Annotated in this window: 99 protein-coding genes and 2 pseudogenes (2 of these 101 cut by a window edge); 39 read left to right on the forward strand and 62 right to left on the reverse strand. The window is 64.8% G+C overall.

Features of this window, described 5'->3' with window-relative positions; translation table 11 throughout:
• From GA645_RS17235 to GA645_RS17245, 3 genes are all read left to right on the forward strand, one after another.
• On the forward strand, positions 1-9 hold the 3' end of the coding sequence (locus GA645_RS17235; protein ID WP_152224212.1) for a GGDEF domain-containing protein. It extends 1,185 nt beyond the left edge of the window; 9 of the gene's 1,194 nt are visible here — the last part of the coding sequence; its start codon lies beyond the left edge, outside the window; it ends in the stop codon at positions 7-9.
• A 116-nt stretch (positions 10-125) separates the two neighbouring features.
• Complete coding sequence (locus GA645_RS17240) at positions 126-1,649, forward strand: diguanylate cyclase (protein ID WP_152224213.1); 1,524 nt, start codon at positions 126-128, stop codon at positions 1,647-1,649.
• On the forward strand, positions 1,646-2,422 hold the full coding sequence (locus tag GA645_RS17245) for an NAD-dependent deacylase (RefSeq protein ID WP_152224214.1): 777 nt from the start codon (positions 1,646-1,648) through the stop codon (positions 2,420-2,422). The genes GA645_RS17240 and GA645_RS17245 overlap by 4 nt, the downstream gene beginning before the upstream one ends.
• Before the next feature lie 259 nt (positions 2,423-2,681).
• Here the strand turns inward: GA645_RS17245 and GA645_RS17250 are convergent, their stop codons facing one another.
• From GA645_RS17250 to GA645_RS17265, 4 genes are read right to left on the reverse strand one after another with little or no spacing between them, the layout of a single operon-like run.
• Entirely contained in the window at positions 2,682-3,782 is a 1,101-nt protein-coding gene (locus tag GA645_RS17250; protein ID WP_152224215.1) for an agmatine/peptidylarginine deiminase, read from the reverse strand.
• A 9-nt stretch (positions 3,783-3,791) separates the two neighbouring features.
• On the reverse strand, positions 3,792-4,904 hold the full coding sequence (locus tag GA645_RS17255) for an extracellular solute-binding protein (protein ID WP_152224216.1): 1,113 nt from the start codon (positions 4,902-4,904) through the stop codon (positions 3,792-3,794).
• A 2-nt stretch (positions 4,905-4,906) separates the two neighbouring features.
• Positions 4,907-5,815 (reverse strand): N-carbamoylputrescine amidase, encoded by a 909-nt coding sequence (gene aguB / locus GA645_RS17260; RefSeq protein WP_152224217.1) that lies wholly within the window; start codon positions 5,813-5,815, stop codon positions 4,907-4,909.
• The gene (locus GA645_RS17265) at positions 5,815-6,867 is read right to left on the reverse strand and encodes an agmatine/peptidylarginine deiminase (RefSeq protein WP_152224218.1); all 1,053 of its coding nucleotides are present in this window, start codon (positions 6,865-6,867) and stop codon (positions 5,815-5,817) included. The genes aguB and GA645_RS17265 overlap by 1 nt, the downstream gene beginning before the upstream one ends.
• Before the next feature lie 134 nt (positions 6,868-7,001).
• Here GA645_RS17265 and GA645_RS17270 point away from each other — a divergent pair, with 134 nt between their 5' ends.
• The 3 genes from GA645_RS17270 (at position 7,002) to GA645_RS17280 (ending at position 8,906) form a co-directional block, all read left to right on the forward strand.
• Positions 7,002-7,865, forward strand: coding sequence for a LysR family transcriptional regulator (locus GA645_RS17270; protein WP_152224219.1), 864 nt, complete (start codon positions 7,002-7,004; stop codon positions 7,863-7,865).
• A 223-nt stretch (positions 7,866-8,088) separates the two neighbouring features.
• A complete protein-coding gene (locus tag GA645_RS17275; protein WP_152224220.1) occupies positions 8,089-8,679 on the forward strand; it encodes a flavodoxin family protein in 591 nt (196 codons plus the stop codon).
• Positions 8,676-8,906 (forward strand): DUF2798 domain-containing protein, encoded by a 231-nt coding sequence (locus tag GA645_RS17280; protein ID WP_152224221.1) that lies wholly within the window; start codon positions 8,676-8,678, stop codon positions 8,904-8,906. The genes GA645_RS17275 and GA645_RS17280 overlap by 4 nt, the downstream gene beginning before the upstream one ends.
• Before the next feature lie 173 nt (positions 8,907-9,079).
• Here GA645_RS17280 and GA645_RS17285 read toward each other — a convergent pair whose 3' ends face one another.
• Complete coding sequence (locus GA645_RS17285; RefSeq protein WP_152224222.1) at positions 9,080-10,285, reverse strand: glycosyltransferase; 1,206 nt, start codon at positions 10,283-10,285, stop codon at positions 9,080-9,082.
• A gap of 590 nt (positions 10,286-10,875) precedes the next feature.
• Between GA645_RS17285 and GA645_RS17290 the strand changes: the two genes are divergently transcribed.
• The gene (locus tag GA645_RS17290) at positions 10,876-11,187 is read left to right on the forward strand and encodes a cupin domain-containing protein (RefSeq protein ID WP_152224223.1); all 312 of its coding nucleotides are present in this window, start codon (positions 10,876-10,878) and stop codon (positions 11,185-11,187) included.
• Positions 11,188-11,546: 359 nt separating this feature from the next.
• Positions 11,547-12,134 (forward strand): BRO family protein, encoded by a 588-nt coding sequence (locus GA645_RS17295; protein WP_256675952.1) that lies wholly within the window; start codon positions 11,547-11,549, stop codon positions 12,132-12,134.
• Here GA645_RS17295 and GA645_RS17300 read toward each other — a convergent pair.
• From GA645_RS17300 to otsB, 4 genes are all read right to left on the reverse strand, one after another.
• On the reverse strand, positions 12,131-12,340 hold the full coding sequence (locus GA645_RS17300) for a cold-shock protein (RefSeq protein ID WP_015477564.1): 210 nt from the start codon (positions 12,338-12,340) through the stop codon (positions 12,131-12,133). The genes GA645_RS17295 and GA645_RS17300 overlap by 4 nt on opposite strands.
• Positions 12,341-13,174: 834 nt before the next feature.
• Positions 13,175-14,587, reverse strand: coding sequence for an alpha,alpha-trehalose-phosphate synthase (UDP-forming) (gene otsA, locus GA645_RS17305; RefSeq protein ID WP_152224224.1), 1,413 nt, complete (start codon positions 14,585-14,587; stop codon positions 13,175-13,177).
• The gene (locus GA645_RS17310) at positions 14,569-16,368 is read right to left on the reverse strand and encodes a glycoside hydrolase family 15 protein (RefSeq protein ID WP_152224225.1); all 1,800 of its coding nucleotides are present in this window, start codon (positions 16,366-16,368) and stop codon (positions 14,569-14,571) included. The genes otsA and GA645_RS17310 overlap by 19 nt, the downstream gene beginning before the upstream one ends.
• Positions 16,365-17,180 (reverse strand): trehalose-phosphatase, encoded by an 816-nt coding sequence (otsB, locus tag GA645_RS17315; RefSeq protein ID WP_256675953.1) that lies wholly within the window; start codon positions 17,178-17,180, stop codon positions 16,365-16,367. Before otsB ends, GA645_RS17310 begins: the two co-directional genes overlap by 4 nt.
• A 269-nt stretch (positions 17,181-17,449) precedes the next feature.
• Here otsB and GA645_RS17320 point away from each other — a divergent pair, with 269 nt between their 5' ends.
• From GA645_RS17320 to GA645_RS17335, 4 genes are all read left to right on the forward strand, one after another.
• A complete protein-coding gene (locus GA645_RS17320; protein ID WP_152224226.1) occupies positions 17,450-18,460 on the forward strand; it encodes an ABC transporter substrate-binding protein in 1,011 nt (336 codons plus the stop codon).
• Positions 18,457-19,299: a proline/glycine betaine ABC transporter permease gene (locus GA645_RS17325; RefSeq protein ID WP_152224227.1), complete on the forward strand. Its 843-nt coding sequence runs from the start codon at positions 18,457-18,459 to the stop codon at positions 19,297-19,299. Before GA645_RS17320 ends, GA645_RS17325 begins: the two co-directional genes overlap by 4 nt.
• Before the next feature lie 124 nt (positions 19,300-19,423).
• Positions 19,424-20,665, forward strand: a complete 1,242-nt coding sequence (locus GA645_RS17330; protein ID WP_152224228.1) for an EAL domain-containing protein — start codon at positions 19,424-19,426, stop codon at positions 20,663-20,665.
• A 442-nt stretch (positions 20,666-21,107) separates the two neighbouring features.
• On the forward strand, positions 21,108-22,001 hold the full coding sequence (locus GA645_RS17335) for a LysR family transcriptional regulator (protein ID WP_152224229.1): 894 nt from the start codon (positions 21,108-21,110) through the stop codon (positions 21,999-22,001).
• 33 nt (positions 22,002-22,034) lie between these two features.
• Here GA645_RS17335 and GA645_RS17340 read toward each other — a convergent pair whose 3' ends face one another.
• Genes GA645_RS17340 through GA645_RS17350 form a run of 3 tightly spaced genes read right to left on the reverse strand, consistent with a single transcriptional unit; the run spans position 22,035 to position 24,443 of the window.
• Complete coding sequence (locus tag GA645_RS17340) at positions 22,035-23,078, reverse strand: NAD(P)-dependent alcohol dehydrogenase (protein ID WP_152224230.1); 1,044 nt, start codon at positions 23,076-23,078, stop codon at positions 22,035-22,037.
• 20 nt (positions 23,079-23,098) lie between these two features.
• Complete coding sequence (locus GA645_RS17345; RefSeq protein WP_152224231.1) at positions 23,099-24,103, reverse strand: aldo/keto reductase; 1,005 nt, start codon at positions 24,101-24,103, stop codon at positions 23,099-23,101.
• 10 nt (positions 24,104-24,113) lie between these two features.
• Positions 24,114-24,443: a carboxymuconolactone decarboxylase family protein gene (locus GA645_RS17350; protein WP_152224232.1), complete on the reverse strand. Its 330-nt coding sequence runs from the start codon at positions 24,441-24,443 to the stop codon at positions 24,114-24,116.
• Between the two features lie 243 nt (positions 24,444-24,686).
• Here GA645_RS17350 and GA645_RS17355 point away from each other — a divergent pair, with 243 nt between their 5' ends.
• Positions 24,687-25,670 (forward strand): aldo/keto reductase, encoded by a 984-nt coding sequence (locus GA645_RS17355; RefSeq protein ID WP_152224233.1) that lies wholly within the window; start codon positions 24,687-24,689, stop codon positions 25,668-25,670.
• Between the two features lie 268 nt (positions 25,671-25,938).
• On the opposite strand, the gene GA645_RS17360 is transcribed toward GA645_RS17355, so the two are convergent.
• The gene (locus tag GA645_RS17360) at positions 25,939-26,889 is read right to left on the reverse strand and encodes a DMT family transporter (RefSeq protein WP_152224234.1); all 951 of its coding nucleotides are present in this window, start codon (positions 26,887-26,889) and stop codon (positions 25,939-25,941) included.
• A 107-nt stretch (positions 26,890-26,996) separates the two neighbouring features.
• Between GA645_RS17360 and GA645_RS17365 the strand changes: the two genes are divergently transcribed.
• The 3 genes from GA645_RS17365 (at position 26,997) to GA645_RS17375 (ending at position 29,149) form a co-directional block, all read left to right on the forward strand.
• Positions 26,997-27,935: a LysR substrate-binding domain-containing protein gene (locus GA645_RS17365; protein ID WP_178119571.1), complete on the forward strand. Its 939-nt coding sequence runs from the start codon at positions 26,997-26,999 to the stop codon at positions 27,933-27,935.
• A gap of 153 nt (positions 27,936-28,088) precedes the next feature.
• The gene (locus GA645_RS17370; protein ID WP_152224235.1) at positions 28,089-28,592 is read left to right on the forward strand and encodes a GNAT family N-acetyltransferase; all 504 of its coding nucleotides are present in this window, start codon (positions 28,089-28,091) and stop codon (positions 28,590-28,592) included.
• A 119-nt stretch (positions 28,593-28,711) separates the two neighbouring features.
• Positions 28,712-29,149 (forward strand): nuclear transport factor 2 family protein, encoded by a 438-nt coding sequence (locus GA645_RS17375; protein WP_152224236.1) that lies wholly within the window; start codon positions 28,712-28,714, stop codon positions 29,147-29,149.
• Between the two features lie 45 nt (positions 29,150-29,194).
• On the opposite strand, the gene GA645_RS17380 is transcribed toward GA645_RS17375, so the two are convergent.
• A complete protein-coding gene (locus tag GA645_RS17380; protein ID WP_152224237.1) occupies positions 29,195-30,109 on the reverse strand; it encodes a LysR family transcriptional regulator in 915 nt (304 codons plus the stop codon).
• A 132-nt stretch (positions 30,110-30,241) separates the two neighbouring features.
• Here GA645_RS17380 and GA645_RS17385 point away from each other — a divergent pair, with 132 nt between their 5' ends.
• The 3 genes from GA645_RS17385 (at position 30,242) to GA645_RS17395 (ending at position 32,511) form a co-directional block, all read left to right on the forward strand.
• On the forward strand, positions 30,242-30,976 hold the full coding sequence (locus tag GA645_RS17385) for an SDR family NAD(P)-dependent oxidoreductase (protein ID WP_152224238.1): 735 nt from the start codon (positions 30,242-30,244) through the stop codon (positions 30,974-30,976).
• Positions 30,977-30,994: 18 nt separating this feature from the next.
• Complete coding sequence (locus GA645_RS17390; protein ID WP_152224239.1) at positions 30,995-31,210, forward strand: 4-oxalocrotonate tautomerase family protein; 216 nt, start codon at positions 30,995-30,997, stop codon at positions 31,208-31,210.
• A 107-nt stretch (positions 31,211-31,317) separates the two neighbouring features.
• The gene (locus GA645_RS17395) at positions 31,318-32,511 is read left to right on the forward strand and encodes an MFS transporter (protein ID WP_152224240.1); all 1,194 of its coding nucleotides are present in this window, start codon (positions 31,318-31,320) and stop codon (positions 32,509-32,511) included.
• On the opposite strand, the gene GA645_RS17400 is transcribed toward GA645_RS17395, so the two are convergent.
• Positions 32,466-32,942, reverse strand: a complete 477-nt coding sequence (locus tag GA645_RS17400) for a helix-turn-helix domain-containing protein (RefSeq protein ID WP_152224241.1) — start codon at positions 32,940-32,942, stop codon at positions 32,466-32,468. The two genes, GA645_RS17395 and GA645_RS17400, sit on opposite strands and share 46 nt — an antisense overlap.
• A gap of 74 nt (positions 32,943-33,016) precedes the next feature.
• Here GA645_RS17400 and GA645_RS17405 point away from each other — a divergent pair, with 74 nt between their 5' ends.
• Both GA645_RS17405 and GA645_RS17410 read left to right on the forward strand, forming a co-directional pair.
• Positions 33,017-33,526, forward strand: a complete 510-nt coding sequence (locus GA645_RS17405) for a DUF2938 domain-containing protein (RefSeq protein WP_152224242.1) — start codon at positions 33,017-33,019, stop codon at positions 33,524-33,526.
• Between the two features lie 328 nt (positions 33,527-33,854).
• Positions 33,855-34,088 carry a hypothetical protein gene (locus GA645_RS17410; protein WP_152224243.1) on the forward strand — a complete coding sequence of 78 codons (234 nt, stop codon included), beginning with the start codon at positions 33,855-33,857 and terminating at the stop codon, positions 34,086-34,088.
• Between the two features lie 9 nt (positions 34,089-34,097).
• Here GA645_RS17410 and GA645_RS17415 read toward each other — a convergent pair whose 3' ends face one another.
• The 3 genes from GA645_RS17415 to GA645_RS17425 all read right to left on the reverse strand — a co-directional run bounded on the left by GA645_RS17415 (position 34,098) and on the right by GA645_RS17425 (position 37,421).
• Positions 34,098-35,543, reverse strand: a complete 1,446-nt coding sequence (locus tag GA645_RS17415) for a SulP family inorganic anion transporter (protein ID WP_152224244.1) — start codon at positions 35,541-35,543, stop codon at positions 34,098-34,100.
• 93 nt (positions 35,544-35,636) lie between these two features.
• The gene (locus GA645_RS17420; protein WP_256675954.1) at positions 35,637-36,530 is read right to left on the reverse strand and encodes an ATP-grasp domain-containing protein; all 894 of its coding nucleotides are present in this window, start codon (positions 36,528-36,530) and stop codon (positions 35,637-35,639) included.
• A gap of 324 nt (positions 36,531-36,854) precedes the next feature.
• Complete coding sequence (locus tag GA645_RS17425; protein WP_152224246.1) at positions 36,855-37,421, reverse strand: TetR/AcrR family transcriptional regulator; 567 nt, start codon at positions 37,419-37,421, stop codon at positions 36,855-36,857.
• Positions 37,422-37,592: 171 nt separating this feature from the next.
• Between GA645_RS17425 and GA645_RS17430 the strand changes: the two genes are divergently transcribed.
• The 3 genes from GA645_RS17430 to GA645_RS17440 are packed head-to-tail and all read left to right on the forward strand — an operon-like array spanning position 37,593 to position 43,336.
• Entirely contained in the window at positions 37,593-38,741 is a 1,149-nt protein-coding gene (locus tag GA645_RS17430; RefSeq protein ID WP_152224247.1) for a MexC family multidrug efflux RND transporter periplasmic adaptor subunit, read from the forward strand.
• 27 nt (positions 38,742-38,768) lie between these two features.
• Positions 38,769-41,900, forward strand: coding sequence for an efflux RND transporter permease subunit (locus tag GA645_RS17435; protein WP_152224248.1), 3,132 nt, complete (start codon positions 38,769-38,771; stop codon positions 41,898-41,900).
• A 5-nt stretch (positions 41,901-41,905) separates the two neighbouring features.
• Entirely contained in the window at positions 41,906-43,336 is a 1,431-nt protein-coding gene (locus GA645_RS17440) for an efflux transporter outer membrane subunit (RefSeq protein WP_152224249.1), read from the forward strand.
• A gap of 497 nt (positions 43,337-43,833) precedes the next feature.
• On the opposite strand, the gene GA645_RS17445 is transcribed toward GA645_RS17440, so the two are convergent.
• Positions 43,834-44,142, reverse strand: a complete 309-nt coding sequence (locus tag GA645_RS17445; protein WP_152224250.1) for an NIPSNAP family protein — start codon at positions 44,140-44,142, stop codon at positions 43,834-43,836.
• Between the two features lie 323 nt (positions 44,143-44,465).
• On the opposite strand from GA645_RS17445, the gene GA645_RS17450 reads away from it, so the two are divergent.
• Positions 44,466-45,158, forward strand: a complete 693-nt coding sequence (locus tag GA645_RS17450) for an MgtC/SapB family protein (RefSeq protein ID WP_152224251.1) — start codon at positions 44,466-44,468, stop codon at positions 45,156-45,158.
• 53 nt (positions 45,159-45,211) lie between these two features.
• On the opposite strand, the gene GA645_RS17455 is transcribed toward GA645_RS17450, so the two are convergent.
• The 4 genes and pseudogenes from GA645_RS17455 to GA645_RS17465 form a co-directional block, all read right to left on the reverse strand.
• Positions 45,212-45,556, reverse strand: a complete 345-nt coding sequence (locus GA645_RS17455; protein ID WP_152224252.1) for a cupin domain-containing protein — start codon at positions 45,554-45,556, stop codon at positions 45,212-45,214.
• 247 nt (positions 45,557-45,803) lie between these two features.
• A complete protein-coding gene (locus GA645_RS17460; protein WP_256675955.1) occupies positions 45,804-49,790 on the reverse strand; it encodes a YadA-like family protein in 3,987 nt (1,328 codons plus the stop codon).
• Positions 49,791-49,889: 99 nt separating this feature from the next.
• A pseudogene (locus tag GA645_RS29325) lies at positions 49,890-50,318 on the reverse strand (ESPR domain-containing protein); the annotation flags it as partial.
• Between the two features lie 348 nt (positions 50,319-50,666).
• Positions 50,667-51,542 carry a hypothetical protein gene (locus GA645_RS17465; RefSeq protein WP_152224254.1) on the reverse strand — a complete coding sequence of 292 codons (876 nt, stop codon included), beginning with the start codon at positions 51,540-51,542 and terminating at the stop codon, positions 50,667-50,669.
• Between the two features lie 337 nt (positions 51,543-51,879).
• Here GA645_RS17465 and GA645_RS17470 point away from each other — a divergent pair, with 337 nt between their 5' ends.
• Positions 51,880-52,290 carry a VOC family protein gene (locus tag GA645_RS17470; RefSeq protein ID WP_152224255.1) on the forward strand — a complete coding sequence of 137 codons (411 nt, stop codon included), beginning with the start codon at positions 51,880-51,882 and terminating at the stop codon, positions 52,288-52,290.
• A gap of 83 nt (positions 52,291-52,373) precedes the next feature.
• Here GA645_RS17470 and GA645_RS17475 read toward each other — a convergent pair whose 3' ends face one another.
• Positions 52,374-52,838 (reverse strand): BRO family protein, encoded by a 465-nt coding sequence (locus GA645_RS17475; RefSeq protein ID WP_152224256.1) that lies wholly within the window; start codon positions 52,836-52,838, stop codon positions 52,374-52,376.
• Between the two features lie 766 nt (positions 52,839-53,604).
• Complete coding sequence (locus tag GA645_RS17480; protein WP_152224257.1) at positions 53,605-54,642, reverse strand: RNA methyltransferase; 1,038 nt, start codon at positions 54,640-54,642, stop codon at positions 53,605-53,607.
• Between the two features lie 131 nt (positions 54,643-54,773).
• Between GA645_RS17480 and ampC the strand changes: the two genes are divergently transcribed.
• The gene (gene ampC, locus GA645_RS17485) at positions 54,774-55,922 is read left to right on the forward strand and encodes a class C beta-lactamase (protein WP_152224258.1); all 1,149 of its coding nucleotides are present in this window, start codon (positions 54,774-54,776) and stop codon (positions 55,920-55,922) included.
• A gap of 2 nt (positions 55,923-55,924) precedes the next feature.
• Here ampC and GA645_RS17490 read toward each other — a convergent pair whose 3' ends face one another.
• Positions 55,925-56,716 (reverse strand): helix-turn-helix transcriptional regulator, encoded by a 792-nt coding sequence (locus GA645_RS17490; protein WP_152224259.1) that lies wholly within the window; start codon positions 56,714-56,716, stop codon positions 55,925-55,927.
• A gap of 129 nt (positions 56,717-56,845) precedes the next feature.
• On the opposite strand from GA645_RS17490, the gene GA645_RS17495 reads away from it, so the two are divergent.
• The 3 genes from GA645_RS17495 to GA645_RS17505 all read left to right on the forward strand — a co-directional run bounded on the left by GA645_RS17495 (position 56,846) and on the right by GA645_RS17505 (position 60,056).
• Positions 56,846-57,661: a carbon-nitrogen hydrolase family protein gene (locus GA645_RS17495; RefSeq protein WP_152224260.1), complete on the forward strand. Its 816-nt coding sequence runs from the start codon at positions 56,846-56,848 to the stop codon at positions 57,659-57,661.
• A gap of 92 nt (positions 57,662-57,753) precedes the next feature.
• Positions 57,754-58,857, forward strand: coding sequence for a polyamine ABC transporter substrate-binding protein (locus tag GA645_RS17500; protein ID WP_152224261.1), 1,104 nt, complete (start codon positions 57,754-57,756; stop codon positions 58,855-58,857).
• A gap of 122 nt (positions 58,858-58,979) precedes the next feature.
• Positions 58,980-60,056: an MBL fold metallo-hydrolase gene (locus GA645_RS17505; RefSeq protein WP_372239810.1), complete on the forward strand. Its 1,077-nt coding sequence runs from the start codon at positions 58,980-58,982 to the stop codon at positions 60,054-60,056.
• A 338-nt stretch (positions 60,057-60,394) separates the two neighbouring features.
• Here GA645_RS17505 and GA645_RS17510 read toward each other — a convergent pair whose 3' ends face one another.
• A complete protein-coding gene (locus tag GA645_RS17510) occupies positions 60,395-61,345 on the reverse strand; it encodes a GlxA family transcriptional regulator (RefSeq protein ID WP_152224263.1) in 951 nt (316 codons plus the stop codon).
• A gap of 118 nt (positions 61,346-61,463) precedes the next feature.
• On the opposite strand from GA645_RS17510, the gene GA645_RS17515 reads away from it, so the two are divergent.
• Entirely contained in the window at positions 61,464-62,270 is an 807-nt protein-coding gene (locus GA645_RS17515; RefSeq protein WP_152224264.1) for an alpha/beta fold hydrolase, read from the forward strand.
• Between the two features lie 39 nt (positions 62,271-62,309).
• Entirely contained in the window at positions 62,310-62,474 is a 165-nt protein-coding gene (locus tag GA645_RS28855) for a hypothetical protein (RefSeq protein WP_178119573.1), read from the forward strand.
• Between the two features lie 294 nt (positions 62,475-62,768).
• On the opposite strand, the gene GA645_RS17520 is transcribed toward GA645_RS28855, so the two are convergent.
• From GA645_RS17520 to GA645_RS17545, 6 genes are all read right to left on the reverse strand, one after another.
• Positions 62,769-63,485, reverse strand: coding sequence for an SDR family oxidoreductase (locus GA645_RS17520; RefSeq protein WP_152224265.1), 717 nt, complete (start codon positions 63,483-63,485; stop codon positions 62,769-62,771).
• Between the two features lie 36 nt (positions 63,486-63,521).
• Complete coding sequence (locus tag GA645_RS17525) at positions 63,522-64,007, reverse strand: DUF2165 family protein (protein ID WP_152224266.1); 486 nt, start codon at positions 64,005-64,007, stop codon at positions 63,522-63,524.
• A 252-nt stretch (positions 64,008-64,259) separates the two neighbouring features.
• Positions 64,260-64,898, reverse strand: a complete 639-nt coding sequence (gene betI, locus GA645_RS17530) for a transcriptional regulator BetI (protein ID WP_152224267.1) — start codon at positions 64,896-64,898, stop codon at positions 64,260-64,262.
• Positions 64,899-65,013: 115 nt separating this feature from the next.
• Complete coding sequence (locus tag GA645_RS17535) at positions 65,014-66,456, reverse strand: cytosine permease (protein WP_152224268.1); 1,443 nt, start codon at positions 66,454-66,456, stop codon at positions 65,014-65,016.
• Positions 66,457-66,514: 58 nt separating this feature from the next.
• Positions 66,515-67,699, reverse strand: coding sequence for an iron-containing alcohol dehydrogenase (locus GA645_RS17540; protein WP_152224269.1), 1,185 nt, complete (start codon positions 67,697-67,699; stop codon positions 66,515-66,517).
• A 12-nt stretch (positions 67,700-67,711) separates the two neighbouring features.
• On the reverse strand, positions 67,712-69,202 hold the full coding sequence (locus GA645_RS17545) for an aldehyde dehydrogenase (protein ID WP_152224270.1): 1,491 nt from the start codon (positions 69,200-69,202) through the stop codon (positions 67,712-67,714).
• Between the two features lie 513 nt (positions 69,203-69,715).
• Here GA645_RS17545 and GA645_RS17550 point away from each other — a divergent pair.
• A complete protein-coding gene (locus GA645_RS17550) occupies positions 69,716-70,378 on the forward strand; it encodes a dihydrofolate reductase family protein (protein WP_152224271.1) in 663 nt (220 codons plus the stop codon).
• A 16-nt stretch (positions 70,379-70,394) separates the two neighbouring features.
• Here GA645_RS17550 and GA645_RS17555 read toward each other — a convergent pair whose 3' ends face one another.
• Entirely contained in the window at positions 70,395-71,294 is a 900-nt protein-coding gene (locus GA645_RS17555; RefSeq protein ID WP_152224272.1) for a LysR family transcriptional regulator, read from the reverse strand.
• Positions 71,295-71,399: 105 nt separating this feature from the next.
• Between GA645_RS17555 and GA645_RS17560 the strand changes: the two genes are divergently transcribed.
• From GA645_RS17560 to arsJ, 6 genes are all read left to right on the forward strand, one after another.
• Complete coding sequence (locus GA645_RS17560; protein WP_152224273.1) at positions 71,400-72,374, forward strand: DMT family transporter; 975 nt, start codon at positions 71,400-71,402, stop codon at positions 72,372-72,374.
• A 78-nt stretch (positions 72,375-72,452) separates the two neighbouring features.
• The gene (locus tag GA645_RS17565) at positions 72,453-73,010 is read left to right on the forward strand and encodes a helix-turn-helix transcriptional regulator (protein ID WP_152224274.1); all 558 of its coding nucleotides are present in this window, start codon (positions 72,453-72,455) and stop codon (positions 73,008-73,010) included.
• A gap of 123 nt (positions 73,011-73,133) precedes the next feature.
• Positions 73,134-73,700 (forward strand): HD domain-containing protein, encoded by a 567-nt coding sequence (locus GA645_RS17570; RefSeq protein ID WP_152224275.1) that lies wholly within the window; start codon positions 73,134-73,136, stop codon positions 73,698-73,700.
• 446 nt (positions 73,701-74,146) lie between these two features.
• Positions 74,147-74,503 carry a metalloregulator ArsR/SmtB family transcription factor gene (locus GA645_RS17575; RefSeq protein ID WP_152224276.1) on the forward strand — a complete coding sequence of 119 codons (357 nt, stop codon included), beginning with the start codon at positions 74,147-74,149 and terminating at the stop codon, positions 74,501-74,503.
• Between the two features lie 52 nt (positions 74,504-74,555).
• Complete coding sequence (locus GA645_RS17580) at positions 74,556-75,560, forward strand: ArsJ-associated glyceraldehyde-3-phosphate dehydrogenase (RefSeq protein ID WP_152224277.1); 1,005 nt, start codon at positions 74,556-74,558, stop codon at positions 75,558-75,560.
• Positions 75,561-75,577: 17 nt separating this feature from the next.
• The gene (gene arsJ, locus GA645_RS17585) at positions 75,578-76,813 is read left to right on the forward strand and encodes an organoarsenical effux MFS transporter ArsJ (protein WP_152228175.1); all 1,236 of its coding nucleotides are present in this window, start codon (positions 75,578-75,580) and stop codon (positions 76,811-76,813) included.
• 163 nt (positions 76,814-76,976) lie between these two features.
• Here arsJ and GA645_RS17590 read toward each other — a convergent pair whose 3' ends face one another.
• The 28 genes and pseudogenes from GA645_RS17590 to GA645_RS17720 all read right to left on the reverse strand — a co-directional run.
• Positions 76,977-78,755: an acyl-CoA dehydrogenase C-terminal domain-containing protein gene (locus GA645_RS17590; protein ID WP_152224278.1), complete on the reverse strand. Its 1,779-nt coding sequence runs from the start codon at positions 78,753-78,755 to the stop codon at positions 76,977-76,979.
• Between the two features lie 92 nt (positions 78,756-78,847).
• Positions 78,848-80,701, reverse strand: coding sequence for a sigma 54-interacting transcriptional regulator (locus GA645_RS17595; protein WP_152224279.1), 1,854 nt, complete (start codon positions 80,699-80,701; stop codon positions 78,848-78,850).
• A 38-nt stretch (positions 80,702-80,739) separates the two neighbouring features.
• The gene (gene leuD / locus GA645_RS17600) at positions 80,740-81,378 is read right to left on the reverse strand and encodes a 3-isopropylmalate dehydratase small subunit (protein WP_152224280.1); all 639 of its coding nucleotides are present in this window, start codon (positions 81,376-81,378) and stop codon (positions 80,740-80,742) included.
• Between the two features lie 2 nt (positions 81,379-81,380).
• On the reverse strand, positions 81,381-82,793 hold the full coding sequence (gene leuC, locus GA645_RS17605; protein WP_152224281.1) for a 3-isopropylmalate dehydratase large subunit: 1,413 nt from the start codon (positions 82,791-82,793) through the stop codon (positions 81,381-81,383).
• A 44-nt stretch (positions 82,794-82,837) separates the two neighbouring features.
• Positions 82,838-83,206 (reverse strand): hypothetical protein, encoded by a 369-nt coding sequence (locus GA645_RS17610; protein ID WP_152224282.1) that lies wholly within the window; start codon positions 83,204-83,206, stop codon positions 82,838-82,840.
• Positions 83,190-83,780: an isochorismatase family protein gene (locus GA645_RS17615; RefSeq protein ID WP_152224283.1), complete on the reverse strand. Its 591-nt coding sequence runs from the start codon at positions 83,778-83,780 to the stop codon at positions 83,190-83,192. The genes GA645_RS17610 and GA645_RS17615 overlap by 17 nt, the downstream gene beginning before the upstream one ends.
• Positions 83,781-83,783: 3 nt before the next feature.
• Entirely contained in the window at positions 83,784-85,637 is a 1,854-nt protein-coding gene (locus GA645_RS17620; RefSeq protein ID WP_152224284.1) for a hydantoinase B/oxoprolinase family protein, read from the reverse strand.
• Between the two features lie 5 nt (positions 85,638-85,642).
• Positions 85,643-87,706, reverse strand: coding sequence for a hydantoinase/oxoprolinase family protein (locus GA645_RS17625; RefSeq protein ID WP_152224285.1), 2,064 nt, complete (start codon positions 87,704-87,706; stop codon positions 85,643-85,645).
• Between the two features lie 72 nt (positions 87,707-87,778).
• Complete coding sequence (locus GA645_RS17630; RefSeq protein ID WP_218572330.1) at positions 87,779-89,038, reverse strand: DUF1329 domain-containing protein; 1,260 nt, start codon at positions 89,036-89,038, stop codon at positions 87,779-87,781.
• A gap of 17 nt (positions 89,039-89,055) precedes the next feature.
• On the reverse strand, positions 89,056-90,669 hold the full coding sequence (locus GA645_RS17635; RefSeq protein ID WP_178119574.1) for a DUF1302 family protein: 1,614 nt from the start codon (positions 90,667-90,669) through the stop codon (positions 89,056-89,058).
• Between the two features lie 65 nt (positions 90,670-90,734).
• Entirely contained in the window at positions 90,735-93,134 is a 2,400-nt protein-coding gene (locus GA645_RS17640; protein WP_218572331.1) for an RND family transporter, read from the reverse strand.
• Positions 93,131-94,114: a YCF48-related protein gene (locus GA645_RS17645; protein WP_152224286.1), complete on the reverse strand. Its 984-nt coding sequence runs from the start codon at positions 94,112-94,114 to the stop codon at positions 93,131-93,133. The genes GA645_RS17640 and GA645_RS17645 overlap by 4 nt, the downstream gene beginning before the upstream one ends.
• Positions 94,107-95,027, reverse strand: a complete 921-nt coding sequence (locus GA645_RS17650) for a hydroxymethylglutaryl-CoA lyase (RefSeq protein ID WP_152224287.1) — start codon at positions 95,025-95,027, stop codon at positions 94,107-94,109. The genes GA645_RS17645 and GA645_RS17650 overlap by 8 nt, the downstream gene beginning before the upstream one ends.
• A gap of 3 nt (positions 95,028-95,030) precedes the next feature.
• A complete protein-coding gene (locus GA645_RS17655; RefSeq protein WP_152224288.1) occupies positions 95,031-96,230 on the reverse strand; it encodes a CaiB/BaiF CoA-transferase family protein in 1,200 nt (399 codons plus the stop codon).
• Positions 96,231-96,478: 248 nt separating this feature from the next.
• Positions 96,479-98,557 (reverse strand): NAD(P)-binding protein, encoded by a 2,079-nt coding sequence (locus GA645_RS17660; RefSeq protein WP_152224289.1) that lies wholly within the window; start codon positions 98,555-98,557, stop codon positions 96,479-96,481.
• The gene (locus tag GA645_RS17665; protein WP_152224290.1) at positions 98,554-100,683 is read right to left on the reverse strand and encodes an FAD-dependent oxidoreductase; all 2,130 of its coding nucleotides are present in this window, start codon (positions 100,681-100,683) and stop codon (positions 98,554-98,556) included. Before GA645_RS17665 ends, GA645_RS17660 begins: the two co-directional genes overlap by 4 nt.
• 67 nt (positions 100,684-100,750) lie before the next feature.
• Positions 100,751-101,140: a nuclear transport factor 2 family protein gene (locus tag GA645_RS17670; protein ID WP_152224291.1), complete on the reverse strand. Its 390-nt coding sequence runs from the start codon at positions 101,138-101,140 to the stop codon at positions 100,751-100,753.
• Positions 101,141-101,166: 26 nt separating this feature from the next.
• Positions 101,167-101,913, reverse strand: a complete 747-nt coding sequence (locus GA645_RS17675) for an aspartate/glutamate racemase family protein (protein WP_218572332.1) — start codon at positions 101,911-101,913, stop codon at positions 101,167-101,169.
• A gap of 1,144 nt (positions 101,914-103,057) precedes the next feature.
• Positions 103,058-103,606, reverse strand: coding sequence for an NAD(P)/FAD-dependent oxidoreductase (locus GA645_RS17680; protein ID WP_152224292.1), 549 nt, complete (start codon positions 103,604-103,606; stop codon positions 103,058-103,060).
• A gap of 390 nt (positions 103,607-103,996) precedes the next feature.
• Positions 103,997-104,392: pseudogene (locus GA645_RS29330) on the reverse strand (NAD(P)/FAD-dependent oxidoreductase); the annotation flags it as partial.
• Positions 104,367-106,502 (reverse strand): cytochrome c biogenesis protein CcsA, encoded by a 2,136-nt coding sequence (gene ccsA, locus GA645_RS17685; protein WP_152224293.1) that lies wholly within the window; start codon positions 106,500-106,502, stop codon positions 104,367-104,369. The gene ccsA and the pseudogene GA645_RS29330, both read right to left, overlap by 26 nt.
• A complete protein-coding gene (locus GA645_RS17690) occupies positions 106,499-107,167 on the reverse strand; it encodes a S8 family serine peptidase (RefSeq protein ID WP_152224294.1) in 669 nt (222 codons plus the stop codon). The genes ccsA and GA645_RS17690 overlap by 4 nt, the downstream gene beginning before the upstream one ends.
• Positions 107,164-108,888 (reverse strand): ABC transporter ATP-binding protein, encoded by a 1,725-nt coding sequence (locus GA645_RS17695; RefSeq protein ID WP_152224295.1) that lies wholly within the window; start codon positions 108,886-108,888, stop codon positions 107,164-107,166. Before GA645_RS17695 ends, GA645_RS17690 begins: the two co-directional genes overlap by 4 nt.
• A gap of 7 nt (positions 108,889-108,895) precedes the next feature.
• Positions 108,896-110,008: a quinohemoprotein amine dehydrogenase subunit beta gene (peaD, locus tag GA645_RS17700; RefSeq protein WP_152224296.1), complete on the reverse strand. Its 1,113-nt coding sequence runs from the start codon at positions 110,006-110,008 to the stop codon at positions 108,896-108,898.
• 56 nt (positions 110,009-110,064) lie between these two features.
• The gene (gene qhpC / locus GA645_RS17705; RefSeq protein ID WP_152224297.1) at positions 110,065-110,382 is read right to left on the reverse strand and encodes a quinohemoprotein amine dehydrogenase subunit gamma; all 318 of its coding nucleotides are present in this window, start codon (positions 110,380-110,382) and stop codon (positions 110,065-110,067) included.
• Complete coding sequence (gene peaB, locus GA645_RS17710) at positions 110,379-111,812, reverse strand: quinohemoprotein amine dehydrogenase maturation protein (protein ID WP_152224298.1); 1,434 nt, start codon at positions 111,810-111,812, stop codon at positions 110,379-110,381. The genes qhpC and peaB overlap by 4 nt, the downstream gene beginning before the upstream one ends.
• Positions 111,813-111,830: 18 nt before the next feature.
• A complete protein-coding gene (gene peaA / locus GA645_RS17715; protein WP_152224299.1) occupies positions 111,831-113,441 on the reverse strand; it encodes a quinohemoprotein amine dehydrogenase subunit alpha in 1,611 nt (536 codons plus the stop codon).
• Positions 113,442-113,944: 503 nt separating this feature from the next.
• Positions 113,945-115,033, reverse strand: partial view of an aldehyde dehydrogenase family protein gene (locus tag GA645_RS17720; RefSeq protein ID WP_152228182.1) — the 3' portion only. 432 nt of this gene lie beyond the right edge of the window; only the last 1,089 of its 1,521 coding nucleotides appear in the window; its start codon lies beyond the right edge, outside the window; the stop codon is at positions 113,945-113,947.

The raw sequence follows: 115,033 nt of genomic DNA on the forward strand, positions 1-115,033 counted from the left end.
CCGGACTGACGCACGCAACCAACCTGACGCACCCGGCCAGTATCTCAGAGCACGGCCGACGGGCGAGACCCACGCCCGACACGCCGGGTGGCAGACGCCACCGGTACCGACCCAACGAGGCCCATGTGAAACGCGACATTCGCCTTGCCGTACTTCTGCTGTCGATCATCAGCCTGACCGTGGCGGCGGCCACCGCCTGGGAGCTGTGGTCCGCCCGCGAGCGCACCCTCGCCAAGGCCTACACGCACAACCTCAACCTGACCCAGGCGCTGGACACCTACGTCGAAGGCATCATCACCCAGAGCTCCATGCTGCTCCTGGGCCTGAGCGAACGCCTGGAGCACGACGGCACAGGCCCCGCGCAACTGGAACGCCTGCGCCGCCTGGTGCAACGCCAGCAACCCCTGCTCAACCAGCTCGACGGCATCGTCATCTACGATGACCAGGGCAACTGGCTGATGACCTCCAGCGGCGAGGTTCCGCCCGGCACCAGCAGCGCCGACCGCGCCTTCTTCATCCACCATCGCGACACGCCATCGACCGACGCCTACATCGGCGAGCCGATCCGCAGCCGCTACAACGGCAAATGGGTAATCACCGTCAGCCGCCGCTACAACCACCCCGACGGCAGCTTCGCCGGGGTCATTTCCGCGACCCTGGGCGTGGAGACCCTCCTCCATCTGTTCGGCAAGATCGACATCGGCAGGTACGGCGCCATCGGCGTCGCCCTGAGCAACGGCCAGGTGCTGGTGCGCTTCCCGTTCCGCGAGAGCGACATGGGCCGCGTGCTCTCCCGTTCGCCGATCTTCACCGGCTACCTGGACAACGCCAACGTCGGCACCGCCACCTTCAGCTCCTCGCTGGACGGCATCGAGCGCATCTATGCTTTCCGCAAGAACGACCGCTACCCGCTGGTGACCTCGGTTGCCCTGGGCAAGAACGAAGCCCTGGCCGCCTGGCGAGCCGATGCCCTGCGCACAGTGAGCATCGCCTCCGGCCTGCTGATCGTGATCGTCATCGTCGGCAGCCTGATGATCCTCGCGATCAAGCGCCGCATCGGCACCGAAGCCCTGCTGGTGGCGGCCCGCGAAGAGCTGCTCAAGGCCAACCGCCAGCTCGAGGTACTGGCCTCCCGCGACCCACTCACCGGCCTGCAGAACCGCCGCAGCTTCGACGACCACCTCGCCGCCGAACTGCGCCGCGCCCAGCGCGGGCGGAACCCGCTGGGCCTGTTGCTGATCGACATCGACTACTTCAAGCGCTTCAACGATACCTACGGCCACCCCGCCGGTGACGACTGCCTGCGCAACATCGGCCAGCTGCTGGCCGACAGCGTGCGGCGCCCCGGCGACCTGACGGCGCGCTACGGCGGCGAAGAGCTCGCGGTGATCCTGCCCAACACCGACAGCGCCGGTGCGCAGGCCGTGGCCGAGCAGATCCTGCAGCACCTCTGGCAATGCAACCTGACCCACGTCGGCAGCCCGTTCGGCCGAGTGACCGCCAGCATCGGCATCGCCACTCTGGCCGCCGGTTCGGATACCTCCGCCGGGGCCCTGATCGGCGCCGCCGACCAGGCCCTGTACCGGGCCAAGGCCGCCGGACGCAACCGCCTGGACTGCGCGCCCAGCCTCACCGGAACCGAGTCATGACCTTCGCCCCCGCCCTCCTCGATGCCCTGCGCAACGCCCGGCATGTGGTGGTTTTCACTGGCGCCGGGGTTTCCGCCGAAAGCGGCATTCCCACCTTCCGCGACCGCCTCACCGGTCTCTGGGCACGTTTCGAGCCCTCCCGCCTGGCCACCGCCGATGCTTTCCGCGCCGACCCATCACTGGTCTGGGGCTGGTACCAGTGGCGGCGCAGTATCGTCCACCGCGCACGCCCCAATCCCGCGCACCTGGCCATCGCCGCGCTGGCAGCCAAGGTGCCGCAACTGACCCTGGTCACCCAGAACGTCGACGACCTCCACGAGCGCGCCGGCAGCGCCTCCGTCATTCACCTGCACGGCCAGCTCGAACGCCCGCGCTGCTTCACCTGCCAGCGCGAGCCGGATGAGCCGCTGCCGGTCCCCGACGAACCCGAGGCCGGCCGGCACGTCACCCCGCCCGCCTGCGCCCATTGCGGTGGCCCGTTGCGCCCTGGCGTGGTGTGGTTCGGCGAAAGCCTGCCGCTGAACGCGCTGACCCACGCCTTTGAAGCCGCCGAAGACTGCGACCTGCTGATCTCGGTCGGCACCTCCGGCGTGGTCTACCCGGCGGCGGAAATCCCCCAGGTGGCCTGGCGCGCCGGCGCCACGCTGCTGCACATCAACCCCACGCCGGGGCCGCTGCACGGCGAACGGGATTTCGCCCTCGCCAGCGCGGCGGGTGTGGCGCTGCCGGAGTTGGTCGAGACGGCGTTCGCGGCCAGGGCAAGTAGCTCCTGATCAATCCGTAGGATGGCGTGGAGCGAAGCGATACCCATCGATCACGGCACCGCCAGCATGGGTATCGCCTAGGCTCCACCCATCCTACGAAGCTTGCTTTCCCTTGGCGTCATCCCCGCGAACGCGGCGACCCGGTTCGTAGAGCGCATAACCCGGAACGGGTTATCCGCCATGCCTCCTACGAAGAGAGCGTCGGCGTAGACCTGTAGGAGCGGGCCACGCCCGCGATCCGCCGGCAATGTCAGCGCACAACCCCAGCCTAGACCGCCGGCATCTGCAAGGTCACACAGTGGATACCCCCGCCCCCGGCCGCGATGGGGTCGATGTCCAGCTGGACGACTTCCCGGTCCGGATACAGCTCACCCAGCAGCGCATGGCAATGCTCGTCCGCCTCCGCGTCGCCGAAGCGCGGCGCGATCACCCCGCCGTTCACCGGCAGGTAGTTGATGTAGCCAGCGGCGAAGTCCGGGTTGCCTCTGTTGTACGGGCTCGGTTTGGGCTTGAGCGGCGGTGGCAGGCTATGCAGGCGTAGCGGGCGCCCGTCGGCGTCGGTCGCCGTCTTGAGTATCTCCAGATGCCGGCGGGTCACCGCGTAGTCGTAGGACTGCGGGTCGTTGTCCAGGTTGACCACCAGCACGCCCGGCTCGACGAAGCGCGCATAGAAGTCCACGTGGGCATCGGTGATGTCCTTGCCACGAATGCCCGGCAGCCAGATCACCTTGCGCAGCCCCAAGCGCTGCTTCAGCTCCGCCTCGATGCGCGGGCGCGTCCAGCCGGGGTTGCGGTTGTCGTTGACCCAGCAGCTCTCGGTGAAGATGGCGGTGCCCTGGCCGTCCACCTCGATGCCGCCGCCCTCACCGCACAGTTTGCTGACGAACGCCTGGGCTTCCAGGTCCTCGGCCAGGGCCGCCGCCGCTTCGCCATCGCGCCCGGCCTGTTGCTTGCCACCCCAGCCGTTGAAATTGAAATCGGCCTGGGCCAGGCCACCGGCGTCGTTCACCAGGAAGCAGCCACCGTAGTCACGGACCCAGATGTCATCCAGCGGCAGCGCCAGGAAGTCGATGTTGGGGCCGGCGCAGGCGCGTTTGGCCTCGGCCAGTTGCTCCGGCCGGCAGAGCACCGTCACCGGCTGGAACTCGGCGATGGTGCGGGCGAGCCGCACCACCGTCGCGTTCACCGCACCCGCCCAGTCCTTCCAGATCTCGGGCGACGCCGCATAGGCGACGAACACCCGCTCCTGCCGGCGGTGCTCGTCGGGCATGTACCAGCGCTCCGTCGCCAGCGCGACGCGGCCCAGGCCCAGTCCGAACCCCGTCGCCAGCGTCATGCCGGCGCCGAGCAGGTTCCTGCGAGTCATCATGTCGTCTCCTCAGCTTCCGGTGCCGGTGCCGGTGCCGGTGCCGGTCTTGAAACTTGTCCAGGTGCGCATCCGCGCACGCATGTCGCGCTGCGGAATGTCCTTGCCGGGGAATAGCCGCGCATAGGCCTTCTCATCAAGATAGATGTCCGGATTGTTGCGCATGCTCGCGTCCACCATCGGCCGCGCCTTGGCATTGGAGGTCGGGTAGCCGGTGGCGTTGCTGATTGCCGCCATCACCTGCGGGCGCATCAGGTAGTTGATCAGCGCATAGGCGTATTCCGGGTGCGGCGCGTCGGCGGGAATCGCCATGGTGTCCATCCACACCGAGGTGCCTTCGCGTGGTACGCGATACTCGAAGCGCTCCTTCTTGCCCGCCTCGTCGGCGGCGCGCTGCGACTGGATCACGTCACCGCTGTAGCCCAGCGACAGGCACAGGTCGCCGTTGACCAGCTGGGTGACCGGCTGCGACTGGAACTTGCGGATATACGGGCGGATGCCATTGAGCACCGCCAGCGCGTCGGCCAGGTCCTCCGGCTTGCCGCTGCGCGGGTCACGCCCCAGGTAATTGAGCACCACCGCGAGCACTTCGTCCGGCGAGTCGATCAGCGAGATGCCGCAGTCAGCGAAATGCTTGGCCAACTCCGGCTTGAACAGCAGGTCGAGGCTGTTTACCGGCGCGTCACTCATGCGCTGGTCGATCTTCGCGCGGTTGAAGGTCAGGCCGATGCTGCCCCAGGTGTAGGGCACCACGGCGTGGCGCGAATACGGGTACTTGCTCTGCAGGTTCTGAAGGCCCGGCTCGATGTCGCCCAGGTGCTCCAGTTTGCTGTCATCCAGCTTCTGCAGCGCACCGGCGCGCATCAGCCGCTCGGCCACGGTGTCGCCGGGGAAGACCAGGTCATAGCCGCTGTGCCCGGCCATCATCTTGGCCTCCAGCGTCTCGCTGCCGTCCATCACGTCATAGATCACCCGGATGCCGGTCTCACGAGTGAAACCGTCGAGGGTGTCAGGGGCGAAGTAGTCCGCCCAGTTGAACAGGCGCAGGACCTTTTCCTCCGCCGCCGCAGGTTGCAGGGCGCAAGCCAGGGACAGGCCCAGCGCGCCGATCAGCATCGATTTCATGGTCAGACTCCCTGGCCTTGCCAGCGTGAGTGAAGGTGCCGGCCATCGAGGCCGAGCAACGGGCCATACATCTCGGGGCGGCGGTCGCGGAACACACCCCAGGTCAGGCGTTCCTCGCGCGCCAAGTGCAGGTCCAGCTCACGGACCAGCACGGCCGCTTCGTTGCGTCCGGCCTCGGCCAGCAGCGCGCCCTTGTGGTCGGTGATGAAGGACGACCCGTAGAAGCGCATGCGCAGGCTGTCGTCACCGGGCGCGATTTCTTCGCCGATGCGATTGGCTGCCAGCACCGGCAGCAGGTTGGCGGCGGAATGGCCGCGCTGGGCGGTCTGCCAGTGGTCGCGGGAATCCATGTGCGCCGCCCCCGGCTCGGAGCCGATGGCGGTGGGGAACAGGAGGATTTCCGCGCCTTGCAGCGCCAGGCAGCGCGCCGTCTCGGGGAACCACTGGTCCCAGCAGATGCCCACGCCGATGCGGCCGATCGCCGTGTCCCAGACACGGAAGCCGGTATCGCCGGGGCTGAAGTATTCCTTCTCCTGGTAGCCGATGGCGTTGGGAATGTGCGTCTTGCGGTACACCCCGAGCAGGCGGCCGTCGGCGTCTGCGACGGTCAGCGAGTTGAAGTAGGCGTTGCCGGCGCGTTCGAACCAGCTCAGCGGTAGCACCACGTTCAGCTCCGCCGCCAGCCGTGAGAAGCGTTGCAACAGCGGGCTGTCCTCATAGGGCTGGGCCAGCGCCAGATGGGCGTGATCCTGCTCGATACAGAAGTACGGCGTGGCGAACAGCTCGGGCAGCAGGATCAGCCGTGCCCCGGCCGCGGCCGCCGCGCGCACGTGGTGCTCGGCTTCGTCGAGGTTGCGCGGCAGGTCCCAGCTGCAGGAGAACTGCAGCACCGCAACGGTCAGCTTGCTCATCACAGGCCTCCCAGCGGCCAGGCCGGCTGCTGCTGGGTGATGCAGTGCACCCCGCCGCCACCGTGGGCCAGGTGGTTGATGCGCACGGGCACCACCTCGCGTCCGGGGAAGGCACGGGCCAGCACTGCGGCAGCTTCGTCATCGGCGGCGATGCCGTAGGCCGGCATGATCACAGCGCCGTTGGCCAGGTAGAAGTTGGTGTAGGACGCGCAGAAGACTTCCGCCTCCGGGTCCACCGCCGTGCTGGCCTCGAACAGCTCGATCAGCTCGAAGGAGCGGCCCTTGGCATCGGTCGCCAACTCCAGTGCACGGCGGTTCTCGCGGGCAACTTCGGCGTAGGTGCTGGAAGCATCGCGGGTTGCGTCCACCAGCAGCACGCCGGGGCGGGCGAAGGCACATACGCCATCGACGTGGCCGTCGGTCATGTCGCCCGTCACGTACTGCGGGTCGCCCGGCAGCCAGATGGTCTTGGTCACGCCCAGCAGGCGGGCGAAGATTTCCTCCATCTCGCGCTTGCTCACGCCGGGATTGCGGTTGGGGTTGAGCAGCACCGACTCGGTAGTGATCAGCGTGCCTTCGCCGTCCACGTGGATGGCCCCGCCCTCGTTGGCCAGCGGCGTGCCGAAGCAGCCCAGCCCCAGCTGATTGAGCACGCGCCGGCCCAGCCCCTCGTCCAGCGTGTGCACCGACTTGCCGCCCCAGGCGTTGAAGCGCCAGCTCACCCCGGCCACACCATGCTGCGGATGGCAGACGAAGGTCGGCCCGGAATCACGGCACCAGCTGTCGTCGATGGGCAGCACCACCAGTTCCACGTTCGGTCCGCACAGTGCGTCGGCGCGGGCCACGGCGGACGGGTCCACCACCAGCTTCACCAGCTCGAAACGGGCAATGGCGTTGGCCACCCGGATGAAGTCTTCCTGCACCTGCTCCAGGGTCACGCCCCAGCCGTCTTCCCAGAGCGGACGGTTATGCGGGAACGCCATCCAGGTCGCTGCGTGGGGTACCCATTCGGCGGGCATGCGCCAGCCGTTCTGCATATCGTTGAGATGCATACACAAAGCCTTTTGGTTAGGAATTTTTATCGGAATTAAAGGGTTCAGCGGCGCCTGAAACCATCCTAGGCCTGTGAAACCGTGACAACAAACGATAGATTTTGCGTAAATCTGATCAGCAGAACTTATCGATCATGCTCAAACACTGGCCTCCCCTGAACACCCTGCGCGGCTTCGAAGCTGCGGCCCGGCTGGGCAGCTTCCACAAGGCGGCGGAGGAACTGCACCTCACCCAGTCCGCCATCAGCCAGCAGATCCGCAGCCTGGAAAGCTTCGTCGAACAGCCGCTGTTCTATCGCAGCGGCCGCAAGGTCGCCCTCACCGACGCCGGCTTCGACCTGCTCAGCACCACCCAGTCGCTGCTGCAGCAACTGGCCGTGGGCATCCGTCGCCTCGACCAGTACCGCAAACCCAACCAGCTGGTGGTCAACACCACCCCGGCCTTCGCCCGCCACTGGCTGGTACCGCGCCTGGGCGACTTCCACACCCGCCACCCGCAGATCGACCTGTGGCTGCTGACCACCAGCGACACCCCGGACATGGCCACCCAGACCATCGACATCGCCGTGCGCGACGACCTCACCGCCCAGGCCGAATGCCGCTTCCGTATCCTCCTCGAAGACCGCCTCTACCCCGCGTGCCACCCACGCCTGCTCGACCAGCCGGCGGAAACGCGCACCACCCTGCACGGCGAGCGGGAAATGGACTGGGCGCACTGGCAGCTGCAAGGCGGCGCCGATATCGGCCAGCGCAGCGCGGGGTTGAACTTCTCCGATCCGGGCCTGCTGCTGGATGCCGCCAGCCAGAGCCTGGGCATTGCCCTGGTCAGCCGGCTGCTGGCCGGCGACGCGCGGGAGAGCGGCCTGCTGACACCGCTGTGCGAACAGACCGTGCGTGGCCCTTACTGGTCGTTGCTGGTCCATCAGCAAAGCGACCGGACAGCACAGGTGGGGCAGTTCTGCGAGTGGCTGGAGGGGGCGTTGGGGCTATCCCTGTAGGACCGAGGGGGACGCCCAGTCCTTGCTCGCGAATGAACTCCCTGGCAGCTCTGGAGTTGGCCAGGTTCGCGAGCAAGCTCGCTCCTACGAAGAACCTCCCCACCTCGACGCCCATGCAATTCTCTCCTTGACCTCAAGTTCACTTGAACTCGTAGGGTTACGCCATGCCCGCTCCGAACCCACGGACGCGCTCTTCCACCTTGCGTGAACCCACGGAGAAACCATGAAAAGCATCGCCATCGTCTACCACAGCGCCAGCGGCCGCACCGAGCGGATCGCCCAGACCATCGCCAGCGGCGCCGGCCTGGTGCCGGGCTGCGACGTGCATCTGCTCAAGGCCCAGGCGCTCATCGAACGTCCGGACGCCCTGCTCACCTACCACGGCCTGATCCTTGGCTCGCCCACCTACCTGGGCGGCGTCTCGGCGCCACTGAAAGCCCTGATGGACGCCACCGGCCCACTCTGGCGCCAGCAGAAGCTGCGCGGTCGCCTCGCCGCTGGCTTCACCGTCTCGGCGCTGCCCGCGGGCGACAAGCAGTCCACGCTGATCTCGCTGTTCACCTTCTGCATGCAGCACGGGATGCTCTGGGCCGGCAATCCGATCCTCCCCGAGCAGCACCTGGGCGTGCCCTATGACGAGGCTGCCAACCGCCTCGGCTCCTGGACCGGATTGATGGCCCAGGCCGACAAGACGGCGCCGGACTTCGTCCCCGGCGACCTGAAGACCGCACGGATGTTCGGCCAGCACTTCGCCGAGACCCTGTGTCGGCTGCGCCAGCCACACGGCGAAACCGCGCAGGAGACCCACGCATGATCGCCCGCCGCTACAGCCCGCTGCTGTTCGCGCTGATCCTCTCCGGCGTGATGACCCTGCTGGTCTCCGGCCTCTCCACCTTCCGGGCCGTCGGCTTCGTCCCCACCGTCGCCCAGCTCTGGGTAGGCGCCTGGCTCACCAGCTGGTGCATCGCCTTCCCGCTGGTGCTGGTCATCGCCCCGCTGACACGGCGGCTGGTCGAGAGACTGGTCCGGGCAGAGTCGTAGGATGGCTGGGACGCTCCACGGATAGCGAATGACGATATTGCAGAGCAGGCGGCTTGAGCTACCGTCGTCCTGCGACCATTCGCTTACCCGCCCTCGGCCTGCCCCTTGAATGAAAACAGAAACCAACTGGTAATCCCGGACTTTCCAGGCTTATGAACACCAGCAGATTCGCCCTAAACAACCCCGTAACTACTAAACACTTTTACCCTATTGAACAGCACTCGAGTATTGCAACGCGACGACCGCACAACAACCTCTCTAAGGCGACACTTGGTCGGAATAGTAAAATCAAATTTCGTAAAGGTCTCCAGAGCATCCGTCTTCAGATAGCGATACCATCCGATGGCAGGATCGGGCGACATGGAAAGCCCTATTACATCATCGATATTTTCACCCTCAAAAACAAAGGAGATTATCGCACCGCATTCATCCGCCACACTTCCTCCACCCAGCACACTACACTCAATAGAATATGAGCCAGAACCAAGCCCAAGCTTCACCGAGAGACCATCCGAAATGAATCCCACCTTTCCAAATCCCGAATCAAACAGGACCTGACCTATGGCATCGTGACGCTGAAAGTCCGGAACAACCGTTGGAAACTCGTCACCCAGCCGTGCACAATCCTTTGCAACCGGATGTTTGGACAGAGAATTGGAAAGAGTTATCGGCGAATCACTTCCATTGACACCCGCATCCTGGGAAACATGCCGAGTCAAAATATAACTCACGCACCGGGAGTCAAGTACCACCGGAGTCCGAACGTCAACAGTGGTATGGTCACCGCCATCGGGGAACTGAAGACTTTTCAGCTCGGCATTGTAGCGCCCAATGAACGCCATCCCCGCCGACAACAGGGGTTGCCTGAACTTCCTGAAATTACTGAATATCCCATTAGAATAAAGCGCGGTCAGCCCCATACCAAAGGATACCGCCATTCCCTCATACTCCTGGCGCATGTACCCGGCAAGTCGGTCCAGGTAATTTGCGCTTAGCACATCATCATCGTCGACCCTGAACCAGGCCACAGTGGTAGATTCGGCCCCCGCAAGAAAGTCAAGCATCGCTTTTTTGTAATTCAGGTCGGAACCCGTTTTGTTCAAATACAGAACCGGGTATTTCTCCGCCGCGTCCTCGAGCACCTTCAGCCACTTTTCAGGCAGAAACTCCGAATAGAGGAGAATATGTCGATAATTGTACTTTTCAGCCATCTTCTGATAAATCGGCAAACTCCTCCCCAGAAAGATCTCAATCCTTGGAAGCATACGTTCATCCGAGTACAACTCTCGCAGATATACAGATTCCGACTTCTTTGAAATATGCCACGCAACACTTCCCGGATGAAAAAGACTGAACTGGGTAACTCCGAAAAAACGCATCGCTTCGTCCTTATTTTCCAACTAATAACGGACGCTATTTACAGACCCCCAGACCTGAAATCCATCGGGCTTTTCTTAATCTTCAAGAGAGGCATCCGGGCCGTGAGCTGGAGCCCTGGAAGATCCGTTGCTCCCTAATGAAAAACCTGACACCTGCGAAATGTTTACCTCTTAAGTTGGAGAATCCATGCTTTCATCCGGAAAATTCCCGGCGATCGTTTCATGCTCGCCTAGTCTTTGTCCGACATCGCTCCCAACCAGGAAAAGCATTTCGATAGCGACCGCCGCAACTTGATACGCCTGGTGACCGGCGGCCCCGAACAGTCTGCCTGGAAGGACGTACCCAATCTCGGATCCTGGACACTTCAGAATCTGGGCAGCGCCATGGCGTTCTTGCCAGCCCGGGAAGCAACGGCCCCCTGATCCTCGTTTGCTCACGAACGATTCGGGCGCGTCTGACCACGCGAATCCGGACGCGATGGACCCAGGAAGTGCATCTAAGATTGGCGCGATCGCATTCGCAGACGCCGTGCGAATGCAGGAAAACGCGCAACGCTACAATGGCAAGCCCCCTACGGAGCCCAGACACCTTGAAAATCATCCGCAGCAAGCGCTTCACCGCGAACCGTCCCTGGGGCGCGCTCGATATCGCCAACATGAACGGAATCACCACCCGGCTGCACTGGACCGACCAGCCGTACAAATGGCACATCAATGACGGCGAAGAGGTATTCGTGGTGCTCGACGGGCGGGTGGCGATGCATTACCGCGATACGAAGGGCGAGCATCAGGTCATGCTGGAAACCGGGGATATCTTCTACGCCTCCATCGGCACCGAGCATGTGGCCCACCCACAAGGCGAGGCGCGCATTCTGGTGATCGAAAGCGAGGGGAGTGTCTGATCCCCACCTTCGTCCGCTGTCCGCTCCCGCAAATCGAACCTTCCCACCCGACTCTGCGCAGCCAGCCTACATGGCATCCCCCTATCCTCGCCCGGTCACGAACCATTCATGGCCGGGTTTGACAGCCCGAATCCGGGCGCGATGCGCCCCAGCAGGTGCATGTGAGAGCGGCGTGATCGCTTTCGCAGGCCCCGCGCGACTGCAGGAATAACTGCAACGCTACAATGGCGGACCGCGCGGGGAGACCCAAAAGGTCTGCCGGTTCCCGGATCCGGTCTGTCAACCCCGCGCGGTCTGCCACCCTTCGATGACAGCGGCGTGTGGCAGCTTCTTCAATATGGATATTCGGGAGCAAAAGCATGCAAGACGACTGCTACACAGCCACAACCTTCCAACGTCACAACCGCCCATTACGCGGCGTGCTGATCGACGACCAGCCCTGGTTCGTCGCCCATGACCTTGCCTGCCTTCTCGGCGTGCGCTTCCCGCAGACGCTGGCGCAGCGGGTGGAGGAATACGAGGTACAGACCGTCCGCCTGCTCTCCGCCAGCGGAGGGGAATTGCTGGAGGACGTCATCAACGAGGCGGCGCTGTACAAGGTGCTGATCCGCTTCGGTCACCCAGAGAGCCGCACGCTCGGATGCTGGCTGTCGGAGCAGGTGATTCCGCCGATGCGCGGCCAGGTGAAGGACGACGCGCAGCGGCCACGGCGGATAACGATGCGCTGGGAATCCCTGCGGATGACGGTGCTGGACTGGCAGGGGGGGAAATCTGGGTGCCCTTCCAGCAAGTGCCGACCTTCAGCCCGTTCAAGGGCGGCAAGGGCTGGCTGGGGCGGCTCAGGGGCAGCGCGCCGAGCCACGAGGGCGGCGTCTGACGGCAGTTTGCCGCCGGAAATGAAAAAGCCCCGCGAATGCGGGGCTTTTTCGACAAGTGGCGTCGATTAGACGGCGCGAACTTGCTCGGCCTGCGGGCCTTTCTGGCCGGCGGTCACGATGAAGCTGACCTTCTGGCCTTCGTCGAGGGACTTGTAGCCGTTGCCTTCGATCTGACGGAAGTGAACGAATACGTCCGGGCCGCTTTCCGGGGTGATGAAGCCGAAGCCCTTCTCAGCGTTGAACCACTTGACGGTGCCGTTTTGACGATCGGACATGATGTTGTCTCCAGATATTGTTTGCTAAAGGCCAGCCGAATTGCCGACCGGCGATGAGCTGAATGCGTAGTGAAGAGGTGCCGAGGAGATGGAACATCGTGTAGACAGAACATCAAGTCGCGGCGCTTTACCGGGCAGGCAGCGCGAGCAGAATACATGGGACGTAGGGAATTGGTAGCTTTTTTTCACGTCGCTGGTCGTATTTGTCAGGCGGCCGAGGGTTTGAAGTGGGGGTTGACCGGGTGCAGAGGCCCGGTTTCTGGGCTTTCCCGCCTGTCGGGCGGGTGGATTTTCGATTGTTCGATTGGCGGCTTGAAGGCCTGCTCTACGCCCTCGGAAATGGGCTTCGCAGGAGCGGACTCCGTTCGCGATGTTCTTGCTCTTCGTAGGGCGCATAACGCCTGAGGCGTTATGCGCCGTTTTGGCTTTGGCTTTGGGTGTTCATGCGCCGCTTCGGCGTGTGCTGGGACTTTTTGTTTCGCCCCCTCGGGCGAGTTCCTTTTGGCGAACGCCGGATAGCCGCCCTCCCAAAAGGAACCAAAAGGTCTCGTCCCGACATCCGGCCCCGGCTTCGCCGGGGTTCCCTCCCTCCGGTATCGCTCCGAGGGTCGGCTCGCAAGAGCCATCCATGGCCCTTCAAGCCTCTCGCGGTATCCATGCCGCTCGCCCCTCTGCGCAATACCTCCACTCGGCCTCCTGACGGGACTCTGCGCGCGCCTGCGACTTTGGCTGCTTCATGCCGGGTTGCTCTTCGTAGGATGGCGTGGAGCGCAGCGATACCCATCACGGCGGATAACGCTGCGCGCTATTCGCCCTACCAAAAGCAGCCCCGCCTCAGTGGCCCAGGTAATGGTTCGACAACCAGTTCAGCGCCCTTCCCGGCCGGGTCAGCGCGTCGATGAAACTCGGCCCCCAGAACCTTATGTCATTGGCCTGCAGCACCGCGTACATGTCACGATAGCGCGCCCTGCGCTCCCCCAGCGGCATGCGCAGGGCAGTATCGATGGCCTCGGCCAGGGCATCGCGGTCATGGGGATTGACGATCAGCGCGCCGCCCAGCTCGGTGGCGGCGCCGGCGAACTGGGAGAGGATCAGCACACCGGGGTCGTCCGGATCCTGCGCGGCGACGAACTCCTTGGCGACCAGGTTCATGCCATCGCGCAGCGGCGTCACCAGGCCAATGCGCGCCTGGCGCATGACCATGGCGATGTCCTCGCGGCGGTGGTTGCGCGCCACGTAGCGCAGGGGCACCCAGGACACGGCGCCGAAGCGGCCGTTGATGTGCCCTACCCGTGCGCTGACGGCGGCATCGATGTCGGCGTACTCGGGGATGTCCTGGCGGCAGCCGGGGGATATCTGCAGGCAGGTCACATGGTTGCGCCACTCGGGGTAGCACTCCAGGAAGCGCTCGTAGCCGTCCAGGCGGTTGACGATGCCCTTGGAGTAGTCGAGGCGGTCCACGCCGACCATCAGCGCGCGGCCGCCGAGGCTTTCGCGCAGGTCCTGGGCGGCCTGACTCCGCTCCGACGCCTCGGCCAACTGGCGGAAGCCCTCGGCATCCACGCCCACCGGGAACACACCCACGCGGAAGTGCTGGTTTTCCAGGTGATAGCGCCGGCCATCGGGGGTGGCGGCGCCGACCACGCGGGTGAGGTAGCGGGCAAAATTGCTGGCGTCGTTCTCGGTCTGGAAGCCGATCAGGTTGTATTCGGTGAGGGCGCGGATCAGTTCGGCGTGGTGGGGGATCGCGGTGAGCAGGTCCGCCGGCGGCATCGGGATGTGCAGGAAGAAGCCGATGCGGTTGGCGTGCCCACGGGCGCGCAGGGCCAGGGCGAGCGGGATGAGGTGGTAGTCGTGCACCCAGAGCACGTCGTCCGGCTCCAACAGCGGGCTCAGGCGTTCGGCGAAGAATTCGTTGACCCGCCGATAGCCACCGAAATCGGCCTCGCTGAATTCGGCGAGGTCCACCCGGTAGTGCAGGATGGGCCAGAGCACGCGGTTGGCGAAGCCGTTGTAGTACTCGTCGAAGTCCTGCGGGTGCAGGTCGGTGAGGATGTAGGTGAGGTTGCCGCGCTCCAGGGTGGTGAGCGGCCCCGGCTCCTCGGCCACGTGGCCGCTCCAGCCGAACCAGATGCCCTCACGCTCGCGCATGGCGGCCTCGATGGCGACGGCAAGCCCGCCCGGCGCGGCCGGATGGTTTTCATCGGGCACCATCACCCGGTTGGAGATCACCACGAGGCGCGGCATAGACCTTCCTCCCAGCCGATGGAAAGACGCATGGCCGAGTTGATCAGCCCGGCCATGGAGTAGGTCTGCGGGATATTGCCCCAGAGCTCGCCGGTGTGCGGGTGCAGGTCTTCGGAGAGCAGCCCGTAACGATTGCGCGCGGCGATCAGTTCCTCGAACAGCGTGCGGGCTTCGTCACGGCGGCCGATGGCGGCGAGCGCGTCGAGGTACCAGAACTTGACTACCAGGAAGGCGGTTTCCGGCACGCCGAAGTCATCCGCCGCAGCGTAGCGCAGCAGGTGGCCGTTGACGTTGAGTTCGCGGCCGATGCACTCGACGGTGGCGACGAAGCGCGGATCGTCGGCTTCGATGATGCCCAGTTCGTTCATCAGCAGCACGCTGGCATCGAGGTCGTCATGGCCGAACGCACCGGTGAAGCACTGTTTCCTCTCGCTCCAGGCTTCGGCGAGGATGCGCTCGCGCAGCCTCGCGGCCTTCGCCATCCAGGCTTCGCCCTCCTCCACCCGGCCAAGACGCCGGGCGATGCGCCCGACGCGGTCGCAGGCGACCCAGCAGAGCAGTGCGGAATGGGTGTGGATACGCTGCCGGCCACGGTATTCCCAGATGCCGGCATCGGGCTCGAAGGCGGCGTGCACGGCCTTGTCGGCGAGGGACTCGAGCAGTTGCAGCATGCCCTCGCTGCTGGGGCTGGGCAGGCGGTCGTCGACGAAGCTCTGCAGCACGGCCAGCACCACGGAGCCGAACACGTCGTGCTGGTTCTGCTCCACCGCCTGGTTGCCGACGCGCACCGGAGCGTGGCCCAGGAAGCCGGCCAGGTCCGGCTCATCGCGCTCGGTGAGGTCCATGTCGGGGATGATGCCGTACAGCGGCTTGAGTTCGGCGTCACCGCTGGCCACGGTGGTGATGAAGTCGATGTAGCCCTCCATGGTGCGGGTGGCGCCCAGGCGGTTGAGGGCGAGAATCACGAAGTAGGCGTCGCGCAGCCAGCAGTAGCGGTAGTCCCAGTTGCGCCGGGAGCCGGGCGCCTCGGGGATGGAGGTGGTGGCGGCAGCGATGATCGCCCCGGTCTCCTCGAAGTTGCACAACTTGAGGGTGATGGCCGAGCGGATCACCACCTGCTGCCATTCGAAGGAGATCGCCAGACCGCGCACCCAGTCGTGCCAATGGCCCTGGGTGCGCTTGAGGAATTCGCGGACGACGTCGCCGGGAGCGTTGTCCAGCGGCTCGTCCATGCCGATCACCATGCTCACCGGGTGGCGCAGGGCGAAGCGGGTCTCGTTGAGCAGGTAGGACAGCGGCGCGTCGGTGGTCAGGCGGATCGGCTCATCGCCATCCAGGTAGCGGATATGGCTGGAGCCCGCCACGCTACGGCGCGGTTTGCCGTAACCGTGGGTCGGACGCACGCGCAGTGTGACCCTGGGCAGCCCTTCCAGTGGCTCGATCAGCCGGCACAACTGGGCCGGACGGAACACCCGGCCGTATTGCAGAAAGCGCGGGGCGAAGTCGGTGATGCGCACCGCCCCACCGCTGTCGTCGCGCAGCACGGTGGTGATGATCGCGGTGTTGCGCTGGTACTCGGACATATGGCTGACCTGGCCGTCGAGCAGCACGTCGGCGAAACCTTTTTCCTCGTCGCCGGCCAGCAACCGGGAGAACGCCGGGTCGCCATCGAAGTTGGGGTAGCACCACCACACCAGCCGCCCCTGCGGGTTGACCAGGGCGGCCACGCGGCAGTTGCCGATCAGGCCCAGCTCCAGTGCTCCGTCGTGCCGTTCAGTCATCGATCCTTTCCTCCTGCCGCCGTGATGAGTGCGGTACGGACTGCCGCCGCATTGGCGAAGACGGCACTCGCCCCCGGCAGCATTCTCCCGACCGAGAGCCCCAGCCCTTGCAGGCTGGGCATCAGGGCCAGGGCGGGTTGGTCGGTGAGGTCGTCGCCGACGAACAGCGGGCGACGACCGGCGAAAGCCAGCGTGGTCATCAGGCGCTGGATGGCACCCGCCTTGTCGATGCCCTCGGCGACGACTTCGTAGACCTTCTTGCCGCCGAGCAGGCGCAAGCCCGCGCCCTCCGGCGCGATGAGCAGCGCCTGCAGGGCCACCCGCAGCGCCGGCGCGCTGTCGGGGACGGCGCGGTAATGCAGGGCGAAGCTGCTGCCCTTGTCCTCGGCCAGCACACCTTTGTGAGCGCACGCGAGTGCATTGAGCTGCACGCGCACGCAGGCGGGCAAATCACGGGTGGTGCGGCGCAGCGGGCTCTCGCCGGTTTCGCGCCAGTGGGCGCCGTGACCGCCGCTGGCGGGCAGGCGCAGGGGATGGAACAGCCGGTCGAGCTCGTCGACCGGGCGGCCGCTGATCAGGGCCAGGGCACCGTCGAGACGTCGATGCAGCTCGCTGAGCGCATCGACCAACCCGGGCGGGACGTGCACCGCGTCGGGGGTTTCGGCGATGTCCAGAAGGGTTCCGTCGACATCCAGGAACACGGCGGTCTGCTTGCACTGGCCGAGCCACAGCTGCAGCAGCGCTGCGGCTGAGACCTCGCTGAGCGGGGCCATGGCGGTGTCGACAGGTCCTCGTTGTGGGGGACGTGACATAAGCCATTTCTCCGATTGCAGCTCGTACCGTTGTGCCAGCGAAGCCACAACGGACGATTGAAGGAGTCCTTGGACCGTAACACGCATGAGACAGGGGGTCGACCGGCAATGGCCCGGACGGTGCCTGGCAAAAGGCCGCCATCAGTGCGAACGACGGAGCCCATCCCATCCTCCGCGCCGCGTGCGGAAGCCTCCCGCCGCCACCTCGGGAGGGACCATCTACGCTACAAGGCGGACATCCGACTTCCGAGCACGACAAGGACCCGCACATGCATACCATCACACGCTGGCTGGGCACCGCCCTGCTCGCCCTGGGCCTGCTGGGCCAGGGCGTCACCGCCGAGGAACGCAAACCGATCCACTTTGGCGAACTGACCTGGGAGAGCGGCAGCCTGATCACCGAGATGCTCCGCCTGCTGGTGGAACAGGGTTACGGCTACCCCACCGACACCCTGCCCGGCAGCACCGTCAGCCTGGAGGCGGCGCTGGCGCGCAATGACATCCAGGTGATCGCCGAGGAATGGGCCGGACGCAGTCCCGCCTGGGTCAAGGCCGAAGCCGAGCACAAGGTCTACGGCCTGGGCGATATCGTGAAAAACGCCGACGAAGGCTGGTGGGTGCCGGATTATGTGGTCCATGGCGACCCGGCGCGGGGCATCGCCGCGCTGGCTCCGGAGCTGCGTTCGGTGAGCGACCTGCCGCGCTACCGAGCGGTGTTCCGCGACGCCGAGTCGCCGGACAAGGGCCGCTTCCTCAACAGCCCCACCGGCTGGACCTCGGAGATCGTCAACTCGCAGAAGCTCAAGGCCTACGGCCTGGAGAGCAGCTACGTGAACTTCCGCAGCGGCTCGGGCGCGGCCATGGATGCCGAGATCGCCTCGTCGATCCGCCGTGGCAAGCCGGTGCTGTTCTACTACTGGTCACCGACCCCGCTGATGGGCCGCTACAAGCTGCTGCGCCTGGAAGAACCGCCGTTCGACGCCGAAGCCTGGAAGACCCTGTCCGATCCCAACAACCCCAACCCCCGCGGCAGCCGCTCGCTGCCGGCGAAGCTGTCGGTGGGCGTCTCCGCGCCCTTCCACCAGCAGTACCCGGAACTGGTGGCGCTGTTCGAGAAGGTCGATATTCCCATCGGCCTGCTCAACGCCGCCCTGGCGAAAATGAGCGAGACACGCCAGCCCCCGCGTGACGCCGCCCGCGAGTTCCTCAAGGCGAACCCGCAGGTATGGCAGAACTGGCTGCCGGCCGAGCAGCGCGCCAGGGCCGAGGCGGCTCTATGAGTTCGGAGTTCCCCGAAGGCCTGCACTACTCCATCGCGGGGCCGGTGAACCAGCTGGTGGACCGCCTGGTGCTGAACTACGGCGACGCCCTGCGCCAGGTCTCCGACAGCCTGCTGCAACTGGTGGTGGCGCTGGAGAACCTGCTGCGCCTGCTGCCCTGGTGGTTGCTGCTGGCGCTGGTCGGGCTGCTTGCCTGGCACGCCGGGCGCAGTTGGGTACGCGCCCTGACCCTGGTAGGGCTGCTGTTCCTGATCGGTGTGGTCGGCCTGTGGGACAAGCTGCTGCAGACCTGCGCGCTGGTGCTGGTCGCCACCGGCCTGTGCGTGCTGATCGGGGTGCCAATGGGCGTGGCGCTGGCCTATCGCCCGATGGCCCGGCGCCTGCTGTTGCCCCTGCTGGACGTCATGCAGACCCTGCCCAGCTTCGTCTACCTGATCCCGGTGCTGATGCTGTTCGGCCTGGGCAAGGTGCCGGCGATCTTCGCCACCCTGATCTACGCCTTGCCGCCGCTGGTACGGCTCACCGAGCTGGGCCTGCGCCAGGTCGACCCTGCGCTGAGCGAGGCGGCGCGCTGCCTGGGCGCCACGCGCTGGCAGAGGCTGCGCCATGTCGAGCTGCCGGAGGCGCTGCCGAGCATCATGGCCGGCCTCAACCAGACGGTGATGATGGCGCTGTCGATGGTGGTGGTCGCCTCGATGATCGGCGCGCGCGGGCTGGGCGAAGACGTGCTGGTGGGCATCCAGACCCTGAACGTGGGCCGTGGCGTCGAAGCCGGCCTGGCCATTGTCGCGCTGGCGGTGGTGATCGATCGGGTGACGCAGGACTACGGAAAACGCTGAGCGGTGGGACTCAGAAAAATCTGCGAATGAGATTTCTCTGACAGCAACTGGGGAATCCGACGCCTCATCAAGCGGCCGCCAATCCACAGAATGCTGCGAACCCCAATGCCCATCGGAGCAATCGATGTCGCCCCTTTCCGCGCTGATCCTGCAGGCGTCCGGCCTTCACCGCTCGACGGCGGTGAACGCCCTCCACCACCTTGGCTACAGCTACCTCGCGGAAGTCGCCAGCAACGCCCTGGCCCTGGACAGGCTGCGCAGCGTTGGCGGCGTGCACCTGCTGCTCTGCGACGTGCGCATCGACCCGGTGCCACGCCTGGACTTCCTCCAGACCGTGGCACGCGAACGCCTCGCCCACGGCGTGGTGGTCAGCGGCGAGATGGCACCGGGCACCTGGTCGGCGCTGGCGCACCTGCTGCAGCTGCAGGGCATGAAGGTGTTCTGGCTGGGTAATGAACCGGCCACCCTGGAGCGCTTGCGCACCCTGCTTGCCGACTTCGAACCCCAGGCCCCGCAGCAGGCCATCCCATGGCGCGACCAGGGCAGCATCGATGTCGGCGACATCGGCCAGGCGCTGGAGCGCGGCGAGCTGCGCGCTGCCCTGCAGTCCAAGGTCACGGTCGCCACCGGGCAGGTCTACGGCTTCGAAGTGCTCGCCCGCTGGCACCGCGAGGACGGACAGGTGCTTCTGCCGGACCGCTTCCTGCCGGCCCTGCGCCGGGATGGCCTGCTCGATGCGTTGCTGTTCGAGCTGATGGGCCAGGCTCATGACGCATTGCGGGCCCACGGTCGGACCGACCTGGAACTCTCCCTCAACCTGGAAGCCGAGCAGATCGCCCAGGCCGATTTCGCCGCCTGCATCGGGCGCGAATTGCAGCGCCGGCAGATCAACCCACGGAACGTCACCTTCGAGCTGACCGAAACCTCGCCGCTGCACGCGCCGTCGCTGAGCCTGGAGAACGTGCTGCGTCTGCGCCTGCTGGGCTGCGGGTTGGCCATCGACGATTTCGGCTGCGGTCATTCCAGCCTGCAACGCCTGGTGGAACTGCCGTTCACTGAGCTGAAGCTCGACCGCAGCTTCCTCGCCAACCTCGACATGGGTGATCCGCGCCGCCTGGCCGTGCTGACCAATGCCCTGGCGCTGGGCCGCGAACTGGGCCTGCGCGTGGTGGCCGAGGGCGTGGAAAGCGCCAGCCAGCATCGCCAACTGCAGAGCCTGGGATGCGAAGCCGCCCAGGGCTATCTGTTCGGCAAGCCGGTTGCCGTCAGTGAACTGTCCGGGCTGCTGCGTGGTGCGCCGATGCGCCTGCCGAGAGCAGAGGTGATTACCCTCAAGGCCGACTCGGTGGTACGCCTGGCCGACTGATCCCGCGCACAAAAGAAAACGGCCGTTGCCGACCTCCTGTCTGCAACAGCCGCTTGAATTGTCCTCAGCAAAGGACCTATGGACTGTAGGCCAATTGCCATCAGCTTGACTTCCCCCTCCTCCCGCACCGGCCTTTCGTACCCATTTTCAATCAGTTTCGCCAGGCGGCGGGCGCCATCGCCTGATGGCCCCGAACGCTGCACAACCGGGCTCCCCACAGAGGCCTGGCAGGCAGCAAACTCATATGGCCACGGGTTGACGTGGACTTGCCCGACGGCACCGTTCGGCCAATCATCCGGAATCCGCTTTCCTGTCGTCCTGAAGCTCTGGAATCCAATGCCAGGGCACCTTGCGGACCTGCGGAAAAGCGCCGATGCAGAAGATTCCAGCGGGCAGCGGAACCGCCCGTCCAGCCCCGTCGAGCCAGGAGCCCCGTCACACCATGCCCCGGGAAAACTTCAACGACCTGATCGCCTTCGTCACAGTGGCGCGCGAAGGCAGCTTCACCAAGGCCGCGGCGCAGCTGGGCGTATCCCAGTCGGCGCTGAGCCACACCATCCGCGCCCTGGAAACCCGTCTCGGGCTGCGCCTGCTCAGCCGCACCACCCGCAGCGTGTCCCCCACCGAGGCCGGTGAACGGCTGCTGCAGACCCTGGCGCCGCGCTTCGAGGAGATCGAGGCGGAACTGGCGGCGCTCAGCGACTTCCGCGACAAGCCCGTCGGCACCCTGCGTATCACCGCCGCCGAGCATGCCGCCAGCAGCGTACTCTGGCCGAAACTGGCGAAGGTGCTGCCGGATTATCCGGACATCAAGGTCGAGGTGAGCATCGACTACGGCCTGACCGACATCGCCGCCGAACGCTTCGACGCCGGCGTGCGCCTGGGCGACCAGGTGGCCAAGGACATGATCGCCGTGCGCATCGCCCCGGACCTGCGCATGGCGGTGGTCGCCAGCCCTGGCTACCTCGCCCGCAAGGAACGCCCGGAAGACGTGCCGGCGCTGTCCCGGCACGACTGCCTGAACCTGCGCCTGCCGACCTATGGCGGACTGATGGCCTGGGAGTTCGCCAAGGACGGTCATGAAGTGAAGGCACGGGTGGAAGGACAACTGACGTTCAACAGCAGCCCGCACATCCTCCGCGCGGCGCTGGACGGCTTCGGCCTCGCCTACCTGCCGCAGGACATGGTCACCGAGCATGTCGCCGAAGGTCGCCTGGAGCTGGTACTGGAAGACTGGTGCCCGACCTTCCCCGGCTACCACCTCTACTACCCGAGCCGGCGGCAGAAATCCCGCGCCTTCACGGTGCTGGTGGACGCCCTGCGCCACCACGACTGAACGCCGGGCGCAGGGTGCGCCCGGCGTGCTGCATCAGCCCAGCGAAGCCATGTCGATGACGAAGCGGTAGCGCACGTCAGAGCGCTCCATGCGCTCGAAGGCGTGGTTGATCTCGTCCATGCGGATCATCTCGCACTCCGGGAGGATGTTCTTCTTGCCGCAGAAATCGAGCATCTCCTGGGTCTCGGCGATGCCGCCGATGGGTGAACCGGCGATACGGCGGCGGCCCAGCAGCAACGGGATGCTGCTGATCTCGTCGATGGGACCGACCTGCCCGACCATCACCAGCGTGCCGTCCACGTCCAGCAGCGGCATGTAGGGCTTGAGATCGTGCTTCACCGGCACGGTGTCGATGATCAGGTCGAAGCTGTTGGCGGCCGCCTTCATGGCCTGGGCATCGGAGGACACCAGCAACGCGTCGGCGCCCAGCTCCAGGGCGTCGGTGCGCTTGTCGGCGGTGCGGCTGAGCACGGTGACGGTGGCGCCCAGGCCGATGGCCAGCTTCACCGCCATGTGCCCGAGCCCGCCGAGGCCGACCACGCCAACCCGGCTGCCCGGCCCGACGTTCCAGGTGCGCAGTGGCGAGTAGGTGGTGATGCCGGCGCACAGCAGCGGCGCCGCGCGACTCAGGTCCAGGCCTTGCGGCACGCGCAGGACAAACTCCTCGCGCACCACCAGCTGCTTCGAATAGCCGCCCTGGGTCGCTTCGCGGGTGATGCGGTCGACGCCGTTGTAGGTCTGGGTGTTGCCCTGTCGGCACAGCTGCTCCTCGCCCTTGCGGCACTGGTCGCACTGCTGGCAGGAATCCACCATGCAGCCCACCGCCACGGCGTCACCGACCTTGTAGCGGGTGACTTGCGACCCGACTGCGGTGACCCGACCGACGATCTCGTGGCCCGGCACCATCGGGTAGCGGCTGAAGCCCCAGTCGTTGCGCGCCTGGTGCAGGTCGGAATGGCAGACGCCGCAATAGAGGACGTCCATGGCCACGTCATTGTCGCGCAGCGAGCGGCGCTCGAAGGTGAAGGGAGCCAGCGGGTCCTGCGGGTTCTGCGCGGCGTATCCAAGGGTCTTCATCGGCAATGCTCCTGAGCGGTTCAACGGGCCTGGCGGCCTTCGATGGGGTAAGCGGGGTCACTGTAGCCGGGGGTGGAGGCATGGCCAGGCGGCACCAGGCTGTCCACCAGCGCTTCGTCCTCGGCGGTAAGGTTCACCTCCAGCGCCTGCATGTAACCGTCCCAGTGCGCCTCGGTGCGCGGGCCGGCGATGGCCGAGCTGACCAGCCGGTTGTTCAGCACCCAGGCCAGGGCGAAGGCCACCGGGGTGATGCCTCGGGAGGCGGCATGTTCGGCGATGCGCTGGGCGATCTGCAGGGATTCGGGGCGCCATTCGGTCTGCTGGATGCGTTTGTCGCCGCGGCCGGCGCGGGAATCCGCCGGCGGCTCGGCGCCGGGCCGGTACTTGCCGGTGAGCACGCCACGGGCCAGCGGGCTGTAGGGCACCACGCCAATGCCGAAGTGGCCGGCGGCGGGCATCTGCTCGACTTCGGCGGTGCGGTCCACCAGGTTGTACAGCGGCTCGCTGCACACCGGGCGGTCGATGCCCAGCTGGTCGGCCAGGCGCACCACTTCGGCGATACGCCAGCCACGGAAGTTGGACAGCCCGTAGTAACGCACCTTGCCCTGGCGGATCAGCTCGCCAACCGCGCGCAGGCCCTCTTCCAGCGGCGAGTCGGTGACGGTGCGGTGGAAGTAGAGGATGTCCAGGTAATCGGTGTCCAGGCGCTTCAGGCTGTTCTCCACCGACTGGTAGATCCACTTGCGCGACTGGCCCTGGGCGTTCGGGCCGTCGCCGAAGGCATAGCCGACCTTGCTGGCGATCACCCAGTCGTCACGATGGGCGGCGAGCGCACGGCCAACCACCTCTTCGGAGCGGCCCTTGTGGTAGACGTCGGCGGTATCGATGAAGTTGACGCCCTGCTCGAAGGCCTTGTCGACGATGCGGCGGGCGGTGGCTTCGTCGGTCTCGCCGCCGAACATCATGGCGCCCAGGCAAAGGGGCGAGACTTTCAGGGCGCTGCGGCCCAGGTAACGGTATTCCATGGTGAAGTCCTCAGGCGGCATCGCGTTCGGCGAACACGCGACGGGCCACGCCCAGCGCGGTAGAGGCCGTGGGCCAGCCGGAATAGAAAGCCAGGTGGGTGATGGCCTCGATCAGCTCTTCGCGGGTGAGGCCGTTGTCCAGGGCCTTGCCCAGGTGAAAGTACAGCTCGTTGGCCTGGTAGCGCGCCACCAGGCTGGCCACGGTGACCAGGCTGCGGTCGCGGGGCGACAGGCCGGGGCGTTCCCAGACGTCACCGAACAGCACACGGTCGGTGTAGTCGGCCAGCGCCGGGGCGATGTCGCCGAAGGCCTTGTGGGCGGTGGAGGATCGCTCGCTCATGATGTTCTCCCTTTCACTGGTGAAGTTGCCGACCATGCTAGGCCTCGGCAGGGCCTCGATTAAGGGGCGCAACACGCTTGGACCTATGAAGCGTGCTCATGAATAGTCGCCCACGATCCATGAACCACACTCATAGGCGAATGCGGTTTTGCCCGTCTAATCACCACGCAAGCCTCTGAGTAAAGTTCATTCCAGACGACTCGCCGGGCAGCCTCGCCCACTTCCGATTCAGGAGAGACTCCGATGGACAAGCGCACACTGGGCCGCAGCGGCCTGCAGGTTTCGACACTGGGCCTTGGTTGCATGGGCCTGAGCTATGGCTACGGTCCGGCAGTGGATCGTTACGATGGCATCCGCCTCGTCCGCACCGCCTTCGAGCGTGGCGTGACCTTCTTCGACACCGCCGAAGCCTATGGTCCCTTCGCCAACGAGGAACTGCTGGGCGAAGCCCTGGCACCGGTACGCGACGAGGTGGTGATCGCCACCAAGTTCGGCTTCAGGGACGGTGACGTCACCCTGGGCCTGGATGGCCGCCCGGAGAACATCCGCGCCGTGGCCGAGGCTTCGCTCAAGCGCCTGAAGACCGACCGCATCGACCTCTTCTACCAGCATCGCGTCGACCCGAACGTACCCATCGAGGACGTGGCCGGCACCGTCGGCGAGCTGATCCGCGAGGGCAAGGTGAAGCACTTCGGTCTGTCCGAAGCCGGCCCGCAATCCATCCGCCGCGCCCACGCGGTACAACCGGTGGCGGCGCTGCAGAGCGAGTACTCGCTGTGGTGGCGCGAGCCGGAGAAGGAAATCCTCCCGCTGCTGGAGGAACTGGGCATCGGCTTCGTGCCCTTCAGTCCGCTGGGCAAGGGCTTCCTCACCGGCGCCATCGACGACCACACGCAGTTCTCGGACAACGACTTCCGCAACATCGTGCCGCGCTTCTCGGAGGAAAACCGCAAGGCCAACGCGGGGCTGGTCGAGGTGCTCGGCCACATCGCCGAGGGCAAGGGCGCGACCCGCGCGCAGATCGCCATCGCCTGGCTGCTGGCGCAGCAGCCCTGGATAGTGCCGATCCCCGGCACCACCAAGCTGCACCGCCTGGAGGAAAACCTCAGCGCGGCGACGCTGGTGCTGGACGCCACCGACCTCGCCGCCATCGAGGCGGCGCTGCGGCAGATCGAGATCGTCGGCGAGCGTTATCCGGCGCACCTGCAGCAGCGGGTGGATCGCTGACCGAGCGGGAGGAAAGCATCGCGGACGGAGTCCGCTCCTACGTCGCAGGGAATTCCCGTAGGAGCGGACTCCGTCCGCGAAAGGGTGGGCTCAATCCTGGGGCCCAGGCAGAAGGCTTAGCCCTTCGCGGGCATGGCCCGCTCCTACGAAGAGCGAGACACGCCGGAGCTCACCGTAGGAGCGGGCCATGCCCGCGATGTTCTTGGTGCAGCGAAACGATGAGTATCGCCTCGCTCAACGCCATCCTACGACCTCGCGCAGGCCTGAATCAGGACTCCACGGCCCGCGCCGGAACCGCCGCCGGCGCGCGGTGCAGACCGATGGCCCAGAGCACGCCAACGGTCAGCAGGACGATCGCCAGCGCCTCCACCGGGCTTGGCAGACGCTGCTGGTGCACATACGCGTAAGCGCAGGCGAACAGCGTCTCGAAGACGATCAGCTGGCCGCCGAGACTCATCGGCAGTCGACGGGTCGCGGCGTTCCACAAGCAGTTGGCCACCCAGGAGCCGAACACGGCGAGGAACAGCGACACCCAGAGGAAGGCCATCCAGCGCTCCGCCGGAATGCCGGTGGGCACCGCCTGCGGCGCGACCAGTACGCCCACACCCGCCAGCACGACGGCCATGACACCGGTAGCCACACCGATCAGCGTCGACCATTCGTGGCTGTTGAAGTGGCTGGCCTTCAGGTAGCGTGCGTTCGCCGTGGCGTACCAGGACCAGCAGGCGACTCCGCAGAAGCCGCAGACGATGCCCAGGATGCGCTCGCCCGGCGTGCTCCCGGAGGCCATCAGCGCAGTGGGATCGAGGTTGATGCAGAGGATGCCCAGGGCCACCAGCGCCAGCGGAAACTTCATCCGCGACAGCGGCAGCGAGTCGTGCTCGGAGCGGCTGCAGTAGCTGATCGCCAGCGGCATGATGCCGTTGATCAGCGAGGCCGCCGCCACCCCGGCGAACTGCACCGCCGCCGAGAGCAGCGCGAAGTACAGCAGGTTGCCGGCCAGGGACAGGCGCACCAGCATCGACAGGTCCTCGCGACTGACCCGGCGGAACAGGCCGACGGCCACCGGCAGTGCGATCAGCAGGGAGATGGCGCCGTACAAGGCGAAGCGCACCGAGCTGATCAGCAGCGGGTTGAACTCCGGCACCAGCGACGGCGCGAGGATCACCCCGCCCCAGATAGCACCCGCCATGCCTGCATAGACCACCCCGCGCTTCATCTACAACAACCTCAACTTTCAGTGAATGCCTGGAAACTGCTGCCACGGTAGCGACTGTGCTAGCGTCTGACCAAGGATAAATCCGCACCGAGACATTCCTTGTGGGAATGTCGCTAGACCTTCACCGGAGAGCCGCCATCAGCCGTTATCTGCGTACCCTGCCGCCCCTGGAAACCCTGATCACCTTCGAGGCCGTTGGCCGCTGCGGCAGTTTCACCCTGGCCGCCACCGAGCTGTTCCTCACCCAGAGCGCGGTGAGCAAGCAGATGCGCGCGCTGGAGGACAGCCTCAAGGTGCCGCTGTTCGAGCGCAAGCCGCGTGGCGTCACCCTGACCGCCGCCGGCGCCGAGTTGCTGGGCACCGTGGACATGCTGCTCGACCGCCTGCAACACAGCGTGCGGCGCATCCGCAACGTGCACCAGAGCAACGCCGTGTCGGTGCTGGCGACCCACGCGCTGGCGCAATTCTGGCTGTTCCCCAAGCTGATCGAGTTCAACAAGGCGCACCCCGGCATCGCCGTGCACGTGCACGCGATCAACGAGATCGACGAAGCCAGCCTGGTGGATTTCGACCTCGGCATCCTCTACGGCGCCGGCGACTGGACCACACTGAACAGCCGCTTCGTGCTGCCGGAGATCGTCTACCCGGTGGCCCGTCCGGACCTCGACGTCTCAGCCATCCGCACGCTGGAACAACTGGCCGCCGCGCCGCTGGTGCAACTGGACACCTCGGCCTGGAGCTGCCTGGACTGGCACGACTGGTTCGGCCACTTCGGCAAGGACTACCAGCCGGCGGAGAGCGACCCGGTGTTCAACCAGCTCACCCTCGCCTACCGCGCCGTGCAGCAGGGCATGGGCATCGGCCTCGCATGGAGCTTCATGGCCGACGAGGCGGTGGCCAAGGGCGAGATGCAGCGGGTGACCGACCATGCGCTGGTGACCGAACGCGGGGAATACCTGGTGTCGCTGCGGCACCGCCAGCTGTCGCCCTCGGCGCAGTTGTTCCATGACTGGCTGCTGGCGTCGGTGGGCGAATCCTCGGGCTGAACCGAATCGCCCCCGCCGGACCAGGGCCCCCCTGCACGATCCCCCAAGGCCCGGCTCGATCCGCTCTGCCACTGGCAATGCCCGCGCATTGCGCGAAAATAAACAGATCCTCCTTTTCTGCCGTGCGCCCTGCGCACCGTCGCGAGCATCGACATGACCGACCACCCCATCGAGCTGGTGCCGACCGGCCCGGAACACATCGAGCTGATCCGCAACCTCTACCAGTTCTACGCCTACGAGTCCTCGGACTGGGAGCAGGAGGACGTCGAGGTGGACGGCCGCTTCTACATCCACGAGGAGCATTTGGCGCGCTATTGGAGCGAGCCGGAATGGAGCGCCAACCTGATCCTCGTCGACGGTTTCATCGCCGGCTTCGTGCTGATCGAAGGCAGCGAACTGCCGGGCATCGACGCCCTGGAGCTGGCGGACCTGTTCGTGCTGAAGAAGTACCGCCGCCAGGGTGTCGGCCGCACAGTCGCGACCCAGGTGCTGCTGGACAATCCCGGTCCCTGGCTGGTGCGCTACTACACCGGCGATGCCCTGGCGGCGGCGTTCTGGAAGGCAGTGCTGGGCGCCCTGCCACGCCCGGTCCGGCACGTCGATCCGGGCGACGATCCGCAGCTGGCGAGCTTTTTCATCAACCCGTGGACCCACTGAGGGATTGCCGGCCGGTTGTTCGGCCGGATCAGTCTTCTGTCATTTCCGATCATTGAGCAGGCTCCATGCACGGTCGTATCGTCCTGTTCAAACGACAAGAGCGATCAGGAGGTAATCCCATGTCTGCCCTCAACCTGAACACCCACGCCGCCGCGTCCCTGGAGCGCTGGCACCAGATGATTGCCCGCAAGGACTTCACCCACCTGCCGGAGCTGCTGGCGCCGAACATCGTGTTCCGCTCACCCATGGCCCATACGCCCTACCCCGGCGCGCCGGTGGCCGCGACCATCCTCGGCACCGTGCTGCAGGTGTTCGGCGACTTCGTCTACCACCGCGAACTGGCCACCGCCGACGGCCTGAGCGTGGTCCTGGAGTTCAGTGCCCAGGTCAACGGCCGCGACCTCAAGGGCATCGACATGATCCGCTTCGACGAGACCGGCAAGATCGTCGAGTTCGAAGTGATGATCCGCCCCATGAGCGGCCTGCAGGCCCTCGGCGAAGAGATGGGCCGCCGCCTGGGTGCCTACCTGTCCGCGCAGAAGGCACCGGCGAACTGATCCCCGCTTTCGCCCGCCGGACATCCGACCGGCGGGTATCCCCGGCTAGCGCTCCTGCCGCCGTTCCAGCATGAACTCGATGAACGCCCGCACCCGCGACGGCACATGCCGGGCGTGGGGGTAGATCAGCAGGAAGGGGCGCGTGGTACCGCCGTAGTCATGCAGCACCTCCACCAGCGCACCGGCCGCCAGCTCCGCCTGCACGGTGAAGCGGTAGGCCTGCATCAGCCCGCCGCCGTGCTTCACCAGGGTCGCGGTGGCCAGGTGGTCTTCCAACACCGTGAAATTGCCTGAGGTCTCCACCTCCACGCTGCGACCATTGACCCGGAATGACCAAGGCACCCGGCGCCCGGTGCTGGGCAGGTCGTACTGGATGCAGTCATGGCCGGCGAGATCGTCCGGGGTCAGCGGCGTGCCGGCGCGGCGCAGGTACTCCGGGGTGCCCACCACCACCAGCTCGGCATCCTCCAGGCGCCGCGCGACAAGGCTCGAATCCGCCGGTTCGCGCCCCCGCACCGCCAGGTCATAGCCTTCGTCGGCGAAGTCGATGTTGCGGTTGCTGACGTGGATGTCCACCGTCACCTGCGGGTAACGCAGGCGGAACTCCGGCAGCAGCGGCAACAGCCGGTAATGCGCATAGGGCGTCGGCACGCTGATGCGCAGCCGGCCAGACGGTACGCTCTGGCCGCCGGTGACCTCGCGTTCGGCGTCCACCAGTTGCCCCAGGGCCTGGCGACACTGCTCGAAGAAATTGCGCCCGCCCTCGGTCAGGCGCATCTGCCGCGTGGTGCGCACGAACAGGCGAACACCCAGGCGCTCCTCCAGGCGCGCCACCGAGCGGCTCACCGCCGCCGGGGTGATGCCGGCCTCGTTGGCGGCGGCGGTGAAGCTGCCGGTTTCCGCGGCAAGGCAGAACAGCTCGATGCTGCCCAGTTGCAGGTCGTCGAAATGGCGAGTCATGGTGTTGCTCGATTCATTACATGAGGTATCAATTCAAATGCCATGAGCCTCATTTTTCAAGCGACGCTTACAGCCTAGATTGAGCTCCAAGACGCGGGCAAACCGCCCCGACTCACCCGAGGAGATTCGATCATGAGCAAGACCGTCATCGTCACCGGCGCTTCCAGCGGCCTGGGCTTCGCCATCGCCGAGGCCTACCTGGCGCGCGGCTACAACGTGGTGGGCAACGCCCGCAGCCTGGCCCGCCTGCAGGAGGCCGCGCAGAAGCTGGGCAACCCGGCCAACTTCCTGCTGGTGGAAGGCGACATCGCCAGGCCGGAAACCGCCAAGCGAATGTTCGCCCAGGCCACCGAAGCCTTCGGCAAGGTGGACATCCTGATCAACAACGCCGGCATCTTCATCGCCAAGCCGGTGACCGAGTACAGCGAGGCGGAGGTCGAGAGCATCGTCGACACCAACCTCAAGGGTTTCTTCTACCCGTCCCAGGCCGCCGCGCAGCACATGGCCGCCAACGGTTCGGGGCACATCGTGACGATCACCGCCGCCATCGCCATGCAACCCAACGCCAAGGTGCCGGCGCTGCTGCCGGTGTTGATCAAGGGCGGCCTGAACAGCGCGGTGCGCGGCCTGGCCCTGGAACTGGCCGGCTCCCAGGTGCAGGTCAACGCCGTGGCGCCGGGGATCATCCAGACCCCGATGCACGCCGACAACGCCGAAACCCGCGCCTTCCTCGGCGGCCTGGCGCCCACCGGCAAGGTCGGCACCCCGCAGGACATCGTCGACGCCGTGCTCTACCTGACCGACTCGACTTTCGTCACCGGTGCCATCCTGAACGTCGACGGTGGCTCCACCACCGGCACCTGGTAAACCACAGGAGAACCCGAGATGCCTTACGTGAACATCCAGGTCACCGACGAAGGGGTGACCGCCGAGGAGCGCCGCCTGCTGATCGAAGGCGTGACCGAACTGCTGGAGCGTGTGCTGAGAAAACCACCGGCGAGCACCTTCGTGGTGATCCAGGAAATCCCCACCGACAGCTGGGGCGTGGGTGGCGAGACGGTCAAGGCGCTGCGCGCGCGGGAAAAGAAACCCGCCGGCTGAGGCTGCGGGCACGCCGGGGGCCCGCCAGGGCCTCCGGCAATTGCGCTGCACTGTTGTGGTGCTGCTAGGATCGCGGGATACCGTTTTCGCCATCGCCGAGGCAAGGAATGCTCGCCGCGCTCAAGCGTTATCCGCTACAGGTCAACCTGCTGCTCTGCGCCACCTTCCTGCTGACCCTGGCGCGCGGCATCACCCTGCCCTACCTGGTCATCTACCTGTCGACCAACTTTGACCTGCCGGTCGAGCGCATCGGCCTGGTCATGGGCGGCGCGCTGTTCGGCGGTGCGCTGCTGAGCCTCTACGGCGGCTACCTGATCGACCGCCAGCCGGGCTTCCGACTGATCCTCGGCTTCGGCCTGTGCTTCGTCGCCGCCTTCCTCGGCATGCTGCTGACCCGGCAGTTGTGGCTGTTCTTCCTGTTCCTGCTCGGTTTCAACTTCGCCTATTCGGTCACCGACGTGGTGGTGAAGACCGTGTTCGGCCGCCTGCTCGCGGCGGGCGAACAGGGCCGCGCCTTCTCCATCCGCTACACCCTGATCAACCTCGCCTACGCCATCGGCCCTTTCATCGGCGCGGCGCTGGCCCATGTCAGCCAGAAGCTGCCGTTCATGGTCTCCGCCGCCCTCGGGGTCGTCTTCCTGCTGGCCTTCCTGCGCTATGGCGACCGCGACATGCGCCCGGCCGGCGGCAGCGCGCCGCCATCCTTCCTCGCGGTGATGGGCGTGCTGTCCAAGGACCATCGGCTGATGTACTTCACCGTCGGCGGCGTGCTAACCGCCGTGGTGTTCGGCCAGTTCTCCGCCTACCTGTCGCAGTACCTGGTGACTACCAGCAGCGCGGAATACGCCTACCAGGTGATCCAGACGCTGCTCGGCGTCAACGCGGTCTCAGTGCTCGCCCTGCAGTACCTGCTGGGCAAGCGTATCGACAACGACCACCTGCAGCGCTGGCTGATCATCGGGCTGGGGCTGTTCGTGCTCGGCATCGTCGGCTTCGGCCTGTCGCAGAACGTGATGCACTGGGGGCTGGCGATGGTGGTGTTCACCCTCGGCGAGATCATCGTGATCCCCGCCGAGTACATGTTCATCGACCGCATCGCCCCGCCGCACCTGCGCGGCGTGTACTACGGCACGCAGAACCTGTCGAACCTCGGCGGCGCCGCCGGGCCGGTGCTGGTCGGCTTCGCCCTGAGCCTGTGGGCGCCGCACTGGGTGTTCGTGATGCTCGCTGGCTGCATCGTCATCGGCGCCTTCTTCTACGTCGCCGGCGCCTCGCTGTCCCCGCCCCGGCCACGGGACTGACGGAGTACCTTGCGAGGCTTTTCCGACCGCCCGCGCGACGTGGCGCGGATGGCGACGCTCATCAGCCGCTGGAACTTCGGGCAGGCCAGGTGATCCGGCGCCTGGCACTCGGCGGCGTGGCGCAAGCTGTCGCGGATCGCGCTGAGCCGGCGGATGCTGCGGTCCAGTTCCTCCGCCTTTTCCCGCAACAGATCGCGGTCGATCACCGGCCGCGCACCGCCGACGAAGATGGCACCGATCTCCTCCAGGGAGAACCCCGCCTCGCGGCCCAGCGCGATCAGTGACAGGCGCGGCAGCACTTCGTCGCTGAACACCCGGCGCATGCCGTTGCGGCCGATCGAGCGGATCAGCCCCTTCTCCTCGTAGTAACGCAGGGTCGAGACCGGCAGGCCGGACCAGCGCGCTACCTGGCCGATATCCATCTCTTTCATGCTTGACCTCAAGTCGACTTGAGCTGGAATGCTGTGTTGATCGGAGCTTCACCATACCCATTCAGGAGACTTTCATGAACCCGATCGACACCTTCCTGCTTCACAGCCTGCTCATTGGCATCGTCGCGACCCTGGTGATGGACGGCTGGACACTGCTGCTCAAGCGCGTCTTCGGCGTCCCTTCGCTGGACTACGCCATGGTCGGCCGCTGGATTGGCCACATGCGTTACGGCCGCTTCCACCACACCGCCATCGGCAAGGCGCAGTCCATCGCTGGCGAACGGGCGCTGGGCTGGATCGCGCATTACCTGATCGGCATCGCTTTCGCTGCCGCGCTGCTGCTCCTGAGCGGCCCTGACTGGCTGTCCCGGCCCGGCCCGCTGCCGGCGCTGCTGTTCGGTCTGGTCACGGTCGCCCTACCCTACCTGGTGATGCAGCCCGCGCTGGGGATGGGCATCGCCGCCAGCAAGTCGCCCGCTCCACGCAAAGCACGGATCAAGAGCCTGGGTACGCACCTGGTGTTTGGCGTCGGCCTGTACCTGGGCGGGCTGGTCAACGCCGCAATGGCGGCCATCGCCGGTTGATGGCACGGCGGCAGAAGGAGCCTCGAAAACCCTCGACGGCCGGAAGCGCTGGCGTGTCGGGCCGACATCATTCGGCACGCCGCCAGTCCCTGCGCGGCTGCGTCGTTGCGGCGGGCGCGCAAGAGCCCGCTGCTCTGGCCGGTATTGTCACAAGGCCGATTGTCCGCGCCTTGCGAGAACTCGCCTTTTCATTGACGTATGAGGCCTTCCTTGTGGAGCCGGGCCACGACAATGGTCATTCCGCAGGTTGCTGCGGCAATCTTCTCAAGTCCTTCCCAGCCCCCACCCGGGCGGCCTGCCGTCGAAGCACCGCCCCCAGGAGTCCATCATGCCTGGTACCCAAGCCCGCGCCCTGCGCGCCGTGCGCTCCGCCTCGTTCAACAATGACGTGGTCGTCGAGCTGCTACGGGAAATCACTCCGATGATCGATAGCCACGAGCTGGGCCGCCGCCTGCGCTGCGCGACCCGGCAACTCGAACACGACGCCCATACGCTTGAAGACGTCTGGGCGGACATGGTCGCCAACGGCGCCTGCGTCACGCAACGCTCGCGGCAGCGCTGACGCACCCGCTCAGGCGTGCTGGATACCCGCGCGCTTGAGCAGCTGCCGGCAACGCTCCGACAGGTGCACCACCCGCAGCTGCTTGCCCGCCTTGGAATAGCGCTCGCGCAGCGTCTTCAGCGCGGCAATGGCCGAGTAGTCGACGAAGCTCAGGTGCGCGCAATCCAGGGTCACCTGCCGCGGATCGTTCGCCGGGTCGAACTGGTTGAGGAACGTCGTGGTCGAGGCGAAGAACAGCGTGCCGTGCAGGCAGTAGAGCCGGCTGCCGTCGGCCTCGTCGTGCACGTCGGCATACAGCTCGCGGGCATGCTTCCAGGCAAAATCCAGGGCGGCGATGACGATGCCGCAGAACACGGCGATCGCAAGGTCGGTGGCCACGGTGATCGCGGTCACCGCGATGATCACCAGCACATCGCTGGTCGGCACCTTGTTCAGCACCCGCAGCGAGGCCCAGGCGAAGGTCTGCTGCGACACCACGAACATCACCCCCACCAGCGCCGCCAGCGGAATGCGTTCGATCAGCGGCGAGAGAAACAGCACGAAGAGCAGGATCATCACCCCGGCCACCACACCCGACAGCCGGCCCCGGCCGCCGGAACTGAGGTTGATCACCGTCTGCCCGATCATGGCGCAGCCACCCATGCCGCCGAACAGGCCGGAGACGATGTTGGCGCCGCCCAGCGCCACGCATTCGCGGTCGGGGAAGCCACGGCTCTCGGTGACCTCGTCGGTGAGGTTCAGGGTCAGCAGGGTTTCCAGGATGCCGACCATCGCCATGAGGAAGGCATAGGGCGCGATGATCCGCAGGGTGTCCAGGTTCCACGGGATGTCCGGCAGGGCGAACTGCGGCAGGCCGCCAGCGATGTGCGCCATGTCGCCCAGGGTGCGGGTCGGCAGGCCCAGCAGGTAGACCAGCAGGCCCACGCCGAGGATCGCCACCAGCGCCGGCGGCACCGCGCGAGTCAGCCTGGGCAGCAGGTAGACCACCGTCATGGTCAGCGCGACCAGGCCGAGCATCAGGTACAGCGGATTGCCGCTGAGCCAGTGTTCGCCGTCCTTGAAATGCTCCAGCTGGGCCAGCGCGATGACGATCGCCAGTCCGTTGACGAAGCCCAGCATCACCGGATGCGGCACCATCCGCACCAGCTTGCCCAGGCGCAACAGGCCGAAGGCGATCATCACCAGGCCGCCCAGCAGCACCGTGGCCAGCAGGTACTGCACGCCGTGCTGCACCACCAGCGCGACGATCACCACCGCCATCGAGCCGGCCGCGCCGGAGACCATGCCGGGCCGGCCGCCGAACAGCGCGGTGAGGGTGCAGAGGATGAAGGCGCCATACAGCCCCATCAGCGGATTGAGGTGGGCGACCAGGGCAAAGGCGATGCACTCGGGCACCAGGGCGAAGGACGTGGTCAGTCCTGCCAGGACATCGGCACGCAGGCGGGCGGGTTTCATGGTTCGACTCAGGAAGGGTGCTGCGAAAAAGGCCGCCAATGGTACGGAAATGCGCCGTGCCCGACCACTCGCCACACCCGCGCGACGTGCCGGTCAGCTCTCCGGAATCGACGGCCCGATCTCGACGATACGCCGCACATAGATGAGCGGCTCGGGCATGACCGGGTCATCCAGCGCCTCTCCCGAGAAGCACCGCCAGTGGTTGGCCACCATGTCGTAGCCCGACAGCTGGCTGAAGGCCACACCCGCCGAAAACCGGGGGTTGATGTCCATCAGCAATGGCACGCCGGCATGCACCAGAAACTCGATATTGATGCAGCCATTCAGATCGAGGGCGCGGGCGACTTCGAGCGCCCTGTCGATCAGCACTGGATCATTGAGCATCTTGACGGTCATACCGGCGCCGTTGGAGGTGCGCACCAGCTCCTGCCTGGCCATGGCCGCCGAGCGCCCGGTGCTGCGCTGGCGCACGACATCCACCACGCACACCTCGCCATCGAGCAGCGGCTGCACGACATAGCCGAGACCATCCAGCTTCCTGAGGAAGTGCCGCAGGTCATGGGCATCGTAGATCCGCTCCAGCCCTTCGCTGCTGCGCCCCCCGCGTGGCTTGGCGATCATAGGGAAGACCAGCCCCGCCAGGGGAAGCTCCTCCAGGCGCCAGGTGGGAATGGTGCGAATGACCGGGTCGTTGCAGAACACGTCGAAGACGCGCCACTTGTCGCGGCTGACGCGTATGCCTTCGACCGGAGACATGCACAGCGTAATGCCACGACGGGAGAAGGCCTCATGGTGCAGGGCGAAGGCATCGATCTCCACATCCGTCAGCGGCAGCACATGGGTGACCCCTTCGGATTCGCAGAGGGACAGCACGCGGCGGACATAGGCTTGGGAGTCCCGCGGAGCGGGCACCCGATACACGGTATCGAGCAAGGCAGAGGTGGCCGTCCATTCCTGCGGAACCGAGCTACTGCCCAGGATTCGCATGTGAGAACAACCGCGCAACGAAGTGATTACCGCTTCTGCGGAGAAGGAACCGATGGCGGTGACCAGAAGCGTTGGGGAGGAACCGCGGGCTGGTCGCGTATTCATTTCGCTTTCCCACCGCCGACGCGTCGGGAAAGCAGTGGAGCAGGGTCACCAGCGCCCATTTCCAATGGCCTCGCATTGATTCTACTGCCTTACCGCCGAATCACCCTCCTGGCCCTCTTTTCCTATACACCCAGCGTAGACCCTAAACATGCAGGCAGCGGAGCTGCTCATCGCGAACCCGACGAAGCCACGCTCCCACTCTGCGCAGGCAGCTACGCCCTACCCGGCCTGGCCCTGCACCAGCGCGCCGTGCAGGAATAGCTGCTCGAGCACGCTGGCCGAGCTGGAGCTGGCCGCCCGGCCGTAGCGCACGGCATCGACCATGCCGTAGATCATCGAGAGGAAGAGTTCGGTGAAGACCGCGGCAGTGATGTCGATGCGGAACACGCCGCTCTGCTGGCCGCGCAGGAAGAAGGCATCCACGGCGTCGGTGTAGTAGCTCCAGCGCTCGGTGGCGTCCTCGATGTCGAGGCTCTCGGCGCGGTACTGGAAGAGCAGGAAGGCCAGCATATCGCGGTGCTTGAGGTGCTCGCCGATCAGTTTGCGCAGGGCATCCAGCGGTTGCGCCTGTTGCAGCTCGGCGGCCTCGAGGATCTGCCGGATCACCGAATGTCCGTGGGTCTCCAGCGTCTGCACCAGGTTGTCGCGGGTGCCGCAGAAACGATGCAGCGTGGCCTTGCTCACCCCTGCCGATTCCGCCAGCTCCTTCAGCGTCGCCCGAGGGCGATCGACGATGGCCACGGCCAGCGCGTTGAGAAGACGTTCATCGTGGGCAGTGGGTGCCATTCGTAGCCTCGGAACTGGATGTTGGATTGTCTCATTGTGCAGAAAAAGACCCTCCTTTTGAAAGGAGATGACACATTTTATACAAAACAGAAGCATATGAGACAATATTGACTCATTTTGAATTTATAAGGATCATACGCACCTTTCCAGTTAGACAGACCCGGGTGAATCATGGGCAGCGTGCGTGCAGTAGGGATGATCAGTGCTTTGGTAGCGGCAATGGCACTGGCCGGTTGCGGGCCTTCGGGCGAGCCGGAAGCGGCCGCCGAGATCGCCCGTCCGGTGGATGTGGTGGCGGTGGTTACCGAGCCACTGGTGTTGACCTCGGAGCTGCCGGGGCGCATCGAGCCCATGCGGGTGGCCGAAGTCCGCGCGCGGGTGGTCGGCATCGTGCTGCAGAAGCGCTTCGAGGAAGGCGCCGACGTGAAGGCCGGCGACCTGCTGTTCCAGATCGACCCGGCGCCGCTGAAGGCCGCCGTGTCCCGTGCCGAAGGCGAACTGGCGCGCGCCCAGGCCTCGCTCTATGAGGCGCAGGCGCGGGTCAAGCGCTACGAGCCGCTGGTGAAGATCGAAGCGGTCAGCCAGCAGGACTTCGACAGCGCCACCGCCGACATGCGCAGCTCGCAGGCGGCGGTGCGCTCGGCACAGGCGGACCTGGAAAGCGCGCGGCTGAACCTGGGCTATGCCTCGGTCAAGGCACCGATTTCCGGGCGCATCGGCCGTGCGCTGGTCACCGAGGGCGCGCTGGTCGGCCAGGGCGAGGCCACGCTGATGGCGCGCATCCAGCAGCTCGACCCGATCTACGCCGACTTCACCCAGCCGGTGGCCGACGCGCTGCGTCTGCGCGAGGCGCTCAAGGGCGGCAACCTCTCCGCCGGGCAGAGCCAGGCGCTGAGCATCCGTGTCGACGGCACCAATTATGAGCGCCAGGGCGAGCTGTTGTTCACCGATGTCTCGGTGGACCGTGGCACCGGCCAGGTGTCCCTGCGCGGCAGCTTCGCCAACCCCGACGGCGTGCTGCTGCCGGGCATGTACGTGCGGGTCACCGCGCCGCAGGGCAGCGACGCCAAGGCCATCCTGGTGCCGCAGCGCGCCGTGCAGCGCGCCACCGACGGCAGCGCCCACGTGCTGGTGATCGGCGCCGACAGCCGCGTCGAGGCCCGCCAGGTGCAGACCGGCGCCATGCAGGGCTCGCGCTGGCAGATCAGCCAGGGCCTGGCCAGCGGTGATCGGGTGATCGTCGGCGGTCTCACCGGCCTGCAGCCGGGCAGCAAGGTCGAAGCGCGCCAGACACAGGAGCAACAGGCGGCACGCCAGTAAGGCCGGGCTCGTCGCGAGGAATCTTTCATGTCCAAGTTCTTCATCATGCGCCCCAACTTCGCGTGGGTGGTGGCGCTGTTCATTTCCCTGGCCGGCCTGCTGGTCATTCCGCTGCTGCCGGTGGCGCAGTACCCCAACGTGGCGCCGCCGCAGATCGCCGTGACCGCCACCTACCCCGGCGCCTCCGCGCAGGTGCTGGTGGACTCGGTCACCAGCGTGATCGAGGAGGAGCTCAACGGCGCCAAGGGCCTGCTGTACTTCGAATCCACCAGCAACTCCAACGGCATGGCCGAAGTGGTAGTCACCTTCCAGCCCGGCACCAACCCGGAGCTGGCTCAGGTGGACGTGCAGAACCGCCTGAAGAAAGCCGAGGCGCGCATGCCCCAGGCCGTGCTCACGCAAGGCCTGGAGGTCGAGCAGACCAGCGCCGGCTTCCTGCTGATCTATGCACTCAACTACAAGGAAGGCGCCCAGCGCAGCGACACCACCGTCCTGGGCGACTACGCCGCGCGCAACATCAACAACGAGCTGCGCCGCGTGCCCGGCGTCGGCAAGCTGCAGTTCTTCTCCTCCGAAGCGGCCATGCGCGTCTGGATCGACCCGCAGAAGCTGGTCGGCTACGGCCTCTCCATCGATGACGTGAGCAACGCCATCCGTGGGCAGAACGTGCAGGTACCGGCCGGCGCCTTCGGCAGCTCGCCGGGCAGCACGGCCCAGGAAGTGACCGCCACGCTGTCGGTGAAAGGCACCCTGGACGATCCGGCGGAGTTCGGCCGCATCGTGCTGCGCGCCAATCCCGACGGCTCCACCGTGAAGCTGGCCGACGTGGCGCGCCTGGAAGTGGGCAGCGAAAGCTATAACTTCGCCTCGCGCCTGAACGGCAAGCCGGCGGTGGCCGGCGCCATCCAGCTGTCCCCAGGCGCCAACGCCCTGCAGACCGCCGCATTGGTGAAGGAACGCCTGGCCGAGCTGTCGGTGAACTTCCCCGACGACGTCGAGTACTCGGTGCCCTACGACACCTCGCGCTTCGTCGACGTGGCCATCGAGAAGGTGATCCACACCCTGATCGAAGCCATGGTGCTGGTGTTCCTGGTGATGTTCCTGTTCCTGCAGAACGTCCGCTACACCCTGATCCCGGCCATCGTGGTGCCGGTGTGCCTGCTGGGCACGCTGACGATGATGTACCTGCTGGGCTTCTCGGTGAACATGATGACCATGTTCGGCATGGTGCTGGCCATCGGCATCCTGGTAGACGACGCCATAGTGGTCGTAGAGAACGTCGAGCGGATCATGGCCGAGGAAGGCCTCTCCCCCGCCGCCGCCACGGTCAAGGCGATGGGCCAGGTGTCCGGCGCCATCGTCGGCATCACCCTGGTGCTCTCGGCGGTGTTCCTGCCGCTGGCGTTCATGGCCGGCTCCGTGGGCGTGATCTACCAGCAGTTCTCGCTGTCGCTGGCGGTGTCGATCCTGTTCTCCGGCTTCCTCGCGCTGACCTTCACCCCCGCACTCTGCGCCACCCTGCTCAAGCCGGTACCGGCGGGCCACCACGAGAAGCGCGGCTTCTTCGGCGCCTTCAACCGCGCCTTCGCCCGCCTGACCGAGCGCTACACCGTGCTCAACAGCGCGCTGGTCAAGCGCGCAGGGCGCTACATGCTGGTCTACGCCGGCATCATCGCCGTGCTCGGCTACACCTACGTGCGCCTGCCGGAATCCTTCGTGCCGGTGGAAGACCAGGGCTACATGATCGTCGACGTGCAACTGCCGCCGGGCGCCACCCGCGCGCGCACCGACCTCACCGGCCAGGAGCTGGAGCGCTACCTGATGTCCCGCGAGGCGGTCGACTCGGTGTTCCTGGTGATGGGCTTCAGCTTCTCCGGCATGGGCGAGAACGCCGCGCTGTCCTTCCCGACCCTGAAGGACTGGTCCGTGCGTAGCGCCGATGAGTCGGCCGACGCGGAAGCCGCGCATACCAACGAGCGCTTCGCAGGGCTCAGCGACGGCGCGATCATGGCGGTCACCCCGCCGCCGATCGACGGCCTGGGCAACTCCGGTGGCTTCTCGCTGCGCCTGCAGGACCGCGCCGGCCTCGGCCGCGAGGCCCTGCTGGCAGCCCGCGACCAGTTGCTGGGCGAGGCCAATGGCAACCCGAAGATCCTCTACGCGATGATGGAAGGCCTTGCCGAGGCGCCGCAGCTACGCCTGGAAATCGACCGCGACAAGGCGCGCACCCTCGGGGTGAGCTTCGAGTCGATCAGCAGTGCGCTGTCCACCGCCTTCGGTTCGTCGGTGATCAACGACTTCGCCAACGCCGGCCGCCAGCAACGCGTGGTGGTGCAGGCCGAACAGGGCGAACGGATGACGCCCGAAGCCGTGCTCAAGCTCTACGTGCCCAACGCCAGCGGCGAGCTGGTGCCGCTGTCCGCCTTCGTCAGCACGCGCTGGGAAGAAGGCCCGGTGCAGCTGGTGCGCTACAACGGCTACCCGTCGATCCGTATCTCCGGCGATGCGGCGCCCGGCGTCAGCACCGGCGAAGCCATGGCCGAGATGCAGCACCTGGTCTCCGGGCTGCCGGCCGGTATCAGCTACGAATGGACCGGCCTGTCCTACCAGGAGAAGGTCGCCAGCGGCCAGGCAAGCCAGCTGTTCGCCCTTGCCATCCTGGTGGTGTTCCTGCTGCTGGTGGCGCTCTACGAGAGCTGGGCGATCCCGCTCTCGGTGATGCTGATCGTGCCCATCGGCGCCCTCGGCGCGGTGCTCGCGGTAATGGTCGTCGGCCTGCCCAACGACGTGTACTTCAAGGTCGGCCTGATCACCATCATCGGCCTTGCGGCGAAGAACGCGATCCTCATCGTCGAGTTCGCCAAGGAGCTCTGCGAGAAGGGCTACAGCCTGCGCGAGGCCGCCATCGAGGCCGCCCGCCTGCGTTTCCGCCCGATCATCATGACCTCCATGGCGTTCATCCTCGGCGTGGTGCCGCTGACCATCGCCAGCGGCGCCGGCGCCGCCAGCCAGCGCGCCATCGGCACCGGGGTGATCGGCGGGATGCTCAGCGCCACGCTGCTGGGGGTGATCTTCGTGCCCATCTGCTTCGTCTGGCTGCTGTCGCTGCTGCGCCGCCAGCCCAAGCCCGCCCACACAACCCTTGAGGCCACGGAGTGACCGCCATGCGCAAACCAGCCTTTACCGCGTCGGCCCTGCTGCTGGCGCTGGCCCCGGCCCTGTTCCTGGGCGGATGCTCCATGGCCCCCACTTACGAGCGCCCCCAAGCCCCGGTCGCGTCCAGCTGGAGCGGCCCCGCCGCACAAGCCGGCCAGGCCGCGAGCAACCTGGACTGGCAGACCTTCATCGTCGACGGCGAGCTGCGCGGCCTGGTGAACATCGCCCTGGACAACAACCGCTCGCTGCGCCAGACCCTGCTGGACATCGAGCAGGCCCGCGCTCAGTACCAGATACAGCGCTCCGAGCAGGTGCCGGGGCTCAGCGGTACGGCCAACGGCAACCGCCAGCGCTTGCCGGGAGACCTGTCCGGTGACGGCCGCTCCGGCGTGAGCAGCACCTATCAGGTCGGCCTGGCGCTGCCCGAGTACGAGGTGGACCTGTTCGGCCGGGTGAAGAGCCTGACCGACGCAGCCCTGGAGCAGTACCTGGCCACCGAGGAGGCCGGGCGCAGTGCGCGCATCGCGCTGGTCGCCGAAGTCAGCCAGGCCTACCTGAGCTACGACGGCGCCCAGCGCCGCCTGCTGCTGACCGAGCAGACCCTGGCCAGCCGCGTGGATTCGCTGGACCTGATCGGAAAGCGCCGCACGGCCGGCGCCGCCACCGCGCTGGACTACCAGGAAGCGCTGGGGCTGGTGGAGCAGTCCCGCGCCGAACTGGAAAGCAACGCCCGGCAGAAGCAGCAGGCGCTCAACGCCCTGGTGCTGCTGCTCGGCTCACCGGATGCGGCGAAGCGCATTCCGCAGGTGCCACAGCCCAAGGCCATGCTGATCCAGGACATCGCACTCGGTACGCCATCGGAGCTGATTGAACGGCGCCCGGACATCCTCGCCGCCGAGCACCAGCTCAAGGCGCGCAACGCCGACATCGGCGCGGCGCGGGCGGCGTTCTTCCCGCGCATCAGCCTGACCGGCAGCTTCGGTACGTCCAGCGCGGAAATGTCCGGCCTGTTCGACGGCGGCTCGCGCTCCTGGAGCTTCGTACCGAGCCTGACGCTGCCGATCTTCGATGCCGGGCGCAACAGCGCCAACCTGGACCTGGCCAAGGTCCGCAAGGATTCCGCCGTGGCCGCCTACGAAGGCACCATCCAGACCGCCTTCCGCGAAGTGGCCGATGCGCTGGCCGCCACCGACACCCTGCGTCGCGAGGAAGTCGCCCGCCGTGCCCTGGTGAACACCACCCAGGAGACGCTGAAGCTGGCCAAGGCGCGCTACGAAGGCGGCGTCGACAACCACCTGCGCTACCTGGACGCGCAGCGCAACAACTTCATCAACGAAGCGGCCTACATCGAGACCAGCACCCAGCGGCAGCTCGCCCTGGTCGACCTGTTCCGCGCCCTTGGCGGTGGCTGGAGTGGGGATGCGGTGGCGCGGCGCTGAGCCGGCGCCGCACCACTACCTGTAGGAGCGCGCCATGCGCGCGATCGCGGGCATGGCGCGCTCCTACATAGTTTTCTGGGTGATCCCCCTTCGGGCCAGCGCAAGCGCTGTTCGCGATGGAGCCGCGTCCCGCGTTCGCGGGGATGACGTGTGCGGAGGATGATGCATAACGCCGTCACTCCCGCGAACGCGGGAGCCTAGAAGACAGTTGCTCCTACAGGGAGCTGGATGCTGCTCTCGTAGGAGCGGATCTTATCCGCGAGCCGCCGGCAAGGCCGGTGCCCGACGGTTCGCACCCAGCATCGGCATTCACCTGCCACCATCGATTCCGCCACGCTGGATTTCGCCGACAAGGTCCGCTCCGGCATTGTTTTCTGGGTGATCCCCCTTCGGGACAGCGCTTGCGCTGAACGCACTTCAGTGCGGCCCGAAGGGTGAGCGCAGCGAATAGCCCAAAAGACAGCTGCTCCTACGGGCTGGTTCGCCGCAGCGACTGATCAGGCGCCGAACACCGGTCGGAAGAAGCTCCGCTCGTAGCTGATGATGCAGCGGGTTTCTTCCGCGTAGCGGAACGCGGCCTGGCAGTCGGGATCGTCCATGGACTGCTGCCGGTAACGTTCGTAGTCAGCCAGGCTGGGAAACGTGAACATCGCCAGGGCAATGTTGCTGGCGCCTTCGGAGGGCAGGAAATAGCCATGGTGCTGGCCGCCGAAGCGCTCCACCAGGGGAATCCACAACCGGCCGTAATGTTCGAATTCCTTGAGCTTGTATGGGTCCAGCACGTAGCGCAGGTAACAGGTGACCATCTCGCCAACTCTCTTCCGGTGAAAGGAACAGCCACTGTACAGAGCAAAACCGAGCATCGGTAGGACGACTCAACGTTGTAGGAGCGCGCCATGCGCGCGAATCGCGGGCATGGCCCGCTCCTACAGGGTGCTCCGAACGGAGCTTCTCCACGTAATCCCGGCGCAGCGCGTAGGGCGCATAACCCGGATCAGGTGATCCACCCTACCGGGGCCGTCCGAGGCGACCTGCCCTATATCACCCCGCTTGGGTAGACTAGCCGGCCGCGGGGTTAGTCGCCCCATCCCACTGGCGTCGGCGCGAGGCCGGCGCGGAGCGTAACGGAATGCATTTCGAGATCATCCTGGACCTGTTCGCCGCCCTCTGCTTCGGCGCCCTGATCGGCATGGAGCGGCAATGGCGACAGCGCTTCACCGGCGTCGCCACCCACGGGCTGGTAGCGCTGGGCGCGGCCACCTTCGCTACCCTGCCCTTCCTCATGGACGCGCAGGACCAAGTGGTGCGCATGTCCGCCCAAGTGGTCACCGGCATCGGCTTCCTCGGCGCTGGCGTGATCATGCGCGACGGTCTGAGCGTGCGCGGCCTGAGCACCGCGGCCACGATCTGGTGCACCGGCGCGGTGGGCGTGCTGGCCGGCAGTGGTTTCTTCCTCGCCGCGCTGTCCGCCACCCTGCTGATCGTCCTCTGCAACCTGACGCTGCCGTCGGTGACCCGCTGGATCCAGCGCCACGCCCCCATCGAGCCGAGCAGCGAGCGTTACTACCTGGTCGAGGCGGTGACCGAACCACACCAGGAAGCCCTGGTGCGCTCCACCCTGCTCAATCGCCTGAGCGCCAACGGCCTGGCCCTGCAACGCCTGGAAAGCCATGCGCGCAAGACCGGCGGCGAGGTGGAAGTTACCGCCCTGGTGCTCGCCGCCAGCGGCAAGGACAGCCTCCTGGAGGCCCTGGTCGGCGAACTGGCGCTGGCGCCCTATGTCTCGGCGGCGTGCTGGTCGATCAGCGAAGAGCCGCAGTGAAATCCCGCCCATGAAAAAGGGAGCCAGATGGCTCCCTTTTTCATGGCTGGAAATCAGGCGAAGACGAAGTACTTGCGCACCGTTTCCACCACTTCCCAGGTGCCCTTCATGCCCGGCTCGATGACGAACACATCGCCGGCACGCAGGTGGATCGGCTGCTCACCCTCCGGGGTGATGATGCAGTAGCCGTCGAGGAAGTGACAGTACTCCCACTTCTCGTAGCTCACCTCGAACTTGCCGGGGGTGCAGATCCAGGTGCCCATGATCTTGCTGCCGTCTTTCGAGAGGTAGGCGTTGAGGTTGACGGTGTGCGGGTCGCCGCCGATGCGCTTCCACTTGGTGGCGTCCAGCACCGGGGTCGGACAGGTTTCGCGCAGCACGGTAATGAAGTCGGACATCTCAGCTCCGGGTCGATCCAGTGAAGGGCCCGTCACCATAGGTCGGCGCGCCAGGGAAGAGTTGCCTGGGGCCGACCTGCGGTTGTCCGTTGACGGCCTGTCTCAGCCCAGCCCTCATCGAACCGACTGATCGAGCGGGAATGCGCCCGTCACTGAATGCAAAAGCCCCGGCACTCAATCGAGCACCAGGGCTTCTGACCTTACTTCCCTTACCCGTCACACAGGCCCGTGCAAGGGGGATGACGCATTACCAGTTGTAACCGACAGAGCCACCCGCGGAGAAGCGACCCTGGGTGTCAGTGCTGCCACCGAGCTTGGTGGTCCACTTGCCGTCGTTGGACATGTGCGACACACCCACCGATACCGCGGACTGACCGTTGTAGTGGCCGACCCCGACTGCCGTGGTGCTGCCGCCATTGACGATCGGCTGCGACAGGCTGGCGATGGCGATGGCACCGGCGATACCCGCGCTGAGCTCGTCATCCTGCTTGCTCAGGTCACGCTTGAGGTCGTTGTAGCGCTCCGCGGACTGGCTGCTCAGGGCCTGCAGTGCGTCATTCACCTGGCCCACGTTGGCAGCATCGGTACGCTCAGTGCCGGCGGCCACATGAGTGATCTGACGCTCGTTGCCAGCACTGCCTACGGCCACGCTATTGTCGCGCTCAGCAACCGAGTTGGCGCCGATGGCCACCGAGTTCTTGCCCTTGGCCTTGGCGTTGGAGCCCATCGCGGTGCTGTTCGCACCCGAGGCATGCGCGCCTGCGCCCATGGCCACCGAATCGGTCCCCGAGGCGGTCGGCTTCGGCAGCTTCGAGGCGTTGTTCACCTGGGAGATATCGCTGACGCTGTCTGCGACCTTGACGATGCGGCTGTCGACATCGTTCACGCGCTTGCCCAGATCGGTAACGGCGCCATCCAGTTTCCCGGTCATGCCTTCGACCTTACTGTCGGTGTACGACTTGGACTCGGCCACGGCACCGTCGAGCTGGCGCAGGTTGACCGCATCGGTCGCTTCCTTGGCATCGGCCACGTTGCTGAGGGTACGGGTTTCACCGGTTGCGGCGTTGCCAACCGATACGGTGCCGGTGGTGGCGTTTGCCTGACCGGAGTACTTGCCGGTGTAGTTCTCGGCACCGCGACCGTTGTCGCTGGAGCCGCTGCCCAGGGCAATGCTGCCATCGGCGGAGGCTTGAGCATCGGCGCCCATGGCGATGGCACCTGCACCGCTCGCCTTGGCATTGCCGCCCGCGGCGATGGAGTCGGCACCGCTGGCAACCGAGTCATCCTTGGCCGAGGCCGTGTGGAAGTACTTGATGCCGCCGCCGTTGGCGATGTTCATCACGCTGCCTTCCAGGTTGCTGACGCGCCCATCGATGACGGCAACCTTGTTGTTGGTCTCGAACAGCTGGCCACCGTTGACGGCGTCCTTGCTATCGGCCGCCACGGCACCGTCGGCGACGTTGATCAGCTTGCGTGCGCCAGCGGTGCCGGCGAAGTCCACGGCTGCACCATCGGTGCCCTTGCCCACGGTCAGGTTTTCACCGGCGGCGGTCTGTTGCACCAGGCCGATGGTGCCGCTGTTGAGGTTATTGGTGATGGTGGCGATGTCACCTTCGACATTGGTCACGCGGCCATCCAGATGGGTGATCGACGCAGTGTTGCCGGCAATGTCAGCGGTGTTCTGAATGGTACGGGCATCGAGGTTGCCGATGCTGCCTTCATTGTTGGTCACGCGGACATCGAGGCTACTGATATCGCCCTCGTTGGTCGTCACGCGCTGGTCCAGCGACGAGATGTTCAGGGTGTTCTGAACCACTTGCTCGTTGGTGGTGAACAGCTGGCCACCGTTGACGGCATCCTTGCTGTCCTTGGCCACGGCGCCATCAGCGACGTTGATCAGCTTGCGAGCACCCGCGGTGCCAGCGAAGTCCACGGCTGCGCCGTCGGTGTCCTTGCCCACAGTCAGGTTTTCGCCAGCAGCGGACTGCTGAACCAGGCCGATGGTGCCGCTGTTCAGGTTGCTGGTGATGGTGGAGATATCACCTTCGACGGTGGTCATGCGGCCGTCCAGGCCGGTAATCGACGTGGTGTTGTCGTAAACGCGGCTGTCGATGTTGCTGATCGCGTCGCCCATGTTGTTGATGGTGCTGGTGGAGCCATCCGCGTTGGTCACGGTGTAGCTCGGTGCCGAGATGGAACCGTCGGCATTGACTACCGAGCCGCCACCCATGGCGTTGGCGACCGACTGGCTCACGCCGAACAGCTGGCCACCGTTGACGGCATCCTTGCTGTCCTTGGCCACGGCGCCATCAGCGACGTTGATCAGCTTGCGAGCACCCGCGGTGCCGGCGAAGTCCACGGCTGCGCCGTCGGTGTCCTTGCCCACAGTCAGGTTTTCGCCAGCAGCGGACTGCTGAACCAGGCCGATGGTGCCGCTGTTCAGGTTGCTGGTGATGGTGGAGATATCACCTTCGACGGTGGTCACGCGGCCATCCAGGTTGGTGATCGAGGTGGCGTTGCTGGCGATGTCAGCGGTGTTCTGAGCGGTACGGGCATCGAGGTTGCTGATATCGCCCTCGTTGGTCGTCACACGCTGGTCCAGCGACGAGATGTTGGTGGTGTTCTGCGCTACCTGCTCATTGGTCGCGAACAGTTGCGAACCGTTAACGGCATCGGAGCTGGCCGCACTCAGGTCGCCTGCGGCAACCTTGGAGATTTTCTGGGATTGCCCGGAACCATGGCTGGCGTCATACGCGCCAGTCGCAGCGTTCCACTGCAGAGCGTTCTGCTGAAGAGCGCCGATCTGGCCAGTATGGGTCGCTACAGTGCCTTCAGCCGCGGTCATGCGACCATCCAGGGTGTTGATGCTGTTGGTGTTTTCAGTGGTCTGCTGATTGGTAGCGAACAGTTGCGAGCCGTTGGTGGCATCGGTGCTGGTCGCCGACAACTGGCCGGCCGCCACGTTCTGCACGCGGCGCTCGGCACCGACGGAACCCATGCTCACCACGCCGACCGGAGCAGCACCGGCGAAGGTGTAAGTGCGCCCACCCACAGTGGCGCTGTCGTAGCGGCCAATACCGGCAGTGGTGGCGCCTGCGGCGGAAATCATGGATGAGTTACTGCCCAGCGCCACCGAGTTGCTGACGGTGTTGACGATGTTATTGCCCAGGGCGAACACATCGGTCTGGCCGGCGGCAACCGAGCCATTGCTGCCGATCACGGCACTGTTGTTGGCTTGAATGACGTTGGTATTGCCGAAGGCGAAGCTGCCACTACCGGAAATGTTGTTGTCGTTACCCACGCTGTAGCTGTTGTTGCCGGTGATGATGGTCGGGTCGCCGAAGGCACCCGAACCGCTGCCGGAAACCTGGTTACCGGTACCCACGCTCAGGGAATTCACACCCGACGCCACCGAGCCGTTACCGATGGCAATACCGTTGTTGGCCGAAACCTTCGAGCCATTACCGATGGCGACACCGTTGGTCCCCGTGCCGGTAGTGGCAGCCCGAACACCCAGCGCCAGGCTGTTGTTCGCCGCACTGGAAGCGCCAGTGCCAATACTCACGGCATCGGCACCCGCCGCATTGGTGGCCTGGTTAAGGTAAGTCGCATCGCCAACCGTGTTGCCCGCGCTGGACAGCTGGCTGGAAGTACCGATGGCGATGGAGCGCAGGCCGCTGGCGGTTGCCGACTGGCCCAGACCGATAGCACCAGTACCGGTCGCCGTCGCGACAAAGCCCTGGGCGATGCTGTAGTTACCGTTGGCCAGCGCTTCACGACCCGTTGCAATGGCACCCAGGCCATTGGCCAGGGCGTTGCCACCCAGGGCGAGCGAGAAATTGCGCAGCGCCTGGGAATGGGCACCGATGGCGACGCCGGTCTCCCCCACTACCGTTGCGCTGTCGCCGACAGCCACGCCGCCGCCACGACCGCCAGCGGTATAGCCGTCCAGCTTGAAGATTTTGTCGTCCGCGTCATTGGTCTTGGTCGAGGCATACGCACCAAGCGACACGTAAGAGCCCAGGGCATACTGGTTATCCCACGCCTTGGTCGGGGCATAGGAGCTGGTGCGGTACGCATACTGGTAGTAGTCGGTGTAGACGCTGTCATAGGTACCGCCACCCGCCTTGTATGCAGGACCTGCGTTGGCCGCTTCCATGCCAGCCATGCTCAGCAGTACGGCCGACAGCGAACCAACCATACCAGCCAGCAGGGCCCGGATGCTGCCGAGCAAAGCGAAACCAGCATCTTTCAGACTGCCCCACTGATTACTGGCGTTGGCTACCTGACCCGAACAGCTACGATCGCTCCCACAGCCTTTGCCACGCGTTGTAGCGAGCTCGGAAGCCACCACCCAGCTCTGATGGACCGCGCTCCAAACTACTCGATAGACCTTGTTCATGATTCTCTCTTCCCGAAATTGGGTTGCTTTGGAAATTGCCGATGGGTATTCGCGTTGTCCGGTGATCGGTGCCACGCGAAACATGTGGGGCCATCGTAAAAATCCAGGCAGAACGAGAGACCCAGCAGATCCTGATGCGCCTGTAGTACAAATCCTTATCCTGAGAAATCTCTTACAGCGCACTATCCAATGCGACGCAGCAGAGCCACGCAGACGGGCTGCCGAACCGGCAGAATCCGCTGCTGAGACGCGCGAGCAGGCACAGGACCTGTCGAATCGACTGACAGCACCGAAGCCGCAGTAGTAATCAACCGGGAAGAAGAAGGCTCTTGCGTATGAGGGGGCTGGGCAGTAGCGCATTGGCAAAGCGCCGGGGCCGATAGAACCCAGCCAATGGCGTCGGCAAACTCCGCCGCCAGGGAGCCGATGTCCTGGATTGCTTGACTGCAGGATCTGCGTATTCAACGGCAGGGACGACGTATGTCGTCACCACCGACGCAGGACGCCGCATTGCGCGGCTGAAGGCCATCAAGCACTGACGCTATCGTCCAGGCTGTACCAGAGTCCCCGGTCACAGACCCGATAGCCGAAGGGGCTTTGGTTGTAGGCGCGAGCGTACCCAGATCTGCATCCATTCATACGGGATGACGGGGCTGGTGACTAATCGAAACCAGCCCTCTCCATCGAGCAGTCGGCGTTGTGCGGCGCCTATTGAGCAGCTGCAGGCTTTCCGACCTGCACAAGGTTGGCGACCTGGAGACGGTAGTCCATCCCCAGCAACATTCCCCGGCCGTACCAGGGCTGACCGTAGTGCAGGAGCGTCAGCCCATCGCTGGTCGATGCGTCGTAGCGCGTGCCGGAGTTGGTGGTGAAGGTGAGCCGGTTGTGCTCAAGGCGCTCCAGGCGGTACTGGGTATCCTGCGCCTGCATCTGCTGCTTCAGCCTCGCCAGGTAGCCGGGTGCCAGTTCACGGAAGATCGCCTGGGCCTGCTGCCGGTATTCAGGCTCGGTCAAGCCCGGCGTAGCCGACAGCCGTGTGGCGATGATCGCGAAAGTATCGGCATCAGCCCGCGCCTGGCCCAGCTTGAGCGAGAGCAGGCGGCCCAGGACGGCCTGGTCGATCACCCGCGCGGGCTCGCCCCCCGCCTTCTTGTCGCCGCTTGCATTGCCGGGAGGCTGGCTACGCATCACATCGTCAGGGTTCAGCGGAGTCAACGCCGCACTGGCCTGGGCGGCAGCACAGGCTTCGGCCTGCGCCGCTCGGTCGCCGTTGACCAGCAAGGCCGTCGCATCGGCGCTCTTGAGCGGCAGCCGGGCGGCATCGATACCGTACTGGGCCAACTGCGCCGCGCTCTGCTGCGGGGTCATCTGCCCCTGGGCCAGCAGGCAAAGGTGATTGACCAGCACGGGAATGCGCTTGCCATTGAAGGTGGGATACAGCGCGCGCACCGCCTCCTGAATCACCGGCAGCGCTGGCACGCTGACCCGCTCGGCCGATGTGGCCGCCCCGCCGGAGGGCCCTTGCGGGCCACAGGCCGCCAGTGAAAGAAGCAGCGCCGGGAGTGCGAGGAGCTTGTAGTTCATAGGACCACCAGAAGGGAAAGGAATCGGTGCCGACGCACAGTCCGCCGGCGGATACGGCGGCGATTCTAGAAATCCATCCGGTAGGGAGCGGCCCTCGAAATCTCATGAGCACGTAGGAAATTTCTTGTTGCTTCCACGCGAATGTACACACGAGAGTCAGGGACGTAGGGCGAATGATGTTCGACGTTATCCGCCGATTAGCCTGGCGCTCAGGGCGCGTCAGGCTTGACCGCCGAAGCTGCCGACAGATGCGGGTGACACGGCGTACAACCGTGAACGGATGTACGCCCTACGACCTGCTAACCTCAGCCGACCACGCCTCCTTGGACATCACGTCATGCTGTTGGGTCTGAACCACCTCACACTGGCTGTAACCGACCTTTCCCGCAGCATCGCCTTCTACCAGTCCCTGCCCGGCTCGAAGCTGAAAGCGAGATGGGCAACCGGCGCCTACCTGGCGCTGGGCGAACTCTGGCTGTGCCTTTCGCTGGACGAGAAGCGGCAGAAGGAAAGGCAACCGGACAACACGCACTACGCCATCTCTGTCGCCCAGGACGATTTCGCGGTCACCTGCGCGCAACTGCGTTCGCTGGGCATCGTCGAGTGGAAAGCGAATGTCAGCGAAGGCGACTCGTTCTACTTCCTCGACCCTGACGGACACAGGCTGGAGCTGCATGTGGGCAGCTTGGCGTCACGGCTGGAGAAGTGCAGGCTTGAGCCCTATCGGGATATGGAATTCTTCGACTGATGCGAGCGCCTCGCGGACAAGGTCCGCTCCTACGCGAGCAGCATGCAACTCACCTGTAGGAGCGGGCCATGCCCGCGATGCGTTTACGCCTCGGGCCGCTCCAGGCGCGCTACCTTGGGCAGTTCCTCGAATGGCACCCACAACCGGCCGTGCCACTCGAGCACGCCCAGATGCTGGTTGCTCCAGCTCAACTGGGATTCGCGCGGGCGCAATGCCGGGTGCTCCGCGCTGCGCTGGGCCGGCGCCACCTGGCGGTTGAGCCAGAAGCGTACGCTGCGGTTTTCCGGGTGGTGGTAGTTGATGAGGGTGACGTAGACGCCGGAATCGCTGACCAGCAGGGCCTTTTCGTAATTACCGTTGTTGTCGGTGATCCAGCAGGTGCGCAGCTGGTCGTCGTCGAGGCTGTTGTGCAGGCGCTCGTCGAGCTGCCGGCCGATCAGGCGGCCCAGGTCGGTGGCGCAGAACCAGGGTTCGTCATCGAGCAGGAAGGCGCGCAGCTGGCGGCGGTGGCGGATGAAGGTGGAGGAGATGAGGATTTCGTTATCCATGGCGGACCTCCGCGAGCGTGCGCAGAAAAGAAATCCTGAGAGGGCAATTGCCGGAGCAATAGAGCTGATGTCGCATTCGGATTACCTACTGGTTCGTTCATTTCTCGCCCCCTGTTCAGAGGGGCGACCGGGTGCTTGAACACGGCAGTAGGACCGCCTGCAGTTTTCCCCTTTCGGGTGTTATATGGCTGCACGCCACCCGGCCATAGCAGTAGCTACAGCAATAAAAACAACCGCTTTTCCGGGATGGCGGCAACCGCCTACTGGGTGTGTTCAGCACCGCACGCAAAGGTACTTACTCGCCCAGCGCTCTGTTAGCCCTCCCGAAGCGCGCGGGGATGATACGGAAACTTCGCACGCGAGATAGTGGAATCAGTTCATAGGAACGTTCACTTCTCGCAGGCATTTGCTCAGGGCTGGGATGGCGAATACCTGTAAGGCCGAGGGGGGACACTCAGTCATTGCTCACGAACCGCACTCTGCCGTTATTTCTGTAGGGGGCGGACATTGATCGCGGGCATGGCCCGCTCCTACAGGTTGAACTCAGTGCGTCCGTTCCTTGTAGGAGCGGACCTTGTCCGCGAAATCCATCGCGGATGGCTCCGTTCCAACAGGGAAACACCTGCGCATCGCACCCACGCAGGAGCGGACTCCGTCCGCGATCAGCCGTGGTTCACGAGCAAGGAATGGGCGTCCCCCTCGGTCCTACGGGTGTTCATCCTGCAACGTGGGTGCAGTGGCAAGCCTTCGCGGACAAGGTCCGCTCCTACGAGGGCATCCGCCGGCGCGACGTGGCGATCAACCCGGTGGCGCGGGCGCGCAGTTGCCCGCAGCCGCCGTCGACATCCTGCCCGGCGCTGTTGCGCACCTTGGTCAGCACACCCCGGCTGTGCAGGTAGCGAACGATCTCGTTGATGCGCTCGCCGTCCGGGCGCTGGTACTGGTCGCCTTCGAGGCTGTTGAAGGGGATCAGGTTGAGGACGCCGAACTTGCCCTTGAGCAGGCGCAGGATGCCGTCGAGCTCGTCCTGGCTGTCGTTGATGCCCTTGAGCAGCGTCCACTGGTACTGGATGGGGTAGCCGACCTGCCGGGCATAGGTTTCGCCCAGCTCCACCAGTTCGTCCGGGCTGAGCTTCGGCGCGCGCGGCAGCAGTTGCTCGCGCAATTCGGCATTGCTGGTGTGCAGCGAGAGCGCCAGCGCCGGTTTGATCCGCTGCTGCGGCAGGCGCTCGAACACGCGCGGGTCGCCCACGGTGGAGAACACCAGGTTCTTGTGGCCGATGCCGCCGTCGGTGCCGAGGCGATCGATGGCCTCGAGCACGTTGTCGAGGTTGTGCGCCGGCTCGCCCATGCCCATGAACACCACGCGATTCACCGCTCGGATGCGACGAGCCAGCACCACCTGGGCAAGGATTTCCATGGCGCTCACCTGGCGCAGCAGGCCGCTCTTGCCGGTCATGCAGAACAGGCAGCCCACCGCGCAACCGACCTGGCTGGACACGCACACGCCGCCGCGCGGCAGCAGCACGCTCTCCACCATCTGGCCGTCGCGCAGCTGCACCAGCAGGCGCTCGGAGCCGTCCGCGCCGGGGTGGCGGGAATGCAGGCGGGCCAGCTGCGCAAGTTCGGCGGCGATGTCCGCCACGCCGTTGCGTACGGTGAGCGGCAGGAAGTCTTCACTGGCCTGGCGCTTCGTGCCGCTGTCCAGCGCCCTGCCCTGCAGCCAGGCGCGCAGCATCCGGGCGCGGTGCAGGGGCAGCGCTCCGAGATCGGCGAGGCGTTGGTCGAGGTCGGTGTAGTGCATGGGGCGCGCATGCTACCACCGGCAGGGTTCGCGGCGTAGCGCAGGCTGTCGCCGGGCTCGCCACTGGAGGGATGGGCGCGGCGATGCTAGGGTCAGGTTCTGCAATTGCCCATCGCAACAGGATGTTCGCCATGCGCCTGACCGGCCTCCTCACTCTCAGCTGCTCGCTCACCCTTTCCAGCATTCCTCCGGCCAGCGCCGCCATGGCGCCGGACTTCGACGCCAAGGTGCAGAAGGCCGCCGAGGCGGTGATGCGCGAGAACGGCATCACCGGACTGGCGATCGGCGTCACCGATAACGGCGAGCAGCGCTTCTATAACTTCGGCCTGGCCTCCCGCGAGAATCACCAGCCGGTCACCAGCGACACGCTGTTCGAGGTCGGCTCGATCAGCAAGACCTTCACCGTGACCCTCGCCGCCTTCGCCCAGGCCGCCGGCAAGCTGTCGCTCAAGGACAGCCCCACCCACTACATGCCGGAGCTGCGAGGCAGCGCGCTGGACAAGGTCAGCCTGATCAACCTCGCCACCCACACCGCCGGCGGCTTCCCACTGCAGATTCCCGACGCGGTGCAAACGCCGGAGCAGCTCACCCAGTACTACAACGACTGGCAGCCGCAGTACCTCGCCGGCAGCCAGCGCACCTACGCCAATCCCAGCATCGCCCTGGTCGGCTTCGCCACCGAGCGGGCGCTCGACATGCCGTTCAAGACGGCGATGCAACGCAACGTGTTCGCCCCGCTGGGCCTCTCCAACACCCACATCGAGGTGCCGGTGACCCGCCAGGGTTACTACGCACAGGGCTACGACAAGGACGACGCGCCGGTGCGGATCAATCCCGACGTGCTGGCCGACGTGGCCTATGGCGTGCGCACCAGCAGCCGCGACCTGCTGCACTTCGTGGAGATCCAGTTGGGCCGGGTCAAGCTGGGGGAAAAGCTGCAGGCTGCGCTCGACGCCACCCGCACCGGCTACTACAAGGTCGGCCCGATGACCCAGGACCTGATATGGGAACAGTACGCCTACCCACCACGCCTGGAAGAGCTGCAGCAGTACAACGGCAGCCAGATGGTCCAGGGCAGCCAGCCAGTCACCGCGATCGACCCGCCGCTGCCACCGCAACAGAAGGTCTGGGTGAACAAGACCGGCGCCACCGCCGGCTTCGGCGCCTACGTGGCCTTCGTACCGGCGAAGCAGCGCGGCATCGTGCTGCTCGCCAACCGCAACTACCCCAACGACGCGCGAGTGAAGCTGGCCTGGGACATTCTCTCGCGGCTGCAGTGAGCTCAGGCGTCGGCCTGGGCCTTGAGGAACAGCGCGAACAATTCCGGCTGTGACTTGATATTCAGCTTGGCGTAGATGTGCCGGCGGTGGACCTTCACCGTCTCGGCCGAGATGTCCAGCTTGTTCGCCACTTCCTTGTTCGAGCAGCCGCCGAGCATCAGGCGGATCACGTCCAGCTCGCGGGCGGTCAGCGGCGTACCCAGGCGCGCCATCGCCGCCTCCAGATCGCCCTGCCAGCGCGGTGCCTGGCGCGGTGCCTGCTCAACCATGGCGCCCTCGAAGAACAGGCGCTGGCGCATCAGCCCGGCAACCCACGGCCGGATCAGCTCCAGAAGCGCGATCTGCTCCACCGTGAAGCGCCGCCGGCTGCCCAGCGACAGGCACAGTGTGCGCGTGTCGTCGAGCTGCACGTTGTACTGCACCTCGTCCTCCTTGACGTTGCGATCGAAGTACAGCCGGTAGTACTCGGTCTGGCGGAAGCGCTCGGGGGCCACCTCGGACAGGCGGAACAACCCGCTTCCAGGCCTCTCGCGGTTGGCGACATAGAACGGGTCGAGCAGGTACAGGCCTTTGATGTAGTCGTGGAACAGCGGATCGGGCGACTCCCCTTCGTAGGGGCTCTCGGCAAACAGGTAGGGCCGGCCATCGCTGAACAGTAGCGCCACCCAGTTATCCAGCGGCACGTACTCATCCAGTATCCGCGCCAGCGCAGGCCAGAAGCCGGGCCGGTCGAGCGACTCGACCAGCTGCCCCACCGACCGGTGCCAGGCCACATCCGCAAGGCTCAGGTTCATCCGCATACCCCCCGGGGTTAACTACTCGACGTGATAGGAAATCCTTAAGCGAAACGCATACTTGCATTGCCTCCGGGGCCTTGTCACTGGCCTTGGCGGAGTCCTCTCGAACAACAACAAGGCCCGACAATGAAACTCGAATTGGTACAGATGACAGGCCGCGACGGCGACACTGCGCACAACCTGCAGCGCATCCTCAAGGCCATCGCCACCTGCGCGCCGGACACCGATCTGGTGGTTTTCCACGAGTCGCAGATCACCGGCTTCCTCGATGCCGGCAACATCGCCGCCAACGCCGAGCCCCTCGACGGCCCGAGCGTGTGCGCCATCGCCCAGGCCGCCCGCGACCATGAGGTCGCCGTGGTGGTCGGACTGATCGAGAACGACGGCGGACGCTTCTACAACACCACGTTGTTCATCGCGCCGGAGGGCATCCTGGCGCGCTACCGCAAGACCCACCTGTGGATCTCCGAACCCGGCCTGGTGGAGCCCGGCGATCGCTACGTGACCTTCCCATGGCGCGGCGTGCGCATCGGCCTGCTGATCTGCTTCGACGCCGAGTTCCCCGAGACCGCCCGCGCCATGGCCGAGCTGGGCGCCCAACTGATCCTGGTCACCGACGGCAACATGGAGCCCTACGGCCACGTGCATCGCACCTCCATCGCCGCCCGCGCGCAGGAGAACCAGGTGTTCGCCGTGGTGGTGAACCGCGTGGGCAGCGGCGACGACGACCTGACCTTCGCCGGCGGCAGCGCCGCGTTCGATCCTTTCGGCCACCTGCTGTTCGAAGCCGGGCGCGAGGAATGCCGGCACAGCGTCGAGCTGGACTTCACCCGGCTCGCCGCCGCCCGCGAGTTGTACGACTATCAGCGGGAGAAACGCTTCCGCCTGCCGGGTGAGCGCATCGAGCACGCCGACGGCCGCCGCGAACTGCTGATTCCCTGAAACGAGCCGCCCTTTGCCGGTTGCAACCTGCCCATAACAATTCCAATGAAAACCGTCGGCGCTCCCCACGGAGCGCCGGCCAGGAGCATCCCATGAAAGTCCCGCGATTACTGGCACTGGCGTTGGCCAGTCTGATCGGTGCGCCGCTGTCCGGCGCCTGGGCCGCCGACGGCCCCACCGTGCACCTGTACAACTGGTACGACTTCATCGCCCCCGAAACGCCCAAGGAATTCCAGCAGGAAAGCGGCATCACCCCGGTGCTGGACGTGTTCGACAACGCCGAGGTGATGCAGAGCAAGCTGATGGCCGGGCGCACCGGCTACGACGTGGTGGTGATCAGTGGCGACGTCATGCCCAACCTGATCAAGGCCGGCGTACTGCAGGAACTGGACCGCGCCAAGTTGCCGAACTGGCCGCACCTGGACCCGGAAGTGCTCGCCACCCTGCAGAAGAACGACCCCGGCAACCGTTATGGCGCGCCCTACCTCTGGGGCACCACCGGCATCGGCTACGACGTCGACAAGATTCACGAGCTGTTCGGCGACCAGGCGCCGGTGAACACCTGGGACCTGATCTTCAAGGAAGAGAACATCGCCAAGCTCAGCCAGTGTGGCGTCGCCATGCTCGACTCGCCGACGGAGATCGTCTCCATCGCCCTGCACTACCTGGGCCTGCCGCCCAACAGCCAGAACCCCGACGACTACCGCAAGGCCGAGGAGCTGCTGCTGAAGATCCGCCCCTACGTGCGCTACTTCGACTCCTCGAAGTTCATCACTGACCTGGCCAACGGCAACACCTGCGCGGTGGTCGGCTGGGAAGGCGGGGTGTTCGATGCGCGGCTCACCGCCGAGCGCGCCGGCAATGGCCGCAAGATCGCCTACAGCATCCCCCGCGAAGGCGCGCCGGTGTGGGTGGAAAGCTTCGTGCTGCTCAAGGACGCCCCGCACCCCGAGCAGGGCCTGAGCTTCATCGACTACATGCTGCGCCCGCAGGTGATCGCCAAGAGTTCCGACTACGTCGGCTACCCCAACGCCAACCGCGACGCCACCACGCTGGTGAATGCGAAGCTGCGCGACGACCCCGGCGCCTACCCGTCGAAAGAGGTGATGGCCACGCTGTTCCCCCTCGAACCCCTGCCGCTGAAGGCGGAGCGAGTGCGCACCCGGGTGTGGAGCAAGGTCAAGACCGGCACCTGAGCCGTTCCATCATTGCCGCTGATAATTTCCATCGAGACGCGGGTACTGATCCCTGGCGGGCGATCCTGTTAGCGTTGTGCCCTGACAGTATCCGCCACCACAGGACCAGTGCCTTGCCCCGCATCCCCTTGCAGCGTGCCCCCATCGGCGACTACAGCCACTCCCCGCAAGCGCGCGGTGGCCGCTTCCACAACCTCACGCCACGCCCGGCGCAGATGCCCGAGCCGAATGCGAAGGTGCTGTGGGACGTGCTGTTCAACAAACCGAAGAACACCGTGCCGCACGCGCCGGTGCCGGTGCGCGCCCTCAGCCGTACCGAGCTGGACTACGCCCCGGACCGCAGCCTGTACCGCCTCGGCCACTCGACCCTGCTGCTGAAACTGCGCGGCGGCTGGTGGCTGACCGACCCGGTGTTTTCCGAGCGCGCCTCGCCCTTATCCTTCGCCGGCCCCAGGCGCTTCCACGCACCGCCCATTGCCCTGGAAGACCTGCCGCCGATCCGTGGCGTGATCCTCTCCCACGACCATTACGACCACCTCGACCGCGCCACCATCCAGGTGTTGACCGAGCGCGCCGAGGTCTTCATCACTCCGCTTGGCGTCGGCGACAGGCTGATCGACTGGGGCGTACCGGCGGACAAGGTGAAACAGCTCGACTGGTGGCAGAACATCCAGGTGGATGGCCTGTGCCTGACCGCCACACCCGCGCAGCACTTCTCCGGCCGCGGCCTGCGCGACGGCAACCGTACGCTCTGGTGCTCCTGGGTGATCGAGGACGAACGCCTGCGCATCTTCTTCAGCGGCGACACCGGCTACTTCGACGGCTTCGCCGAGATCGGCCGGCGCTTCGGTTCATTCGACCTGACGCTGATGGAAACCGGCGCCTACAACGAACACTGGCCCTACGTGCACATGCACCCTCAGGAGACCGTCCAGGCGCACCAGGACCTCAATGGCCGCTGGCTGCTGCCGATCCACAACGGCACCTTCGATCTGGCCATGCATGCCTGGTACGAACCCTTCGAACGCGTGCTGCAACTGGCCGGCGAGCGCGGCATTGCGGTCACCACGCCGATGATGGGCGAGCGCATCGACATCGATTCCCCGCACTGGGGTGAGCACTGGTGGCGCGCCGTGGTCGCCGAAGAAGTCAGGGCAGCGACGCCGCGTGGCGCTTGCCGCTCCGTTCGGGAAAGCTGATCCGGATCGCTGGCCGGCTTGCAGCGTGAACCGCGCAGCGAGCCGACATCCATAGAAACGCCGATACGCCCGGTCTGCACACCGGGCAATACCGGTGCGCCAGCGGGTGTGGGCTGAACGAGCGCGAAAGATCAGGGGGATGCGTAGCGCCACTGTCCGCACGCTTTGGGACAGCGACGGGGCCCTGCCGGCTCGGCGCTGGCGCAATTGACCAGGGCGAGCGTCCCGGGCAGGACTCCCATGGGAAAGGAAAAAAAGCGACCGGACCCTGAGTGAGCACATATGGGGACAGCTCCGGCCGCGAGTCGTCATCATCGCGCAGCTCGATTAAGGTTTCCTTAGGAGCCGGCCCGCCAGCGCGCCGGGGTGGTTCCGGTGCGCGCCTTGAACAGACGGACGAAGAAGCTGACGTTCTCGTAGCCGACCTCGGCGGCGATCTCGCGCACCGCCAGCTGGGTCGCCAGCAGCAGCTTCTTCGCCTTGTCGATGCGTACCTGCTGCAGGTACAGATTGGGCGGCAGTCGCGTCGCCTCGCTGAAGCGGCGCTTGAAGGTGCGCGCGCTGACCCCGGCCTGGCGGGCCATGCGCTCGATGGTCAGGGGCTGCGCGTGATGGCTTTCGATCCAGTCCTGCACCTGCAGCACGGTCTCGTCGCAATGGTTGCGGTGGCCCGGCAGGATAGGTCCGAGAAGGTGCGGATCGGCCACCAGCAAATGGGTGGCACAGAGTTGCGCGAAGCGGTCGCCACGCTCCTGGGCAAGGATATCCAGCAGCGCGTCGAAGCAGCCATTGAGCGACCCGGTGCTGTACAGACCACCCTCCTGCAGGAAGGACTCACGCGCCACGAAGCGGCTTGCCGGGTACTGCAGGCCCAGCTGCCGCACGAAGGACCAGTGGGTGGCCAGCAGGCCGCCGTCCATCCGCCCGCTGGCGGCCAGCCAGGCGGCGCCGGTGGTCAGCGCCAGCACGCGGGCGCCTGCGTCGATCCGCTCGCCCAGCCAGCCAAGCGCCCGGATATCCGGCTCGAAATGCGCAAGACGCGGCCCCTCGATGGCCGGCAGGACGATCAGGGTTGCCTGCGCGACATCCGCCAACGTGCCATCCGGGGTGATGACATGGCCTCCCGCGGCGCACACCGGAGCGCCATCGACGGATACCAACCGCACCTCGAACGACTGCTCCATGCCGACGTGCAGCTCCAGCAGCGCAGCGATGCGGAAGAAGTCCGCCGCCGAAAACAGGCCCATCGCCCAGCAGCCTTCGTAGGCCAGAATCGCCACCTGTTTCACGCATCCCCCTGGCCCGATCGGACTATGCATGCGCCCGTCTGAACATCGCCGCGAGCGCCTGGCCGCAATACTATGGCCGAACGCAAAGCGAGTCAGCCCCGCCGCACAGGAGAGCGTCATGTCGTTGCCAATCAGCACCCGCGAACACTGGATCAGCACCGGCAAGGGCCAGCTGTTTGCCCAGTCCTGGACGCCCGCCGAAACCCACGGCGAACCGATCCTGCTGCTGCATGACTCCCTGGGCTGCGTGGCACTGTGGCGGGACTTCCCGGAGAACCTCGCGCGCGCCACCGGCCACCTGGTGATCGCCTATGACCGCCTCGGCTTCGGCCGCTCCGAGGGCTACCCCGGCGCCCTGCCCCTGGGCTTCATCGACGACGAGGCGCGGGAGAATTTCCCCGTGCTGCAACAGCACTTCGGCTTCGAGCGCTGCGTGGTGTTCGGCCACAGCGTCGGCGGCGCCATGGCGGTGGCCTGCGTGGCGCAGCACCCGCTGGCTTGCGCGGCGCTGATCACCGAATCGGCCCAGGCTTTCGTCGAACACCAGACCCGCGACGGCATCCGCGCCGCCGAGCAGGAGTTCGCCCGCGAGGGCCAACTGGAGCGTCTGCAGAAATACCACGGCGACAAGGCCTTCTGTGTACTTCGCGCCTGGGTCGACACCTGGCTGTCGGACGACTTCAGCGACTGGAACCTGGACGCAGAACTGGCCCTGGTGAAGTGCCCGATCCTCAGCCTGCACGGCGAGCAGGACGAATACGGCACGGCGGCGCACCCGGAGCGCTTCACCTCGGTGCCGGGCGTACCCACGGTGCTGAAGCTGCTTCCCGATTGCGGCCACGTTCCGCATCGCCAGCAGCAGGCGGCGGTACTCGCGGCGGTGAGCGATTTTCTCCGGCAGTTCGGCGGCGCAACGACGGGCTAGAACCGCCCCATCGAGCGATCAGCCAGCACGAGCCTGCCCATGAACCCGACCGGATTCGCCGCGCGGGTCGCTGCCATCGCGCGGCACGCTGTCGCCCTTCTCCGCACGCCACCTGTTACCCCAAAGAAAAAGCCCGACACGGTGGTCGGGCTTGTGGGTTTTAGTAGGTGGCCGGCGCTGGTCTCCGGCTTACAAGGTTTCTGAGGAATCTGGCGGAAGAGATTCAACCTCCCCGCTTCACGCGGCCTATGGGACAACTCTCGCGCTTGCAGCCGTGTACCCCGGGAACGTGCCCCACGTCTCCTTGCTATCCACTTGCGCATCAGTCTGCGTTCTCACCTACTGGATTGAGGTTAGCAAAAGTCCCGGCGTGTCGACCGGGACTTTTTAGATTGATTTTTTTCTTTAGCGTGATGGTCCGAGTGGAAAGGAACTATCCGACGGCGCCTGCCCAGACTTGCCGCTACCACCGATTGCAGGCGCTCGCCGCAGCCGATGTCAGAAGCGCTCATCCCTGATGGCCGGGAGCGTCAGTTCGCGCACGAACGAAGCGCCGGACAGTCGCAGCAACGCGTCGACCAGCGTGACCACATCATGCACGGGTATCTGGTGCCCTTCCCCCCGCGCCGCGGCATCGGCCAGCGGAGTGGACAGGGGATCGTCGGTGTTCAGGTAGCCCAGCTGCAGCACGGTCACCGCCAGGCCTTCGTCCCTGAAGCCTTCGCGCAGCGCATCGGCCATGCCGTTGAGGGCGAACTTGGAAGCGCCGAATGCCACTTCCGGGCGCCCGCTCTGGCGCAGGGCCGAGGTCGAACCCGTCAGGATCAGCTGCGGCCTGGCGGAGCCGAGCAACCTGGGAACCAGGCGCTTGAGCAGCAACAGCGTGGAAACGATGTTCACCTCGACCAGCCTGCCGATGGACTCGTCGCTATCGCTCAGGAACGCGTACTGCTCGCTGAACGCGTGCTCCTCCCAGATGCCGACGTTGCAGATCAGGACATCGAGTTCGGCAGGCGCTTCAGCCTCGATCAGCGCCACCGCTTCCGCTGGCCGGGCAAGGTCCGCTTCGATCCACTCAAGGCTTACCTCCGACGCAACCGCCAGACCTTCCGGCAGCCGGCGCGATACACCGATCACGCTGTCACCCGGCTTCCCGAGCCCCTCGACCAGGGCGCGGCCCAGTCCCCTGCTCGCTCCCACGACCATCATCTTCATGCTGTTCCTCCTTGCGCGTTGGGTTGCCCAGTTCAATTAACTCCAGTGAATGTTGAGGACAACGAAGTCCAGCAGCGTCCAGACGACCAGCGCCAGGTGAGTCAGTTGCAGCCCCTCCTGGCGTATCCAGTAGCCGAACCAGAGCCCGCCCAGCAGCATGGCGAACAGGAAGCCGAGGGCAGCGCTCAAGGCGAGATTCAGCCAGGGCCTGGCCGCTTCCAGGCCGTCGCCCAGCAGCAGACCGTAGCAACCCATCCAGGCCGCAAGCACCGCCACCGCCTGGATCAAGACGATGATGGTCAACGCCAGGCGATGCAGGGCGGGCGACGACACGGCGCGAATCCGCAACGGGCTATCGATCGCCGGCGGCAGGGCCAGCGGCGCCATGGACAGGGTCGCGCCCACCGCCTTGGTCGAGCTGGCGAAGGCATGCAGATTGTTGATCAGCGCGATGCTCAGCCACAGGCTGAATCCAAGGAAGCACGTGCTCTGGAAAATCATCAGTGAAGTCTGGGTATCCATTCCTGGTCCTTGTGGAGGCCTGTTGCCAATGCACTTACCCAAGCCGCCGAAGCGGACGGCGATGGGTAAGGCCGGACGGACTCTAAGACCTCAACCTAACTTGAGGTCAACAGACGGCAGGAGAAATGAACTGCCCTCCCCGCTACTCGCGCTTCGCAGGGGCGGCGGCGTACCGGCGGGAATCCCGTCCCGCCGGTCGAAGAACAGCACCGGTTGCTCGATGTGCGCCAGGCGGGCGGCAATAGAGTCTGGCTAGACCGGCTGGGCGCCGATCAACAGCTGCGCCGTCTGCAGGCAGCACTTCTCCGCCTTGCGGGCGCTGAAGGCCTTGTGGTCCAGCGCCCACTCCAGCCAGAAGCCATCGATCAGCGCGGTGATGATCAGCGCGCTGCCCTTGGCATCCAGGGCCAGTTCGCGCTCGGCGGCGATGGCCTTGAACACCGCCTCGAGCTCCTTGCGGTAGTCGGCGTAGAGCTTGCGATTGAGCTCGCGCAGTTGCTCGGAGGACACCGCCGCCCCCCAGAAGCCGAGCCAGGTGGTGAGGATGAATTCGTTGAAGATGCTGCCACGGAACGACGAGCGGATGATCGCGGTGAGGCGTTCCACGGGCGTCCCGCCCTTGGTCTCCAGGTGGCGGCGGGTCTCCTCGCGCAACTGGTTGGTCAGCTCCTGGTAGGTGGCGAGCATCAGCTCGTCCTTGCTGGAGAAGTGGTGGCCGATCAGCCCGACCGAAACCTCTGCTTCGTCGCAGATGCGCTCGATGGTGGTGCCGGCGTGGCCGAAGCGCGTGATGCAGCGCATGGTGGCTTCGACGATGGCCTTGCGCCGGGTCTCCGGGTCCACCCGGGTCCTGCGCTTGCGGGGCTTGTCGCCCGGACTGTCCACGCTCATAGCTGAATCCGCTTCCCTCACTGGAATGGCAAGCCCGCCCGGCGCGGGGCACCGGGCGGGCGGGGACGCCAATCTAGCAAGATTTGCCGGCGTGCGCAGGTGCCGTGGCGCGGCCTCAGGCCATGGCGCCGCTTTCCAGTCCCTGGTCGAGGCGACCGACCTGGCTGAGTTCCTGCTGGATATTCTGCGAGCGGCACAGCCACCAGTAAGCTAGCGCCGACACCGCCAGGCCGATCGGCATGCTGACATCGGCGCCGTCCAGTTGCCGCGCCACGTAGCCGGTGTACAGGCCGGTAGCGGAGAACGGCAGCATGACCACGAAGCCCACCAGGTAGGCGCCGATGCCGCGCCAGTTCCAGCGCCCGTAGAGTCCATCGGGCTTGAATATCTCGCGAATCGAGAAGCGGCCGTGGCGCACCACGTAGAAGTCCACCAGGTTGATCGCCGTCCAGGGCGTGAACAGGTACAGCAGGATCGCCAGGAAGTCGCCGAAATCCTTCACGAAGTTGTCCGAGGCGGTCATCGCGATGAAGATCGCCGCGCCGCCCACCGCCAGCATCGAGAGCACACGCTTGAGCAGGGTCGAGGTTTGGGTCTTCACGGTGTCGACGATGCTCAGCAGGGTGATCGATGCGCCGTAGAAGTTCTGCGCGGCGCTGGTCACCAGGCTGAGCACCGCGAGGATCAGGATGAACTCGCCGAAACCGTGGAACACCCTGTCACCCAGCAGCACCAGCCCCTTGGCAAGGTTCTGGCCGGGGCTCAGGGCGGCGGCCAGGGCACCGAGCAGCATCATCCACACGCCACCGATCATCGCGCCCAGGTAGGTCCACCAGAATGACGAACGCACGCTGACGTTCGGCGGCAGGTAGCGCGAGTAGTCCGATACATAGATCGCCCAGCTCAGCTGGTACGCGGCGGCAACGAAGAACTGCGCGAGGAAGGGCGTGGCCTTGAAGCCGCTGAGGGTCAGCTGCTCCTGCGGCAGCCTCACGTAGACGCACAGGCCGACGGTGAACACCGCCATCACCCCGATCAGCAGGAACGCCAGCCAGCGCTGCACCTTGTGGAAGGTGTTGTAGCCGGCGATGGCCATGACGATGGCCAGCAGCGAGAAGAGGATCGCCGACGGCTCCTGCGGGGCGTTGAACAGCTCGTGCAGGGTCTGCCCCACCAGCAACTGGTTGAAGGCGTTGTAGCCGACGTAGGTGACGATGGCCACCACGTACACCAGCAGCGCCCCCAGGTAGCCGAATTGCGGACGCGACTGGATCAGTTGCGGCAGGCCCATCTGCGGCCCCTGGGTGGAGTGCCCGGCCATGAACAGCGTGCCGAAGGCGCAACCGAGGAGGATGGCGATGGCCGACCACATCAGGTTGGCGCCCAGGCCGATGCCGATGATGCCCACTGCCAGGGTGGTCAGGTGCGCCTCGCCGCAGAACCAGATGGGCCACAGGTGCCACGCCTTGCCGTGACGCTCGGCAAGGGGCACGTAGTCGATGGAACGGGTTTCCAGATTCAGCCGTCCGTTGGCGGAGGCAGTCTTGGGAGCTGACATGGGGTTCGTACCTTTATTGATATTGTTGTGAGCACAGCAAGGTCGTCGCTTCCCGCGACTAGGCCCGTTCCTCGTCCAGGGCCTGTTGCAGCAGATACTCCAGGTCTTCGAGACTGCTTGGGCGCGGATTGGTCTGGCGCGCCGGGTCGCCCAGGGCCTTGCGCGCAATGGCCGGAATGTCGTCGCAGCGCAGGCCGAGGGCGGCCAGGGACACCGGAATGCCAAGGCTGTCCAGCCGCGCACAGATCGCCCGCTGGAAGCTCTCGAAGTCCTCGTCCGCCAGGCCCATGGCGCGACATACCGGCCCCAGGCGCGACTCGATGGCCTCACGATTGAAGCGCAGTACCCTGGGCAGGATCACGGCGTTGGTCAGGCCGTGATGGCTGTCGTAGGTGGCACCGACCATGTGGCTGAGGGCGTGGACCAGGCCCAGGCCCTTGAGGAAGGCGACCCCGGCCAGGCACGAGCCGACCAGCATGCGCCCGCGCGCATCCAGGTCGTCGCCCTGCTCCACCGCCCGTTCCAATGAACCCCAGAGCAGCTCCAGCGCCTGCAGCGCGGCGCCATCGCAGAGCGGGTTGAAGGTCGGTACGAAGTAGGCTTCCAGGGCATGGATGACCGCATCCAGGCCGGTCCATGCCGTCAGTCGCGCCGGCAGGCTGAGGGTCAGCTCGGGGTCGAGGATCACCGCCTGGGGCCGCGCCAGCGGGTGCCAGACGCAGCCCTTGATGGCGCGCTCGCTGTCGGTGAGCATCGCCGTGCTCTCGGTCTCGGCGCCGGTGCCGGCGGTGGTCGGGATGCAGATCACCGGCGGGAAGTCGCTGGCGACGCAGCCCTCGGGCACCGGCTTGTCGAAATCGAACGCCCACAGTGGCAGGCGCGTCTGCCGGGCCACCAGGGCCACGGCCTTGCCGCCGTCCAGGCCACTGCCACCGCCCAGGGCGATGATGCCGTCGGCACGCCACTCACGGAATGCCGCGGCGCCTTCGAGCACGGCGCTGTCGCTGGGGTTGGGCTCAATGTCGCCGAACAGCCCGCAGGCCAGGCCGGCGTCGTTCAGCAGGTCCTGCAGCTCGGCCACGAAAGGCAGGCGCAGCGAGCCCTGGTCGGTCACGATCAGCGGCCGGGAGATGCGATACCGACGGCACAGCTCGACCAGTGCAGTGCGCGCGCCGGGGCCGTACTCGATGGGCAGTGGCAGGCTCCAGCTCTGCCGCGACAAGGGGGAAAGGTTGGCAATCACGGTAATGCACCTTCAGCAACGGATGATGGTCGACTTGAGTTCGCTGTACTTGTCCAGGGCGTGCACGGAGTTGTCGCGGCCGTTGCCGGACTCCTTGAAGCCGCCGAACGGGAAGTTCATGTCGAGCAGCTCGTCGTAGCAGTTCACCCACACGGTGCCGGCCCGTAGTCGTCGCGAGGCGCGGCGGATGGCGCCGAGGTCGGCCGACCAGAAGGCCGCCGCCAGACCGAACTCGCTGGTATTGGCGAGGGCAATGGCTTGGTCCAGATCGTCGAATTCGATGACGCTCAGCACCGGCCCGAAGATCTCCTCGCGGGCGATGCGCGAGCTGGCGTCGGCGGCGAAGACGGTCGGTTGCAGATAGTGGCCACCGGGGACCGTCGCGCTGTCCTCGCCGCCCAGCAGCAGGCGCGCTTCACCCTTGCCCAGCTCGATGTACTGCCGCACCCGCTGGTACTGGGCCGCATCGATCAGGCTGCCGGTGACGCTGGCCGGGTCCAGCGGGTCGCCGGGCAGGTAGGCTCGGGCGGCCTCCAGCAACTCGACGGTAAAGGCCTCGGCGATGCTGCGTTGCACCAGCAACCGCGAGCCTGCGCTGCACACCTGGCCCATGTTGCTGAACACCGCGGCCGCCGCCGCTTGAGCGGCGCGACGCAGGTCCGGGCAGTCGGCCATGACGATGTTCGCGGACTTGCCGCCCAGCTCCAGCCAGACGCGCTTGAGGTTGCTGTCCGCCGCATTGCGGCTGATCTGCCGGCCGACCGCGCCGGAGCCGGTGAAGGCCAGGCAGTCGATCTGCGGGTGCAGGCTGAGCAGGCGACCGGTTTCGCCGTCGCCCGGCACTACGTTGAACACGCCGTCGGGAATTCCCGCTGCGCGCGCCAGGCCGGCGATGCGCAAGGCGCTCAGCGGGCTCTTCTCCGAGGGCTTGAGGATCAGGCTGTTGCCGGCGGCCAGGGCCGGGGCGAGCTTCCAGGTCGCCATCAGCAGCGGGTAGTTCCAGGGCACTATCGCCGCCACCACGCCGACCGGCTCGCGCGTCACCGTGCCGAGGAACTGTGGGTCGCAAGCGGGGACTTCCCCGCCAACCTTGTCGACCAGTTCGGCGAACCACTCCAGGCAGTAGATGGAACTGGGAATGTCGACAGCCGTGGTATCGGCGATGGGCTTGCCGGTGTCCAGGGTCTCCAGCAGGGCCAACTCCTCGGCGTGCTGGCTCATCAGCGCGGCCCAACGCAACAGAACGGCCTTGCGCTGGCGCGGCGCCAGGTCGGCCCAGTCACCGTTCTCGAATGCCCCGCAGGCGGCACCCACAGCGCGTTCTACGTCGGCCCCACGGCATAATGCGACCTGCGCCAGTTCGCGGCCATCGATCGGGCTGCGTACGAGAAAAGTCTCGCCATCGCTGGCATCCACATAGGCGCCGGCGATGAAGGCTCGCGCCTCCACTGTCAGGTCCCGGCTCTTTCCACGCCAATAGGCGGCATCTCTGAGTTGCGACATGCGCATCCCCTCATGTTGTTCTTGTTAAGGCTGGGCGATCCTAGGCAATACTGAAAATTCATTCAATAGCGAAACAGCAACATACTGAATATATTTTCAATAAAGCAGACATGAAGAAGACATGAAGGCCAGGGAAGATGCGCCATAGGGCGCCTTGCCCGGCCGAACGGCAGGCGACGAGTGGCAGGTAAGGGAATCGACCAGGGGCCTCATCAGGAACGAGCATCAATTGACGCCAGCGTCCGGGCCGGACGGGCATGGGGAACGCAGGCGGGAAGCCTCGGCTACCCGCGGCCGTTGATCGTCTCTCCTGGCCTTTTTCCAGACCGGACGTTGATGCAGACTTACGGTCTTCGCGGGTGTCCGGTAGATTGACCCTGGTACCGAGACTGCGCTGACAGGACTCGCCCTGAGTGCTTGAGCCTGCGCGCGGCACACTCTGTCCCCACTCATGGCATGTCCGAACGCCGGCGTCCGTCGATCACCTGCCGGGCGTCCTAACGGAGGCAAACGATGACACGGGTTCGCGTTGACGGCTTCACCCTCTCCCTCGACGGCTACGCAGCGGGTCCGGATCAGGACATCGACAATCCACTTGGCGTTGGCGGGACGGAACTGCACCAGTGGCTGGTGCCGACACGCACGTTCCAGCGGTCCTTGTTCGGCAAGGACGAGGGTACGACCGGAATCGATGACGATTTCGCCGCCCGCGGCTTTCAGAATGTCGGAGCCTGGATCCTGGGGCGGAACATGTTCGGCCCCATTCGCGGGGACTGGCCGGACACGAGCTGGAAAGGCTGGTGGGGCGACAATCCGCCGTATCACGCTCCAGTCTTCGTCCTGACCCATCACCCTCGCCCGTCCATCGAGATGGACGGCGGCACCACGTTCCACTTCGTCACCGGGGGCATTCGCGAGGCGCTCGACCGCGCCCGCGAGGCGGCAGCCGGAAAGGACGTGCGGATCGGCGGCGGGCCGGCCACCCTCCGGCAGTACCTGCGGGAGGGCCTCATCGATGAACTGCACATCGCCATCTCGCCGGTCCTGCTCGGCCGGGGCGAATCGCTGTTCGCAGGACTTGATCTGCGGGCCCTGGGATATGAGTGCGTGGAATCCATCGCCTCGGAAAAAGCCACGCATGTCATCCTGCGCCGCCGGGGACACTCGGGCGCCTGAGCGACCGACGCCCCGTCTAGCGGGGTACGCTCCCCTCCTCCATCAGGTAGTTCACCAGCTGCCGCGCGTGGGAAGAGAGGGCGTCCCAGCTGGGCACGCAGATGCGCAGCTCACGAGTTGCCCAGGCATCTTCCAGCGGTACCACCGACACCGGCAGCTCCTGCGCCAGCCGTGTCGCAGCCGCCTCCGGCAGCATGGCCACCCCCGCCTTCTGCGCGACCAGTTGGGCAATGGCATCGAAACCGGGCGCACGCACACGCACCTTCAGGGGCATCGCGTTGCGCACGGCCATCGCCTCGACAAAGCGCTGCATGGCGCGCTCGGCGGGCAGGCAGACGAAGGGAAAGCCGAGCGCATCGCGCAGGCTGGGGAGGCGCTGGCTGGCCAGCGGATGATCCTGCGGCACCAGCAGTACCAGCTTGTCCTGGCGGAACGGCAGCGACAGCAGGCCCGCCGTAGGCAGATTGCCGTCGTAGACACCGATGTCGATTGCGCCGTCCTGGACGGCGCGCAGTACATCCTTGCTGTTCTGCTCGATCAGTTGCAGGTCCACCTCCGGATAGTCCGCCAGAAAGGGCCCCAGCGCGGTGGGCAGGAAGGTGCTGTTGGCGACGGTCGAGGCGGCCAGGCGCAAGGTGATGCGCCGCTCCCCGCCCAGCTCCTGCAAGGTGTCCTTGAGCTGCCGCGCCTCTTTCAATACCCGTTGGCTGGCCTCCAGCACCAGACGGCCGGCTGGGGTCAGCGTCATGCCATCGCTGTGCCGGGCGAACAGGGAAAGCCCGCAGCGCTCTTCGAACAGCCGCAGGCGATTGCTTGCCGCCGACACCGCCACGGGAACCGACGCCGCCGCCTTGCTCAGACTGCCGGTGCTGGCAATGGCGACGATCAGGCGCAGGTCGGCAAGATCAAAATGCATTCAGCGTTCTCCAGAAGTGAAAGCCACGTTCACTAAAGTGAGATTCTAGCGGCACGGCCTTCTCTCTAGAATAAAACCCATCTCCTGCCTCTGCCCCGTGCCGCCATGAACACTCCGACCTCCCTCTACCAACGCAGCCTGAGCAACGGCGTGTTGTTCGCCGTGCTGTCCGCCACTGGCTTCAGCCTCAAGGCGGTCTTCGTGAAACTGTCCTATGCCGCCGCGCCGGTGGATGCGGTGACGGTGCTGGCCATCCGCATGGGCCTGGCGCTGCCGCTGTTCCTCTGGTTGATCTGGTTCAGCAAGGGACCGCAGCAGTCTCGGCTTTCGCTGGCCGACGGTGCACGCATCCTGTTGCTCGGCCTGGTCGGCTACTACCTGTCCAGCCTGTTCGACTTCTACGGCTTGCAATACATCAGTGCGGGCCTTGAGCGGTTGATCCTCTTCACCTACCCGACGCTGGTCCTGCTGCTGCAGATGGCCGTGACCCGCGAGCGACCGGGCTCTCGTACCCTGGCGGCGATGGGCCTGTGCTACTTCGGCCTGGGCATCGCCCTAGTGCACGACATCCGGGTGGAGGGCAGCAACGGCCAGATCATGCTGGGCGCCGCCTGGGTGTTCGCCAGTGCCGTGACCTACGCGCTGTATTACATGGGCACGGCGGCGGTGGTGCGGCGCGTCGGCTCGATGCGCCTGGCCGGGTTGGCCGGCGGCGCCTCGTCGGTGATGGTGCTGATCCACTACGCGGTGACCGGCGACCTGCAGCACCTGGCGGCGCTGCCGAATGCGGTGTGGATCTACGGAGCGCTGATGGCGCTGGTCTCCACCGTGCTGCCGATCTACTGGATGGCGCTGGCCATCCAGCGCATGGGCGCGACCCACGCGGCGGCGTTCGGCAACCTGGGGCCGGTGCTGACCGTCTTCGCCTCGTGGGCGCTGCTGAACGAAGCGATTTCGGTGTACCAGATGGCGGGTTTGGCGCTGGTACTCTTCGGTGTCTCCAGACTGTCCGCCGGCAAGGCGGCGCAACCCCAGGCCGCGCCGGAACAACCCTCGCAGGGACGCCAGGCCGCGAACTGATTGCATCGGGCAGGCCGCCATGCACCCCGCCCGCTATCCGGTCTATGCTGGCGGGGTCTCGAACCAGACTCCCCTGCCATGACCTCGCCGCCGCTGCACCACACACCACTGGGTCCCATGCTCAAACGCTGGCGTCTGCTGCACCGCGTGAAGCAGAGCCATGCGGCCGACATGTTCCGGGTCAGCCAGTCCACCATCTCGCGCTGGGAAGCCCGCGCGCAGGAGGCCGAGCCGGAGCAGCGCGCCCGGATCGAGGCGCTGCTCAAGGCCCGCCTCGACAGCGCAGCGGACCACGCCCTGGCTCGCCTCGTGGCCTGCAGTTCGCAGCCCGTCCACCTGGTCTGCGACCTGACACACCGCCTGCTCGCCTGCTCAGCGTCACGGGCTGCGGAGTTCAGCGTTCCCGTCGCCGGGCTGATGGGGCGCTCGCTCTGGCCACTCGCGACCGAGGAAATTGCCGCTCAGGAATCGACGCTGGACTCGCTGGGCTGGCGCGAAGGCATTGCGGCGCCGGCGCTGGAATTCGCCACCGGTACCAATGGCTCGCTGCTGGTGCCGATCCACCAGAGCCAGTGCCGCTGGACGCGCCTCACGCTGTCGGACGGCTCGACGGCTCGCCTGGTCGAGACACTCTGAGCGCAAGCCGCGGCGCCTGGAAGTCGTCACGCAAATTTGTCGTCACGCATATTTGATGCGTGGACAGCCACCAAAGCCCGGGTAGAGGATGGCCGCCCCGACGATTCACAAGAGGCCATCGCCATGCGCGACCAGGGTATCCACGACAAGCTCGCCTTTCTTCGCCAAGCCGAAAAGCTCAAGAGCGTGCTGCGCAGCGCCCACACCTCCACCGGCCGGCGCGAAAGCACCGCCGAACACAGCTGGCGCCTGGCCCTGCTGGCCATGGTGTTCGCCGAAGACCTGGGTGACCTCGACCTGTGCAAGGTGCTGCAGCTGTGCCTCATCCACGACCTAGGGGAAGCGCTGAGCGGCGACGTGCCGGCCGTCGACGTCCAGGCCCATGGCAACAAGGGAGACAGCGAGCGGCAGGACCTGCTCTGCATGACCTCGCCACTCGCAGCGCCCCTGCGCGAGCGGATCCTTTCCCTCTACGACGAGTACGAGGCCGCCGCAACTGCCGAAGCGCAGGCGGTGAAGGCGCTGGACAAACTCGAAACCATCCTGCAGCACACCCAGGGACAGAACCCGCCCGACTTTAACTACGAATTCAACCTCGGCTACGGCCGCCGCTACACCGACGCCACGCCATTTCTCGCCTCGCTGCGCGAGGTTCTCGATGACGAGACGCGCAAGCGCGCAGCCGGGTAGCACGATTCCGCATCAGATGCCGCCAGGCAGGTACGGCAAAAATTCGCCACGCCTCGACAGCAAGCCCACGACCTGGGATGCGAACACTCAGGACGGGGGGCACACAGCCCGCCCGACGAACCTCGCCGGTACCTGAAGATCACCGGCTGTCGGCTTTGGGTCAGAGGCTGCCGTTAGCCCGCGGCAACTATCGGCCAGAAGCGGACGTTGGCGCAATTGGAAATCATCGCCAGGCATCAGGGTCAACACCAGGGCCTCTATCAGGCCCGCCCCCCTGCCCCTTTCTCGTGATCTCACCTTCAGAACTTGCCTCATATCTGAAGATTCGTATATTCGTTATTTCATATGTGATCACGAGACATGGCTTCAACCATGCGCCCTGTCGCCCACGACTACTTACCAGGGTGATGCGGCGCAGTTGGGTGAATGCCAACGCAGAGGCTGCCATGGCTGACCAGCTAACCCCAACCACCGTATTCAAATGCCTGGCCGACGACACCCGCGTACGCCTGATGCTGCTGATCACCCGCGAAGAAGAGTTATGCGTGTGCGAACTGACCTGCGCCCTGGATGAAAGCCAGCCGAAGATTTCCCGCCACCTTGCGCAATTGCGTACCTGTGGATTGCTGGTGGATCGACGCCAGGGCCAATGGGTGTATTACCGCTTGCGCCCTGAACTCCCGGACTGGGTGCGTCAAGTGCTGAGTACCGCGCTGGATGCCAACCAGCATTGGCTGGCCCCCGAAACCAAACGCCTGAATGCCATGGGCGATTGCCCGGAGCGGGCAGCCGCCTGCTGCTGAGCAACTGCCAGCGGCACCTCCTTTCTCTCAACGAACATCCGAGAGCACCAACATGAGCATCAAAATCGGAATCAACGGTTTCGGTCGTATCGGTCGCCTGGCGCTGCGTGCTGCCTGGGACTGGCCGGAATTCGAGTTTGTCAGGATCAATGACCCGGCCGGCGATGCCGAAACCCACGCGCACCTGATCAACTTCGATTCGGTGCACGGCCGCTGGCACTACGAAGCCAGCGCGGACGGCAATTCGGTGATCATCGGTGGCAAGCGCATCGAGGTCACCGCCAACAAAAGCATCGGCGACACCGACTGGTCGGACTGCGATCTGGTCATCGAGGCCAGCGGCAAGATGAAGACGGTTGCCGTGCTCCAGGCCTACCTCGACCAAGGGGTGAAGCGGGTCGTGGTCAGTGCGCCGGTCAAGGAAACAGGAGCGCTGAACGTCGTGATGGGTGTCAATCAGCACCTGTTCGACCCTGCGCAGCATCGCATCATCACGGCGGCCTCCTGCACAACCAACTGCCTGGCTCCGGTGGTGAAGGTGATCCACGAGAATCTTGGCATCCGCCACGGCTCGATCACCACCATCCACGACCTGACCAATACGCAGAGCATCCTCGATCAGCCGCACAAGGACCTGCGCCGTGCCCGCGCCTCCGGCATGAGCCTCATCCCGACCACCACCGGTTCGGCAACCGCCATTGCGGAAATCTTCCCTGAGCTGCGGGGGCGTCTGAATGGCCATGCTGTCCGCGTTCCGCTGGCCAACGCCTCGCTGACCGATTGCGTGTTCGAGGTCGAGCGGGAAACCAACGTGGATGAGGTCAACCAGTTGCTCAAGCGCGCGGCCGAAAACGAACTGAAGGACATCCTCGGCTACGAGGAGCGCCCCCTGGTCTCCATCGACTACCGCACCGATCCGCGCTCGTCGATCATCGACGCGCTGTCGACCATGGTGGTCAATGGCACCCAGGTGAAGCTCTATGCCTGGTACGACAACGAATGGGGCTACGCCAACCGCACCGTGGAACTGGCGAAGCTGGTCGGCCTGGCCGGTTGAGAGAGCAGCACAGGATGATGAAGGCGCTATCGTCGCTCGCACCGGAAGTCCGGCAGTACCTGCTGGTGACGGGAAACTACTGGGCATTCACGCTGACCGATGGCGCCCTGCGCATGCTGGTGGTGCTCCACTTCCACGCGCTGGGGTATTCGCCCCTGCAGATCGCCACCCTGTTCGTGTTCTACGAGTTCTTCGGCGTCGTCACCAATCTGGTGGGCGGCTATCTCGGCGCCCACTTCGGCCTGAACCGCACCATGAACATCGGCCTCGCCATGCAGGTGGTGGCCTTGCTGATGCTCACGGTTCCGTCGGCCCTGCTGAGCATCCCCTGGGTGATGGGCGCGCAGGCCTTGTCGGGCATCGCCAAGGATCTCAACAAGATGAGCGCCAAGAGTTCGATCAAGCTCCTGGTGCCGGATACGCAGCAAGGCAAGCTCTATCGGTGGGTGGCGATCCTCACGGGCTCGAAGAATGCACTCAAGGGGCTGGGCTTCTTCCTGGGCGGGGCGCTGCTGGCCCTGCTCGGCTTCAAGGGCGCCGTACTGGCGATGGCCCTGGTACTGGGCCTTATCTGGATCGGCAGCCTGCTGTCGCTGAAGAAAGACCTGGGCAAGGCCAAGGCCAAGCCCAAGTTCCGCGACATGCTCTCCAAGAGCCGGGCGATCAACATCCTTTCCGCGGCCCGCCTGTTCCTGTTCGGCGCCCGCGACGTCTGGTTCGTGGTCGCCCTGCCGGTCTACCTGAGCGCAACCTTCGGCTGGGACTTCTGGCTGGTCGGCGGATTCCTCGCCGCCTGGGTAATCGGCTACGGCATCGTCCAGTCCTTCGCACCGGCCTTGACGGGCAAGCGGCGCGGGCATGTTCCCGACGGCCGCGCGGCGGTTGCCTGGGCGGTGCCGCTGGCCATCTTGCCGGCGGCGATTGCCATTGGCCTGAATGCCAGCCTGTCCGCTGAAGGGGTGCTGCTGGGTGGCCTAATGGTCTTTGGCGCGCTCTTCGCCGTGAACTCCTCGTTGCACAGCTACCTGATCGTCTCGTATGCCAAAGAGGACGGCGTATCCCTGGATGTCGGCTTCTACTACATGTCCAACGCCATGGGGCGCCTGATTGGCACAGTGCTTTCCGGCTGGGTATTCCAGGCGTATGGCTTGGTGGCGTGCCTCTGGATATCGGTGGGCTTCGTCCTGTTGGCGGCGGTCATTTCCATCGCATTGCCCAGGCATGCTGGAGCAGCCGTAACCTCGCAGCAGTGAGGCGAGCCCCACCCCTATTTAGAGAACGGTGGTCTGAACTGAAGCATGCCTCGGCATGCCGTCGTCAGGTGATCGGGCTTGATCGACGACCGCTTTGGGTCGGAAACTGCCGCTCATGCAAGCGCCAACCTGCCCCGATGCCGGGGCAGGTCGTATGAAGCGCTTAGAACTGCACGGCGTCCAGCAGGTACAGCGATTCGCTGCCGGCCTTCACCGAGGCGCTCAGGGAGTGGATGCGCGGCAGCAGGCGGGCGAAATAGAAGCGCGCGGTGCCCAGCTTGCTGGCGTAGAACGCGTCCTGGCCTTCCTTGCCCAGCGAGGCGCGCGCCATCAGCGCCCACATGTAGGCATAGGCGGTGTAGCCGAAGGCCTGCAGGTACTCGACCGACGCGGCGCCGATCTCGTTCGGATTGCCCTTGGCGCGGTCCAGGACCCAGGCGGTCAGTTCTTCCAGGTTCTGCACGGCGGCGTTCAGCGGGCCGGTGAATTCGGCCAGCTCGGCGGACGCCGAAGCGGTGAAGGTGCGGATCTCGTCGGTGAACAGCTTGGCGTAGGCGCCGCCGCTGCCGACGATCTTGCGGCCCATCAGGTCCAGCGCCTGGATGCCATTGGTGCCTTCGTAGATCTGGGTGATGCGGCAATCGCGCACCAGCTGCTCCTGGCCCCACTCGCGGATGAAGCCGTGGCCGCCGAAGACCTGCTGGCCGTGAATGGTGGTTTCCAGGCCCATGTCGGTGAGGAAGGCCTTGGCCACCGGGGTCAGCAGGGCGACCAGTTCCTCGGCGCGCTTGCGGGTGGTCGGCTCTTCGCTGTACTTGGCGGTGTCCAACTGCATGGCGACGTAGCTGGAGAAGGCACGGCCGCCCTCGTTGAGCGCCTTCATGGTCAGCAGCATGCGACGCACGTCCGGGTGCACGATGATCGGGTCGGCGGCCTTGTCTTTCGCCACCGGGCCGGTCGGCGCGCGGCTCTGGATACGCTCGCGGGCGTATTCCACGGCGCTCTGGTATGAGCGCTCGCCGGTGGCCAGGCCCTGGATGCCAACGCCCAGGCGCTCGTAGTTCATCATGGTGAACATGGCGGCCAGGCCCTTGTTCGGCGCGTCGACGATCCAACCGGTGGCGCCGTCGAAGTTCATCACGCAGGTGGCGGAGCCCTTGATGCCCATCTTGTGCTCGATGGAGCCACAGGACACGGCATTGCGCTCGGCCAGGGAGCCGTCTGCGTTGACCATCACCTTCGGCACCAGGAACAGCGAGATGCCCTTGGAGCCGGCCGGCGCGTCGGGGAGCTTGGCCAGGACCAGGTGGATGATGTTCTCGGTCAGGTCGTGCTCGCCGCCGGTGATGAAGATCTTGGTGCCGGAAATCTTGTAGCTGCCGTCGGCCTGCGGTTCGGCCTTGGTGCGGATGATGCCCAGGTCGGTGCCGGCGTGCGGCTCGGTCAGGCACATGGAACCGGCCCAGGTACCGGCGTACATGTTGGGCAGGAACTTGGCCTTGAGCTCTTCGCTGGCGTGGTTGAGCAGCGACAGACAGGCGCCGGCGGTGAGCATCGGGTAGAGGCCGAAGGACAGGTTGGCCGCGTTGACCATTTCCTCGACCTGGGCGCCGATCACCTTGGGCATGCCCATGCCGCCGAATTCCGGCGCGCCGCCCACGCCCACCCAACCGCCTTCGGCGTAGATGCGGTAGGCCTCGGGGAAGCCGGCCGGCGTCTTCACACCCTCGGCGCTCCAGCTGCAGCCTTCCTCGTCGCCGCTGCGGTTCAGCGGGGCGATCACGCCGCCAGTGACCTTGCCGGCCTCTTCGAGGATCGCGCTGGCGGTCTCGGCATCGACGGTCTCGGCCAGCGCCGGCAGTTCTGCCCAGAGCTTGGCAACCTCGAAGACCTCATTGAGGACGAATTGCATGTCACGCAGGGGCGCTCGGTACTCAGACATCAGACGACTCACTCAAGCATTGGGGAGACATCCATCGTCCCCCGGACTATTGATCGAAAATAACGACTGCCCTCTAGCAGCGGTTTCCAGCATCAGCCGGCGGGCAGGCGTTTGAGCCGCCGCCACAAGGTCGTCTGGCTGATGCCTAGGTATTCGGCTGCCTGTCCCTTGTTACCGCCGAACAGTTGCAGCGCCTTGACGATCTCCTCCTGCTCGACGTGGTGCAGGTGTCCTCCGGCCTCAGACTCCGTCTGAACCGCTGCATACAATTCCGGAACGACACGCGGCAGCGACTCGACCAGGGTTTCCCAACTGCCGTAGAGCTTCTGCGAAACGATCAGACGCTCGATCACGTTCTCCAGCTGACGCACGTTGCCCGGCCAGTGGTACCGACGCAGCACCGGCGTGACGCCTTTGATCAGCTCTTCCAGCGCCAGCTCGATCCCGTAGCGCTGCGACTCCCGGCGCATCAGGTAAGTCGCCAGCACCGGGATGTCCTCGGGGCGCTCGCGCAGTGGCGGGATGTAGATGGCGAAAGTGCTGATGCGGTAGTAGAGGTCTTCGCGGAAGCGTCCGGCGCGCACCTCGTCCATCAGGTCGACGTTGCAGGCGGCAACGAACTTGATGTTCAGAGCAATCGAGCGCCGCGAGCCGACCGGACAGACCTCGCGCTCCTGCAGCACGCGCAGCAGCTTGGCCTGCTGCGGCAGCGGCAGCGAGTTGATCTCGTCCATGAAGAAGGTGCCGTTGTTGGCGCTTTCCAACAGACCCGAGCGACCGCCGCTCTTGGCACTGGTAAAGGCGCCCTCGGCGTAGCCAAACAACTCCGACTCGAACAGATCGGCTGGAATTGCCGCGCAGTTGATGGCGACGAAAGCGCCCTTCGCGTTCGCGCTGGCGGCATGCACCTGACGTGCTGCCAGCTCCTTGCCTGTGCCGGTCTCGCCGCGCAGCAGTACAGTGCCAGGGGTCGCACCGTAGACACTGAGCTGATTATGCACCTCAGCCATGCGGCTGGACTGGAACACCAGCCGGCGGCCGTCGTCCTGGGCGATAGGCAGCGGGCTGGGGACAAAGGTGTAGAGTGAGCCAACGCACTCTCCTTCGACCTCAAAGGGCTGCTTGTGCAGGCTGCACAGGCGCTCGCCAACCAGGAGGCCCTCGGCGCGCAGGCTGCTCGCTTCGATCAGCTTGGCGTCGATCACCAGGTCCAAGCGCCGGCGCCGCGGCAGGTTGGGAATCAGTGCCGCGGCCAGGGCGTTCCAGGCCACTGCCATGCCGCTGCGATTGGTCAGCACCTGGGGTTGCGGGCTCTGTTCGAGCAGGAATTGGCCGAGCTGCAATTGTTGGGTCTGTCGTTTGTGCAGACCGGCGTGGCGCACCGCTTTGCGCAGCAGGTTGCGGCATGACTCGCGGGAGTAGATGAGCACAGAATCGAGGCCCCACTGCTCGGCCAGGTCACAGGCATAGCTGGAGCCGATCACCACCCCGAAACCTTCGTTACGCACGCTATGGAACACCTCCTTGGCGTGCTCGGCCGTGCTGTAGGTGTGGCGGGTGATGTCCAGCCCTTCGAAAAGACTGAGCAGTTCGACGTTGGCTTCCTGACGCTGGTAGGTCAGCAGCAGGATGCGCGAGGAAATACGCCGAGCAGTGATTACCGCCTGGATCAGGTCCGCCTGCTCGACTTTCAACGCCAGCACTGGGATTGGCAGAGTGTCCTGCAGGTAGAAGGCGTTGGCGCCGGCGCTGACGAAGATGTCGACCTGCTGGCGTTCGACCAGGTCACGGGCGGCACGCACCGCATCGTTGAACAGATTGTCGATGATGGTGATGCTGGCAACCGCTTCGAACTCGGGGATCAGGCTGTGCACGATCTGGCTGAGTTTCGAGTTGCCGATCAGGCAGATTCGCACCCGATCCTGTTCTGCGTTGGAGAACTCCACGATTTACCCCTTTTCTTGTTATTGGGCAGGTATCCGAGCTATCGGCGATAGACCCAAGGCTCGCTACGCCGTCGCTGTGCTTCGTAGGCCCGAATCGTGTCGGCGTGACGCAGCGTCTCGCCAATCTCGTCCAGGCCGGCCAACAGGCTCTGGCGGCGGCCCTCGTCCAACTCGAAGGTCCAGTGCCGCCCCTCGACTTCAAGCAAGCGTCGCGGCACATCGATCCGCGCGACCATACCGCTGCCGGGCTCCGCCATCTGGAACAGTACATCGATATCCGCCTGTGGCAATGGCAGCGGTAACAGTCCATTGTTGAAGCAGTTGTTGCGGAAGATGTCGCCGAAACTCGGGGCTATCACCACCCGCACGCCGAAATCGCGCAGCGCCCAGACCGCGTGCTCGCGGCTGGAGCCGCAGCCGAAATTGGCCTGGGCAAGCACGATGCTGCCACGGTCATAGGGTGGCTGGTTGAGGATACAGGCGGGGTTGGGGCGGCGGCTCTGCGGCGGCGTATCGACCTCGCCGGGGTCGAGGTAGCGCTCGTCGTCCATCAGGAAGGCACCGAAACCGGAGGCTTCCAGGCTCTTCAGGTACTGCTTGGGCAGCAACACATCGGTATCGATGTTGGCGCGTTGCAGGGGAATCACCACGCCTTCGTGGGTAGTCAGTGGTTGCATGCTCAGAGGCTCCTGATATCGACCAGCTCGCCGGCGATCGCTGCCGCTGCCGCCATGGCGGGCGACAGCAGGTGGGTTCGTCCTCCCCTGCCCTGGCGACCTTCGAAGTTACGGTTGGAAGTAGCCGCACAGCGCTCGCCGGGCAGCAGCCGGTCGGCGTTCATGCCCAGGCACATGGAGCAGCCCGGCGCGCGCCATTCGAAGCCGGCGGCGATGAATATCCGGTCGAGTCCTTCGCGTTCGGCCTGCAGGCGCACTAGGCCGGAGCCCGGCACCACAAGGGCCTGGCGGATGCGGCTGTGGAGGCGGCGGCCGTGCAGTACCTCGGCGGCGGCGCGCAGATCCTCGATGCGGGCGTTGGTGCAGGAGCCAATGAAGATCCGGTCGATGGGTACACCAGCCAGCGATTGGCCTGCCTGCAGGCCCATGTAGGCCAGCGCGCGCTCCCAGTCCAGGCGCTGGATGGCGTCGCGCGCCTGATCAAGGTCCGGGATGCGCTCATCGATCGGCACCACCATCTCCGGCGAAGTGCCCCAGGTCACCTGTGGGCCTATGTCGGCACCCTGGATCAGCAGCTCGCGCTCGAACTGGGCGTCGGTGTCGCTGCGCAGGCTGCGCCAGTAGTGCGTGGCTTCCTCCCACTGCGCGCCCTGCGGTGCCATCGGCCGGCCGCGCAGGTAGGCTTCGGTAATCTGGTCGTAGCCAATCAGCCCGACCCGCGCGCCGGCTTCGATGCTCATGTTGCACAGCGTCATCCGCGCTTCCATCGACAGGTTATCGATCACCGCGCCGCTGTACTCGATCGCATGTCCGTTGCCGCCGGCCGCGCCGATGCGGCCGATGATGTAGAGCGCGAGGTCTTTGGCGGTGACACCCAGCGGCAGCGCGCCATCGACCCGCACGCGGAAGTTCAGCAGCTTGCGTGAGCGCAGCGTCTGGGTCGCCAGGACGTGTTCGACCTCGCTGCTGCCGATACCATGGGCCAGGGCTGCCAGGGCGCCGTGGGTGGCCGTGTGGGAGTCGCCGCACACCAGGGTCATGCCCGGCAAGGTCAGCCCCTGTTCGGGGCCGACCACATGGACGATGCCCTGGCGCAGGTCGTCGAGGGCGAACAGCGGGATGCCGAACTCCCGGCTGTTGCGCTGCAGGGTGTCAATCTGGAGCTGGGCGATCCTGTCACCGACCCCGCCGATGCCCAGCTCGCGGCCCAGGGTCGGCACATTGTGGTCGGGGGTCGCCAGGCTGGTGTCCAGCCGCCAGGGCCGGCGGCCGGCCAGGCGCAGATTGGAGAAGGCTTGTGGCGAGGTCACCTCGTGCAGCAGATGGCGATCGATGTACAGCAGGCTGGAACCATCGGGCAGGTCCTCGACCCGGTGACGGTCCCACAGTTTGTCGTAGAGCGTCTGTGCTCCCACGGTGGCTTCCTCGGCAATGAAATTGGGATGAATCGTTGTTGTCTTCAGCGCGCCGTGGCGTCCCACGGCACCCAGCGGTAGAGCTCCGCGCCAGTGGGGTCGGGCACCCGATAGCCGCAGTAGCTGTCGAGCCGGCCGCCGGCCTGGGGCTGGATCACGCAGAACGGTTTCTCACAGGCGTCCTCGCTGATACCGGCGGTGTGCAGGCCCTGGCGGGCGTCCGCCAGGGCCTGGTCGCTGAGGCTGCGCGCCTGGCCATCCAGGCGCGCAACGTTGCTGCGGAAATGCTCCACCCAGGCGCTGACGAAGGCCCGGCAAGACGCCGGTGCGCTGGCAACCGTCGCCGGCGGTGGCGGCGTGGCCGCACAGCCGGCGAGCAACACCAGCGCCGGCAGGCTAGGCCAGCAGCGCAAGGCACTGCTCCAGGCTGGCGACGTCGGCGTACTTGATCTGCAGATCGCGCAGGTTGGCGCGGTGCGCTTCGGCATCGCGGTCGCCCACCGCCTCCTCCGGCACCAGCACGCGCAGCTCATGTTGCAGGGCGTCGAGTGCGGTAGCGCGCACACAGCCGCTGGTGGTGAGGCCGGTGACCATCACCCCATCGGCGCCGCTGGCGTGGATGCGCCGGGCCAGATCGGTGCCGAAGAAACCGCTGGCCCAGTGCTTGACCAGCACCGGCTCGTGCTCCAGCGGCGCCAGGCGCGGATCGATCCGCACCAGGGGCGACCCGGACTCCAGCACGTTGAGTACCGGCAGCTTGCTGCGGAACACGCGCGCCTGGGACGGATCTTCATACGCCACAGTGGTGAAGAACACCGGCCAGCCCCGGCGGCGAAACGCCTCCAGGAGCCGGCGGTTGGCCTCCACCACCGCCGCACATTCCGCCGCGAGCGGGCTGCACGACGGATCGGTGAAGCCCACCGAGAGGTCCACCAGCACCAGCGCATAGCGCTGGGCCGGGGACAGGGTGCGAGAGTCAAGGGCCATGGCTCAGCTCCACACCGGGGTGGCAGGTGCCGGCAGGCCGGTTTCCGCCAGGCAGCGGGCCTTGAGCTCTTCCAGCGAGCCACCGCGATCGAACAGCGGCAGCTCGCCGCGCTCGCTGCCGAGTACCTCGCGCAGCGCCGCGGTAGCGCTTGCGTCCACCGCATCAGCGACTATCACTACGCCGTAGCGGGTCGCACCCTTGACGCTGACCAGGCCCTTGCGCACGTCCTCGAGGACCTTCTCTGGCGCACGCTGCAGTGGGTCGCCCCAGCCGCCACCGCCCCAGGTGTCGAACTGCACCAGGTCGCCGGCCTTGACCTGGATGCTGTCGCACTTGGCCGGCAGCATCTGCCGGGTGCCGTCGGCACGCAGCAGCTCCTTGCGGCTGCGCTCGCCCGGCGCACCACCGTTGACGCCCCAGGGGTAGGTCAGCCAGCGGTCGTCGTGGATCGAGATTTCGCCATCGGCCAGCAGCCGGTAGCTCACGCGCAGGCCGTTGCCGCCCCGGTGCAGGCCGGCGCCGCCGGAGTCGCTGAGGGTCTCGTAGGCCTCGATGCGCAGCGGGAAATAGGCCTCGACGAATTCGTTCGGCACGTTGGTGAAGCCCGGCCACAGCGAGTGGCCATCCGGGCCGTCGCCGGCCGGGCGACCGGGAATGCCGCCAAAGCCGATTTGGAATAGCTGGAACCATTCACCCTTGTCGTCGTAGCCCGAGTACATGAAGTGCGGCGAGTCGGAGAACCCGGCGGCGTTCATCGCCTGGGGTGCGCCCTGGCCGAGTAGGCCGCCCATGATGTCGAAGATGCGCCCGAGCAGGTGGGTACGACAGGACAGCGCCGCTGGGAAGTTCGGCTTGAGGATCGAGCCCTGCGGCACACGAACCTCCACCAGGTCGTAGAAGCCGTCGTTGAGCAGGATCGCCGGGTCGAACAGGCTGATGGTCAGCGCGCCGAAGAAGATCTTGAACATCTCCTCGTTGAGGTAGAAGTTCACCGACGACGGCGCCTGCGGATCGGTGCCGGCGAAGTCGAAGATCGCCTTGTCGCCCTCGCGCCACAACGCGCAGCGCAGGGTGTAGGGGCCGAGGCCGGCGCCGTCGTCGCAGATGTAGTCCTCGAAGACCTGGCGGGTTTCCGGGACCACGCGGGAGATCACTTCCTTCATCGCCCGGTAGGTGCGCTCGAGCATTTCCTGCTGGGCGCTGTAGAAGACGTCGTCACCGAAGCGTTGCGCCAGCTCCACGCAGCGTTTGCCGGCGGTACGGCAGGCAGCGACGATGGCATTGAGGTCCGAGCGGTTCCAGCGCGGCATGCGCACGTTGTGCAGGATCACGTCGAGCATGTCGGCGTTCAGCTCGCCGCGGCGGTAGAGCTTCACCGGCGGGATGCGGATGCCCTCCTCCCAGATCGAGCGGGCATCGGTGGGCAGGCTCCCCGGCACCTTGCCGCCGACGTCGGACATGTGCCCGAACATAGCCGCGTAGTTGATCACCCGGCCGTCTTTGAAGATTGGCATCAGCACCAGCCAATCCGGCAGATGACTGACCGCGCCGTTGCACAGGTACGGGTCGTTGGTGAGGAAGACATCGCCCTCCTCGATCTCGCCGTCGTAGGCGTTGAGGAAGCCGGTGATGAAGGAGCCGAACTGGCCGACGATCATCTTGCCGTCTTCGGTGGCGATCATCGGGAAGGCATCACCCTGTTCGCGGATGCCGGGGCTCATGGCGGTGCGGAAGAGCACCGCGTCCATTTCGTTGCGGGCGTTGCCCAGGGCGTTCTCGACGATATCGATGGTGATGCCGTCGACGTTGACGCGCTGGAACGGTTGATTGTTGGTCTGTTTGATTCGCGCAACCATGACGCTTACTCCTGGCCCAGCGGACGGATCAACAGGTTGCCGACGCGATCGACCGCCGCTTCGTAACCCGGAAGGATGAGGGTGGTGGAGTCCATCTCCATGACGATGGACGGACCCGGTACGACTAGGCCGGGGCAGAGCTTGCCGCGGGCATAGAGCGTGGCCTGAAGGTCCTCGCCGGCGTAATGGATCGGCGTTTCGCCGACCACCGCCTGTTGCAGCGAGTTGCCGACGCCCTCGAAGGCGCGCTCAGTGATCTGCGGGCGTGGCGCGCGGGCAATCGTCCGCAGGTTGACCAATTCATGGGCTTCGCTGAGGGCGAAGGTGAAGAGCTGTTCGTGCTCGGCGTCGAACGCCGTGGTAATCGCACGCAGACCTTCGTTGGCGAAGCGCTGCAGGTCGATGTCGAGTGTCAGCAACAGGGCCTGGCCCTGGTAGCGGACGTCTGCCTGGTAGGTCAGCTGCTGCTGGTCGGCGCTGACGCCCTGGATCGCCAGCGAGGTGCGCACGCCGTCGCCAAGCTGATCGAGAATCTGCCGGACCTCGCCGTCGTCGAGTTCGGCGATGCGCCGCACCAGCGAGCGTGAGGCTTCGTCCTTGACTCGCGTGGTGGCGTCGCCATAGGCGCAGAGCACACCGGGCCCGGGTGGAATGATCACCGGCCAGGCATTCATCAGGATGCCCAGCGCGTTGGCATGCAGCGGCCCCGCCCCGCCGAAGCCGCAGAGGGCGAAGTCGCGTGGGTCGTAGCCCTGCTCGACGCTGATCAGCCGCAAGGCGCCGAACATGTGTTCGTTGGCGATGCGCACGATGCCTTCGGCGGCTTCGTGCAGCGAGACGCCCATGGCGTCGGCGACTTTCTGCACGGCAGCGGTCGCCAGGTCCTTGCGCACCTGGAAGTCTCCGCCGAGCTTCTGCTCGGCAGGGAGGTAGCCCAGCACCACGTTGGCGTCGGTGACCGTGGCCTGGTTACCGCCTCGGTTGTAGGAGGCCGGCCCGGGTACGGCGCCGGCGCTTTCCGGGCCAACCCGCAGCGCGCGGGTCAGCTCGGGGACGAAGGCGATGGAGCCGCCGCCCGCGCCAATGGTGCGCACATCCACCGATGGCGCACGCACGGCGACGTCGCCGACGCGGGTCTCGCGACGGATGCGTGCCTGGTTGTTGTCGATCAGCGCAACGTCGGTCGAGGTGCCGCCAACGTCGAACGTCAGCACCTTGCCGAAGCCGCCGCGCGAGCAGAACCAGATCGCTCCGGCGACGCCGCCGGCCGGGCCGGACAGCAGCAGGTTCACCGGGGTGTTGGCGGCGGACTGGCTGGTGGACAGGCCTCCATCGGAGCGCAGGATGGAGAGTTGCACGTCCGGGCGCAGGCGGCTGCACAGCTCGCCCTGCAGGTGTTCCAGGTAGTTGGCCACTTCCGGACGCACGTAGCTGTTCACCACGGTGGTCTCGGTACGCTCGTACTCCTGCATCTCCGGCACAACTTCCGAGGACAGCGACACCGGCACGTCCGGCATCACCGCGCGGGCCAGTTCCAGCACGGCCTGCTCGTTGGCATCGTTGACGTAGGCGTTGACCAGGCTGATGGTCAGCGCCTCGATGCCGGCATCGCGGAGCTTCTGCAGCTCGTCGCGCATGGCCTCGCGATCCAGCTCGCGGACGATGTCGCCCTGGGCGCCCATGCGCTCATCGGCTTCGACCGTCAGTTCCAGCGGGGCCAGCAGCTCGCCCTTGTTGAAGGTGACCCAGCCGCCCAGCCCGCCGGGCACGAAGGAGCGAGCGATGTGCAGGACCTGCTTGTAGCCCTTGGTCGTCACCAGACCGACTTTGGCGCCGCGACGCGTGAGGATGGCGTTGGTCGCCACGGTGGTGCCATGCATGACCGAGCGGATGCTGCCCGGTGCGACGCCTGAGGTCAGGCAGATCTTCTCGATGCCGTTGAGCACGGCAATCGACGGATTGTGGGGCGTGGACGGGACCTTGGCGGTGTAGCTGTCGCCGGTCGCATCGTTGATCAGGAGCAGGTCGGTGAAGGTACCGCCTACATCGACACCCAAACGGAAACTCATGTTGCCTCCAAGCACTTTCTTGGTGATGTTGTGTGCAAAAAAGCGGCCGGGGTGGCGCCCCGGCCAGGCCCGCTATCGTGCGGCTTTCTCCAGTTCACGCAGGCTGACGTCGTCGCCCTTGACGCCGGCAGTGTTCAGGCGGCCCTCCTCGCCAAGGATGAATACCGTGCCGTGACGACGCTGGTAGTCGATGGTGAAGCCGGCGGCGGAGATGATTCCCAGGTCGCCGTCAGCGGTCTTGATGGTCTTCAGGTGGTAGTCCATCCATTTCCAGAACTGCCCTTTGCGATCGTATGCCTCGGCCTGGTAGAAGCGCGGGAACTGGGTGTCCATGTACAGCACCTTCTTGCTGTAGGGATGCTCGGGTGGGGTGATCGCCTCGATCACCCACACTTCGCGCGGCTCCCAACCATCCTTCGGATTCCAGTGCGGTGCATTGGCCAGATCGACGATGGGGAATTCGGCGTCACCGGAAGCCTTGGGGTTCCAGGTCTGCGCGGTGGAGTTGGCCACGGCGAGAATCCAGCGTTTGCCGAGCAGCTTGTAGCCGGCGTACCAGCTCGGGTGGGCGTTGAAGATCTCGATGTCATCGTTGAGCTGGTCGGTGCCGCCAATCGGGTCCATCCAGGTGCCACCGGAGAGCCGGCGGGTACGCCGTACCGACTTGATGTAGGCCCAGGAGTCCTCCAGCTTCGGCGAGTCATAACGCGTGGTGAACAGGCCCAGACCGCGGATATCGGTGGGATAGGTCGCGTACAGCAGAGTCTTGGTGAGGATGCTGCCGTCACCCTCAACCACGTTGTCGGTGCCCAGCCGGCCCTTCATGAAGTAACGCTTGAACGCCCACTCCTGGCGACGCTCCAGGCCAGTCTTGTCGCTGACGAACAGATAGGCGAACTTCGGGTAGTCCTGCAGGTTCTTGGTCGGCTGCGCATAGTGGTGGTTCCAGATCAGCTTGGCCGCGGCGTCCGGGTCGTCGCTCTTGACGTCCGGGAAGGGTATGCCTGCGACCCAGCCATCGACCTGGCGGGTGTCGCGGTTGTACACCGCCTTGCCGGCGTTGGCCTTGGTCGCGGCCAGATAGTCCCTGCCCAGGGTGATCGGCTGCGAGGCCTTGAGCATGATGGTCAGCCCTTCGTCATGCATCAGCTGCTGCATGCGCTCGGTCAGCAGGTCGCCGATCTTGTGGCCCTCGAAGGTGTCACTCAGGTGCTGGCCGAGGTTGGCGCCGGTGAGCTGGGTACCGGCCTGGAGCTCGGCAGCCTGGGCGGTCCAAGCGACCGACAGGGCCAAAGCCAGGGAGGCGGCCAAGCGGTTCATCAGGATTGTCATTCTTGTTGTCTCCTTGATCAGAACTGGTAGGTCAGGCGAACAGCCAACTGGTCGTTGCCGTGGAAGTAGCCGAACAGGTTGGTGTTGTTGAAGTCGCGCAGGGTGCGCTGCTGGCTTTCGGCGTCGAAGAACAGATCGGCCTCGACGCGCACCCGCCAGTTGTCGCCGTAGGCAAATTCCACACTGGGGATCACGAAGCCACCGCCGTAGGTGAGGTCGCCGCCGACCGCCAGGGTCGGGTTGATGCGATCACTGTCGTAGTTGGCGGAGAGGATCGCCGTGGCCAGGGTCGAGTACTCCTTGGTCCGGCCACTGAATCCGGCCGTATTGACTACCTCGTCATCGCGGTCGTAATCGGTGATCCAGGTGTTGAACACCTGCAGCGAAAAGAACGACGGCCGACTAGTGCCCAGGTAGGGCTGCAACGCGAGCTGCTTGTCCAGGCGCAGCATGCTCTTGACCACGTCCTTCTCGATGATCCCGCAGAAGCCGGGGAAGAACGCGCAGCCACCGGCCTCGCCAGCATCGACACCGACGTTGTAGGGCGAGTTGGGGATGTACGAAAGCTCGGTGGAGAACACCGCGTCGATCAATTCTACGTAGCGGTTGGCGGTGATCCCGAACACGTCGATGTAGGGGAAGATCAGCTCGCCGACCGTGGAGTTCGGGTCGGAGTTGTACTCGCCCTTGTAGGCGCCCAGGAAAGTCCGGCCGCTGGTGGCGTTGCCGACGCCCAGCGGGTTGTTCGGGTTGGGGTTGATCACCGGGTTCTGCGACGGGCCGTGGAACCAGCCGAGCGAGTACTCCCACTCGCCGAGCATGCTCTTCCAGCGCAGGCCGTAGGAGCCGTCGTCCATGTTGGCGTCCTTGTGGTCGTAGTTGTACGGCACGTCGGCACCCAATGGCGCGGATGCGAACGTCAGACCCTTGTTCGGGTTGTTGGCCCAGCGGCCGCCTTCGACGTCGTAGCTGTTGCCGCGCTGGTCGGCGGCGTTCATGCGGCCGGGGATGTAGAGCAGCTGCAGGCTGCCGTTGAGACTGTCGAAACGCTGGGTCAGGTTGGCCATCCACAGCGGCTTGCGCAGCTCCTCGTTTTCCGGCTCGAGGAACGAGCGCCAGCGGAAGTCGTAACCCTGTACCACGTCCATGGACTGGAAAAAGTCAGTCTCGCCCCAGACCACCTGCTGCTTGCCGAGCTTGAGCGTGGTGCTGTCGGTGACGCTGGTCTGCCACCACAGCTCGCGCAGCTCCTCCTGGTCATAGACATCGTCCATCAGGTTGACGCTGGACTTGGTACGGTTGCTGAACAGGTCGGTCGCGGCGTTCTGGTCCATGACCTCCTGCAGGTCGTGTAGGTAGCTGGTCTCGTACTCGCGAGACACCCGTCCGGAGATGTTGAACTGCGAGGTGCCGATGTCCTTGAACAGGTTGAGCTTGCCGACGCTGCGCGCCATCGACATCTTGTAGCGGTAGTCGCCCTTGGGCTCGTAGTTGTTTTTCGGATCGCCCACGTAGGGGTTTTCCAGGTTCCAGGAAAGGTACTGACGCAAATAGCCACTGGCTTCCCAGCCATCGAACAGACCGCCCTCATCGGCCTGTACGACGCTCGTCAGCCCCAATCCTGCGATCATGATCGCGCTGGAGAGCGGTGCAAGGCGGACTCCTGACCTCACATTATTGTTCTTCTCGCTCATCTTCATTCCCCGATGTGTTCAGGTTGGTGGAGGTGCCCGTCGAAGCGGGCTTCTTTCGACTGGTCGTGTTCGAAGATGAATTTCGGCCTGAACACGAGCGCAAGCGAAGGCATGACGAAGAGGGAGGTGAACGCCGAGACCATCAGCCAGAGGCCGATCAGCATTCCCATCTCCGCCTGGAAACGCAGCGAGGAGAAGGACCAGAACAGTACGCCAGCGGCCAGCGTGAAGGCCGTCAGCAGCACGCCGCGGCCGGCCGACCCGAGCGATTGCAGGACGGCCTGCAGTGGCTCGGCGTCGGGGTACTTCTCGAGGTATTCCTTGATCGAGTCGACGATGTAGAAGGCGTAATCCACGCCCAGGCCGATGCCCAGGGCCACCACCGGCAAGGTGCTGATGCTCATGCCGATGCCCTGCCAGGCCATGAAGGCGAAGGTCACCACGTTGGAAATCAGCACCGGGATGATGAAGAAGATCCCGCTGACCGAAGAGCGGTAGACCGCCAGGCAGCAGATCACCACCACCAGGAACGCCAGGGCGATGGCCTCGATCTGGTCGCCGAGCAGGATCTCGTTGACCGCCGCGATGATCCCCAGCACGCCGCCGACCAGCTTCACTTGCGCGCCCTGCAGGGGGTTGTCCTGGATGAACTGGTTGGCGTAGTGGGTCGCCTTGCGCAGCGTGTCGCCCTTGTGGTCGCGGAAGAACAGGGTGATCGCGCCGTTCTGGAACTTCACGTCGGCAAACTGGGCCATGTCGTCCGGGTCGGCGCCCTGCATGTAGAAGCTGATCAGCTCGCCGTTCTCCAGCTGGCTGGCGCCCAGCTCGCGGTAGCGCGGGTTGCCTTCGTAGAGGTTGCGCCGGATGTCGACGACGATGTCGGCCATGGACACGCTGCCGCCGATTTCCGGCTGGCGCTCCATGTAGCGCGAGAAACGCTGCATCCAGTCCAGTACCTGAGGCATCTTCAGGGCGTCAGGGGCATCGCCCTCGAGCACCACGAACATCTGTTCGGAGCCTGGGTAGAGTCGGTTGATCAGCGCACTGTCCTGGTTGAACGAGGACTTCTGCCAGAGGATCGGCGAGCCGTCGCTGGCGTCGCCGACGCTCAGACGGGTGGCCTCGAACAGGAAGCCGGCCAGAAGCACCAAGGTGATCGGCGCCACCAGATAACGCGCGCGGCTCCTCACCACCCAGCTGGCGGCGCGGATGAACACCCGCAGCACGGCATCAAGGTTGAACGGATGGACAAAGCCGTGCGGGCGCTGGATGAACGACAGCAGCACGGGCGTCAGCAGCACCGCCGAGACGGCGATGGTCATCACCCACACCGCGCCGATGATGGCGACCTTGTGCATCAGCGGGATTGGCGTAAGGATCACGCAGAGGATCGCGCCGGCGTCGGCATACAGGCCGAGCATGCCCGGGCGGAACAGCTCACGCATGGTCTGTTCGGCGGCCTTGCGCGGATCGATCGACTCCCCCACCGCGAGGTCGTCGAAGCGGGTGATCAGCTGCACCGAGTGGGAGAAGGCCCGCGCGGTGATGATGAAGGCCACCACGATCACCAGCGGATCGAAGTTGTAGCCGAGCAGGCTGCCGACCCCGAGCGCCCAGATTGCCGAAACTGTGCCCGCCAGAAGTGGCAGCAGGGTGCCGCGCCAAGTGCGGCTGAAGACGAACAGCAGCACCAGCATGGCCGCCAGCGAGAGCAGCGCGATGCTGACGGTCTCGTGCAGGTAATGGGCGACCCAGCCGTAGAGTATCGGTTCGCCGACCACGTGCAGGCTGACCTCGTCCTTGACCGGCGAGGCATCGAGGATCGCTTCGATCTGCGGGAAGATCTTCGCGTAGTCCACCAGGTGGTCGTAGAAGTCCACCTGGATCAGCGCCGAGCTCAGATCGCGGTCGACATACAGGCCATACACCAGCGGGTTGTTCAGCACCGCCTGGCGCAGCTCGCGCATCTGCTGGGCATCGGCCGGCAGCTCAGGCCACATCATCGGCTGAGTCTCGATACCTTCGCTGGAGGCGTTGACGCGCTTGAGCTTCTTCGACGCCAGCGAGGTGATCTGCAGCGGGTTCACGCCATCGACCTTCTGCAGGTCGTAGGTGATGCGTTGCACTTCGCGCAGGATCGGCTGGCGGAAGATGTCACCCTCGCGGGCCTTCACCAGGATAGTCACGCGGTTGCTGGCGGCGAAGCTGTCCTGGTACTTCTGGTGGACCTTCACGTAGGGATGGTCGTGGGGGACCATGTCGCTGAACTGGGTGCGGATATCGAGCTTCACCAGGCTGGCGGCAAAACCCAGGGTGATCAGCGCGATCGCCACGCAGACCGCCACGCGATTGCGTATCGCCCAGGCCGAAAGGCGTGCGGCGATGTTCATCAGGGGATTCATCGTGCTTGCTCCTGAGGCCAGAGTTGCAGGTCGTCTTGACGCAGCAGGCCGAGCTGCTGGCCGATCAGCACCACGCCGTGGTCACTGTCGAGCAGACGGCTGTGGTAGCTCTTGTCGAACCCGGCCGGGCTCCAGGACTGCCAGCCGCCGGCCGGGTCGCTGCTGCGGAACAGCACGCCACGGTCGCCGGTGACCAGCCATTCGCCGCCGTGCATGGCGACATCGAAGAGGTGCTCGGTGGTGAAGTGCGGGACTGCCTGCCAGCTGTCGCCGCCATCACGGCTGAGGTAGACCTCGCCCCGATTGCCCACCGCGACGCCGGTGCTGCCACTGAAACTCAGCGCGCGCAGACTCTCGCTGCCCAGTTGCACGGTGCTCCAGCTGGCGCCGTGGTCGCGGCTGCGCAGCAGACGGCCGAATTCGGCGGTGATCCACAGGTCGCCGTCGGCGCCGGCGCGGATGCTGTTGAAGGTCACGTCCTCGCTGCCGCCCAGCGCCTCCCAGTGCTGGCCCTCGGCGTCGGAGCGGAACAGCGCGCCCATCTCGCCGACTGCCCAAAAGTGGCCGTCGATGTACTGCACGCTGAGCAGCTTGCCGGCCAGCTCCGAGACCGGCAGCTGTCGCGCCTGCCAGCTGTCGTGGCCGTTGCGGGTCCAGAGCCGGCCCTGGTTGCCGACCACCACCTGGCGGCCGCTCGGTGACACGGCGATGGCCTGCAGGTTGGCGCGGCCCGGCAGCTCTTCGCGCTGCCAGTTATTGCCGGCGTCGGTGCTGCTGAGCAGCGCACCGTTCTGGCCGATGACCCAGACGCGTTGGCCCTGTACGGCACCGTCGAAGAACAGGTCGCGGCGCTCCACCAGCGGTTGGTCGAGGGGCACGGAGTTGACCCGTGGTTCGATGAACACCGCGGCGTAGGCCAGGCCGGCGATCACCATCCAGGGCGCAAGGCGCGCCAGCCAGCCGAGCAGGAAGCTAAGCATGCTGCACCTCCCGGCGCTTAGCGCTCTCGCGCTGCAGCCAGCGATGGCTGTGGCCGCCCAGCGGCGTACCGGTCAGCACCTGGGCGACCTGCACTGCGTCGCACAGGGCGAACACATCCAGGCCAGTGTCCAGGCCCATGGCACCGAGCATCAGCGCCAGGTCCTCGGTGGCGAGGTTACCGGTGGCGCCGGGGGAGAACGGACAGCCGCCGAGGCCGCCGATGGAGCTGTCGAACTCGCGCACGCCGTGCTCCAGCGAGGCCAGAACGTTGGCCAGGGCCATGCCGCGGGTGTCGTGGAAATGGCAAGACAGCTGGACGGCATCGAGATCGCTCAAGCGCTCCAGCACGCGGCGGACGCTGGCCGGGTTGGCGGCGCCGATGGTGTCGGCGACTATCACCTTGCGCGCACCGGCTTCGAACAGGCGGCGGCTCAGCGACTCGACCACCGCCGGCGGCGTAGCGCCCTCGAACGGGCACTCGAAGGCCACGGCGACGTAGGCGCGGCCTTCGAGGCCATCGGCGCGCGCCCGCTGCATCAGCTCGGCGCAGACCTCGGTGGTGCGCTCCAGGCTCATGTTGACATTGCGCTGGTTCATGGTCTCGGTAGCCGAGAGCACCACTGCTACCGAGCGCACGCCAGCCTCGCGCGCCAGCTCGTAGCCGCGCAGGTTGGGCACCAGCGCCGAGTAGGCGATCTCGCCGCGCTGCGGCAGCTGGCCGAATAGCTCGCCAGTGCCGGCCATCTGCGGCACCGCCCTGGGCGAGACGAAGCTGCCGGCCTCGATGCTGCGGATGCCGCAGTCGAGCAGGGCCTGGATCAGCTGCAGGCGCTGGTTGACATCCAGGGTCTTGCCCTGGCTCTGCAGGCCGTCGCGCGGCCCGACCTCATTGATCGTGACGAAGTCGCGCATGGCTCACCCCACGATCCGCTGTTGCTTGAGGCTGGCGATCTGCGCCGCGTCGTAGCCGAGCAGGCGTTGCAGCACCTCGTCGGTGTGCTGGCCGAGCAGTGGCGGCGCGCTGTATTGGTCGTCGCCATCCACCGACAGTTTGATCGGATTGCCTGGCGCTTCGATGCTGCCGCCTTCGGGGTGCGGGATGTCCACGACCATGCGGCGGTGGCGCACCTGGGGGTCGGCCAACGCTTCGCTGAAGCGGTTGACTGGTGCGCAGGGAACACGCACGGCGCTAAGACGTTCTACCCAGTATTCGGTGCTCTGGGTGGCCAGGATGTCGTTGAGGATCGAGTCGATCAGCGACTTGTCGGCGAGGCGCGCCGGCTGAGTCTTGTACTTCTCATCCAACAGTGCCGGCACGTCGAGCAGGCCGACCAGGTTGTCCCAGAAGCTGTCGAAGATCACCGCGATGATGATGAAGCCGTCGGCCGTGCGGTAGGTGTTGTACGGCACATGGACGAAGTGGCCGTTGCCCAGCGGCTCGGGGTTCTCGCCACTGAGGAAGTACATTGTGGCCATGTAGTTGAGCATGCTGATCTGGCAGTCGAGCATGCTGATATCGACGTGCTGGCCGTAGCCCTTGCGGTCACGGGACTGCAGTGCGGCCAGAATACCCATCACCGCGAACATGCCGCCGCTGAGGTCGCCGATGGGGATGCCGGCACGGGTCGGGTGCTCGGCGTTGTCTCCGGTGATCGACATGCCGCCACCGATGCCCTGCACCACCTGGTCGAAGGCCGGACGCTGGTAGTTGGGGCCGTCCTGGCCAAAGCCGGAGACCGAGCAGGTGATGATCTTCGGGTTGACCTGGCACAGATGCGCGTAATCGATCTTCAGCTTCTGCGGCACGCCCGCGCTGAAGTTGTCGAGCACCACGTCGGCCTGGCGCACCAGGTCGTAGAAGATCGCCAGCCCCGATTCACTCTTGAGGTCGATGCAGACGCTCTGTTTGTTGCGGTTCAGGGTGAGGAAGTAGGCGCCCATGCCCTTGAATGAATGACGCGGGTCCTTGGCCAGCAGTGCCCGGGTGCCCTCGCCGGCCAGCGGCTCCACCTTGATCGTCTCGGCCCCGAGGTCGGCAAGGATCATTCCGGCGTACGGGCCGGACAACATATGAGTCAGATCGAGGACTCGAATCCCCTCTAGCGGCTTGCTCATCGTCACTCTCTTTTACTTGTTTGAAATACCCGTAAAAGGGACAGAGCAAGCATCTTGCCAACTTTTGATTTATTTTTAAGATATTGTTTTAAAAGGATTTATTTTTAAAATTTGAAGATAACCGAAGAGCTTTCAGATAAAAGAAATTCAATGTGAAATTACGATTTCAGCTTGAAAAAGAGTTTGTTGCAGGCATAAAAAAACCGGTCCCTGTCAGGGGACCGGCAAGGAGCAAAACCGATGAAGAATCAGCCCAGGCGATCGAACTCGATGGGGCCGTCGAACTGCTCCAGCGCACCCGGTTCGATGTAGCGTTGCCAGTTGTCGAAGATCTCCCGACCGGCGAGGAAGCCCTCGAAAATCGCATGGTCGGTCTTGCGCGGCGACACGCAGTCGCCCACCCGCTGGACGTTGGGCAGCCGCTGTTTGAGCTGGTGGTACAACCCCTCTTCCGGCAGATGGCGGACGGTCAGCACCAGGCTGTCGAAGCCGTCCAGGGTCGACTCTTCGCCGCTGTAGAGGTTGAAGATGTCCACCGCATCGCCGCGTACCCGGCTGACCCAGGCGTTCAGCGTACTGGTCAGCCCGCGGCCGAATAGGTTGCTGTACACCACAGGCTGGTCGAGGGTCTGCGCCAGCTTGTGGAACAGCGCGTTCCAGCGGGTCAGCACATGCACCTGATGGCCGCGCTCGACAAGGAACTCGGCGATGCCGGCGGAGTAGCGGTTGCCCTCCTCGTCCAGCAGCAACACGCGCTGGCCCAGTCGCTCAGGCTTGGCCAGCACATCGAGCGCGGTGAACACGTTCGGCGCGTCGATGCCGGGCACCTCGGCGACCAGCGGGTTGATGTCCGAGTAACCGCTGCGGTCCGGGCGCGAGCCGGTGGCGACTATCACGCCGTCCGGCTGCAGCGCGGCGATGGTCTCGACGCTGGCCTCGCAGTTCAGCCGCACCTGCACGCCGGCCTTGGCCATCTGCACCTTGAGGTCCTCGGTTATCCAGGCGAAGGAGTCGCGGCGTGGCAGCTGGACGATCTGGTTGACCTGGCCACCCAGCTCCGCAGCTTTCTCCAGCAGGGTCACGCGATGGCCACGCTTGGCCAGCCCCTCTGCGGCTTTCATCCCGGCCGGGCCGCCGCCGACCACCACCCAGTGCTTGCTCTGTGGCGCCAGCTGCAGAGTCTGCGGGCCGAACACCGCCTCGCGGCCGGTCGCCGGGTTGATCTGGCAGGTCATCGAGGTGCCGTGGAACAACCGCGCGACGCAACCCTGGTTACAACGCAGGCAGTGGTAGATCTCGTCCTCGCGACCTTCGGCGGTCTTGCGGGCGAACTCCGGGTCGGCGATTTGCGCGCGGGTCAGCGCCACCATGTCGGCACCGCCGGCGGCGAGGATCGCCTCAGCCTCGCCGGCGCTGCCGATCCCGGAGACGCAGAACACCGGCAGCTTGATCGCGCGCTTTAGCCGCGCCACCGGGTCGGCCAGCCAGCCGTTGGGCACATCGTAGGGCGGCATGATGTAGGTGGCCGACTGGTAGACGCCGGCGGTGGCCATCACGTAGTCGATCATGCCGGCCGCCTCGACGGTGCGCGCCACCTCGATCCAGTCCTCGATGCCCATGCCGCCGGGGACCATCTCGTCCATGCTCAGGCGGATGCCGACCACGAAATCCGGGCCGACCCGCTCGCGCACCGCGCGGATGACTTCCAACGGGAAGCGCATGCGGTTCTCGAAGCTGCCGCCGTATTCGTCACTGCGCTTGTTGAACAGCGGCGAGATGAACTGGTGCAGCAGGTAGCTGTGCGCTAGGTGCACCTCGACACCGTCGAAGCCAGCGAGCCGCGAATACTCCGCCGAGCGCGCCCAGCCCTCGACCACCTCGTCCATGTCTGAACGTTCCATGGCCTTGGCCATTTCGCCGAACACCGGTGACTTGATGTTCGAGGACGACCAGAGCACGCGGTAATCGTCCATCGCGTGGGTCTCGCCCATCACCCCGAAGTGGTTGAGCTGGGCGAAGATGTGCGCGCCGAAGCCGTGCACGGCCTGGGTCAGCGCGCTGTCGCGCTCGACCATCTCCGCGCGGTAGCCGTAGGGATAGCCGCGGCAGAAGGTGTTGGAAGTCGGATGCACCAGGCGGTTGCCGGTGATCATCAGGCCGATGCCGCCGCGCGCGCGCGCCGCGTGGTAGTGGATGTCGCGGTCGGTGGTGAGGCCGTCGCGGCTGTTGAAGGCCATCGCGTGCGCCGACTGCATGATGCGGTTGCGCAGGCGCAGGTTGCGCAACTGCAAGGGTTCGAACAGGTGTGGGTAGCGTTCGACGGTCATGCCTCACCTCCTTCGAGTTGGCGGCTCATTGCACTCCACCAGTCCGAGCCAAAGCCTTCGAGTTCACCCTGTTCGATGAAGCGCGCTGGATCGTCCAGCTGTTCGCGGCCGGCCAGGAAGCCTTCGTAGATGATGTCCTGCAACGGCCGGGGCAGACGCGCGTCGCCGATGCAGTGGAGACTCTCCACGCGGCCCTGAAGTGCACGATACAACTCGTCGAACGGGGTGTGGCCGGCGGCGACGATGAAGGTGTCGGCTTCGAGCTGCGCGCTGTCCTGGTCGGTGAACAGGTTGAACAGTTGCGTGCGGTTGCCCTCGATACGGCGCACCCAACTGTTCAGCGTGTACTCCAGGCCCTTGGCGAATACGTGGCGGTAGTTCACCGGCAGGTCAAGGGTCAGCGCCAGGTTCGGCGACAGCGCGGTGAAGCGGCTGACCAGATGCACCTGGTGGCCGCGATCGAGGAGGAACTCGGCAGTGCCCAGGGCATACTTGCCGCCATCTTCGTCGAACAGCACCACACGCTTGCCGACCCGCCCCGGTGCCTGCAACACCTCGATCACGCTGAGCACGTTGTCCTGTTCGGTGCCGGGCACGCGGTCCACGGCCGGACGGGTGGAAGTGAAGGCGGTCTTCAGCGGGCGGGAACCCGTGGCGAGGATCACCCCATCAGCGCCCCAGGCCAGCACACTGTCGGCGTCCAGCGCGCGGTTCAGGTGGATTTCCACGCCGGACTTGCGCAGCTGCGTCTCCAGGTCGCGAGGGATGAAGCTGAACTTGTGCCGGCGCGGCAGTTGCGCGGCGAAGTTCAGCTGCCCGCCGAGGCGTTCACCGCGCTCCACCAGGCTGACCCGGTGGCCGCGCTGGCGCAGGGTCAGTGCAGCCTTCATGCCGGCCGGGCCGCCGCCGACCACCAGCCAGTGGCGCGGCTGTACAGCAGCCTGCAGGGTGTGCACGCCGAGGCGCTGCTCGCGCCCGGCGGCGGGGTTGACCACGCAGGAGATGGCGTTGCCGACCATCAGCCGGGCAATGCACGCCTGGTTGCAGCGAATGCAGTGATTGATTTCGTCGGCGCGTCCCTCGCGCAGCTTGTTGGCAAACTGCGGGTCGGCGATCTGGCTGCGGGTCATCGCCACCATGTCGGCGGCGCCGCTGGCGATCAGCGACTCGGCTTTCTCCGGATCGACGATATGGCCGACGATGAATACCGGGATGTCGCTGATTTCGCGCAGCGCCGTGCGCAGGCGGGCGCCGTCATCCACCAGCCAGTTCTCCGGGTAGTCGCCGGGTGGAATCTGGTCGGCGTGCGCGGCATAAGTGCCAGCAGTGGCACTGACGTAGTCCAGCTTGCCAGTGGCCACCAGCAGCTTGGTCATCTCGATTGCGGTGTCGGGGTGCATGCCGTCGACGGTGCATTCGTCCAGCGAGATGCGCACGCCGACCACGAAGTCCGGACCGACCGCCTCGCGCACCCGCTCCAGGGTCTCGATGGGGAAGCGCACGATGTTTTCCAGGCTGCCGCCGTACTCGTCGGTGCGCTTGTTGTAGACGAAGGAGAGGAACTGCTGGTGCAGATAGCCGTGCGAATAGTGCAATTCGACGCCGTCGAAACCCGCGGCCTTGGAGTACAGCGCGGTCTGCGCGAAGTGCTCGGAGACCTCGTCCATTTCCGCCTTGGTCATCTCCCGCGCCCACTCGTTGTAGGCCGGCGACTTCATGGTCGAGGGGCCCATCAGCACGCGGTAGTCGTCCAGCGCGCCGCTGCGCCCCTGGGGGCCGAAGTGGATCAGCTGGGCGATGATCCGTCCGCCGAAGGCATGCACCGCGCGGACCATTTCGGCATCGCGCTCGATAATTTCCTCGCGGTTGCCGCGCGCCAGGGTGCGGCCGGGGCCGGTCGACTGCGGGTGGGTGTGGCGCGCGCCGGTGACGATCAGGCCGATGCCACCCTTGGCCCGCTCGGCCTGGTAGTAGACGTCGCGGTCGTTGGTCAGGCCGTTGCCGGCGTGGAAGCCCTTGGCATGGGCGGTCTGCATGAGGCGGTTGCGCACAGTGATGTTGCCGATGCGCAGGGGACTGAAAAGATGTGGGAAGAGGTCATCCTCCGGCCGTGCGGGCTGGATCATCAGGTCATCTCCATCGAGGATTTTTATGACTGCCCGGCCCTCCTGGGGCCGGGTCAGGGACGGCGGTTCAGCGCAGTACGTTGTCGCCGCTCATGAATACGAAGACACGGCGGAATCTGCCGTTCTCGACGTACCAGAAGTTGCAGTTGCGCAGGTGGGTTTCCGCGCCCTGGTGATCCTTCAGGTAGACGTTGAAGCGCGAGCACACGGTCTGGCTCTCGACGTCGGCGACAACCTCGAAATCGCCGTGCCAGATTTCCGCGTAGCCGGAGAACAGGTTCTCGAACATCCTGCGCACGCCGGTATGGCCGTTGTGGGTGAGGTTGTCAGTCTGGATGGTGAACTGCACATCCTCGTGACAGCAATCGAGCACCGGTTCCATGGCTTTTCGATCGACGTTGCCGAAGTACTTCTGGGTGGCCAGTTCGATCAGCTGTTCACGGTTGAGTCGGCTCATGGTGTAGTCCTTCAGTGGGTTCGAAGTCAGCGGGCGAAATCGTGGAAGGCGCCGTCGTTCGGCCTGTCGCCGGTGGGATAGGCCTTGCGGCTCTGCTTGAGACCGAGGCTGAGCATCATTTCACAGAGCTTGTAGGCCACCTGGCCCGGGTTGATCACCGGAATCGGCAGGCGCTCGGTCAGATAGGCGTGCGACTGGTGCATGGTGGTCGAACCGAGCACGATGACGTCGGCGCCATCCTCCTCCATCGCCTTGCGAGCCTCGGCTTCGAGCTTGGCGAACACCACGTCTTCCTTGCCCGCCAGCAGCTCGGTGAGATCGGGACGGGTCTTGATCGAACGCAGCGAGGCAACCCGCGGCCACAGCTGGTACTCGGTCAGGGTCTTTTCATAGAGCGGGAACCACTGGTCCCACATCGTGATCACGCTGAACTTCTTGCCCAGCATGCAGGCCATGTGGAAAGCCGACATGCCCGGCGCCACCACCGGGATGTCCAGGCGCGAACGCAGCGCGGCGAGCCCGGAGTCGCTGACCGTATCGATGCACACCGCGCTGTAGCCTTCCGCCTGGGCGCGCAGACCGGCCTGCACCACCGAGAAGTCCATCAGCAGCACGTCGAGGGCACTGTCGGCGAGCGACGCACCCTTGGCGACCGGGACGAACTCTGGATGGAAACCGGGGAGAATCAGATGGGCCGGCAGTTGCGAGGCGCGGTTGGCAGCGCCGGCCTGGTCCATGGGAATTGGAATGATGACTTTTATTCGATGTGACACGGTGCCTCCTTGTCTAGCGCCATGCCTGAAGCACATACGGCATGGCTGTTGTTGTTCCTCCTGTGATAGCAAGACTATTGCCAACTCCTGCGGGGAAGGCTAAGCACTTGTCATGCAATGAGTTTTTTTTGAATGGCAGACGGCTTGCTCGCCCGCTCAATTCAATCTGTAACGTTCGCTATTCAATAAGAAAGGCTGCCAAACCGCAGCGACATCGCAACGGTCGCACACACACACGACCTTGATTCCCTTCTCGTGGCGTGGAGCGAAGACTTTTCCGGACCCTGCACTCGTCGGCCAGCAGCTGCTGCACGGCAATGATCAGTGCCCCCATGTTAGGGAGGCCACGGTGGATCAATCCCTGGGGCAGCGCCGCCTCATCCACGAAGACCTTGATGCGCAATGCCCGCTACGCCTCGCCCATGAGTAGCACGCTGTGCGGCAGGTTCTGCGGGCAGTGGTCGAGCGGCTACTGCATCAGCCGGTGCGAGCGCGAATCGCTGACCAGGTGGTAGTCGTCGAGCACCAGATACAGCTGCTTGCGGATGCTGGCGGCGCCCTCCAGGGGAATGTCGTTGTCGATGGCGATGCCCAGTTGCTGCAGGGGCGCCCGCAGGTAGACGAAGAGCGAGGCCGGGCGGCCGGCGCGCTACTACGGCGGACGCGCGAAACAACCCGCGACCTGCCGCGCAATCACGAAGCCCTGGAGCCGATCGGCTACGCCCTCGACCGGGCCCTCGACGCAGCAGAAAGCGCAGTGGCGTTCATCACGGTCTGGCACGCGCACTCCAGGAGGGCGGCGACGCCACCCTGGCCATGGCCGACGAGTCGTTCTGCCCCCTCGGATACTCCGGCGGTCACTCCACCGCCGGTGTGGTCCGTTTTTGCCGCCTTCGGGCGGTTCTTTTTGGCGACCACCAACCTAAAGGATGAGTTGGGTTCGCCTAACCAAGACGAACCATGCTCTCGCGCCCTTACCGGTGTGCAACGGCGACTGCTTCCGGCCATTAGCGGACACTGGACGCGAAGAGACTGCTCCACCGATCCATCTTGCTGGTATCTATTCGCAAAAAAAAGCCCAACCAAGTTGGGCTGAGGGCCAAAGGAGCCTATGCAGGGGAATGCGTCCTGGCCAATTGGGATCTCAATTGAGTATCGATTGCTTCAAAACCCCCATCAGCGCGCAAGCCTGTTCGTCCGGTACCAGGGCTCGTAATAGGTCATCCCTGAGTTCCTCGATACGCTCGGCCGCGTTGGGACTGCGAAGCAGGTCGACCAGATTGGTTCCAGCGACAAACCGAATCCCTTCCGGATGCTCTGCGGTAACGAGCACCTCCTTTTCCTGTATCACCTCATCAGCGATCACCGCGCGCTTTGCGAGCCCTAGCGCACCTCTCGAAATTGATTGCGATGGCAAAACAATATCCATGGCCTGCGCCCAGAACGGGGACAGTTCCCATCGGTCTCCCGATGAATAGAAATGCCCTCCAGCACTGATCCGATGGAAGTAGATGCGTGTGGCGCGACTCTGATAGAAGCGAATAGCAAGCTCCGCGGAGGTTGGGACGCGTAGCAACGTATTGATCGTGGGAGCAGCAGCGAAAGCACCAGAAATGGCCTCATACATCCCGTGGCCTGAAAGTGGATCAACGCAATATGCGGCATCTCCTACTCGGAGGCTGTTCACTCCCACGATGCCTCCTCGCAGCACTGGCTGGATGCCTCGAGAGTTTGCGGGGCCCGCTGGTATTAGGTCGCCGAGAGCGTGGGGCAGGTATTCGAGCTTCCTGAGCATCCGTCCGTGGAAACTCTCCAATGACTCACCGCTGCGCTCCGAGAGAGAATCGGTTCCCAAGACCAATTGAATACTGCAGTGCCCTCCTCTCGCGCAGGTTGCCCAAGCCCATCCATTCTCAAAGGGCTCCGAAAACGTCAGCGTCTCTTTGCACCTTGCGCTCGTGAATTGGCGTATCAGCGCAATTGAGCGCATAGATGAGTGCTCATCGGGCTGAGATTTCGGTGCGCCACGCCCACGGGCTTCCACCAAAAAATCCCCGTGGAGTTGAAGGTTTCGCCCTGCAGCCTCCAATGCGAAAACGTTCCAGGTCTGGTCGACTTGGCGAGCCCACAAGACATGCGCATCCACCACATCAACGCCAGCGTCACGGGCATCCTGAAGCAGAGCGGAATCCAACGTATCGCGCTCTACTACGAACTCGCCATTAGCCAAGCGGGGCTCCTCGCCCCAAGCACTCCATCGTGGGTGGAGTTCAGTCATGAGCTTCAGCGCCTGAGTACACCCGGCCCTCTGCAGGCCCTCAACCACTCTTGGTGACGCCCCCTCAAGGAAGGAGCGCTTCCGTACCTGCCCTACAAGTTTCACTTCATGCCCCATGCGTCGGAGCAGGATTGAGGTAACAACTGCGGCGGGGCCAGCTCCTAGCACCAAGACCTTATGCATGCCGCGGCACCTTTGCATGACCGGGCATGAGCAGCGCTCCCACCAGCATCGCAACCAGCCCTATCCAGACAAGTGATACGAGCGGATAGATGCGCAGTACGACGAGCGTTGATAACTGCATCTCTTCGCTGAGCTTTTCTCTCAGCAGCGCTGGAGTTGCAGGCACCCAAATCTGCTTATCTTCCAGCCATCCGTGCACCACAAACGGATCGAGCAGGTAACGCGGCCCACCGGTGTACCTTGCGTAGCGATAATCAAGAATCTCGCAGAGTTGTCTGACTGGGCCCTGGTACCCGGCAGGTTGATGCCTACCATCGAGAAACAGTGCGTTACCCATGGCCGATTCGCCGTCCCTTTGTATCTGGACTTGAGCAACGGCACGGTATCCAGAGTGGTCTACTACGGTACTTATGGGTGAGACCTGTATCGACAGGTCGGAAGTTAGCGAGTGGAACTGTCCCAGTTTTTCTGGCACGACCTGGATTGCTTGATAGGTATTGAGTGCCGTGGCCGCGAAGCCTCCGACCAAAGCAACGACTGCCCCTCCATGAACAAGCGCAAGCGAACCAGTCAGTCGCGCAGCCCCCAATCGGCGGCTGCGCCAGATGCTCTTCAAACACCAGAGCACGCATCCCAGCAACAGGTAACCAGCAGCCGCGAGCGCGGCATCCAACCAAGGCAACACGGACACTATTCGGCTGGAAAGAACGCCCCGCCCCTCGTACCACTCGCTCAGAAGTCCGCCATGCCACCAAAGGGTCAAGCAGATCAGCGCCGTGACTGCGGTGACAACAACAGCAGCTGTGCGGGCGGTTGCACGTCGCAAGAACGTGTATCCACCCACCATGCAAACCACCAAAAGAAGCGGCAGCAGCCAATGAGCTATCCAATAGCCGTCCACCGTCCACTGGGCAAATGCAAGACGTAGTTGCTCCATCTCTTCTGCACTTGCCCACATGGTCAGCGTTTCGAAGAACGGCTTTTCGTTCAGGGACTTTGCGACCTGGAACCATTGCCTGAGGTACGCGAGCGCTAGAGCACCACCCGCTATGCTCGCGATTGCGACGAACAGCCAAACTGAGAGCAGTGTAGTAACCGCAGTTTTCTTCCCCGATTGACCGCGAGCGACTGAGGGAAGGCAGATATAAATCAGCGCCCCCACGATGAGTAATGCCGCCAGGACAAGGTGACTCAACCAGGAGGTAGTGCCGATGTATCGATGCGAGCTCGTCAGGGTTTCACTGCGAGTAACCGCCATAGCCAGAGAGGTGCAGGCCGCCAATAGCAGGCTTAATACCGGCAAGGTACGACCAAAGGCCCCGCCCGGACGCCAATGCCTGGCACCATGCAGAACTGCTGCGAGCATCACCCAGACGATAAATGCGCTTGTCTGAACCGGATCCCAGTGCCACAGCTGGCCGAAGGTGAAATCCACGAGAGCCCAGACCATTCCGAAGCCGATTCCTGCCGTCAACACGAACCAGGCACGACGGTTGTAGTGCAGAGTGACCACGGCGTAGTCACTTAAGCCTCCCCGCAAGGCCTGGACTGCTGCACCGACGGGTGCGATTGCCCAGACGTAAGCGACGAGAATCGCCGGGGCGTGCAATACCATCCAGATTTTTTGCAGGTGCGCATTCATCCCTTGGCTTTCCTGGTTGGCCAGCCAGCTTTCGGGGGTTGCCGTAAAAGGCCCGAGCAGCAGTGCAGCTATGGCGTACCAGGCAGCGATCAATCCAAGGGTGGCGCCCTCCCAGCCTGGACGAGTTGCATGACGTATTGCCAAGGGGGCAAACATGGCGGAAAGGAGGATCAACGTTCCTTCATCACCGCCCCAAAGGTTTGCGACTTTGAGATACACCGGCAAGGTCGAACTGCTGTAGAGCCAGACGTAGCGGAAATCAAATCTATCCAGCAACAGCGCTAGCAGAAGCGAGGTCGTGCAGGCGTACAGCAATATCGCCGAAAGCTTCCACAAAGCAGTGCGGACATGAGCAAGCGGAGCGCCCCCCAGCAGAAGGAGAACGGCAGCGCCAAGCAGCAGATTCCCCAGACCAGGTTGAAGGGCCGCCGCAGTGCTGACAAGGAACAGGCATAGTCTCAGCCAGCATTGGGTCGCACTCGTCATGCTCGACGCCCTTCTGGCCCGAAGTAACACGCCCCATCGCGCAGCTTCGACAACAAGCCTCCAATGTCGCCTTCATGCTGGTTCCAAAGGGAGGCAGCAATTCCCGTAAGGCGTGCACAGGCGAAGCTCGCGCCCCCGCCCATACGCGGATCACCTGCAATCAGCGTTGAGCATGCACCGAAGGACGCCCGTCGAAGCCCCAGCCAGGCGATTTCGCCTTCAATGCACCGCGGATCTCCAGTAACGGAAACGCAATGGGGAAACGCTGCTGGATAGACGTCTGCGGTACCGCAGGACGGAGAGGAAGCGAGGATAAGCACTCCCTGCTCGGCAGCATGCTGACAGGCTTGCGCTAGCTGAACTGAATAGTTTGCGAGCCCAAAACTCATGTTGATGAGCTGTGCACCCGCCTCCACCAGCCAGCCAATCGCTTCCGCTACCCGTTCTGTCGATGTATGCGAGGATTTGCCGAAAACCTGGGCAATCATCAGGTCAGCTTGGGGGCAATGCTTGATGATCAGGCGAGCGATACGATCCCCGTGTCCGAGTTCGTCGGGGAGGGCAGGATCATCCCCTGGGAGAGCATTGAAACGCCGGGAAACGGCGACGTAAGGAAGCATCGACATGCTCACTCCACTGTCGATGATGCCGACTCTGGGTTTCATGAAGCATTCTCCAAGGCGGGTGTATCGAGGTCGATGACTTGGTCAAATGGCGTATCCGCGACGTGGCGATGGCTGATGTAGATCCGGGTTCTTGAATCAAACAAGGTGTCGATTTCTCGCAGAATCCGCTCCTCCATCAAGCGATCAACGCCGCTGGTGCTCTCGTCCAGAATGAGGATGATGGGGTCGAGCAAGATGGCTCGTGCGAGCGCTACGCGCTGTCGCTGACCGCCAGATAGCCGGCTTCCGCGCTGGCCGACGGAGGTATGCAGGCCGCGCTCCAACTGATCTGAGAACGCTTCGACGCCAGCGATTCGAGCGGCGACAATCACCTCCTCGTCAGTAGCTGAAGGGCGGCCGAAACGTATGTTCTCAAGCAGGCTGCAGGAGAACAGCTCGGCGTTCTGAGAGACCACGGCAACCCTGCTGCGAAGGTGCTTCAAGTCCTGATCGCGAAGATCGATTGCGTCCAGCAGTATCCGCCCGGAATCAGGATCAAAGTGCCTCTGGAGAAGATCAACGAGTGTGGATTTTCCAACGCCGGATGCGCCCTTGATGCTGACGCGACTACCGGCGGGAATAACGGCAGTTACCCCTCGAAGAACGGCGCGGCCGCTGTCCGGATACGCAAAGTGGACGTCCTCCAGCCGAATGCTTCCTTTGCCGACCACCACGACAGCTGCTGGCGGCGTTTGCACAAGAGGACGCTGGGCGGAGAGCTCGCGAACTCTCACCGCACTGACTTTGGCCCGCTGATAGCCGGTGTAAAGCCCCGCCAAAGCTTGAATAGGGCTGCTCGCGCGCTGCATGTACGTGACAAAGGCGATCAGAACGCCAAGCGTAATGCTCCCTTCTGCAATTCGATGCGCGCCCACCAAGAAAACCATCGAGATGCTGACTGACATCACCAATCCTGGTAGCGAGCCGACAAAGTAGCCGAGCAATTGCAGCCGCAACGACGAGGTACGCTGGCGATCGTGAAGCTCCTGCAGACGCTTTGTACTGAGCTCCTGGCCGTTAAAGACCTGAATACATTTCACCAGCCCGAGCGTCTCAACGAAAAAGGCCGCCAAGTCGGTGCCACGCTCACGAACCTCCTGGCTCATCAGCTCCACTCGTGAACGCATTACCCGCAGGAAACCTGCGTTCACGAGCAGAACGATCAGGAGTACGGCAAGCAACTCCGAGCTCATGTATCCCAGCATCAAGACGGCGCCCATGAGCATGAGGCCGTTGTTCATAACGCTGAAGACAGAGTCGACCACAAAGCGCTGTAGCTCGCCGATATCCGCATTCAGCCTCGCGTGAAGATCACCTTGGCGGGTCTGCGAGAAATACGCCGGTGACAACGCCAGCAAATGAGCGAACATCTCTTCTCGCATGCGGTGTAGCATTCGCGATGAAGCATTGTTGTGAAGGCAGCGAGTCACACCCCCCAACAGCGCGCAGACAACGGCTAGCGCAACCATGGCGCCTACGCATAGCGTCACCACGCCGAAATTTCCCTTCAGCATGCCGTCATCGATGAGGCGTTGGCTCAGGTAAGGCTGGGCGAGTCCTGCAGTGGCGGTGATGAGTGAGAGCACTGCCACAAGAGCGAACTTGGGCCACTGTGGCAGCGCATAGGGAAGTATCCACTGCCACAAGTTCAGCTCAGGTGAGTCGTTCGCCATGCCGGAAGGCATGACGAACGGGCTACCCGATTGCGCCGGGTTTTCCATGAGTGACTCAGCGCTGCACAACACGAAGAGAAGTGAGCACCTGGTCACCACCACCAGGAATCATGATGTTGCCTTTCTTCTCCAGAGTCTCAGAGTCGTAGACCGCGATATCGTCCACAGTCCCGCCGATGTAGAGCTCCTTGCCATCGCTGGATACGTTGACGTTGTAGTAGGTGTGGTCGAGATCAATCCGCTTGATCAACTTACCGGTGTCGACGTCAGTCTTGGTCAGTTGCGTGTACACGGTGTACGCCTCGTTCCGACGTACAGGGTTGATGACGGTGGAGAACAGCACCACCGAAGCATCTTCGAACTCGTGGAAACGAACCTTGTCCTTGACCAGATCCAGCGACCAGATGCCCGCCTTCTGAACTGTCTTTCCATCAGCCCCGGTATGGTTGATGTAATAGGGTGTCGCGAACTCAGATGCCTGTTCGAATTGCGGCCAAATAGCCAGGGTATCCGGCTCGCCGAACCCTGGCCGTTTCCAGCTGCGCCACGGGTGCTTGCCAATCTCCTTCCCTGTCTTCGGGTCGAGAGTCAGCATGTCCCAGCTGAATGCATAGAGGCGCGATGCATCAGGAGAGAAGATCAGCGACGAAGCGCGGCGCGGAATTTTCAACTTACGTATGGGCTGCGCCTTCACGCCGCTGGACGTGTCGTAAATGGCCACATACGGATCCATGACATGGTACTCACCCGGTAGCAGTTGAGTCGGATTGACGAATACCGCCAACTCCTTACCGTCAGGGCTTACGTCGATGGCGTAAGGAGCCTTCGCGCGAATACCAGGTGACGACAGATCCGCACGGAAGACCTCTTGTCCGGACTCCAGGTCAATTCCGGAAACACTCTCCCAACGGTTGTGAATCACGTAGGCAACTTTTCCGTCTTTCGAAACGGCGAGTGCACCCGGGCTGTTCCCCATTGAGGTGTTGGGGATGTGGAAGGTTCTGATGACCTTGCGTTCTGCTGGGTCAGCGACGACAACCAGGTTCGGGCGAGCCGCAGTCACCAGGTAGTCTTTGGCTGCTGCGAACTGGCTAGTCAGCGCTAGGCCCATCGCCAACAGACTCAGACCAGCAGCTTGGCGTAGAGCAACTTGTTTCTTGTTCTTCATGAGGTTCCCTCTTGCTCCGGACGAGACTCCGGAAGCGCAAAAGCCGTTTTCAGGAGTTACTTCGGGAATACAGCCTTCAAGGCCGCCCAATCGTTCGGTGCAGAGTCATTGCCTTCGCTCCACTCCGGATAGGTATGCAGCGAATCCGGCACCTGAGCGGGCCACCAGCACGGATCGGAACATCCGTAGAGATCCGCCTCCATCGGTTGGCAGAGTCCAGCGACGCCGAGGAACGGATCGACCTCCCATCCAGGATCGAAAGTCGTGGCGCAACCGACTACCGCGGACATCGCCACAACCTCCCCGGTCTCGCCCTTCTCCATCGCGACCTCGACCTGATGGGCTTTCATGTTCATCGGTTTCATATGGTTCATAGCTGGGCACTCCGGGTGCTGAGGTGCTTCTGGAAGAAGCGGGGGTTCTTCTGCAGGATCTCCATATAGATCTCGATGCCGAAGTCCACCCACTCCCGCATCAGGTCGCAGTAGTGGTAGGTCGGAGAAAGCGGATCGCCAAAGTGGGCGTAGGACTCGTGGTAACAACCACCGGCACAGAGATTCCGGATCCTGCATGTGGAGCAGCCTTTCCCGGCTCGCTTGGTAGCGCTCTCCAGGAAGGTGCCAAGCTCTTCCTTGGCAATGCCCTCGTCTACGTTGCCAAACAACGGCATGTCGGATCCGGTGAAGCGGTGGCAGAGGTTGAGGTCGCCCTTGTGATCTACCGCGAGCAAACCAACACCAGCACCACACGGGAGGGCCTTTTTGCGCCCCTCGTAGAGGTCACTCATGAGCTGGTGCATGTTGGAAAAGCCGTTGTTGCGCCCTTCCAAAGCAGCATCACGATAGGCCTGCCCCAAGGTCTTCATGCTGTCGAAGACCTGTCGCAGCTCTTCTGACTTCAGGTTGAACACTGTAATCGGGCCAGAGGTAGCAGGAGCTACCCCAACCTCAGCAAAGCCGAGGTCGTATTTCAGGTGCTCGTGTATCGCCACCACGTCGGTGAAACCAGACGTGAGGGTTACCCGTACACCTACGGGCTTGGATCGATAGCGCTCGATGAGCATCCGCGCCTTCGACGCAACCACGGCGTAGGTGCCCTGACCGCTGACAGTGATCCGCCGGCGATCGTGGACAGCTTGAGGGCCGTCCATGCTGATTGAGATGCCAAATTTATGCTGATCGAGGTAGTCGACGATCTCCTCGGTCAGCATGGTGGCATTCGTGGTCATCGAGAAGTCGACCTTCTTGCCGAGCTCGCTACAATGTGCCTCGGTGTACTCCACCACTTGCTTGATCAGCGGTAGGTTGGTCAGTGGTTCGCCGCCAAAGAAGATGACGTTTATGCGCTCATGAACCGCCCCCTCTACAAGCAGCAAATCGATGCTCTTGCGTGCAGTGTCAAAGCTCATTCGGCGCCCTTTGGTCGGGACGTCCAGGTCTTCCTTGTAGCAATACGTGCAACTCAAATTGCAGCCAGTATTTACGTTCAGCACGACGGTGCTGATCGGAAACTCGCGGATGCTCACCTGCATCCCCGCATCTGGCTGACCCGGCTCCTCTCCCAGAATCGACAGCTCACGGAAGCTCTCAAGCGTCTGGGCCAGATCAGCCGTTTTCACTGAGGCGCCGAAGTTTTCCTTCAGTTCTTCGAAGGAAATCTGCTCGCGCGATTTCAGGTAGTCGATTAACTCCCCACCCAATTCGTCCAACTCGAAAAGACCGCTGGAGGGGATGTGGAACAACACGTGCCGGTCATTCAGCTTCACATCGTGAAAACTGAAGCGGTTAACGAACAATTCGCTCATGGCGTTGCCCTCAGTGAATCAGCGAACAGGCGGGTCGTTCCAACGCTGAACGGTGACCACAAGGGGCCGGGTCGCCTCAACTTTGCGACCGTCGTCGTCCACTACCGCGGTGACCTTCAGATCACCTGCGTTGTTGGTGTGGAATTTCCGCTGAGGATTGGGGCCGGCATCACCGGGAACGAATAGGCCGCTGGAGTCGAGCTTGCCGGCGAACTCAACGTCGTTCATGGAGGTTGCGTATGCAGTGCCATTGTCGACCGACCAGGCAGCCTGCACATAGCCAAGACGGATATCGTCAGCGGTTCCTGGCTTGCCATCGGGCCCATTGATATAGGCGACCGACTCGAACTGAACCGGCACTTTCGGTCGAGAGCCGCCGTTGTCGCCAACGCGCGCCATGGCCTGGCCCGGCTCGATAGCGATGTAGTCAATCGTCTTGTACAGCGCGAGGCCGGCGTTCAGCTTCGCATTGCCGACGCTAATGCTTCTTGCCCCAACCTGTGCATCCGACGCAGCACTTGCCTCGACGACAACTTTGGTCGGGGTGCTTTCCAGAACCTTGGCCTGGACGCCGGCTCCCAAAGCTACCTCGCCACTCAGATTGCTTCCGTAAAGCGTGACGGTCTGAGTTGTGCCGGACTTGATGTAGGTCGGCTGGACAGCGACGAGACGCGGGCCTGCTCCCTCACCGGATCGCACCGCCTGCAAAGTCCCGCCGATGGAGTCGATGTTTGGCAGGAACCAACGGCCAGCCAGAGTCTGGCCATCGGCAGAAAGAGCAAGAACCTGCTGCACTTCCTCACCGCCCTGTTTGACCGTAGCGCGCCATTCATATCCGGTGAACAGTACGGCCTTGCCTTCGGCGGTCTCCTGTTTGCCGTTGGCGTAATTCACCTGCATCGTCACCTTGTAGTGATCGCTGCCATCGGCATTTACAGTGGCTACGCCTTCGTAGAAGCCCCAGCCTGGTCGATGGCCGGTAACGCGCCAACTGCCCGTGGGCTCGACTTTCTGGTGCTTCAGCCAGTCATTCCAGACCTGCGCGTCGTACGCATAGCGTTTGCCCAGCGCCTTGGGCATTTCCTGGGATGCGATTTCCCACCAGTTGCGATCACGACCACCTTGCTGGATCTCGATGGTAGGGAACTGACCGACGTGGAAGTTGGCCAGCTTGCGCCAGTCGTCTTCGGTGCGACGTTGCAGGGCGATACGACCGTACGAGTGGCAACGTGCGCAAGTTTCCGCAATGTGCTTATCGTCCGGCTTTTCGACCTGGGTGAAATCACGCTCCAGCAGATACCGACGGGGGGCTGTTTCTTCAGGTGCCAGGCCATGTGTATCAGCCAGGTACTTCACCAAAGTCAGACGCTCATCCGAGGTCAAACGAACGCCATGGGCGGCAACCATTCGCCCGATGGTCATGTCCCAACCTTCAGGAGTACGGCGAGATTGATCGATTCGATTCAGCCCTTTGCCTTCAACGGGAAGGTGGCAAACGCCACATTTCGCATTCAGCAGTGCTTTCGCTTCTGCAGTCTGCTCTGCATGCGCGAATAGCGGAATCGCGGATACTGCAAGGGACAGCGCCAACGGGCGCACGGGGGTAGAAAATGCACGATGTAGGCGCATTCTTTGGGCTCCCTGGTTTCTTGTGTTTATGGTTCAGGCTTGGCCACTTCTCACCTGGATTCGGTGCGCTGTGGCTGGTAGGTAAAGGCTACGGCTGAGTCGCGAAGAGGCTGTATCGAGATTCGGCAAGAGCACATCTCTCGCCTATCGAGAAACGGCAACCTCTCGCTGAGCGAGGTTCACCTCTGCTTGGAAGCAGCCCCTCGTGCGGCGGAATTCGGAAAGTCCTGACGGATGTCTTGATCCAGTACGTCCAAAAGCCTTTCAAAATCCCGCACCCGAGTTAGAAGGCGAGACATGGCTCGATCTGAAATCGCAGGCAGCGTCTGGCCCCACTTCTTCCCATCAGCCATCTTCAAACTCCAAACTGCAACGACAGAGCGACGTAAGTTGCCAATGCCAGAAGGCCCGTTATCAACAGGCCATCAATGCAAAGGCAAATGACAGAACCCTTTGGCATCGACGATCTCCTTGGCACCTGTTGGTCAGGTGCCTGTGCATCTTCAGAAGAAGCCAAGCGGGTTGATGTCGTAGCTCACCAGCAGGTTCTTGGTCTGCTGGTAGTGGTCGAGCATCATCTTGTGGGTTTCACGACCGACGCCGGACTTCTTGTAGCCACCGAACGCGGCGTGGGCCGGGTACAGGTGGTAGCAGTTGGTCCACACGCGGCCGGACTGGATGCCACGGCCCATGCGCCAGGCGCGGTTGATGTCGCGGGTCCAGACGCCGGCACCGAGGCCGAACTCGGTGTCGTTGGCGATGGCCAGGGCTTCGGCTTCGTCCTTGAAGGTGGTCACGCCCACCACCGGACCGAAGATTTCCTCCTGGAAAACGCGCATGCCGTTGTGGCCCTTGAGCAGGGTCGGCTGGATGTAGTAACCGCTGGCCAGGTCACCGTCCAGGCGCTCGCTGGAGCCACCGGCGAGCAGTTCGGCGCCTTCGTTCTGGGCGATGTCGAGGTAGGACAGGATCTTCTCGTACTGCTGCTGCGACGCCTGGGCGCCGACCATGGTCTCGGTGTCCAGCGGGTTGCCACGCTTGATCGCCTTGATCTTCTTCATCACCTCAGCCATGAACGGCTCGAAGATGGACTCCTGCACCAGCGCCCGCGATGGGCAGGTGCAGACTTCGCCCTGGTTGAAGAAGGCCAGCACCAGGCCCTCGGCGGCTTTTTCGATGAAGGCCGGCTCGGCCTGCATGATGTCCTCGAAGAAGATGTTCGGGCTCTTGCCGCCCAGCTCCACGGTGGACGGGATGATGTTCTCCGCTGCGCAGTGGAGGATGTGCGAACCCACCGGGGTCGAGCCGGTGAAGGCAATCTTGGCGATGCGTTTGCTGGTAGCCAGCGCCTGCCCTGCTTCCTTGCCGAAGCCCTGGACGATGTTCAGCACGCCCGGCGGCAGCAGGTCACCGATGATCTCGGCCAGCAGCATGATCGACAGCGGCGTCTGCTCGGCCGGCTTGAGCACCACGCAGTTACCGGCGGCCAGGGCCGGGGCGAGTTTCCACGCGGCCATCAGCAACGGGAAGTTCCACGGGATGATCTGCCCGACCACGCCCAGCGGCTCATGGATGTGGTAGGCGACGGTGTT

The sequence above is a fragment of the Pseudomonas sp. SCB32 genome, from assembly GCF_009189165.1.
Taxonomy (GTDB): Bacteria; Pseudomonadota; Gammaproteobacteria; order Pseudomonadales; family Pseudomonadaceae; genus Pseudomonas.

Bases quoted from the DNA above. Each gene is read 5' to 3' on its own strand.
- GA645_RS17340 (WP_152224230.1), bottom strand. From the start codon at position 23,078: ATGAAGACCCTTGGATACGCCGCGCAGAACCCGCAGGACCCGCTGGCT.
- GA645_RS17535 (WP_152224268.1), bottom strand. From the start codon at position 66,456: ATGTCAGCTCCCAAGACTGCCTCCGCCAACGGACGGCTGAATCTGGAA.
- GA645_RS17635 (WP_178119574.1), bottom strand. From the start codon at position 90,669: ATGATCGCAGGATTGGGGCTGACGAGCGTCGTACAGGCCGATGAGGGC.
- GA645_RS17320 (WP_152224226.1), top strand. From the start codon at position 17,450: ATGCATACCATCACACGCTGGCTGGGCACCGCCCTGCTCGCCCTGGGC.
- GA645_RS17250 (WP_152224215.1), bottom strand. From the start codon at position 3,782: ATGATGACTCGCAGGAACCTGCTCGGCGCCGGCATGACGCTGGCGACG.
- GA645_RS17575 (WP_152224276.1), top strand. From the start codon at position 74,147: ATGGCTGACCAGCTAACCCCAACCACCGTATTCAAATGCCTGGCCGAC.
- GA645_RS17375 (WP_152224236.1), top strand. From the start codon at position 28,712: ATGTCTGCCCTCAACCTGAACACCCACGCCGCCGCGTCCCTGGAGCGC.
- GA645_RS17695 (WP_152224295.1), bottom strand. From the start codon at position 108,888: ATGGAAAACCCGGCGCAATCGGGTAGCCCGTTCGTCATGCCTTCCGGC.
- GA645_RS17360 (WP_152224234.1), bottom strand. From the start codon at position 26,889: ATGAAGCGCGGGGTGGTCTATGCAGGCATGGCGGGTGCTATCTGGGGC.
- GA645_RS17300 (WP_015477564.1), bottom strand. From the start codon at position 12,340: ATGTCCGATCGTCAAAACGGCACCGTCAAGTGGTTCAACGCTGAGAAG.
- GA645_RS17555 (WP_152224272.1), bottom strand. From the start codon at position 71,294: ATGCATTTTGATCTTGCCGACCTGCGCCTGATCGTCGCCATTGCCAGC.
- GA645_RS17265 (WP_152224218.1), bottom strand. From the start codon at position 6,867: ATGCATCTCAACGATATGCAGAACGGCTGGCGCATGCCCGCCGAATGG.
- GA645_RS17335 (WP_152224229.1), top strand. From the start codon at position 21,108: ATGCCCCGGGAAAACTTCAACGACCTGATCGCCTTCGTCACAGTGGCG.
- peaB (WP_152224298.1), bottom strand. From the start codon at position 111,812: ATGAGCGAATTGTTCGTTAACCGCTTCAGTTTTCACGATGTGAAGCTG.
- GA645_RS17435 (WP_152224248.1), top strand. From the start codon at position 38,769: ATGTCCAAGTTCTTCATCATGCGCCCCAACTTCGCGTGGGTGGTGGCG.
- peaD (WP_152224296.1), bottom strand. From the start codon at position 110,008: ATGAAGAACAAGAAACAAGTTGCTCTACGCCAAGCTGCTGGTCTGAGT.
- GA645_RS17565 (WP_152224274.1), top strand. From the start codon at position 72,453: ATGACCTCGCCGCCGCTGCACCACACACCACTGGGTCCCATGCTCAAA.
- GA645_RS17370 (WP_152224235.1), top strand. From the start codon at position 28,089: ATGACCGACCACCCCATCGAGCTGGTGCCGACCGGCCCGGAACACATC.
- GA645_RS17690 (WP_152224294.1), bottom strand. From the start codon at position 107,167: ATGAAACCCAGAGTCGGCATCATCGACAGTGGAGTGAGCATGTCGATG.
- leuD (WP_152224280.1), bottom strand. From the start codon at position 81,378: ATGCAACCACTGACTACCCACGAAGGCGTGGTGATTCCCCTGCAACGC.
- qhpC (WP_152224297.1), bottom strand. From the start codon at position 110,382: ATGAACCATATGAAACCGATGAACATGAAAGCCCATCAGGTCGAGGTC.
- GA645_RS17580 (WP_152224277.1), top strand. From the start codon at position 74,556: ATGAGCATCAAAATCGGAATCAACGGTTTCGGTCGTATCGGTCGCCTG.
- GA645_RS17470 (WP_152224255.1), top strand. From the start codon at position 51,880: ATGCTGTTGGGTCTGAACCACCTCACACTGGCTGTAACCGACCTTTCC.
- GA645_RS17330 (WP_152224228.1), top strand. From the start codon at position 19,424: ATGTCGCCCCTTTCCGCGCTGATCCTGCAGGCGTCCGGCCTTCACCGC.
- GA645_RS17655 (WP_152224288.1), bottom strand. From the start codon at position 96,230: ATGAGCAAGCCGCTAGAGGGGATTCGAGTCCTCGATCTGACTCATATG.
- GA645_RS17355 (WP_152224233.1), top strand. From the start codon at position 24,687: ATGGACAAGCGCACACTGGGCCGCAGCGGCCTGCAGGTTTCGACACTG.
- arsJ (WP_152228175.1), top strand. From the start codon at position 75,578: ATGAAGGCGCTATCGTCGCTCGCACCGGAAGTCCGGCAGTACCTGCTG.
- otsA (WP_152224224.1), bottom strand. From the start codon at position 14,587: ATGCCGCGCCTCGTGGTGATCTCCAACCGGGTGATGGTGCCCGATGAA.
- aguB (WP_152224217.1), bottom strand. From the start codon at position 5,815: ATGAGCAAGCTGACCGTTGCGGTGCTGCAGTTCTCCTGCAGCTGGGAC.
- GA645_RS17325 (WP_152224227.1), top strand. From the start codon at position 18,457: ATGAGTTCGGAGTTCCCCGAAGGCCTGCACTACTCCATCGCGGGGCCG.
- GA645_RS17500 (WP_152224261.1), top strand. From the start codon at position 57,754: ATGAAAGTCCCGCGATTACTGGCACTGGCGTTGGCCAGTCTGATCGGT.
- GA645_RS17465 (WP_152224254.1), bottom strand. From the start codon at position 51,542: ATGAACTACAAGCTCCTCGCACTCCCGGCGCTGCTTCTTTCACTGGCG.
- GA645_RS17640 (WP_218572331.1), bottom strand. From the start codon at position 93,134: ATGAATCCCCTGATGAACATCGCCGCACGCCTTTCGGCCTGGGCGATA.
- GA645_RS17490 (WP_152224259.1), bottom strand. From the start codon at position 56,716: ATGAACCTGAGCCTTGCGGATGTGGCCTGGCACCGGTCGGTGGGGCAG.
- GA645_RS17295 (WP_256675952.1), top strand. From the start codon at position 11,547: ATGCAAGACGACTGCTACACAGCCACAACCTTCCAACGTCACAACCGC.
- GA645_RS17665 (WP_152224290.1), bottom strand. From the start codon at position 100,683: ATGATCCAGCCCGCACGGCCGGAGGATGACCTCTTCCCACATCTTTTC.
- GA645_RS17395 (WP_152224240.1), top strand. From the start codon at position 31,318: ATGCTCGCCGCGCTCAAGCGTTATCCGCTACAGGTCAACCTGCTGCTC.
- GA645_RS28855 (WP_178119573.1), top strand. From the start codon at position 62,310: ATGAACCCGACCGGATTCGCCGCGCGGGTCGCTGCCATCGCGCGGCAC.
- GA645_RS17275 (WP_152224220.1), top strand. From the start codon at position 8,089: ATGAAAAGCATCGCCATCGTCTACCACAGCGCCAGCGGCCGCACCGAG.
- GA645_RS17625 (WP_152224285.1), bottom strand. From the start codon at position 87,706: ATGAGTTTCCGTTTGGGTGTCGATGTAGGCGGTACCTTCACCGACCTG.
- GA645_RS17660 (WP_152224289.1), bottom strand. From the start codon at position 98,557: ATGACCGTCGAACGCTACCCACACCTGTTCGAACCCTTGCAGTTGCGC.
- GA645_RS17270 (WP_152224219.1), top strand. From the start codon at position 7,002: ATGCTCAAACACTGGCCTCCCCTGAACACCCTGCGCGGCTTCGAAGCT.
- GA645_RS17520 (WP_152224265.1), bottom strand. From the start codon at position 63,485: ATGAAGATGATGGTCGTGGGAGCGAGCAGGGGACTGGGCCGCGCCCTG.
- GA645_RS17645 (WP_152224286.1), bottom strand. From the start codon at position 94,114: ATGCTTAGCTTCCTGCTCGGCTGGCTGGCGCGCCTTGCGCCCTGGATG.
- GA645_RS17525 (WP_152224266.1), bottom strand. From the start codon at position 64,007: ATGGATACCCAGACTTCACTGATGATTTTCCAGAGCACGTGCTTCCTT.
- GA645_RS17255 (WP_152224216.1), bottom strand. From the start codon at position 4,904: ATGAAATCGATGCTGATCGGCGCGCTGGGCCTGTCCCTGGCTTGCGCC.
- GA645_RS17390 (WP_152224239.1), top strand. From the start codon at position 30,995: ATGCCTTACGTGAACATCCAGGTCACCGACGAAGGGGTGACCGCCGAG.
- GA645_RS17450 (WP_152224251.1), top strand. From the start codon at position 44,466: ATGCATTTCGAGATCATCCTGGACCTGTTCGCCGCCCTCTGCTTCGGC.
- GA645_RS17280 (WP_152224221.1), top strand. From the start codon at position 8,676: ATGATCGCCCGCCGCTACAGCCCGCTGCTGTTCGCGCTGATCCTCTCC.
- ampC (WP_152224258.1), top strand. From the start codon at position 54,774: ATGCGCCTGACCGGCCTCCTCACTCTCAGCTGCTCGCTCACCCTTTCC.
- GA645_RS17495 (WP_152224260.1), top strand. From the start codon at position 56,846: ATGAAACTCGAATTGGTACAGATGACAGGCCGCGACGGCGACACTGCG.
- GA645_RS17310 (WP_152224225.1), bottom strand. From the start codon at position 16,368: ATGACTGAACGGCACGACGGAGCACTGGAGCTGGGCCTGATCGGCAAC.
- peaA (WP_152224299.1), bottom strand. From the start codon at position 113,441: ATGCGCCTACATCGTGCATTTTCTACCCCCGTGCGCCCGTTGGCGCTG.
- GA645_RS17620 (WP_152224284.1), bottom strand. From the start codon at position 85,637: ATGGTTGCGCGAATCAAACAGACCAACAATCAACCGTTCCAGCGCGTC.
- GA645_RS17615 (WP_152224283.1), bottom strand. From the start codon at position 83,780: ATGGCCCTTGACTCTCGCACCCTGTCCCCGGCCCAGCGCTATGCGCTG.
- GA645_RS17480 (WP_152224257.1), bottom strand. From the start codon at position 54,642: ATGCACTACACCGACCTCGACCAACGCCTCGCCGATCTCGGAGCGCTG.
- GA645_RS17285 (WP_152224222.1), bottom strand. From the start codon at position 10,285: ATGCGTTTTTTCGGAGTTACCCAGTTCAGTCTTTTTCATCCGGGAAGT.
- GA645_RS17420 (WP_256675954.1), bottom strand. From the start codon at position 36,530: ATGCGAATCCTGGGCAGTAGCTCGGTTCCGCAGGAATGGACGGCCACC.
- GA645_RS17545 (WP_152224270.1), bottom strand. From the start codon at position 69,202: ATGTCGCAACTCAGAGATGCCGCCTATTGGCGTGGAAAGAGCCGGGAC.
- GA645_RS17445 (WP_152224250.1), bottom strand. From the start codon at position 44,142: ATGGTCACCTGTTACCTGCGCTACGTGCTGGACCCATACAAGCTCAAG.
- GA645_RS17380 (WP_152224237.1), bottom strand. From the start codon at position 30,109: ATGACTCGCCATTTCGACGACCTGCAACTGGGCAGCATCGAGCTGTTC.
- GA645_RS17365 (WP_178119571.1), top strand. From the start codon at position 26,997: ATGTCGCTAGACCTTCACCGGAGAGCCGCCATCAGCCGTTATCTGCGT.
- GA645_RS17345 (WP_152224231.1), bottom strand. From the start codon at position 24,103: ATGGAATACCGTTACCTGGGCCGCAGCGCCCTGAAAGTCTCGCCCCTT.
- GA645_RS17455 (WP_152224252.1), bottom strand. From the start codon at position 45,556: ATGTCCGACTTCATTACCGTGCTGCGCGAAACCTGTCCGACCCCGGTG.
- betI (WP_152224267.1), bottom strand. From the start codon at position 64,898: ATGAGCGTGGACAGTCCGGGCGACAAGCCCCGCAAGCGCAGGACCCGG.
- GA645_RS17560 (WP_152224273.1), top strand. From the start codon at position 71,400: ATGAACACTCCGACCTCCCTCTACCAACGCAGCCTGAGCAACGGCGTG.
- otsB (WP_256675953.1), bottom strand. From the start codon at position 17,180: ATGTCACGTCCCCCACAACGAGGACCTGTCGACACCGCCATGGCCCCG.
- GA645_RS17245 (WP_152224214.1), top strand. From the start codon at position 1,646: ATGACCTTCGCCCCCGCCCTCCTCGATGCCCTGCGCAACGCCCGGCAT.
- GA645_RS17515 (WP_152224264.1), top strand. From the start codon at position 61,464: ATGTCGTTGCCAATCAGCACCCGCGAACACTGGATCAGCACCGGCAAG.
- GA645_RS17650 (WP_152224287.1), bottom strand. From the start codon at position 95,027: ATGCGCGACTTCGTCACGATCAATGAGGTCGGGCCGCGCGACGGCCTG.
- GA645_RS17350 (WP_152224232.1), bottom strand. From the start codon at position 24,443: ATGAGCGAGCGATCCTCCACCGCCCACAAGGCCTTCGGCGACATCGCC.
- GA645_RS17475 (WP_152224256.1), bottom strand. From the start codon at position 52,838: ATGGATAACGAAATCCTCATCTCCTCCACCTTCATCCGCCACCGCCGC.
- GA645_RS17400 (WP_152224241.1), bottom strand. From the start codon at position 32,942: ATGAAAGAGATGGATATCGGCCAGGTAGCGCGCTGGTCCGGCCTGCCG.
- GA645_RS17440 (WP_152224249.1), top strand. From the start codon at position 41,906: ATGCGCAAACCAGCCTTTACCGCGTCGGCCCTGCTGCTGGCGCTGGCC.
- GA645_RS17415 (WP_152224244.1), bottom strand. From the start codon at position 35,543: ATGAAACCCGCCCGCCTGCGTGCCGATGTCCTGGCAGGACTGACCACG.
- ccsA (WP_152224293.1), bottom strand. From the start codon at position 106,502: ATGACGAGTGCGACCCAATGCTGGCTGAGACTATGCCTGTTCCTTGTC.
- GA645_RS17385 (WP_152224238.1), top strand. From the start codon at position 30,242: ATGAGCAAGACCGTCATCGTCACCGGCGCTTCCAGCGGCCTGGGCTTC.
- GA645_RS17425 (WP_152224246.1), bottom strand. From the start codon at position 37,421: ATGGCACCCACTGCCCACGATGAACGTCTTCTCAACGCGCTGGCCGTG.
- GA645_RS17670 (WP_152224291.1), bottom strand. From the start codon at position 101,140: ATGAGCCGACTCAACCGTGAACAGCTGATCGAACTGGCCACCCAGAAG.
- GA645_RS17570 (WP_152224275.1), top strand. From the start codon at position 73,134: ATGCGCGACCAGGGTATCCACGACAAGCTCGCCTTTCTTCGCCAAGCC.
- GA645_RS17550 (WP_152224271.1), top strand. From the start codon at position 69,716: ATGACACGGGTTCGCGTTGACGGCTTCACCCTCTCCCTCGACGGCTAC.
- GA645_RS17410 (WP_152224243.1), top strand. From the start codon at position 33,855: ATGCCTGGTACCCAAGCCCGCGCCCTGCGCGCCGTGCGCTCCGCCTCG.
- GA645_RS17405 (WP_152224242.1), top strand. From the start codon at position 33,017: ATGAACCCGATCGACACCTTCCTGCTTCACAGCCTGCTCATTGGCATC.
- GA645_RS17590 (WP_152224278.1), bottom strand. From the start codon at position 78,755: ATGTCTGAGTACCGAGCGCCCCTGCGTGACATGCAATTCGTCCTCAAT.
- GA645_RS17630 (WP_218572330.1), bottom strand. From the start codon at position 89,038: ATGACAATCCTGATGAACCGCTTGGCCGCCTCCCTGGCTTTGGCCCTG.
- GA645_RS17430 (WP_152224247.1), top strand. From the start codon at position 37,593: ATGGGCAGCGTGCGTGCAGTAGGGATGATCAGTGCTTTGGTAGCGGCA.